Source organism: Bacillus sp. 1735sda2 (assembly GCF_024159245.1).
In the GTDB taxonomy this organism is placed as follows: domain Bacteria; phylum Bacillota; class Bacilli; order Bacillales; family Bacillaceae; genus Bacillus; species Bacillus pumilus_O.
The window spans coordinates 2,752,650-2,867,992 of record NZ_JAMYWZ010000001.1 but is presented as its reverse complement, the minus strand read 5'-3'; the positions used below and the strand labels follow the sequence as shown (position 1 = coordinate 2,867,992).

General features: G+C 41.5%; 112 protein-coding genes and 1 other annotated feature (2 of these 113 cut by a window edge). Of the genes, 80 read left to right on the top strand and 32 right to left on the bottom strand.

Annotated elements, in window-relative coordinates; genetic code table 11:
• Together pepV and NKR21_RS14895 are read left to right on the top strand one after the other, a co-directional pair.
• Positions 1-1,193: the 3' portion of a dipeptidase PepV gene (gene pepV, locus NKR21_RS14900; RefSeq protein ID WP_144457634.1), read on the top strand. 208 nt of this gene lie to the left of the window's left edge; 1,193 of the gene's 1,401 nt are visible here — the last part of the coding sequence; its start codon lies off the left edge, out of view; it ends in the stop codon at positions 1,191-1,193.
• 23 nt (positions 1,194-1,216) lie between these two features.
• A complete protein-coding gene (locus tag NKR21_RS14895; protein ID WP_144457636.1) occupies positions 1,217-1,843 on the top strand; it encodes a Type 1 glutamine amidotransferase-like domain-containing protein in 627 nt (208 codons plus the stop codon).
• Between the two features lie 51 nt (positions 1,844-1,894).
• On the opposite strand, the gene cysK is transcribed toward NKR21_RS14895, so the two are convergent.
• Entirely contained in the window at positions 1,895-2,824 is a 930-nt protein-coding gene (gene cysK, locus NKR21_RS14890) for a cysteine synthase A (protein ID WP_391509410.1), read from the bottom strand.
• A gap of 94 nt (positions 2,825-2,918) precedes the next feature.
• Here cysK and thpR point away from each other — a divergent pair, with 94 nt between their 5' ends.
• The 4 genes from thpR (at position 2,919) to NKR21_RS14870 (ending at position 6,495) form a co-directional block, all read left to right on the top strand.
• Positions 2,919-3,470, top strand: a complete 552-nt coding sequence (gene thpR, locus NKR21_RS14885) for an RNA 2',3'-cyclic phosphodiesterase (RefSeq protein WP_144457640.1) — start codon at positions 2,919-2,921, stop codon at positions 3,468-3,470.
• 25 nt (positions 3,471-3,495) lie between these two features.
• Positions 3,496-4,431: a hypothetical protein gene (locus tag NKR21_RS14880; RefSeq protein WP_144457642.1), complete on the top strand. Its 936-nt coding sequence runs from the start codon at positions 3,496-3,498 to the stop codon at positions 4,429-4,431.
• 48 nt (positions 4,432-4,479) lie between these two features.
• Complete coding sequence (locus NKR21_RS14875; protein WP_144457644.1) at positions 4,480-5,409, top strand: YegS/Rv2252/BmrU family lipid kinase; 930 nt, start codon at positions 4,480-4,482, stop codon at positions 5,407-5,409.
• Positions 5,410-5,694: 285 nt separating this feature from the next.
• Complete coding sequence (locus tag NKR21_RS14870) at positions 5,695-6,495, top strand: phosphotransferase family protein (protein ID WP_186299661.1); 801 nt, start codon at positions 5,695-5,697, stop codon at positions 6,493-6,495.
• Here the strand turns inward: NKR21_RS14870 and NKR21_RS14865 are convergent.
• Positions 6,492-6,767: a YtzH-like family protein gene (locus tag NKR21_RS14865; protein WP_012010930.1), complete on the bottom strand. Its 276-nt coding sequence runs from the start codon at positions 6,765-6,767 to the stop codon at positions 6,492-6,494. The genes NKR21_RS14870 and NKR21_RS14865 overlap by 4 nt on opposite strands.
• A gap of 188 nt (positions 6,768-6,955) precedes the next feature.
• On the opposite strand from NKR21_RS14865, the gene trmB reads away from it, so the two are divergent.
• The 3 genes from trmB (at position 6,956) to NKR21_RS14850 (ending at position 10,331) form a co-directional block, all read left to right on the top strand.
• Positions 6,956-7,597 carry a tRNA (guanosine(46)-N7)-methyltransferase TrmB gene (gene trmB / locus NKR21_RS14860; protein WP_012010929.1) on the top strand — a complete coding sequence of 214 codons (642 nt, stop codon included), beginning with the start codon at positions 6,956-6,958 and terminating at the stop codon, positions 7,595-7,597.
• 114 nt (positions 7,598-7,711) lie between these two features.
• Complete coding sequence (locus NKR21_RS14855; RefSeq protein ID WP_012010928.1) at positions 7,712-8,560, top strand: YtnP family quorum-quenching lactonase; 849 nt, start codon at positions 7,712-7,714, stop codon at positions 8,558-8,560.
• A gap of 73 nt (positions 8,561-8,633) precedes the next feature.
• Positions 8,634-10,331, top strand: a complete 1,698-nt coding sequence (locus NKR21_RS14850; protein WP_012010927.1) for an NAD-dependent malic enzyme — start codon at positions 8,634-8,636, stop codon at positions 10,329-10,331.
• 43 nt (positions 10,332-10,374) lie between these two features.
• On the opposite strand, the gene NKR21_RS14845 is transcribed toward NKR21_RS14850, so the two are convergent.
• Positions 10,375-10,689: a PepSY domain-containing protein gene (locus NKR21_RS14845; protein ID WP_003217759.1), complete on the bottom strand. Its 315-nt coding sequence runs from the start codon at positions 10,687-10,689 to the stop codon at positions 10,375-10,377.
• 199 nt (positions 10,690-10,888) lie between these two features.
• Here NKR21_RS14845 and NKR21_RS14840 point away from each other — a divergent pair, with 199 nt between their 5' ends.
• Positions 10,889-11,962 (top strand): M42 family metallopeptidase, encoded by a 1,074-nt coding sequence (locus NKR21_RS14840; RefSeq protein ID WP_144457648.1) that lies wholly within the window; start codon positions 10,889-10,891, stop codon positions 11,960-11,962.
• Positions 11,963-12,041: 79 nt separating this feature from the next.
• Here the strand turns inward: NKR21_RS14840 and NKR21_RS14835 are convergent, their stop codons facing one another.
• Positions 12,042-12,488: a YtoQ family protein gene (locus NKR21_RS14835; RefSeq protein ID WP_012010925.1), complete on the bottom strand. Its 447-nt coding sequence runs from the start codon at positions 12,486-12,488 to the stop codon at positions 12,042-12,044.
• A gap of 200 nt (positions 12,489-12,688) precedes the next feature.
• On the opposite strand from NKR21_RS14835, the gene NKR21_RS14830 reads away from it, so the two are divergent.
• The 9 genes from NKR21_RS14830 to ytxJ all read left to right on the top strand — a co-directional run bounded on the left by NKR21_RS14830 (position 12,689) and on the right by ytxJ (position 21,525).
• Positions 12,689-13,717 (top strand): PTS sugar transporter subunit IIC, encoded by a 1,029-nt coding sequence (locus NKR21_RS14830; protein ID WP_012010924.1) that lies wholly within the window; start codon positions 12,689-12,691, stop codon positions 13,715-13,717.
• Positions 13,704-14,024 (top strand): thioredoxin family protein, encoded by a 321-nt coding sequence (locus tag NKR21_RS14825; RefSeq protein WP_003217665.1) that lies wholly within the window; start codon positions 13,704-13,706, stop codon positions 14,022-14,024. Before NKR21_RS14830 ends, NKR21_RS14825 begins: the two co-directional genes overlap by 14 nt.
• Before the next feature lie 19 nt (positions 14,025-14,043).
• Complete coding sequence (locus NKR21_RS14820; protein WP_144457650.1) at positions 14,044-14,856, top strand: DUF1444 domain-containing protein; 813 nt, start codon at positions 14,044-14,046, stop codon at positions 14,854-14,856.
• 16 nt (positions 14,857-14,872) lie between these two features.
• The gene (ytpR, locus tag NKR21_RS14815) at positions 14,873-15,478 is read left to right on the top strand and encodes a YtpR family tRNA-binding protein (protein ID WP_144457652.1); all 606 of its coding nucleotides are present in this window, start codon (positions 14,873-14,875) and stop codon (positions 15,476-15,478) included.
• 196 nt (positions 15,479-15,674) lie between these two features.
• Complete coding sequence (locus NKR21_RS14810; RefSeq protein ID WP_144457654.1) at positions 15,675-18,425, top strand: DNA translocase FtsK; 2,751 nt, start codon at positions 15,675-15,677, stop codon at positions 18,423-18,425.
• Positions 18,426-18,728: 303 nt separating this feature from the next.
• Entirely contained in the window at positions 18,729-20,027 is a 1,299-nt protein-coding gene (gene murC / locus NKR21_RS14805; RefSeq protein ID WP_119125244.1) for a UDP-N-acetylmuramate--L-alanine ligase, read from the top strand.
• A gap of 224 nt (positions 20,028-20,251) precedes the next feature.
• On the top strand, positions 20,252-20,671 hold the full coding sequence (locus tag NKR21_RS14800; protein WP_119125243.1) for a DUF948 domain-containing protein: 420 nt from the start codon (positions 20,252-20,254) through the stop codon (positions 20,669-20,671).
• Positions 20,672-20,697: 26 nt separating this feature from the next.
• The gene (locus tag NKR21_RS14795; RefSeq protein ID WP_012010918.1) at positions 20,698-21,168 is read left to right on the top strand and encodes a YtxH domain-containing protein; all 471 of its coding nucleotides are present in this window, start codon (positions 20,698-20,700) and stop codon (positions 21,166-21,168) included.
• A 33-nt stretch (positions 21,169-21,201) separates the two neighbouring features.
• Positions 21,202-21,525 (top strand): bacillithiol system redox-active protein YtxJ, encoded by a 324-nt coding sequence (gene ytxJ, locus NKR21_RS14790; RefSeq protein WP_003217729.1) that lies wholly within the window; start codon positions 21,202-21,204, stop codon positions 21,523-21,525.
• A gap of 119 nt (positions 21,526-21,644) precedes the next feature.
• Here the strand turns inward: ytxJ and NKR21_RS14785 are convergent, their stop codons facing one another.
• On the bottom strand, positions 21,645-22,997 hold the full coding sequence (locus tag NKR21_RS14785) for an IS1182 family transposase (RefSeq protein ID WP_253602410.1): 1,353 nt from the start codon (positions 22,995-22,997) through the stop codon (positions 21,645-21,647).
• A 314-nt stretch (positions 22,998-23,311) separates the two neighbouring features.
• Here NKR21_RS14785 and NKR21_RS14780 point away from each other — a divergent pair, with 314 nt between their 5' ends.
• Both NKR21_RS14780 and ccpA read left to right on the top strand, forming a co-directional pair.
• Positions 23,312-24,388, top strand: a complete 1,077-nt coding sequence (locus NKR21_RS14780) for a bifunctional 3-deoxy-7-phosphoheptulonate synthase/chorismate mutase (RefSeq protein ID WP_012010915.1) — start codon at positions 23,312-23,314, stop codon at positions 24,386-24,388.
• Between the two features lie 452 nt (positions 24,389-24,840).
• Positions 24,841-25,842, top strand: coding sequence for a catabolite control protein A (gene ccpA / locus NKR21_RS14775; protein ID WP_034665514.1), 1,002 nt, complete (start codon positions 24,841-24,843; stop codon positions 25,840-25,842).
• 42 nt (positions 25,843-25,884) lie between these two features.
• Here ccpA and NKR21_RS14770 read toward each other — a convergent pair whose 3' ends face one another.
• From NKR21_RS14770 to NKR21_RS14760, 3 genes are read right to left on the bottom strand one after another with little or no spacing between them, the layout of a single operon-like run.
• Positions 25,885-27,045, bottom strand: coding sequence for an acetoin utilization protein AcuC (locus NKR21_RS14770; RefSeq protein WP_119125242.1), 1,161 nt, complete (start codon positions 27,043-27,045; stop codon positions 25,885-25,887).
• A complete protein-coding gene (locus tag NKR21_RS14765; protein WP_012010912.1) occupies positions 27,042-27,683 on the bottom strand; it encodes a CBS and ACT domain-containing protein in 642 nt (213 codons plus the stop codon). Before NKR21_RS14765 ends, NKR21_RS14770 begins: the two co-directional genes overlap by 4 nt.
• Before the next feature lie 39 nt (positions 27,684-27,722).
• On the bottom strand, positions 27,723-28,355 hold the full coding sequence (locus tag NKR21_RS14760) for a GNAT family N-acetyltransferase (protein ID WP_144455520.1): 633 nt from the start codon (positions 28,353-28,355) through the stop codon (positions 27,723-27,725).
• Between the two features lie 155 nt (positions 28,356-28,510).
• Between NKR21_RS14760 and acsA the strand changes: the two genes are divergently transcribed.
• Together acsA and tyrS are read left to right on the top strand one after the other, a co-directional pair.
• On the top strand, positions 28,511-30,235 hold the full coding sequence (gene acsA / locus NKR21_RS14755) for an acetate--CoA ligase (protein ID WP_119125240.1): 1,725 nt from the start codon (positions 28,511-28,513) through the stop codon (positions 30,233-30,235).
• A 58-nt stretch (positions 30,236-30,293) separates the two neighbouring features.
• Positions 30,294-30,532: a binding site (T-box leader), on the top strand.
• Positions 30,533-30,583: 51 nt separating this feature from the next.
• Entirely contained in the window at positions 30,584-31,852 is a 1,269-nt protein-coding gene (gene tyrS / locus NKR21_RS14750) for a tyrosine--tRNA ligase (protein WP_088003573.1), read from the top strand.
• Between the two features lie 114 nt (positions 31,853-31,966).
• Here tyrS and NKR21_RS14745 read toward each other — a convergent pair whose 3' ends face one another.
• Complete coding sequence (locus NKR21_RS14745; protein ID WP_144455522.1) at positions 31,967-32,323, bottom strand: antibiotic biosynthesis monooxygenase family protein; 357 nt, start codon at positions 32,321-32,323, stop codon at positions 31,967-31,969.
• A 266-nt stretch (positions 32,324-32,589) separates the two neighbouring features.
• Between NKR21_RS14745 and NKR21_RS14740 the strand changes: the two genes are divergently transcribed.
• From NKR21_RS14740 to NKR21_RS14730, 3 genes are all read left to right on the top strand, one after another.
• Positions 32,590-33,168 carry an esterase/lipase family protein gene (locus tag NKR21_RS14740; protein ID WP_236832329.1) on the top strand — a complete coding sequence of 193 codons (579 nt, stop codon included), beginning with the start codon at positions 32,590-32,592 and terminating at the stop codon, positions 33,166-33,168.
• An 83-nt stretch (positions 33,169-33,251) separates the two neighbouring features.
• The gene (locus NKR21_RS14735; protein WP_088003585.1) at positions 33,252-33,449 is read left to right on the top strand and encodes a hypothetical protein; all 198 of its coding nucleotides are present in this window, start codon (positions 33,252-33,254) and stop codon (positions 33,447-33,449) included.
• Positions 33,450-33,520: 71 nt separating this feature from the next.
• Positions 33,521-34,084 (top strand): cysteine hydrolase family protein, encoded by a 564-nt coding sequence (locus NKR21_RS14730; RefSeq protein WP_119125236.1) that lies wholly within the window; start codon positions 33,521-33,523, stop codon positions 34,082-34,084.
• A 42-nt stretch (positions 34,085-34,126) separates the two neighbouring features.
• Here NKR21_RS14730 and NKR21_RS14725 read toward each other — a convergent pair whose 3' ends face one another.
• From NKR21_RS14725 to NKR21_RS14715, 3 genes are all read right to left on the bottom strand, one after another.
• Positions 34,127-34,684 carry a hypothetical protein gene (locus tag NKR21_RS14725; protein ID WP_041815836.1) on the bottom strand — a complete coding sequence of 186 codons (558 nt, stop codon included), beginning with the start codon at positions 34,682-34,684 and terminating at the stop codon, positions 34,127-34,129.
• Positions 34,685-34,887: 203 nt separating this feature from the next.
• A complete protein-coding gene (rpsD, locus tag NKR21_RS14720; RefSeq protein ID WP_012010904.1) occupies positions 34,888-35,490 on the bottom strand; it encodes a 30S ribosomal protein S4 in 603 nt (200 codons plus the stop codon).
• 298 nt (positions 35,491-35,788) lie between these two features.
• Positions 35,789-36,286: a GAF domain-containing protein gene (locus NKR21_RS14715; protein WP_119125235.1), complete on the bottom strand. Its 498-nt coding sequence runs from the start codon at positions 36,284-36,286 to the stop codon at positions 35,789-35,791.
• Positions 36,287-36,412: 126 nt separating this feature from the next.
• Between NKR21_RS14715 and refZ the strand changes: the two genes are divergently transcribed.
• Complete coding sequence (gene refZ, locus NKR21_RS14710) at positions 36,413-37,078, top strand: forespore capture DNA-binding protein RefZ (protein WP_144455526.1); 666 nt, start codon at positions 36,413-36,415, stop codon at positions 37,076-37,078.
• Here the strand turns inward: refZ and hisJ are convergent.
• Positions 37,048-37,863, bottom strand: coding sequence for a histidinol-phosphatase HisJ (gene hisJ / locus NKR21_RS14705; RefSeq protein WP_144455528.1), 816 nt, complete (start codon positions 37,861-37,863; stop codon positions 37,048-37,050). The genes refZ and hisJ overlap by 31 nt on opposite strands.
• A gap of 340 nt (positions 37,864-38,203) precedes the next feature.
• Between hisJ and ezrA the strand changes: the two genes are divergently transcribed.
• Entirely contained in the window at positions 38,204-39,907 is a 1,704-nt protein-coding gene (ezrA, locus tag NKR21_RS14700; RefSeq protein WP_012010900.1) for a septation ring formation regulator EzrA, read from the top strand.
• Between the two features lie 40 nt (positions 39,908-39,947).
• Here the strand turns inward: ezrA and brnQ (NKR21_RS14695) are convergent, their stop codons facing one another.
• Positions 39,948-41,291, bottom strand: a complete 1,344-nt coding sequence (brnQ, locus tag NKR21_RS14695) for a branched-chain amino acid transport system II carrier protein (RefSeq protein WP_144455530.1) — start codon at positions 41,289-41,291, stop codon at positions 39,948-39,950.
• 214 nt (positions 41,292-41,505) lie between these two features.
• The gene (gene brnQ, locus NKR21_RS14690; protein ID WP_144455532.1) at positions 41,506-42,849 is read right to left on the bottom strand and encodes a branched-chain amino acid transport system II carrier protein; all 1,344 of its coding nucleotides are present in this window, start codon (positions 42,847-42,849) and stop codon (positions 41,506-41,508) included.
• 200 nt (positions 42,850-43,049) lie between these two features.
• On the opposite strand from brnQ (NKR21_RS14690), the gene NKR21_RS14685 reads away from it, so the two are divergent.
• From NKR21_RS14685 to NKR21_RS14655, 7 genes are all read left to right on the top strand, one after another.
• Positions 43,050-44,192: a cysteine desulfurase family protein gene (locus NKR21_RS14685; protein ID WP_144455534.1), complete on the top strand. Its 1,143-nt coding sequence runs from the start codon at positions 43,050-43,052 to the stop codon at positions 44,190-44,192.
• A gap of 4 nt (positions 44,193-44,196) precedes the next feature.
• Positions 44,197-45,402: a tRNA uracil 4-sulfurtransferase ThiI gene (gene thiI / locus NKR21_RS14680; protein WP_088003606.1), complete on the top strand. Its 1,206-nt coding sequence runs from the start codon at positions 44,197-44,199 to the stop codon at positions 45,400-45,402.
• An 89-nt stretch (positions 45,403-45,491) separates the two neighbouring features.
• Positions 45,492-45,704, top strand: a complete 213-nt coding sequence (locus NKR21_RS14675; RefSeq protein ID WP_012010896.1) for an alpha/beta-type small acid-soluble spore protein — start codon at positions 45,492-45,494, stop codon at positions 45,702-45,704.
• A gap of 225 nt (positions 45,705-45,929) precedes the next feature.
• Positions 45,930-47,510 carry an acyl-CoA synthetase MbcS gene (gene mbcS / locus NKR21_RS14670; RefSeq protein ID WP_119125230.1) on the top strand — a complete coding sequence of 527 codons (1,581 nt, stop codon included), beginning with the start codon at positions 45,930-45,932 and terminating at the stop codon, positions 47,508-47,510.
• 130 nt (positions 47,511-47,640) lie between these two features.
• Complete coding sequence (locus tag NKR21_RS14665) at positions 47,641-48,255, top strand: LysE/ArgO family amino acid transporter (RefSeq protein WP_119125229.1); 615 nt, start codon at positions 47,641-47,643, stop codon at positions 48,253-48,255.
• A 255-nt stretch (positions 48,256-48,510) separates the two neighbouring features.
• Complete coding sequence (locus NKR21_RS14660) at positions 48,511-49,263, top strand: hypothetical protein (protein WP_144455536.1); 753 nt, start codon at positions 48,511-48,513, stop codon at positions 49,261-49,263.
• 16 nt (positions 49,264-49,279) lie between these two features.
• Positions 49,280-49,456, top strand: a complete 177-nt coding sequence (locus NKR21_RS14655; protein ID WP_186299618.1) for a hypothetical protein — start codon at positions 49,280-49,282, stop codon at positions 49,454-49,456.
• Between the two features lie 33 nt (positions 49,457-49,489).
• Here the strand turns inward: NKR21_RS14655 and NKR21_RS14650 are convergent, their stop codons facing one another.
• A complete protein-coding gene (locus tag NKR21_RS14650; RefSeq protein ID WP_144455538.1) occupies positions 49,490-49,936 on the bottom strand; it encodes a MarR family winged helix-turn-helix transcriptional regulator in 447 nt (148 codons plus the stop codon).
• A gap of 117 nt (positions 49,937-50,053) precedes the next feature.
• Here NKR21_RS14650 and NKR21_RS14645 point away from each other — a divergent pair, with 117 nt between their 5' ends.
• Together NKR21_RS14645 and NKR21_RS14640 are read left to right on the top strand one after the other, a co-directional pair.
• On the top strand, positions 50,054-50,641 hold the full coding sequence (locus tag NKR21_RS14645) for an NAD(P)H-dependent oxidoreductase (RefSeq protein WP_012010892.1): 588 nt from the start codon (positions 50,054-50,056) through the stop codon (positions 50,639-50,641).
• A gap of 103 nt (positions 50,642-50,744) precedes the next feature.
• Positions 50,745-52,097 (top strand): amidohydrolase family protein, encoded by a 1,353-nt coding sequence (locus tag NKR21_RS14640; RefSeq protein ID WP_144455540.1) that lies wholly within the window; start codon positions 50,745-50,747, stop codon positions 52,095-52,097.
• A gap of 39 nt (positions 52,098-52,136) precedes the next feature.
• Here NKR21_RS14640 and NKR21_RS14635 read toward each other — a convergent pair whose 3' ends face one another.
• The 10 genes from NKR21_RS14635 to NKR21_RS14590 all read right to left on the bottom strand — a co-directional run bounded on the left by NKR21_RS14635 (position 52,137) and on the right by NKR21_RS14590 (position 63,445).
• Positions 52,137-54,074 carry an ABC transporter permease gene (locus NKR21_RS14635; RefSeq protein ID WP_144455542.1) on the bottom strand — a complete coding sequence of 646 codons (1,938 nt, stop codon included), beginning with the start codon at positions 54,072-54,074 and terminating at the stop codon, positions 52,137-52,139.
• Positions 54,064-54,825, bottom strand: coding sequence for an ABC transporter ATP-binding protein (locus NKR21_RS14630; protein ID WP_012010889.1), 762 nt, complete (start codon positions 54,823-54,825; stop codon positions 54,064-54,066). The genes NKR21_RS14635 and NKR21_RS14630 overlap by 11 nt, the downstream gene beginning before the upstream one ends.
• Before the next feature lie 105 nt (positions 54,826-54,930).
• Complete coding sequence (locus NKR21_RS14625) at positions 54,931-55,935, bottom strand: sensor histidine kinase (protein ID WP_012010888.1); 1,005 nt, start codon at positions 55,933-55,935, stop codon at positions 54,931-54,933.
• Positions 55,935-56,624 (bottom strand): response regulator transcription factor, encoded by a 690-nt coding sequence (locus tag NKR21_RS14620; protein WP_148660152.1) that lies wholly within the window; start codon positions 56,622-56,624, stop codon positions 55,935-55,937. The genes NKR21_RS14625 and NKR21_RS14620 overlap by 1 nt, the downstream gene beginning before the upstream one ends.
• A gap of 110 nt (positions 56,625-56,734) precedes the next feature.
• A complete protein-coding gene (locus NKR21_RS14615; protein ID WP_012010886.1) occupies positions 56,735-57,655 on the bottom strand; it encodes an iron-hydroxamate ABC transporter substrate-binding protein in 921 nt (306 codons plus the stop codon).
• Between the two features lie 200 nt (positions 57,656-57,855).
• Entirely contained in the window at positions 57,856-58,455 is a 600-nt protein-coding gene (locus tag NKR21_RS14610; RefSeq protein ID WP_012010885.1) for a response regulator transcription factor, read from the bottom strand.
• Complete coding sequence (locus NKR21_RS14605) at positions 58,452-59,588, bottom strand: sensor histidine kinase (RefSeq protein ID WP_012010884.1); 1,137 nt, start codon at positions 59,586-59,588, stop codon at positions 58,452-58,454. Before NKR21_RS14605 ends, NKR21_RS14610 begins: the two co-directional genes overlap by 4 nt.
• Before the next feature lie 116 nt (positions 59,589-59,704).
• Positions 59,705-60,760 carry a Delta(5) desaturase DesA gene (gene desA / locus NKR21_RS14600; protein WP_012010883.1) on the bottom strand — a complete coding sequence of 352 codons (1,056 nt, stop codon included), beginning with the start codon at positions 60,758-60,760 and terminating at the stop codon, positions 59,705-59,707.
• A gap of 187 nt (positions 60,761-60,947) precedes the next feature.
• Complete coding sequence (locus tag NKR21_RS14595; protein ID WP_144455544.1) at positions 60,948-62,390, bottom strand: DEAD/DEAH box helicase; 1,443 nt, start codon at positions 62,388-62,390, stop codon at positions 60,948-60,950.
• 251 nt (positions 62,391-62,641) lie between these two features.
• Complete coding sequence (locus tag NKR21_RS14590) at positions 62,642-63,445, bottom strand: NAD kinase (RefSeq protein WP_144455546.1); 804 nt, start codon at positions 63,443-63,445, stop codon at positions 62,642-62,644.
• A 445-nt stretch (positions 63,446-63,890) separates the two neighbouring features.
• On the opposite strand from NKR21_RS14590, the gene sppA reads away from it, so the two are divergent.
• From sppA to NKR21_RS14520, 14 genes are all read left to right on the top strand, one after another.
• On the top strand, positions 63,891-64,892 hold the full coding sequence (gene sppA / locus NKR21_RS14585; protein ID WP_144455548.1) for a signal peptide peptidase SppA: 1,002 nt from the start codon (positions 63,891-63,893) through the stop codon (positions 64,890-64,892).
• Positions 64,893-64,906: 14 nt separating this feature from the next.
• Positions 64,907-65,428: an RDD family protein gene (locus tag NKR21_RS14580; RefSeq protein ID WP_012010880.1), complete on the top strand. Its 522-nt coding sequence runs from the start codon at positions 64,907-64,909 to the stop codon at positions 65,426-65,428.
• 98 nt (positions 65,429-65,526) lie between these two features.
• Positions 65,527-66,234: a DUF2953 domain-containing protein gene (locus NKR21_RS14575; RefSeq protein ID WP_088004247.1), complete on the top strand. Its 708-nt coding sequence runs from the start codon at positions 65,527-65,529 to the stop codon at positions 66,232-66,234.
• 14 nt (positions 66,235-66,248) lie between these two features.
• Positions 66,249-66,701 carry a GerW family sporulation protein gene (gene ytfJ / locus NKR21_RS14570; RefSeq protein WP_003216488.1) on the top strand — a complete coding sequence of 151 codons (453 nt, stop codon included), beginning with the start codon at positions 66,249-66,251 and terminating at the stop codon, positions 66,699-66,701.
• Between the two features lie 112 nt (positions 66,702-66,813).
• Complete coding sequence (gene tpx / locus NKR21_RS14565; protein WP_012010878.1) at positions 66,814-67,314, top strand: thiol peroxidase; 501 nt, start codon at positions 66,814-66,816, stop codon at positions 67,312-67,314.
• Between the two features lie 89 nt (positions 67,315-67,403).
• The gene (locus NKR21_RS14560) at positions 67,404-68,378 is read left to right on the top strand and encodes a class I SAM-dependent methyltransferase (protein WP_012010877.1); all 975 of its coding nucleotides are present in this window, start codon (positions 67,404-67,406) and stop codon (positions 68,376-68,378) included.
• 229 nt (positions 68,379-68,607) lie between these two features.
• Positions 68,608-69,792, top strand: coding sequence for an acetate kinase (locus NKR21_RS14555; protein ID WP_003216471.1), 1,185 nt, complete (start codon positions 68,608-68,610; stop codon positions 69,790-69,792).
• A 106-nt stretch (positions 69,793-69,898) separates the two neighbouring features.
• Positions 69,899-70,414 (top strand): MogA/MoaB family molybdenum cofactor biosynthesis protein, encoded by a 516-nt coding sequence (locus tag NKR21_RS14550; RefSeq protein ID WP_088004243.1) that lies wholly within the window; start codon positions 69,899-69,901, stop codon positions 70,412-70,414.
• Between the two features lie 173 nt (positions 70,415-70,587).
• Entirely contained in the window at positions 70,588-71,799 is a 1,212-nt protein-coding gene (locus NKR21_RS14545) for an argininosuccinate synthase (protein WP_119125220.1), read from the top strand.
• Positions 71,796-73,169: an argininosuccinate lyase gene (argH, locus tag NKR21_RS14540; RefSeq protein ID WP_119125219.1), complete on the top strand. Its 1,374-nt coding sequence runs from the start codon at positions 71,796-71,798 to the stop codon at positions 73,167-73,169. The genes NKR21_RS14545 and argH overlap by 4 nt, the downstream gene beginning before the upstream one ends.
• Before the next feature lie 120 nt (positions 73,170-73,289).
• The gene (locus NKR21_RS14535; protein ID WP_144455550.1) at positions 73,290-74,192 is read left to right on the top strand and encodes a phosphotransferase; all 903 of its coding nucleotides are present in this window, start codon (positions 73,290-73,292) and stop codon (positions 74,190-74,192) included.
• A gap of 106 nt (positions 74,193-74,298) precedes the next feature.
• A complete protein-coding gene (locus tag NKR21_RS14530) occupies positions 74,299-75,054 on the top strand; it encodes an SDR family oxidoreductase (protein ID WP_012010874.1) in 756 nt (251 codons plus the stop codon).
• Between the two features lie 66 nt (positions 75,055-75,120).
• The gene (locus tag NKR21_RS14525) at positions 75,121-75,804 is read left to right on the top strand and encodes a metal-dependent hydrolase (protein WP_012010873.1); all 684 of its coding nucleotides are present in this window, start codon (positions 75,121-75,123) and stop codon (positions 75,802-75,804) included.
• Between the two features lie 146 nt (positions 75,805-75,950).
• The gene (locus NKR21_RS14520) at positions 75,951-77,273 is read left to right on the top strand and encodes a CBS domain-containing protein (RefSeq protein ID WP_012010872.1); all 1,323 of its coding nucleotides are present in this window, start codon (positions 75,951-75,953) and stop codon (positions 77,271-77,273) included.
• Between the two features lie 67 nt (positions 77,274-77,340).
• On the opposite strand, the gene NKR21_RS14515 is transcribed toward NKR21_RS14520, so the two are convergent.
• A complete protein-coding gene (locus NKR21_RS14515) occupies positions 77,341-77,643 on the bottom strand; it encodes a YtpI family protein (protein WP_003216665.1) in 303 nt (100 codons plus the stop codon).
• A 147-nt stretch (positions 77,644-77,790) separates the two neighbouring features.
• Here NKR21_RS14515 and NKR21_RS14510 point away from each other — a divergent pair, with 147 nt between their 5' ends.
• On the top strand, positions 77,791-78,732 hold the full coding sequence (locus tag NKR21_RS14510) for a DHH family phosphoesterase (protein ID WP_119125217.1): 942 nt from the start codon (positions 77,791-77,793) through the stop codon (positions 78,730-78,732).
• A gap of 50 nt (positions 78,733-78,782) precedes the next feature.
• Here NKR21_RS14510 and NKR21_RS14505 read toward each other — a convergent pair whose 3' ends face one another.
• From NKR21_RS14505 to ytrH, 3 genes are all read right to left on the bottom strand, one after another.
• Positions 78,783-78,968, bottom strand: coding sequence for a YtzJ family protein (locus NKR21_RS14505; protein ID WP_003216400.1), 186 nt, complete (start codon positions 78,966-78,968; stop codon positions 78,783-78,785).
• A 109-nt stretch (positions 78,969-79,077) separates the two neighbouring features.
• Positions 79,078-79,581, bottom strand: coding sequence for a sporulation membrane protein YtrI (gene ytrI, locus NKR21_RS14500; RefSeq protein WP_012010869.1), 504 nt, complete (start codon positions 79,579-79,581; stop codon positions 79,078-79,080).
• Positions 79,578-79,919, bottom strand: a complete 342-nt coding sequence (ytrH, locus tag NKR21_RS14495) for a sporulation membrane protein YtrH (RefSeq protein WP_012010868.1) — start codon at positions 79,917-79,919, stop codon at positions 79,578-79,580. Before ytrH ends, ytrI begins: the two co-directional genes overlap by 4 nt.
• 137 nt (positions 79,920-80,056) lie before the next feature.
• Between ytrH and dnaE the strand changes: the two genes are divergently transcribed.
• The 7 genes from dnaE (at position 80,057) to NKR21_RS14460 (ending at position 90,489) form a co-directional block, all read left to right on the top strand.
• On the top strand, positions 80,057-83,392 hold the full coding sequence (gene dnaE / locus NKR21_RS14490) for a DNA polymerase III subunit alpha (protein ID WP_144455552.1): 3,336 nt from the start codon (positions 80,057-80,059) through the stop codon (positions 83,390-83,392).
• A gap of 141 nt (positions 83,393-83,533) precedes the next feature.
• Complete coding sequence (ystJ, locus tag NKR21_RS14485; protein WP_144455554.1) at positions 83,534-84,766, top strand: NADP-dependent malic enzyme; 1,233 nt, start codon at positions 83,534-83,536, stop codon at positions 84,764-84,766.
• Between the two features lie 304 nt (positions 84,767-85,070).
• Entirely contained in the window at positions 85,071-85,946 is an 876-nt protein-coding gene (gene accD, locus NKR21_RS14480) for an acetyl-CoA carboxylase, carboxyltransferase subunit beta (RefSeq protein WP_012010866.1), read from the top strand.
• A complete protein-coding gene (accA, locus tag NKR21_RS14475; RefSeq protein WP_144455556.1) occupies positions 85,931-86,908 on the top strand; it encodes an acetyl-CoA carboxylase carboxyl transferase subunit alpha in 978 nt (325 codons plus the stop codon). Before accD ends, accA begins: the two co-directional genes overlap by 16 nt.
• Before the next feature lie 341 nt (positions 86,909-87,249).
• Positions 87,250-88,209, top strand: coding sequence for a 6-phosphofructokinase (gene pfkA, locus NKR21_RS14470; RefSeq protein ID WP_119125715.1), 960 nt, complete (start codon positions 87,250-87,252; stop codon positions 88,207-88,209).
• Positions 88,210-88,236: 27 nt separating this feature from the next.
• The gene (gene pyk / locus NKR21_RS14465) at positions 88,237-89,997 is read left to right on the top strand and encodes a pyruvate kinase (RefSeq protein ID WP_119125214.1); all 1,761 of its coding nucleotides are present in this window, start codon (positions 88,237-88,239) and stop codon (positions 89,995-89,997) included.
• A gap of 102 nt (positions 89,998-90,099) precedes the next feature.
• On the top strand, positions 90,100-90,489 hold the full coding sequence (locus NKR21_RS14460) for an FxsA family protein (RefSeq protein WP_012010863.1): 390 nt from the start codon (positions 90,100-90,102) through the stop codon (positions 90,487-90,489).
• Positions 90,490-90,514: 25 nt separating this feature from the next.
• On the opposite strand, the gene ytvI is transcribed toward NKR21_RS14460, so the two are convergent.
• Positions 90,515-91,633, bottom strand: coding sequence for a sporulation integral membrane protein YtvI (gene ytvI, locus NKR21_RS14455; protein ID WP_144455558.1), 1,119 nt, complete (start codon positions 91,631-91,633; stop codon positions 90,515-90,517).
• A gap of 100 nt (positions 91,634-91,733) precedes the next feature.
• Between ytvI and NKR21_RS14450 the strand changes: the two genes are divergently transcribed.
• The 20 genes from NKR21_RS14450 (at position 91,734) to NKR21_RS14355 (ending at position 114,206) form a co-directional block, all read left to right on the top strand.
• On the top strand, positions 91,734-92,198 hold the full coding sequence (locus tag NKR21_RS14450) for a DUF441 domain-containing protein (RefSeq protein WP_119125212.1): 465 nt from the start codon (positions 91,734-91,736) through the stop codon (positions 92,196-92,198).
• Positions 92,199-92,574: 376 nt separating this feature from the next.
• Complete coding sequence (gene citZ, locus NKR21_RS14445; RefSeq protein ID WP_008346063.1) at positions 92,575-93,693, top strand: citrate synthase; 1,119 nt, start codon at positions 92,575-92,577, stop codon at positions 93,691-93,693.
• A gap of 147 nt (positions 93,694-93,840) precedes the next feature.
• Positions 93,841-95,112, top strand: coding sequence for an NADP-dependent isocitrate dehydrogenase (gene icd / locus NKR21_RS14440; RefSeq protein ID WP_012010859.1), 1,272 nt, complete (start codon positions 93,841-93,843; stop codon positions 95,110-95,112).
• A gap of 34 nt (positions 95,113-95,146) precedes the next feature.
• The gene (gene mdh / locus NKR21_RS14435) at positions 95,147-96,085 is read left to right on the top strand and encodes a malate dehydrogenase (protein WP_007501693.1); all 939 of its coding nucleotides are present in this window, start codon (positions 95,147-95,149) and stop codon (positions 96,083-96,085) included.
• A 187-nt stretch (positions 96,086-96,272) separates the two neighbouring features.
• Entirely contained in the window at positions 96,273-97,001 is a 729-nt protein-coding gene (locus tag NKR21_RS14430) for a response regulator transcription factor (RefSeq protein WP_012010858.1), read from the top strand.
• Positions 96,994-98,736, top strand: a complete 1,743-nt coding sequence (gene pnpS / locus NKR21_RS14425) for a two-component system histidine kinase PnpS (protein WP_144455560.1) — start codon at positions 96,994-96,996, stop codon at positions 98,734-98,736. The genes NKR21_RS14430 and pnpS overlap by 8 nt, the downstream gene beginning before the upstream one ends.
• A 254-nt stretch (positions 98,737-98,990) precedes the next feature.
• Entirely contained in the window at positions 98,991-101,630 is a 2,640-nt protein-coding gene (polA, locus tag NKR21_RS14420) for a DNA polymerase I (RefSeq protein ID WP_119125210.1), read from the top strand.
• A 28-nt stretch (positions 101,631-101,658) separates the two neighbouring features.
• Positions 101,659-102,489, top strand: a complete 831-nt coding sequence (gene mutM, locus NKR21_RS14415; protein WP_144455562.1) for a DNA-formamidopyrimidine glycosylase — start codon at positions 101,659-101,661, stop codon at positions 102,487-102,489.
• Between the two features lie 176 nt (positions 102,490-102,665).
• The gene (gene ytaF / locus NKR21_RS14410) at positions 102,666-103,298 is read left to right on the top strand and encodes a sporulation membrane protein YtaF (RefSeq protein ID WP_003216274.1); all 633 of its coding nucleotides are present in this window, start codon (positions 102,666-102,668) and stop codon (positions 103,296-103,298) included.
• A 14-nt stretch (positions 103,299-103,312) separates the two neighbouring features.
• Positions 103,313-103,918, top strand: coding sequence for a dephospho-CoA kinase (coaE, locus tag NKR21_RS14405; protein ID WP_012010854.1), 606 nt, complete (start codon positions 103,313-103,315; stop codon positions 103,916-103,918).
• A gap of 172 nt (positions 103,919-104,090) precedes the next feature.
• Entirely contained in the window at positions 104,091-105,113 is a 1,023-nt protein-coding gene (locus tag NKR21_RS14400; protein WP_012010853.1) for a glyceraldehyde-3-phosphate dehydrogenase, read from the top strand.
• A 234-nt stretch (positions 105,114-105,347) separates the two neighbouring features.
• A complete protein-coding gene (gene speD, locus NKR21_RS14395) occupies positions 105,348-105,728 on the top strand; it encodes an adenosylmethionine decarboxylase (protein ID WP_003216492.1) in 381 nt (126 codons plus the stop codon).
• Between the two features lie 186 nt (positions 105,729-105,914).
• Positions 105,915-106,301, top strand: a complete 387-nt coding sequence (locus NKR21_RS14390) for a hypothetical protein (RefSeq protein ID WP_012010851.1) — start codon at positions 105,915-105,917, stop codon at positions 106,299-106,301.
• Positions 106,302-106,305: 4 nt separating this feature from the next.
• Positions 106,306-106,764, top strand: coding sequence for a transcriptional regulator NrdR (gene nrdR / locus NKR21_RS14385; RefSeq protein WP_003216720.1), 459 nt, complete (start codon positions 106,306-106,308; stop codon positions 106,762-106,764).
• A 102-nt stretch (positions 106,765-106,866) separates the two neighbouring features.
• Positions 106,867-108,291, top strand: a complete 1,425-nt coding sequence (gene dnaB / locus NKR21_RS14380; RefSeq protein ID WP_012010850.1) for a replicative helicase loading/DNA remodeling protein DnaB — start codon at positions 106,867-106,869, stop codon at positions 108,289-108,291.
• A gap of 17 nt (positions 108,292-108,308) precedes the next feature.
• Positions 108,309-109,238 carry a primosomal protein DnaI gene (dnaI, locus tag NKR21_RS14375; RefSeq protein ID WP_144455564.1) on the top strand — a complete coding sequence of 310 codons (930 nt, stop codon included), beginning with the start codon at positions 108,309-108,311 and terminating at the stop codon, positions 109,236-109,238.
• 33 nt (positions 109,239-109,271) lie between these two features.
• Positions 109,272-109,910 (top strand): TVP38/TMEM64 family protein, encoded by a 639-nt coding sequence (locus NKR21_RS14370; RefSeq protein ID WP_144455566.1) that lies wholly within the window; start codon positions 109,272-109,274, stop codon positions 109,908-109,910.
• Positions 109,911-109,970: 60 nt separating this feature from the next.
• Positions 109,971-110,840 carry a putative sporulation protein YtxC gene (gene ytxC / locus NKR21_RS14365; protein WP_012010847.1) on the top strand — a complete coding sequence of 290 codons (870 nt, stop codon included), beginning with the start codon at positions 109,971-109,973 and terminating at the stop codon, positions 110,838-110,840.
• Between the two features lie 336 nt (positions 110,841-111,176).
• A complete protein-coding gene (gene thrS, locus NKR21_RS14360) occupies positions 111,177-113,117 on the top strand; it encodes a threonine--tRNA ligase (RefSeq protein WP_012010846.1) in 1,941 nt (646 codons plus the stop codon).
• Positions 113,118-113,285: 168 nt separating this feature from the next.
• On the top strand, positions 113,286-114,206 hold the full coding sequence (locus NKR21_RS14355) for a methyl-accepting chemotaxis protein (protein ID WP_144455568.1): 921 nt from the start codon (positions 113,286-113,288) through the stop codon (positions 114,204-114,206).
• 58 nt (positions 114,207-114,264) lie between these two features.
• On the opposite strand, the gene NKR21_RS14350 is transcribed toward NKR21_RS14355, so the two are convergent.
• Complete coding sequence (locus tag NKR21_RS14350) at positions 114,265-115,044, bottom strand: HAD family hydrolase (protein WP_012010844.1); 780 nt, start codon at positions 115,042-115,044, stop codon at positions 114,265-114,267.
• Between the two features lie 175 nt (positions 115,045-115,219).
• Here NKR21_RS14350 and NKR21_RS14345 point away from each other — a divergent pair, with 175 nt between their 5' ends.
• Positions 115,220-115,343: the start of a sensor histidine kinase gene (locus NKR21_RS14345; RefSeq protein WP_012010843.1), read on the top strand. Its footprint extends 1,634 nt past the window's final position; the window shows 124 of its 1,758 coding nt (coding positions 1-124); the start codon lies at positions 115,220-115,222; its stop codon lies off the right edge, out of view.

The following is a 115,343-nucleotide window of genomic DNA, read 5'->3' as shown; positions in this document are numbered from 1 at the left end:
ATATTGAATATGGAGAAGGCGAAGACATTGTAGGTGTGCTCTGCCATGTGGACGTTGTGCCTGCTGGTGACGGCTGGACAACCCCGCCATTTTCAGCGGACATAAGAGAAAATAAAATATTCGCCCGAGGCGCCATTGATGATAAAGGACCAACTATGGCGGCTTTCTACGCGCTAAAGATGTTAAAAGATACAGGGATGAAGCTGTCAAAAAAGATTCGAATGATCATTGGAACAGATGAAGAAAGTGATTGGCGCTGTGTGGACCATTATTTTAAGCATGAGGCGATGCCGCAAATTGGATTTGCCCCAGATGCTGATTTTCCGATTATTCATGCTGAAAAAGGGATCATTGATGCCATTGTGTCATTTACATATCAACATACAGAACAACATCAGCGCTATACACTCAAGCAATTCACATCAGGTATGCGGCTGAATATGGTGCCGGATGAGGCAACTGCCACTGTGACAGCGGCACAAGACCACGATGTTGAATCATTAAAAACAGCTTTTGAAGCATATCTTGCTGACAATCAATTATCAGGTGAGGTAAAGATTGCAGCGAATGAACTACATTTCACATTAAAAGGCGAATCAGTTCATGCCATGGAGCCTGCGCATGGCACAAATGCGGGCATTCATATGGCCAATTTCCTCAGTGGACAAGAATTAGATGGAAACGGCCTTGCTTTTACTTCTCAAATCAACGCTTTATTTGATCAAGATACAAGAGGGAAAAAGCTGGGGATTGCTTGCAAAGATGATATTAGCGGAGATTTAACTTTAAATGTTGGCACGATCCGCTATACACAAAACGAAGAAGCGAAGCTAGGATTAAATGTCCGCTATCCAGTGACAGCAGATGGCAAGGACGTTAAAAAAGGGATCGAAGGCATCAAAGGGGCCACCCTTCTGAAATTTGACGACAGCCCTCCGCATCACGTCTCAAAAGATCATCCGCTTGTGAAAACATTGCAGCGGGTATATGAGGAACAAACTGGAAATCCAGCTCATCTGATTGCAATTGGTGGAGGGACGTATGCAAGATCTTTAGAAGCGGGCGTTGCCTTTGGTCCTCTCTTCCCTGGCAGACCAGATTGCGCACATCAGAAGGATGAATATATCGAAATCGACGATCTACTAAGAGCAACCGCACTATATGCACAAGCCATGTATGAATTGGCAAAATAGAAAAAGAGAAGAGGGGATTCACAGTGAAAAAAATGTTCTTATGCTCTTCATTCAAAGACAGCTATTCTCTCTTGTCTGATTTTACGGGTGAATCGTTAAAAGGAAAACGCGTGACATTCTTCCCAACAGCTAGTGCTGTGGAAGAAGTCACGCATTATGTGGAGGCAGCGAAAGAAGCCTTTCATCAACTCGGTATGCAGCTAGAAACCGTTCAGATAGCTGAGCAGTCTACCGAAGAAATCACAAAGATGATCAAACAAAATGATGTGATGTATGTATCAGGAGGTAACACTTTCTATTTACTGCAGGAATTGAGAAAACACGGTCTCGATGACGTGCTGAAAGAAGAAATCAATAAAGGAAAGCTGTACATCGGCGAATCGGCAGGGAGTATCATCATGGCGCCAAGCATTGAATATATCTCCTTGATGGATGAGCAGCAGAAGGCACCAGAGCTTTCATCCTATCAAGGTTTCAATGAGGTAAGCCGCTATCCAGTACCGCATGTGCATAATACCTATTTAGGAGATGCTGCGCAGCAAATCCTAAAGCAGTATGAAAAGACGCTCGATTTATGCCCGCTTACTGATGAACAGGTTTTACTCATCACAGGGGAGCAGGCTGTGATAAAGACTGCTAAATCAGCCTAACCGCAAAACGAAGAAAAAAGGAACAGGGGGTTCATTGCCCCTGTTCCTTTTTTAATCTTGAAAAACATCACTTGATAAGTATCGTTCGCCTGTATCGGCTGTCATACAGATCACAATTTGATCTGCCGGCAATTGCTTGGCTGTTTCAATCGCAGCATAGCAGGCTGCACCAGATGATGGACCAACTAAAATCCCTTCAAGCCGGGCAAGCTGTCGTGTAATTGTGTACGCATCTTCATCGCTTACTTGCACAATCTCATCATAGACATGCTCGTTTAAAATTTGGGGAATAAATCCTGGGCTTGTGCCAACAAGTTTATGCTTGCCAGGTGTCCCGCCAGATAAAACTGGTGATCCCTTTGGCTCTGCCACACGTATGGTCAATTGAGGGAATGCTTTCTTTAATTCCTCACCAGTGCCTGTAATGGTTCCGCCAGTTCCTGCTGTTGCGACAAAGGCTCCTAGAGGCTTTCCAATTTGTTTGACAGCATCCATAATTTCAACAGCGGTTGTGCCTCTATGGGCATCTGGATTCGCTCTATTATCAAATTGCATTGGGATAAAGCTATGAGGAATTTGAGCTGCCAGTTCCTCTGCTTTGCGAATACAGCCTGGCATTTTTTCTTCCCCTGGGGTCAGAATGACCTGCGCCCCGTAAGCCTTTAAAATATTGATTCGTTCCTTTGTCATCGTATCAGGCATCACAAGGATAGCTTGATACCCTCTAGCTGCTGCGTTCATGGCTAATCCAATCCCTGTATTCCCGCTCGTCGGTTCAATGATGGTCGCTCCTTTTGTCAGCTTACCTTGTTTTTCAGCCTCGACGATCATATTGTAAGCAGCGCGGTCCTTCACACTGCCGCTAGGATTAAACGATTCTAGCTTTAAATACACAGCTGCCGCATTGTCTGGCTGAAGCCGCTGTAAATGAACAAGTGGTGTATCGCCAATCAGCTCAGCTATATTTTGTGCTACCTTCATCATGTGACACCCTTTCTTCTCATTCCGCATTTCTTTAGTTATACTATCATCAATGGGGATTCGTAAAGTTTGTGAAAAAAGGACAGGTGATATTGTGTCAGAGAACCGTCATTATTTTATTGGGATTCATATCCCTGAACAACTTGCGTCTCAAATTAAAAAGGACATTGATCAAAGAAGCGGACTGTCTTTTCAAAAATGGACAGCACCACATGATTATCATGTGACCTTGATCTTTTTAGGGGCCATTTCAGAAGAACGCTTAAAAAAGATCATCGAGCTGCTTGAGGTCCTCTCAAAGGAAGCCGCTGCATTTTCACTAGAGCTGAATGAGGTGGGACAGTTTGGCACGAAGGAACGCCCGAGAGTCTTTTTTGCAAAACCTGATGAAAGTGAACCGCTCATGCTATTAAGAGAAAAGGTGAAAGAAGCCGTATTGTCAGCAGGACATCCTGTTGAAAAGAGACCGTTTCATCCGCATATGACGATTGCGCGCAAATGGAATGCGGATCATTCTTTTGCAGAACAAGCGCCTTTACGCAAAGAGCCATACGTGATAGAGGTTTCTAGTATCACTCTATATGAAATACGACCAAGAGAAACCCCGCGTTATCACGCAATCAAACAATTTGCACTACATAAATGATTCTAAAAGTTGGAGTGAGCAGCAGATGGCGCAAATTATCAAAATTCAAGATTATATATCACGATATGAACAAGACCCGCATCATTACATCAATCAATTTATTCGATTGAAAAAGCAAAGGTGGGACGAGTTAAAAAAAGCGTCAAAAGAGAAGACGCAGCATTCATTTGACCAAATTTCTGAACAAGCGCCTGAACAAGAGGAGGAAAAGAGAAAGAAATTCTCCTTAAAGAGAAAGCAAAAAGAAGCCGATATGAAGAAGGAACGGGACCTAAGTCTTTTTAACGAGCCAACAGATATAGAGCAAGGTGTCTTTACAAACGTTCCTACTGATGAAACGAAGCTCATTCATTTTTTTAAGGATCATCTATATGATGTTCAATTAAAATGGGCGAGCTCGACGATTTCCCATATTTCAACCGTTTCCCATCACATTCGGTATGATGAAAAGCTGCGCTTGCTTGCTAGGCAGCTTCCGGATTCATATTTTGTGATGTACAAACCGGTGCTGATCATTCAAAAAGCAGAGATGGAATTATGTCCAGTCCTCATTACGCCGCTGGAAGTGATTTGTTTATCTTTCCTAGAGGCAGAACCTGACAGCGTATATATCGGAACGAAGGAACGTTTTTGGGAAAAGCGGGCGAATGGGAAAGCGGTTCAGTCCGTTTTGAATCCTTGCGCAAGCCTTCTACGCTCTGGCACCGTCGTGTCAAAGATTTTACAGCAAAGCGGTGTCGATCTTCCTGTGAAGAAAATCCTGATCAGCCGTACCTCTTATATTGACTTACCGGAAGTTCCATACGGGATGGAGGTTGTCGATAAGAAGAAGGCGGAAGATTGGTTTGAAAAGCAGCGGAGAAATACCGCTCCGACAAAGCATCAGCAATTTAAGGCGACAAAAGCATTGCTTGCTTATGGTGAATCAGACAGCAAAAGAAGGCAGGAATGGCTCGATTAAAGGGATAATGGAAGGTCACGAAAAAAGAGACCTGAGTGGAGCTAATATATGAATGAATGGTACTTTATCGTTAATCCAGCAGCAGGACATGGAAAAGGACTTCGTACATGGAGGAGCATAGAGAAAGAATTACAAAAGGTGGAGATCTCATATCGATCGTTTCTCACCCAGCATGAAGGTCATGCAGAAGTATTGGCAAGACAAATTAGCGCCATGCAAGATGACAGGCTGAACCGCCTGATTGTCATTGGTGGTGACGGCACCATTCATGAAGTCCTGAATGGCTTAAAGGAAATGGATCATGTGCAGCTAAGCTTTGTCCCCGCTGGTCATTGGAATGATGCGGCGAAGGGCCTTGGCATCCATCGTCAAGATGTCCTAAAAGAAGTGAGAAAGCAAAAGAGAATGCTCACCAAAACATTTTCTCTCGGCTCCTTTCAAGATCACGCAGAAAGCGCACAGTCCGTTCTCTTTCTCAATCATATCGGTGCTGGGTTTGATGCACATGTGCTTAGGAAAACAGTGCATTTTAGAGGGAAAAAGTGGCTGAAACGGCTAAGGCTTGGGTTTATCATCTACCCGCTGTCATTTCTCCATTCTTTATGGTCCTTTAAGCCGTTCGACCTTGCACTGTTTATTGAAAACGAGAAGAAGGTCTTTCGCCAAGTGTGGTTTGTGATTGTTTGTAATCACCCCTATTACGGAGGCGGGCTGGAAGCAGCGCCAGAAGTGAGCGCAAGACAGCCGGGCTTTCAAACGCTCGTTGTCACAGATTTGAATCCATTTAAAGTGCTCTTGTTTCTAAGTGCAATGGTGTTTCGTAAGCACCTTGGAATGAAGGGAGTTACCCTGTTTCAGCACGAGGAAGCGTACTTGGAGGCAGACGGAAAAATCATATTTCATGCAGATGGTGAAGTAATTGGTGCAACACCTGTTTTTGTGAAGGCGAGTGATCGCTCCTTAAAATTACGTGCTTAAATCATGTCTCGTGAATGTCCTAATCAAAGAACCATGAAAAAAGCCTTTCTTTTCATAAGGTTCTTGTCCTGATTTTCTAGTTTTGCTTGACGAGTATAAGAAGGTAACGATAAAATCTATAGGACGGCTATTGTTTAGCATCTCATTCTCAATAGCTGTCCTTTTTGTTTTTATGATCATATAAATAAAAAAAGAAACAGCCTATTGACCTTCAATCGGCTGAATTTTGTCGACTAAAAAAGCACGATTTAAAATATTTTAAGAAATGATGGGTTGAAAATTGATATGAACTGGTTGGGACAAATATTAGGTAGCGAATGGCACATCTCTCCTGCTGGAGGCGCTACGGGAGATGCGTACTTCGCAACACACAATGACCAAAAGCTATTTTTAAAACGCAATACGTCACCGTTTCTTGCGGTTTTGTCAGCTGAAGGCATTGTGCCGAAGCTTGTCTGGACAAAACGGATGGAAAATGGGGATGTCATCACTGCACAGCACTGGCTGAGCGGCAGAGAGCTGAAGCCAAAGGACATGAATGACCGTCCTGTCGCAGAGCAGCTAAGAAAAATTCATACATCGAAAGAATTGCTTGATATGCTGAAACGATTAGAGAAGCACTCTCTAGACCCAGCATCCATTCTGAAACATTTAAAACAGTCCATATTAAAAGAGCAAATTGATACGCGTGACATCACACGTGCTATCCAATACTTAGAGAAGCATGTGGAGGCAGTTCAATTTGAAGACAAGGTCGTGTGTCATTGTGACCTCAATCATAATAATTGGCTGCTGACAGATGAAAACCAGCTTTACTTAATCGATTGGGATGGGGCGATGATTGCTGACCCAGCCATTGATCTTGGACCACTTTTATACCATTATGTTGAAGAAGAAAACTGGGAAAGCTGGCTCTCAATGTACGGTGCCCCGCTGACGGACAATTTGCGAAAACGCATGGCTTGGTATGTCCTCGCTGAAACCGTATCGTTTGTCGTGTGGCATAAAAGAAAAGGGAATGAAAAAGCACAGCAAGAAGTGAAAGCGGAGCTGAGCGCACTCTTACAGCGGTTAAACATTCATTAAGACAGAGGAATATTCTCGACCCACTCTGACAAATGCGATTGATGCGCCTCAATATGTGCATCAATTGAATGGACAGAAGTACCCTTTTGGCTGTAATCATAAATATCTGTTAATAATTGACGAATGTCGGCATCAAGGTCTTCTTTTGCCAGCATTAATTGAATCACGCGTCCCACCTGTTCATATTCTGCAACAGTCCCGCAGCAATCCAACTGGTGATCGGTTAAAATATCTTTGATTAATTGAAGCTGATGTTGACGGTTTAATCCCATACGTATGCTCCCTTTCTGCGTGTCATTTATGAGGTTAAACTGTGCATTCAGCGCCCAATTTATACATGCGTAAGACCAGCTCAGGCGAAGGGTTGGTCTTTTTCATATGCGCATAAAGATGCCGTCTTGCGGGTCTTTAGGTTTCATGGTATCTTGATAAAATGTAAAGAAAATAGAGGTGTATCAAATTGAGAATGCGACATAAACCATGGGCTGATGATTACTTAGCTGAAAATGCTCATATTGCCTTAGCGAACCCCGAGCAATATAAAGGGAAGTGGCATGAGCTGTTTGGAAATGATCATCCAATCCATATCGAAGTTGGCACAGGGAAAGGGAGCTTTATCGCTGGCATGGGCAAGCTTCATCCTGATATCAACTATATTGGCATTGAATTATTTAAAAGTGTTATTGTGACAGCAGTAGACAAAATCAAAGAGACAGATGTTGAAAATGTAAAGCTTTTGAACATTAATGCGGAAACGCTGACAGATGTGTTTGCTGAAAATGAGATTGACCGGGTGTATCTGAATTTCTCTGATCCGTGGCCAAAAGCAAGGCATGAAAAGCGCAGATTGACGTTTAAAGCCTTTTTAGAGCGATATGAACATATTCTCCGTCCAGGCGGTGAGTTGCATTTCAAAACAGACAACCGCGGGTTATTTGAATATTCCTTAAAGAGCTTTTCTGCATATGGCCTTCTTTTAACGTATGTAAGCTTAGATTTACATAAGGACGGACTAGAAGGAAATGTGATGACGGAATACGAAGAGAAATTCTCGTCTATGGGACAACCTATCTATCGATCAGAAGTGAAATTTCCAGAATAACAAATAACATCAAGCTGGCTGCAAAAAAATTGCAGTCAGCTTTTTTCGTGAAAAGATTGATGCATGCGATTTTCAGCTGTATTTGCTACGATAGAAAAAGGAGGGATGACAGCAATGGAGACAATGAAAATAGGTGACATGGAACTGTTTTGGTTAAACGGGGGAGATACACATATGGACGGCGGTGCGATGTTTGGTGTAGTGCCAAAGCCGCTATGGTCAAAAAAATACCCGGTGAACGATCGCAATCAAATTGAACTGCGGTGTGACCCGATCCTCATACGATGGAATGGTCTTCATTTTTTAGTGGATTCCGGCATCGGATCAGGTAAGCTGACGGATAAACAAAAACGCAATTACGGCGTAACAGAAGAGACGAAATTGGAAGAGTCACTTGCGGCACTTGGCCTGCAACCAGCAGATATTGATTACGTCTTAATGACGCATCTTCACTTCGATCATGCAAGCGGATTAACAAAACTCGAAGGAGAAAAGCTCGTGTCTGTTTTTCCGCAAGCAAAAATCATCACATCCAAAATCGAATGGGATGAAATGAGGGCGCCTAACATCCGCTCAAGAAATACATATTGGAAAGAAAACTGGGAGCCGATAGCAGATCAAGTGGTGCCGTTTGAAGAAAGCATCGAAGTAATAGAAGGCATTCAGCTGCATCATACAGGTGGTCATAGCAATGGTCATAGCATCTTAACGCTCACAAGTCAGGGCGAAACAGCGATTCATTTAGCTGACATCATGCCAACGCACGCTCATAAAAACCCATTATGGGTCCTTGCTTATGATGATTACCCAATGACTTCAATTCCAGCTAAGCAAAAATGGCAGGCATTTGCAGAAGAAAAAAATGCGTGGTACTTGTTTTATCATGATGCAATTTACCGCGCTGTTAAGTGGGATGAAGACGGGCAAATCACACATGAAATCAAAAGAGAAACAGGAAGATAAAAGATCATCTGCATGTTTTTTCGCCTTTCACACAAAATAACGACAAAATGAACTTGTGAAAGGAAGAGTGCAGGTGAACCAATCTTATCGTGTACATGGAGATGTCATTGAAACACCGTTAAGAGGGATGGAAGTCATGTCCGTCCCTTATTTAAACAAAGGGGTTGCATTTACGAAGGAAGAGCGGGAAGAGCTTGGTTTAAAGGGGTTTTTACCGCCTAAGGTTTTAACATTAGAAGATCAGGCGAAGCGTGCCTATGAGCAGTTCAAGGCACAGCCGGATGAACTCGGAAAAAATGTGTATTTAACATCACTTCATGACAGAAACGAAGTGCTTTTTTACAAATTACTAAATGAGCACTTAGCAGAGATGCTGCCGATTGTCTACACACCGACGGTTGGAACAGCCATTCAGCGTTATAGCCATGAGTATCGAAAGCCAAGAGGCCTTTATTTATCAATTGATGATTTGGAAGGCATGGAAGAGATATTTGCCTCATACGGTGTGGATGAATCCATTGACTTAATCGTTGCGACAGATGCAGAAGGTATTTTAGGTATTGGAGACTGGGGAGTTGGCGGTATTGCCATTTCAGTCGGGAAACTTGCAGTTTATACAGCCGCAGCAGGCATTGATCCTAGCCGCGTGCTGGCTGTTGTACTAGATGCCGGGACGAATCAGGAAAGTCTCTTGAATGATCCGCTTTATGTTGGAAATCAGCATTCCCGCGTTCGCGGTGAGCGGTATGATCAGTTCATCGATCAATATGTTGAGCTTGCCCGCGCAACCTTTCCAAATGCACTTCTTCACTGGGAAGACTTTGGGACAAAAAATGCACGAGCCATATTGGAAAAATATAAGGAACAAATTTGTACATTTAATGATGACATTCAAGGGACTGGAGCTGTGTCACTTGCTGCGGTTCTGGCATGTGCAAAAGCTTCGAAGGTTCCGCTGAAAGATCACCGAATCGTCATTTTTGGAGCGGGTACGGCAGGAATTGGCATAGCGGAGCAGATCCGTGATGCGATCGTCAGGGATGGAGTCAAAGAAGAGGAATCATATGGTCGTTTCTGGTGTATTGATAAAACAGGATTGCTTACAGATGATTCACCTGACATTCAGCCATTTCAAAAGCCATATGCAAGACGTTCTGACGAAGTAAAGGATTATGCCCGCAATGGCCCTAAGCATTCCATTGATTTATTAGAGGTCGTCAAACAGGCAAAACCAACCATCTTAATTGGCACTTCGACAGTAGGAGGAGCATTTACAGAGGAAATTGTGAAAGAAATGGCGTCACACGTAGAGCGCCCAGCCATTTTACCAATGTCTAATCCGACACCTCTTTCAGAAGCAAAGCCTAAAGATCTCATTGAGTGGACAGAAGGACGCGCCCTTGTGACAACAGGAAGCCCATTTGATCCTGTCGAATATGGCGGCGTCACATATGAAATTGGGCAAGCGAATAATGCTCTTGTGTTCCCAGGGCTTGGCCTTGGAACGATTGTGTCTAAAGCACGCCTCATGTCAGACAGCATGTTTGTTGCGAGTGCTGAAGCGATTGCCAGCATGGTCAATGTCGGAAAACCGGGTGCAGCAATGCTGCCAAGTGTGGATCAGCTTCGAACCGTTTCAGCGACAGTGGCTGTCCGTGTAGCGCAAGCAGCGATTGATGAAGGAATTGCAGAGGAAACACCTGAGGATCTCATTCAGGCTGTACAGGACGCTATGTGGCATCCTGTGTACAAAAAAATCAAAGCCATATAAAAAAGAAGCTTCGCAAGGATACACCTTTGCGAAGCTTTCTTTATCAAGCCACAGAATCAATGACATCCACAATCATGCCTGTTTTGGCATCAATCATGACTTCGTACTGTTCAAGCTCGCCAAATGCTGAGCGAGTAATACCAGATTTGTACACATCAATCGTTTCACCATTTACGGTATACGGTTCTGGTACAGTATAAATCCAAGAGCCATCAATCGGGCCGCGCTGTTTAAAAGCGGATTTCACAATTTTTAATGCTTTTTCAGACGAGATATACGTAGGGAAAAATACTTTCTTTGCAACAATTGCAGCGGCTACGCCAATACTCGCACCAATCAGAACATGTTTTAACTTCAACGTGCTGCACCTCCGTATTGCTGTTTTTTCCATTATACAAAACTTGTCCATTGATGTTAAGGAATCCGAATACTTGAAAGCATATTCAAAATTTTTGGAGAGATACTTGGAAAACCGAAAGAATTCTTATAGTATAAAGTGAGTGTTATTTTTATAGGAATATATATGGTCATTACATAGAAACGAGGTAAATCGTAGAATGAATGAAGAAACATTGTCGCTTTTCCGAAATTTAACAGAATTACAAGGCACCCCAGGTAATGAGCACCATGTGCGTGCTTTTATGAAAAAGGAACTTGAAAAATATTCTGACGAACTCATTCAGGATCGTCTTGGCGGTGTGTTTGGGGTACGCAAGGGACCAGAAAATGCACCTAAAATCATGGTGGCTGGTCATATGGACGAAGTGGGCTTCATGGTTTCATCCATTACGAAGAACGGAATGATACGCTTCCAAACACTAGGCGCCTGGTGGAGTCAAGTCATGCTGGCACAGCGTGTCGACGTTCATACCGATCACGGGCCAATTCCAGGTGTCGTCTCTAGTACACCTCCTCATCTTCTAACACCAGAACAAAAAAGCAAATCTGTGAAACCATCAGACATGCTCATTGATATTGGTGCAGACAGTGAAGAAGAGGCAAAAGAACTTGGCATTCGTCCCGGACAGCAAATCGTGCCTGCAACAGTGTTTACCCCGATGGCGAATCCTAAGAAGATTTTAGCGAAGGCTTGGGATAACCGCTATGGCTGCGGACTTGCGATTGAATTATTAAAAGAAATAAAAGACGAACCACTTTCATGTCATCTGTATTCAGGTGCAACGGTTCAGGAAGAAGTAGGGCTTAGAGGGGCAGAAGTAGCTGCGAATACGATTCAGCCGGATCTGTTCTTTGCTTTAGATGCAAGTCCTGCAAACGATGTGACAGGTGACAAAACCCAATTTGGCCAGCTTGGAAAAGGTGCACTTCTGCGAATTTTTGATCGAACCATGATTACGCACCGCGGGATGAGAGACTTTGTGCTCGATACGGCTGAGTCAAACAGTATTCCATACCAATATTTCGTATCACCAGGTGGTACGGATGCTGGACGTGTTCATATTTCAAACCAAGGCGTGCCTTCTGCTGTCATTGGAGTGTGCGCTCGCTACATTCACACAAGTCATTCAGTATTGCATGTGGATGACTACGCAGCGGCAAAAGAATTAATTGTCCGTCTTGTGAAAAACTGTGATAAAAGTACAGTGGATTCTATTTATCAACAGGTGTAATTGTAATCAGCATGTAGACAAACCCTCGCATTCTTTGTCAACAATCTAAGGCTGCCTCTTTTAAGAGAGCAGCCTTTTGTTATTGCTGTTCAAACACGTAAGATAACGCCTTGATCGCTTGGTTCACGGTTTCCACAGTGATATTCGCTTTATTTGATAGCTCCTTTAGTGGATGGTGCAGTTCTTTTGGACGGATCAAAATGAGAGGTTTCCCTTTCGCGATGGCAGCAGATGCATCCATTGCCGTGTTCCACTGTTTATATTTCTCACCAAAGCGGGCAATGACGATGTCTGACTTGTTTAATAGGATCTCAGTACGAAAATTGTTCAAATCAGAAGCAGCATCATCTTTGAAAATGGCATTCGGCTGTTCACCTAAAATGTCCTCACCAATGTGATCGGAGCGGTCATGATTCTCCATTGGACCTACAAATGTCACTGGCAGTTTCAACGATTGGCTTTTCTCCTTGATTTCATCACGCCACTGGCTATGAATTTCTCCTGCTAAATAGACAGTTAATTGCATAACGATCTCCTCCTTTTGTACAAACTTAGTAAAGGTTTGCCCTGTTTCTTTTCATGTTACACAAGAAGTACTTGATAAAGCAAAAAAAATATGATTATGATATTCATGGTAGAGACTATTTTTCATCGTAAGAATACTACATATAATGGGAAGGACAGGCCTCTTCGTCTTTCCTATGAGAAAGCAGGAAGAAGACGTTGATGACTTATTTGAAAAGAAAGGGAATCTCCCTTTCGCCAAAAGTGTACTTCATTGAAGCACTCTCTTATATGGCTTTAGGTCTATTTGCTACATTAGTAGTAGGTCTGATTTTAAAAACAGCAGGCGGTCTGTTATCACTTCCGCTCATTATCAAAATGGGTACACTCGCAATGGGGCTTATGGGACCAGCGATTGGGGTAGCCGTTGCGTACCGGTTACAGGCATCACCTTTGGTCATTTTTGCAAGTGTTGTCTCAGGTGCTGCAGGGGCAGAGCTTGGTGGACCTGCTGGTAGTTTTGTCGCAGCATTAATTGGTGTGGAAATCGGTAAGCTGGTCAGTGGTGAGACAAAAATTGATATCATTTTGACACCACTTGTCACCATCATCACTGGTTTTTTCACCGCTACTTTGATCGGCCCTGGGATTGAAGCTATGATGACAGGGCTTGGCAGGCTCATCATGTGGGGGACTGACCAAAGTCCGCTGATCATGGGCATGCTAGTAGCGACCATTGTTGGACTTGCCCTCAGCTCACCAATTTCAAGTGCTGCGCTTGCGCTTATGCTTGACTTAAGTGGTCTTGCTGCTGGTGCTGCAACGATCGGCTGCTGCGCTCAAATGGTCGGCTTTGCCGCTGCAGGTTTTAGAGAAAATCGTTTTGGCGGACTTGCCGCTGTCGGTATTGGCACGTCAAAATTGCAGCTACCGAACATTGTGAAAAATCCCCTTATCCTTATTCCGCCGACGGTAGCGGGCCTCATTCTCGCACCAATTGGTATTATTGGCTTTGGGATGGTCAATAATGCGGCAGGGGCAGGAATGGGAACGAGTGGTCTTGTTGGACAGCTCATGACACTAACCGTTATGGGGTTTCATCCATCCGTTTTTCTAGCGATTACTCTTTTGCATATCGTTGGCCCGGCAGTGATTAGTTTGGTAGTATCAGAATGGATGAGAAAGAAAGGCTATATACAATTCGGAGATTTAACCATACAAACTGGAGGAATGAAACATGAAAAAAATTGAATCAAACGAAGAATTACAAAAAGTGATTCAAGAAGACTTAACCGTACTGCTATTTTCAGCGGACTGGTGCCCAGACTGCACTTTTATCGAACCATTCTTGCCAGAGCTTGAAGCAAACTACCCAGAATTTGAGTACTTTTATGTGGATAGAGATCAATTTATTGATACTTGCGCAGAGTGGGAAATTTACGGCATTCCAAGCTTTTTAGTATTTAAAAATGGACAAGAGATTAACCGCTTTGTCAGCAAGGATCGTAAAACGAAGGAAGAGATTGAAGCATTTTTAACAGATTCTCTTTCTAAATAATGAAAGGAGAGTCTCAACCATGGCAAAAATGACATCAAGACAGCTTGCGAATGAACTCAAAAGCCGGCTGACAAATGACAACTGGTCACACCAGTTTGACCGAGAAAAAGATACACTTCGTATTGAAGATAAACAAACAGGTAAAGGGATCACACTAGAGCTCCCGCCGATCATTGCAAAGTGGGAAGTAAAGCCTGATGAAACATTGGACGAGATCGTCTATTATGTGAAAGAGGCGCTAAGTGCCATGAAAGGCGAAGCGCAGCACATCTCTGGAAAAGAAAAGCAAATTTATCCGGTCATTCGATCTACTTCCTTTCCCGAGGCATCAAGTGATGGTATCCCGCTCGTTTTTGATGAGCATACAGCTGAAACGAGAATCTACTATGCACTTGACCTTGGAAGCACCTACAGATTAATTGATGAAAAGATGCTTCAAAAGGAAAACTGGACAAAAGAACGAATCAGGGAAACTGCTAGCTTCAATGTCCGCTCACTTGAAACTGTAGTGAAAATGGATGAAGTGGCAGGCAACCGGTTTTATTTCTTCCGTGCGAATGACGGATATGATGCGAGCAGACTTTTAAATGAATCGATCTTACAAGAATATGCGCAAAAAATAGAAGGGCAGATGGCCATCTCTGTTCCCCATCAAGATGTATTCATTATTGCCGATGTTCGCAATGAATCAGGCTATGATATTTTAGGACAGATGTCGATGAGCTTCTTCGCCAGCGGCACGGTTCCGATTACCGCATTGTCATTTTTATATGATGAGAATAAGCTTGAACCGATCTTTATTCTTGCTAAAAGCAGACCAAAACAGCAGTAGAAGGGAATTTTGAAGAATGAACGTTTTTTATAATGCAGAAGGTGTAGGCGACACACTCCTTATTTCATTGAAAGATGTGACGAGAGAAGAAGTAGGTCATGAGACGTTTGGAGATGTCGTAAGAATCTTCAATCAAGAAACAAAAGAAACAACAGGCTTTAATATCTTCAATGCGTCCACTTACATGAAAATTGAAGAAAACGGATCTGTACCGCTTTCTGAAACAATTGTTCAAGATATCAACGAAATTTTAAACCGCAACGGTGTTAGTGAAACGTTGACTGTCGATCTATCACCAAAATTTGTTGTCGGTTATGTAAAGGAAAAAGAAAAGCATCCGAATGCAGATAAACTAAACATTTGCCAAGTGGATGTTGGCGATGAAACATTACAAATCGTGTGCGGTGCACCAAACGTTGATCAAGGACAATACGTCGTGGTTGCGAAGGTTGGCGCAGTGATGCCAAGCGGTTTAATCATCAAAGATGCTGAGCTAAGAGGTGTTCCATCAAGCGGAATGATTTGTTCAGCAAAAGAACTAGATCTTCCAGACGCGCCTTCTGAAAAAGGGATTCTTGTTCTAGAGGGAAGCCATCAAGCTGGCGAACCCTTTCAAGCTTAACCTCCCATAAACGGGCACATCAGAGCGAAGAATGTGTTATACCAAAAGTCACTAAGTACGTACTTAGTGACTTTTTTTCATCTACAAACATTACAAATAGCAAGGAGCGGCACTTTTCTCGCTTTTCTGCATGAAAAAGCAATGGTATACTAAAAATCGCCCAAGAAAACGTAAGGGGAGTTAAAGTGAGTGATAAATGATGAGTTGGTTAGATAAATTTTTTAGTGTATTTTTAGGTGAAGAACAGAAAGAAGAAAAAGCTGTGAGACCTGAAGAAGGTCCAGTTGCACCAAAGCAACCAGTCTTTGAACAGCATAAAGAATATAAAAAAATTGAAGATACAAAAGTCTATTATGAATATCCGACAGGCAACTTCCGCTTTCCGCTTGTTCCAGATGAACCTCAGCGTGACGGAGTAAAGCAGGAAAGAAGACGCCCGAAGCAAGGCCAGTCAATGGCTAAGCAAAAGACCTATGAGTCAAAACAAACGGTGCAGCCTGACACCAATAAAAAGCCATTCAAACCAGAGCAGATTCCATCACCAATTTATGGCTATCATCAGGATATGCGTCCAAAACGAACAGAAGCAAAAGAAGAATTATCTTCTGTTCAAATGAAAGCAGCGGAAACAGCGCAACGTGTCACCCTGTTATCTGAAGAGGCAGAGCGTGAACGAAATGTCAGACAGCAAATGAACATTCCATCAATACGGAAAGAAAATCGTATGGAAGAAACAGTTCCAGTCCCAGCAGAAGAAAGAGTGGACGTCAAAACAGACGTGACCCCGCTTACTTTGCAAGAGGAACTCGCTTATCACGATCACGTTCAATCGACGATGGAGCGTTTAAATGAAGAGCCTCTTAATCAAACAGAGGAAAAAGAGCCAGCCTTTTCTGAGCCTCAAGACCATATTGAAGCTGACTTACATAATCAGCAAGCCGAAGTATATCACGAACCGCCGGTAGAAACTGAGCCTGTACAGGATGTTTCGGGTGAAAACGAAGAAATACAAGACGAGCCGGTAGAACAGTTTGTCGACAAGACTCAGGAAATAGAACCATTGACATTCGAAACAGCAGAAAACACGCAGTCCGCTATTGAAATGGAAGTAGACATGCCGGCAGAAGAAGTAGAGGTACTAGACGACATCTCAGCAGAACCGGTCGAGGAAATAGAAGCTGATTCCACCTTAGACCATCAAGAAGAAGTGTCACCACCGCATGCATTGGAAGAAACTGAACCAGTTGCTGAGCATGATCTGCAAGAGGATCAAGTGTTAGAAGAAGCGGAAATAGTAGAAGATCAAGTGATGCCAATAGAACAAGAAGCAGACGAACAGACAGCTACTGAACGAGTAGAACCGGTCATAGAGCAGCAAGAAAAGCAAGAACAAGTGCATGAAGTGATGGAAGAAAAACCGAAACAGGCATCTCCTCAGCCACAACGTGCAAGCGGACAAACCTCAACGGTTCCTTTTAACGTCATGATGTTAAAAAGTGATCAGCGCGTGCAAGGACAAAAGAAAGCAGCAGATGCAAAGGGATATGTGTTTCCAAGCCTCGCCCTTTTAGATGTACCTCCAGCTCAAAAAGAAGAGGACGGGACATGGGTGAAAGAGCGGGCAGAGCTGCTCAATGCCACGCTGAAAAATTTCAATGTCAGAGCAAGTGTCGTCCATGTCACGCAAGGTCCTTCTGTGACAAGGTTTGAAGTACATCCAGAACCAGGTGTCAAAGTGAATAAAATTACGAACCTGTCAGATGATATTAAACTCAGTTTGTCCGCAAAGGATATACGAATTGAAGCACCGATTCCAGGAAAGAACACGATCGGGATTGAAGTGCCGAACCTTCACAGTAAAATGGTTTTCTTAAGAGAGATGATCAGAAGCAGTGCGTTTAGAGACAATCCATCTCCTTTAACAGCAGCACTCGGATTAGATATCTCAGGACAGCCTGTTGTCGTTGATCTGCAAAAAATGCCGCATGGCTTAATTGCTGGAGCAACAGGTTCAGGAAAAAGTGTTTGCATCAATACCATTTTAGTGAGCTTAATGTTTAAAGCATCACCAGATGAAGTGAAAATGCTGTTAATCGACCCTAAAATGGTTGAATTAGCGCCGTATAATCATATTCCGCATCTCGTGAGTCCTGTTATCACCGATGCCAAGACAGCGACAGCTGCTCTGAAATGGGTAGTAGATGAAATGGAAAGACGCTACGAGTTGTTTGCGCACTCTGGTGTGAGAGAAATTAAACGATTCAATGAGCTTGTTAAAGAAAAACAAATGGGTGAAAAATTGCCTTATCTTGTTGTAGTGATCGATGAGCTCGCTGATTTAATGATGGTCGCACCAAATGAAGTCGAAGAAAGCATTTGCCGAATTGCGCAGAAAGCAAGAGCGTGCGGCATTCACTTATTGATTGCGACACAAAGACCTTCTGTTGATGTCATCACAGGTCTAATTAAAGCCAATATTCCAACAAGAATTGCTTTCTCTGTCTCAAGTCAGGTCGATTCTAGAACGATCATCGACATGGCAGGTGCAGAAAAGCTTCTCGGAAAAGGAGACATGCTCTTCTTAGAAAATGGCTCCGGCAAGCCAACGAGACTGCAAGGAAACTTTGTATCAGACCGTGAGATCGATGAAGTAGTGGCACATGTTAGAAAACAGCGGAAGCCGGTGTTCCTTTTCGAACAGGAGGAATTAATGCTCCAAGGCTCTGCGATTACAGATGAAGATGAATTGTTTATGGATGCGTGCCGTTTTGCCATTGAGCAAAATAGCGCTAGTACATCGAGTTTGCAGAGAAGATTTAGAATTGGCTACAATCGTGCTGCGAGATTGATCGACATGATGGAACGCGAGGGCATGATCTCTGGTGCAAAAGGCAGTAAGCCAAGGGAAGTCCTCATGACACTGAGTGACTTAGAACAGTTGATCTAAACAAACCACTTCATTTTTTTCATAAACATGGTATGATAGCACATAGGTGCAATTTTGGAATTGGACGCTTTTCGCATGCCTGTCAGAACGCTTTTTTATGTAAAATGAGCGAAATCAGGTGTTAGAAATAGGAAGGTTGTCGGATACTAATCATAGTTAATATTGATTAGAATAGGAAGATCGGAAAAAAATCTTTATTTGGAGCTGCGATCTGTGAACCGCTAGAGGCGAAAATCACAAGTTGCAAATTGAAATGAGCGTCATATACTGTAAGTCAGATAGACGTTTGTTGGAGGTACAATTATGACTGTTTATCATTTTGTTGGAATAAAAGGGACAGGTATGAGTCCACTGGCCCAAATTCTTCATGATACTGGGTATACTGTCCAAGGATCGGATATCGAAAAACATATCTTTACACAAAAAGCATTAGAAGAACGAAATATTAAAATTCTTCCATTTGACCCAGATAATATTCAGCCAGGGATGACCGTCATTGCAGGTAATGCATTTCCTGATACACACCCTGAGATTGAACGTGCCCTTTCTGAAGGGATTCCTGTCATTCGTTACCATAAATTCCTTGGAGAATACATGGATTCATTCACAAACGTTGCGATTACTGGTGCTCATGGTAAAACGTCAACAACAGGACTGCTTGCCCATGTGATGCAATCAGCGAAACCAACTTCATACTTAATCGGCGATGGATCTGGTATGGGGAAAGAAAACAGCGAGTATTTTGTATTTGAAGCATGCGAATACCGTAGACACTTCCTCAGCTATCATCCAGACTATGCGATCATGACCAATATTGATTTTGATCATCCTGATTATTTCTCAGACATTGACGACGTGTTTGATGCGTTTCAAAACATGGCACTTCAAGTGAAAAAAGCCATTATCGCTTGCGGTGATGATGAGCATCTGCCTAAGATTCAAGCGAAGGTACCTGTTGTGTACTACGGTTTCAATGAAGAAAATGATTTCCAAGCACGTAATGTTGTGAAGAACACGGAAGGCACTACATTTGATGTATTTGTACGAAATACGTTTTATGATACCTTCTATATTCCTGCCTATGGAAATCATAATGTCCTTAATTCATTAGCTGTCATTGCATTATGTCACTATGAATCCATTGATGTAGAGCTCATCAAAGGGGCGCTAACGACATTTGGTGGTGTGAAACGCCGCTTCAATGAAAAAGTAGTCGGTGAGCAGGTTTTAATTGACGACTATGCCCATCACCCAACGGAGATTGAAGTCACAATTGAAGCAGCACGCCAAAAGTATCCAGACCGTGAGATTGTCGCTGTTTTCCAGCCGCATACCTTCACACGTACACAGCAATTCTTAAGTGAATTTGCTGACAGTCTGAAAAAAGCGGACTATGTATACCTATGCGATATTTTCGGTTCAGCCCGTGAAAACATTGGGAAACTGAGCATCGAAGATTTACGTGAGAAAATCCCGCAGGCCCAATTGATTGCAGAAGAAGATACATCTGTGCTGAAAGCGCACAAAGATGGAATTCTGATCTTTATGGGAGCAGGAGACATTCAAAAATATTTGCGTGCTTATGAAAAAGTCGCTGTATAAATACTTAAACAAAAAGTGCCTTTTTGATCGGCACTTTTTTATTTTGAATAAAATGTGACAAAGGAGCTAATTATGTCACCATCTGCCGCATTTTTTCGTTCGCTGTGGACAGGAATCAGCGAATAAGTGTAGAATTATTATTCAAACGGTCATTCTAGGCGATGTTTGAATGATACAACGAGAGGGTAATGAATTGAATATGCCCGCAGCAAAGGAGGTATCAGATGATTATTATTCTATATCTAAGCGTTGCACTGATCGCAATAGCTTTCCTCATTCTTGTCATCTACTTGTCCAAAACCTTAAAATCCTTACAGCTGACATTAAAGAATGTCGCATCAACTTTAGAAGGTCTTGAAGGTCAGATGCAAGGGATCACCACAGAGACAGCACAGTTGCTACATAAGACGAATCAGCTTGCTGAAGATATCCAAGACAAATCAACAAAACTTAACACAGTTGTGGATGCGGTGCAGGGAATTGGCGGCTCGATCAACCAATTTAATACAAGCATAAAGCAGGCAGCTGGTGCGGTTTCTTCATCCGTTGAACGAAATCAAGAAAAAGTCACGGATGTCGTAAGCTGGAGTAACGCAGCACTTGAAATTTATAAAAAATGGAAACAACGAAAACACCAAAAATAAACCATTTTCGCATAGGAGGAATAATCATGAGCAAAGACGGAATCAATAGCAAAGACTTTTTGATCGGAACACTTATTGGTGGAATTGTGGGTGCAACAACAGCTTTATTTTTAGCACCGAAGTCAGGGAAAGAGCTTCGCGATGATTTGAACACCCAAGCGAATGTTTTAAAAGAAAAAACAGATCGACTCACAACAGATGCAAAAGAAAGAGGCACTGAGTATGTGACGATTGCGAAAGATAAAACGTCTGAATTGTCTCAACTAGTGGCAGAACAATCAAACCAAATTTTAGACAAAGTGAAAGACATAAAAGAACGTGCAGCTGGAAAAGCTAATCATGTGAAAAATGAAGCAGAGAATGCGGCAGCTGACCTAGCAAGTGAAGCATCAGATGTAGCAGATGAAGCAAAAGTACGAGCACAAGAAGCGAAATCTGAAATTGAAGATGGCATTAAAGATGTTAAAGAAAAAGTAGAACAATCGACTAAAGGCTAACTATGACTGCACAGAGTGAAGAAGGAGAACATCATGTCAAAACAACTCATTGAAACAGAAGAACAGTTTGATCAACTAACGAATCAAGATGGGACCTTTGTCTTTTTTAAGCACAGTTTGACATGTCCGATCAGTCAAGCGGCTTTTCAAGAGTTTGAAGCATTTGCGTCTGCACATGAAGACGTGCCAACTTATTTCTTGCAGATTCAAAACACAAGAGAGCTTTCATCCTATGTGACAGAAAAGTCGGGGGTAAAGCACGAAAGTCCTCAGGCACTTGTCTTTAGCGGTGGAAAAGTAAAATGGCATGCATCCCACTCAAGCATTACAAAAGAAGCGCTTGAACATAATGTGTAAAAGAAACGTCAGCAATTGCTGACGTCAGCTTGTAGAGAAACTCATGTTTTTCTACAGGCTTTTTTATTTTCATCGTAATTATGATGGATGAGATTTAATGAAAAAGGCCTCCCACACACCTAGCCTAGCTTCGCTAGGTGTGTGGCAATCTTTTTCATGTTCTGGCACGCAGCTGTGAGGAGAACTTGCTCACTCACATTTTGTTTCCCCCTTAACCGGCAGTAGCGAAGCCCATGCAGTTGTTTTGAATCTGCAAAGCTTCGCTCTATTTTTTCTTTTCTTTTTTTATATAGCTCTTTTCCAGAGACAGTTAGACGATTCTGTCTGATCTTTTCTTTATGTTCTTCCCATATGTGTCTTGAGATGACTCTTTGATGATTTTTCGATCTTGTGCATCTTTCAAGGAAAGGACACGATGCACATTTTTTAGGATCTGATTTGTAGAATCGATAACCTTTTCGATCTGTTGTCGTATATAAAAGCTTCTCACCTTTTGGGCATATGTAATGATCATTTTCAGAATCATACTGAAATTTCCACTTCTCAAATAATCCTCTTGTTGGATGAAAACGTCTATGGGCAATGACACCAAAAATATGTCGATCAGATAAACCTTTACAAATTGGTGTTGTCAAATAACCTGAATCAAGCGCAACAGCTTCTACTTGAAAACCAAATCGTGCGATTTGGTGATCTAACCGATCAAGATATGGAACAGAATCATGGACATTTCCAGGCGTGACATGAGCATCGGTGATGATATTATACTTCATATCTGTTGTCCGGTGGTCTAGGTAGAAAAAGCCTTCAGGCTTGTTTTCGCGATATAGATAGCCACTTTCAGGATCAGTCATACTTTGACGAATGTCTTTTTCTGTTTTCACCTCCTCTTTTACCTTTAAGAGCTTTTTTCCATGTGCCACCCGATCTTCTTGGACTGCTTCTTCTAAATCATTGATATAGTTCTGGGTATCTTGTTCAATCGTTTTTCTCGTATATTTATGTTTATTAGCATTGGCTTTAAGATGAGTTGAATCAGTAAAAAGAACGCGACCTCCTACCATATCATGATTGATAGCTTGAAGCACAATCTCATCGAAAATGTCTTGAAAAATCGTTGTATTTTTAAATCGAGTACGACGATTCCAACTAATAGTGGAGTGATGGGGAACGGGATCATTGATGTTCAAACCTAAAAACCATCTATACGCCATGTTATAGTAAATTTCTTTTTCGAGTTGTCTTTCAGAACGGATACCGTAAAGGTATCCGATAAACATCATTTTGAACAAAATAAGCGGATCAAGAGAAGGACGACCTTTATTCTCACTATAATAGGGTTTTACTTTATCTACGATAAATGAAAAATCAATGTACTGATCAATTTTACGAAGCAGGTGATCCTCTTCGACCAGTTGATCTAGCAATACAAATTCGGCTTCGTGCTGAGAAGAATTTCTAGTGTGGAACATGAGAAAAACACCTTCCTTTAGAATGCTTTTCTCTATTATAAAATGGAGTGGTGGAAAATTTAAGGGAAAAAATAAAGCTGCCGAGATTTTCTCGACAGCCTGACGTCAGCAATTGCTGACGTTTTTTTATAAAAAAAGGTTTACTTCAATCAAAACTATGCTATAATCTTACACATAATACTTTATCGCTTAAAAGCGTTTGGGTAATAAAGAAAATTTTCGTGACAATTCCGAAATCTTTGTTTATAATAAACCCTATCATGAGAGAATGAAATAATAAAAAGCGAGAGCGGGCAGAGGAAAGGATGACAAAAATGAGCAACAATGAACTAGAACAATTGAGACAGCAAGCAGATGAACTAAATCTTCAAATTTTAAAACTGATCAATGAAAGAGGAAACATTGTAAAAGAAATTGGTAAAGCGAAAGAAGCGCAAGGTGTCAACCGTTATGATCCTGTCAGAGAGCGCACAATGCTAAACCAAATTCTTGAAGAAAATGATGGGCCATTCGAAAACTCAACGATTCAGCATATTTTCAAAGAGATTTTCAAAGCAGGTCTAGAGCTTCAAGAAGATGATCACAGCAAAGCACTTCTTGTTTCTCGTAAGAAAAAACCTGAAAATACTATTGTCAATATCAATGGAGAAGCGATCGGAGATGGGAAACAGCGCTTCATCGTTGGACCATGTGCTGTTGAAAGCTACGAGCAAGTCGCAGAAGTGGCGGCAGCAGCGAAACAGCAAGGACTAAAATTACTTCGCGGAGGAGCATTTAAACCTCGCACAAGTCCATACGACTTCCAAGGACTTGGTGTAGACGGTCTAAAAATTCTCAAGCGTGTAGCAGATGAATACGGTCTTGCTGTCATTAGTGAAATCGTCAATCCTGCTCACATTCAAGAAGCGATTGAGCATATCGATGTCATCCAAATCGGTGCACGAAACATGCAAAACTTCGAACTTTTAAAAGAAGCTGGATCTGTGAACAAACCTGTTCTTTTAAAACGTGGTCTTGCAGCGACGATTTCAGAATTCATCAATGCAGCTGAATACATCATCGCCCAAGGAAATGATCAAATCATCCTTTGCGAGCGTGGTATCCGCACATACGAAACAGCAACAAGAAATACGCTAGATATTTCTGCTGTGCCAATTTTGAAACAAGAGACACATTTACCAGTCTTCGTTGATGTGACACACTCAACTGGACGTAGAGATCTTCTCCTTCCAACAGCGAAAGCAGCTCTTGCGATTGGAGCAGACGGTGTTATGGCAGAAGTGCATCCAGATCCATCTGTTGCTTTATCTGACTCAGCACAGCAAATGGACATTCCTCAATTCGAAAAATGGTTAGATGCGTTAAGACCACTTGTTAACATTCACGCATAATCATAGATCAAAATGCCGCCGGATGACTGCCCGGCGGTTTTTCTATGGAGTAAATAGGATAAAGATTTGGGAATGAAAGGAAAAGAGCACATTACAAGCCTCAAACGGGCTTGTTCACAATGTTTTCATTTTTAAAATTCAATAGAATCTGCTAAGATCATTGTCATAGCTGACGTTCTCGACGGTTTTTTATGAAATATGATTCGATTTACAGGTAACAAGCTCATTAAAGTTTGTTTAATTTAGTTATAAAAAGAAAGGGAACGTTTTCATATGATGAAAAAACGTGTATAATTTCATAAAAGAATGTCATTTTGATGTAGATTGAAAAATTATGTGTCTCTTTTCATCGTTTTAATGACAAATAGGATATTATTTTCCTCGTATCTGACATGTCTCTATCCAATTGGTGAATGCTATAGATATGAAGTGTATTTGAAGGAGTGATTTATGTGAATAATGTTACAATATATGATGTAGCAAGAGAAGCAAATGTAAGTATGGCAACGGTATCACGCGTAGTGAATGGGAATCCGAATGTAAAACCAACAACAAGAAAAAAGGTACTTGAAGCGATTGATCGTCTTGGCTACCGCCCGAATGCTGTGGCACGAGGCCTTGCAAGTAAAAAAACAACAACGGTTGGGGTCATCATCCCTGATATTTCTAGTATCTTCTATTCAGAGCTTGCTCGCGGAATTGAAGATATCGCCACTATGTATAAGTACAACATCATTTTGAGCAACTCAGATCAAAATACCGATAAAGAGCTTCATCTATTAAATACAATGCTAGGTAAACAAGTAGATGGGATTGTCTTTATGGGCGGAAACATCACAGATGTGCTTGTTGAAGAATTTAAGCGCTCTCCTGTGCCAATTGTTCTTGCAGCCTCTGTTGAAGAGCAGGCTCAAACACCATCTGTCAACATCAACTACGAGCAAGCGATTTATGATTCCGTTCAGCTTTTAGTTGAAAAAGGACATAAGCGAATTGCCTTCGTATCTGGCCCAATGTCAGAACCGATTAACTCTATGAGAAAGCTAGCAGGTTATAAGCGTGCGCTTGAAGAAGCGGGCATCGCATTTGATGATGCGCTCGTCGCTGAAGGCGATTACTCGTATGATTCTGGAATTGAATCACTTGCTCATCTACTTGAGCAGTCTGACAAGCCGACAGCTGTTATTGCGGCTACAGATGAAATGGCGTTAGGTGTCATTCATGGAGCACAAGATAGAGGCGTATCGATTCCTGAGGATTTAGAAGTGATTGGCTTTGATAACACGAGACTTTCTCTCATGGTGCGTCCTCAACTGACAACAGTTGTTCAGCCGACATATGATATTGGTGCTGTCGCAATGAGACTGCTGACAAAGCTGATGAACAAAGAACAAGTGGATGACCAAATTGTGGAGCTTCCACACCGAATTGAAGAAAGACAATCAACAAAATAAAACGAAAAAGCAGGCTTACACATGAGTGAATGCCTGCTTTTCTTATGCCTTTTTCTTTTCTCGTCTAACGGGCATCAGTGCTTTTTCTACAGTTTGAGCATTTTTTTCTGTGATTTCTGCTTTTCTTGGGATCGGTGGATATAAATCGTCAGGATCTCCCCATGTGGATGGCAGGGTGACAGGCGATTGTTTATGCCAAGCTTGAACCCAGTCCTGAGGCAGTTCATCAGGCGGTGTCATGCCTTTCATTTCAAGCCAAATCCTGCTCCACGCCCTTGGCACAACCCGCCAAATATCGTATCCTCCTCCGCCGACAGCGATCCATTTGCCATCACAATATTGATGCGCTAACTCATGGGCAAGTCTAGGAATTTCCTCATATATTTTCATGGTGGCAGATAAATGAGTTAACGGATCATAGTAGTGTGCATCTGCACCATTTTGCGTCAAAATCACATCTGGTTTAAAAAAAGCAGCAATTTCAGTCACTGCTGTTCGGTATGCTTCAAGGAACGATTCATCTTCTGTAAATGCATCAAGTGGAATGTTGTAGGCGTAGCCATAGCCTTTATCGTGACCTCTTTCCTGTACTTGTCCAGTTCCAGGGAACAAATAGCGTCCCGTTTCATGAAGTGAGACCGTACAAACCTCAGGGTCGTCATAAAAGCTGAATTGTACACCATCTCCGTGATGGGCATCCGTATCAATATATAAAATTCTTGCGCCGTATGTTTTTTGAATATATTGAATCGCCACTGAGCTGTCATTATAAATACAGAAGCCAGATGCACGCCCTTTAAACCCGTGATGAAGTCCACCGCCAAGATTCAGTGCATGCTGCGAGTGTCCCATCATGACTTGGTCAACGGCTGTGAGTGTCCCTCCAACAAGGAGAGAAGCTGCCTCATGCATACCTGCAAACATCGGTGTATCCTCGGTGCCAAGACCGTAGCGCTCTCCCTCTGCTGTAGAGAGCTTTCCTTCACTAGCCCGCTGCACAGCTTGAATATAATCGGCTGTATGAACGAGCTTTAATTCCTCAAGGGTCGCCATACGCGGTGCGACGATCTCATCATCTGTTAATGCCTTCATTTTTTGAAGTAAGTCATATGTTAAGTAAACACGAAGCTGATTGAAGGGATGATCTTGGTGAAACTGGTACGTTTGAAAAGAGGGTGAAAAAACAAAGGTCGCTTCCTTCATTTGATCGTCTGCTCCATAGGCCACAGCACCTTATAGCCTTTTGCGCGAATCAGCTTCGTCACATGATCTGCATGCATGGTTTGAAGGCGGAAGACGAGTACTTTAGAAGATTCATTTGCATGCGGATACACAAGCACACTCAGCATTTGAATATGCTGCTCCTTTAAAATAGCCGTGATGTCTGCAAGACCTTCTGTCATTTGGTCCACTTCAACCTCTAAGTGCGACCCAGGCTGATCTGCACCTGTCAGTCTGACAAACGTACGAAGCAAATCAGTCTTTGTGATAATGCCTACAAGTTTGCCGCGTCTCACCACTGGAAGGCAGCCAATTCCATGTTCAAAAAAGACACTTGAAATCTCTTCAACGAAATCAAGCGGATGAGCAGTAATTGTCTCTAATACCATGATCTCTTCAACAGGCCGCTGAATAAAGAGCTGTCTTTTTTCTGTTTCAAATATACTTGGACTGGCATTTTTAATATCTCGATCTGTCACCATCCCAATGACAGAACCTTGATCAGATACGATCGGAATATGCCGAATGTGATGTGTACTCATTTTTTTGATGGCTTCTTCAATCGTATCGGTTTTTCGCAGCGTGATCACATCACGCTCCATTATTTGTTCAATCATCATTATTTACCAATCCCCTTTGCCAAAAAAACGAATTGAACGTTAATACATAAAGCGCTGATGGAAGCGAAGACGATCGAAACGCTCAATCGAATCAGGACTCACATTTTTCCCGATTCTGGCCATTAAACAATTGGCTGGATGTGAGCTGATCTCTGGCTCGTCTGTTGCAAACCAAACAAGACCGCCTGCGTTCATCATTTTCTCCATCATCTTGCGGTACTCCCACACGTTTTTCTTTGTCCCCTTTAAATCCCAATGCCAGTAATATTCAGTTGTAATGACGATATAATTCTCCATTTGCTCATCCATCATGCTCACATCAAGTAAATGCTTGCCAAGTGAGCAGCCTCTAAATGGAGGAGCGACCTCAATCGCGCCAAGCTCGATTAAATTGTCCATGTTGCCCTCTGACCAGCGCTCAAGCGGATCAGGATATAAATACGTGACATAGCCGACAACAAGCTCATCCACTCGTGCAATGATAATACGTCCTTCTGGAAGGTCTGCTATTTCAACAAGTGCTTGTTTCTGTTCCTCTGGCGTGCGAAATGCCGTTAGTCCTTCATGAAACGTATAGTTCGCAAGCTCTGATGCAGGTACCGGACCTTCAATAAGGACGGAACCTGTTTCTCGCTCAATGATTTTTGAATAATAAGTTTTAGGATGCTCCACGTATCCACCGCCTCAAATTCTAGTGAGTCGTCTCTATTTTATCTTAAAACCTGCAAGAATTAAAACGGTTTCACAATAAGTTTTTTAAAAATTGAGAAAAAAAGTCATCTATACTATAATGGTCATTGTAAACGTATGCAAAGGGGGACTGTTTGATGAAAGTGGAAACGCTACCATCAGTAAAAGGGGACTATCATTTAAATGATTATGAGCAGGCATACAAAGAATTTTCATGGGAAGAAGCAAGAAAAAACTTCTCATGGTATGAAACAGGAAACATAAATGCAGCCTATGAAGCGATTGACAGACATGCGGACTCGTTTCGCAAGAACAAGGTGGCGCTTCACTACAAAGATTCACAGCGGGATGAAAAGTATACGTTCAGAGACATGAAAATCAACACAAATAAAGCGGGCAATCTGTTCAGAGAAAAGGCGCATGTGCAAAAAGGGGATCGCATATTTATTTTTATGCCTAGATCACCTGAGCTCTATTTTCTTCTGCTTGGCGCCGTTAAAATTGGTGCGATCGTTGGTCCGTTATTTGAGGCATTTATGGAAGGTGCGGTCAAAGACCGTTTAGAAAATAGCGAGGCGAAGGTCATTGTGACAACGCCGGATCTGCTTGAACGAATTCCATTTGCAGAGCTTCCGAAACTTGAATCTGTTATTATTGTTGGCGGTGATAAGGAAGATATCGATGGTGTTCGGACAATCCATTATGAAGAAGCTTTTGAGCAGGCGGCGAAGGACCTTGAAATCGAATGGATGGATGAAAAAGACGGCTTTCTGCTTCATTACACGTCAGGGTCGACAGGTACGCCAAAAGGTGTGCTACATGTCCATGGTGCAATGGTGCAGCAGGATCAGACCGGTAAATGGGTGCTTGATCTGAAGGAAGATGACGTCTACTGGTGTACAGCTGACCCGGGCTGGGTAACAGGCACAGTGTACGGCATTTTTTCACCGTGGTTAAATGGGGCGACGAATGTCATTTTGGGCGGCAGATTTAATCCTGATACGTGGTATGAAACGATTGAATCACTAGGTGTGACCGTTTGGTATAGTGCACCGACCGCCTTTAGAATGCTAATGGGGGCAGGAGATGACCTCATTCAAAAATATGATCTCAGCTCGCTTCGTCATGTGTTAAGTGTAGGTGAGCCTCTGAATCCAGAAGTTATACGCTGGGGAGACGCTGTATTTGGCAAACGAATTCATGACACTTGGTGGATGACGGAAACCGGTGCACAGCTGATTTGTAATTATCCATGTATGGACATTAAACCAGGTTCAATGGGGAAACCGATTCCAGGCGTAGAAGCTGCGATTGTGGATAATGCCGGAAATGAACTTCCGCCATATCGGATGGGCAACCTCGCCATCAAAAAAGGCTGGCCGTCTATGATGCATACGATCTGGAACAATCCTGAAAAATATGAATCTTACTTTATGCCGGGAGATTGGTATGTTTCAGGAGATTCAGCTTATATGGACGAAGACGGATACTTTTGGTTCCAGGGACGTGTCGATGATGTGATCATGACATCAGGAGAGCGGGTTGGTCCTTTTGAGGTGGAAAGCAAATTGGTTGAACATCCGGCGATTGCAGAGGCTGGCGTCATTGGGAAACCAGATCCGGTCCGCGGGGAAATTATTAAAGCATTCATTGCGCTTAGAAGCGGATATGAGCCGACAGATGAACTCAAGGAAGAGATTCGTACGTTTGTGAAAAAAGGACTCGCTGCACATGCGGCACCGAGAGAAATCGAGTTTAAAGACAAACTGCCTAAAACGCGAAGCGGAAAAATTATGAGACGTGTGCTAAAGGCGTGGGAACTGAATTTACCAGCTGGCGACCTATCGACAATGGAAGATTAATTTTTTCATCAGTTGACTTGATATCAAAAATATGTTTAAAATGACATTAGTTGAATATATAAAGGTTTTGACTGAGATTCAGTAGAATCATCTTTCCCTGTCCAAGAGAGCTGACGGTTGGTGCGAGTCAGTACAAAGAGATATTCGAATTACCCTCACGAACCGCTTTTATGAAAAGGAGCATGCATGCTGTCCTGATTAGTGAAAGAACGGATCTGTCCGTTATCAGTGTAAGTGAAAAGACGTGATGCATTGTCTTTTAAGCAGGGTGGTACCGCGATATATATCGTCCCTTCGTTCATTCGAAGGGGCGTTTTTATGTTGAATTGTAAAAAAGGAGAATGAGATATGAGTCAATTGATGGAAGAGTTATCGTTTAGAGGATTAATTCAGCAACAAACAGATGAAGAAGGTTTAACTAAATTATTAGCAGAAGAAAAAATCAAGCTTTACTCCGGCTTTGACCCGACAGCGGACAGCTTACACATTGGTCACCTATTACCAATTTTAACATTACGCAGATTCCAGGAAGCAGGCCATCACCCGATTGCTCTTGTTGGCGGGGCAACTGGACTAATCGGCGACCCTAGCTTCAAAAAAGCAGAACGTTCACTAAACCCAGCAGAAATTGTTGAACAGTGGTCAGATAAAATCAAAGGACAGCTTTCTCAATTTCTTGATTTTGAAGCAGGTGAGAACCCAGCCGTTATCGTGAATAACTACGACTGGATCAGCCAAATGAATGTGATCACGTTCCTTCGTGATATTGGAAAAAACTTTGGTGTGAACTTCATGCTGGCAAAAGATATCGTCAGCTCTCGGATTGAAACAGGCATTTCGTACACAGAGTTCAGCTACGTCATCCTGCAATCTTTAGACTTCTTAAATCTTTACAGAAATGAAAACTGTAAGCTGCAAATTGGTGGAAGCGACCAGTGGGGAAATATCACATCTGGACTTGAGCTGATCCGTAAGTCTGAAGCAGAAGGGGCAAAAGCATTCGGTTTAACGATGCCGCTTGTCACGAAAGCAGACGGTACGAAGTTTGGTAAAACAGAAGGCGGCGCCATCTGGTTAGATAAAGAAAAAACATCTCCATATGAGTTCTACCAATTCTGGATCAACACAGATGACCGTGACGTCGTGAAATACTTAAAATACTTTACGTTCTTATCGAAAGAAGAGATCGCATCGTACGAAGAAAAAGTGCAAACAGCACCTGAAAAACGTGAAGCACAGCGCCGTCTAGCAGAGGAAGTCACGACACTCGTACATGGCCGTGAATCACTAGAACAGGCAGTCAACATCTCAAATGCACTATTCAAAGGTGAGATTAAATCTCTTTCAGCCGAAGAAGTCAAAGTAGGCTTTAAAGATGTACCATCAATGGAGAAAAGCAGCACAGAAGAATTAACACTTGTTGATCTTCTTGTGGAATCAAAGCTGTCACCATCAAAACGCCAAGCACGTGAAGACATCACAAATGGCGCAGTTTCTATCAACGGAGAGAGACAAACCGATAAAGACTACGTCCTTTCAGCTGAAGATAGAATTGAAAACCAATTTACCGTCTTAAGAAGAGGGAAAAAGAAATATTTCCTTGTGACGTATAAATAAATCCTTATGAAACAGTAAGATCCATGAAAAGCACCTCAAATGTTCGTATACATTGAGGTGCTTTTCTTTTTATATTTAGAAGTAGGAATCAAGCTTTTACAGAGCGGTTTTCTCTCATTTGTCTGCTTCTTGTTCAAGAAGTGAATCTTCGTTTGTATAAGCATGTTCTACCTTACAAATTCGGGTTGTATAGGCTTCATACCAATCCTTTTTCCCTTTTTTTTGAACACGCTGATGTGCTGTATGTGCTTTCCATTCTTTGATGGCTGCTAATGAATTCCAGTAAGAAACAGTGATTCCAACGCCATGTTCATCTCTTACACTTTCTATTCCAAGAAAGCCGTCTAGTTCTTTCGCTAATTCTTCCATTTTTTGAGCAGCCGCAGCGTATTCCTTCTGCTCGACATTTGTTCGTTTTGATGTGAAAATCACGGCATAATAAGGTGTTGCAGGTGTTTGAGTAAATAACATCTAGTAGAACCTCCTTTTGTCTTTCATATTATATATGAAAGAAAGTCTCGTAGTCTTTTTGTTTTAATTTAAAAAAGTCCAAGGTGCTTTATGATTATTTATATTTCTGTAAAATCATCTCATAAACATTACCTTGTTCACTTTTCTGACATATTTTTCTTGTATAAAATAGAGTCGAATAAGATGAATAAGGGGGAATGAAAGTGTCGTTATTGATGAAAAGGAGTTTACAGATTCTCGTTGCATTTGCATTGGTGATTGGTTCAATGGCTTTTATCCAGCCTAAAGAGGTGAAGGCGGCTGAGCATAATCCAGTGGTGATGGTACATGGTATTGGAGGAGCGTCTTATAACTTTGCTTCGATTAAAAGTTATTTGGTTGGACAAGGCTGGGATCGAAACCAATTATTTGCTATCGATTTCATAGACAAAACAGGGAATAACCGCAACAATGGTCCTCGTTTATCTAGATTCGTCAAAGATGTGCTAGACAAAACGGGTGCCAAAAAAGTAGATATTGTGGCGCATAGTATGGGCGGGGCGAACACGCTATACTATATTAAGAATCTAGATGGCGGCGATAAAATTGAAAACGTCGTCACCATTGGTGGAGCAAACGGACTCGTTTCAAGCAGAGCATTACCAGGAACAGATCCAAATCAAAAAATTCTTTACACATCTGTTTATAGCTCAGCCGATTTGATTGTCGTCAACAGCCTTTCGCGTTTAATTGGCGCAAGAAATGTCCTGATCCACGGCGTTGGCCATATCGGTCTATTAACCTCAAGCCAAGTGAAAGGGTATATTAAAGAAGGACTAAACGGTGGAGGACAGAATACGAATTAAAAATGAAAAAGACAGCGACTTGTGCTGTCTTTTTTGATGTCATCGCTATATGGCAGCTACTAATTGGTTAAGGAGGCAACACGTTGACACACAGACTCAAGCAATATTTCTTCGGATACTATCTCTATTTTCCATGCTCATTTCTCATCATCTATTTCATTTGGATGAAGTTCGTCAAATCAGTTCAAATAGGTGAGGTGCTGTCTAATTGTACATCGATTCTCGGTATCTATTACATCATCGCTAGTGTGTGGTTCGTCTTTTTGATGAAAAAGCAGTAAAAGCATGTACAAAAGAATCACCATTCCTTACACTACATGTAGTGAATAAGAATCTTTGGAGGTGAGCGTTTGTGCAAACGAGTCAAAAGGCTTTGATCATTGTTGATGTACAGAAGGCGTTCGAGCATGAAAAGTGGGGCGAACGAAATAATTTAGAGGCAGAGAATAATATCAGCCAGTTATTGAGGTTTTGGAGAGAGAAAGGCTGGAAAGTCATTCATATTCAGCATACAGCCGACAATCCAGACTCTTTGTTTCATCCGGCAAATGAAGGACATCTGTTCAAAGATATTGCCAGACCGTTAGAGGAAGAAACGGTGATCCAAAAGAAAGTGAATAGCAGCTTCATTGGTACGAACTTGGAAGAACAACTAAGATCAAACCATATGGACACGGTCGTGATCGCAGGGCTCACAACACCGCATTGTGTATCCACAACCACAAGAATGAGCGGAAATCTTGGCTTTGATACGTATCTGATTTCGGACGCAACAGCAGCCTTTGGGCTAACAGATCAAACCGGTACATATTTTGACCCAGAAACAATCCATCGGCTCTCGCTTGCCACACTCCATGAGGAATTTGCGACTGTGCTGACAACAGAGCAACTCCTCACAAATTGGGCAAAATCATAATTGAACGTTAAAAAGCTCCTAGAAAAATATCTAGGAGCTTTTTTATGCCAAATCAGATGTGTCCAGTGATTGTTCTCGTTTTTTTCTTGAGTAAATGAGATCAATCTCAATAAATATAAAGCTGACAAAGAAAGATAAAATCAATATACCGTAATCACCTATCGATACATTCACTAGGTTAATGTGAAGCACATACTTGATAGAGAAATGTAAAACAATCCAAGAACTGATCCATTCCAAAGCATAAGTGAGCCATGTAGGGAACTTAAGTAAATAAGCTAGCCCTTTGCCTACGAATAGAAGAATAGGAGACCAAAAAACGACGATGACACTCACGAATAATGAGAACGAAATCAAAGAAAAAAATGAATCATACGTAATTTGTTCTCCAAAAAGAAAATTTACGCCTAAAGAGACGATGTATAGCACACCAGTTGAAACTGCGATCACAAAGCAGAGAGAAAAAAAGAGCAGGAAGATAAACAGACTTGCAGCAAATCTATTTGGCGGTTCATCGATGATTTGTTTTTTTCTTAAAATTGAATAGGCGATAACAGCTAGCGCTAAGAGTAAGAATATAATGATTGTGATACTATACAAGGAACTCCTCCATTTAAGTACTATAGAAGACCATCCGCTTGGATATGTCATCCATCACCATTCTATCAATATTTCCCTATATTTGTATACGGTGATTTGGAGAGGTTGTATTAGAAAAAAGAATGCAAACAAAAAACCCTAGACCATCTTGAACAATCAAGGGATCTAGGGTTTGTTTGCTCTCTCTTAGAGAAGTAATGAAATTAACGAGAGTAGAACTCAACGATTAGTTGTTCGCTGATTTCAGGCGCTAATTCAGAACGCTCTGGAAGACGAGTGAAAGTTCCTTCAAGCTTTTCAGCATCGAAAGTAAGGTATTCAGGAACGAAGCTGTTCACTTCAACTGATTCTTTCACAACTGCAAGGTTTTGAGATTTCTCACGAAGAGCAATCGTTTGACCTGGTTTCACAGAGAATGATGGGATGTCTACACGGCTTCCATCAACAAGGATGTGGCCATGGTTAACTAGCTGACGAGCTTGGCGACGAGTACGCGCAAGGCCAAGACGGTATACTAGGTTGTCAAGGCGAGTTTCAAGAAGAATCATGAAGTTTTCACCTTGTTTACCAGGAAGTTTAGCAGCTTTGTCAAATAGTGTACGGAATTGACGTTCGTTGACACCGTACATGTGACGAAGCTTTTGCTTCTCTTGTAATTGTAAACCGTATTCAGATAGTTTTTTGCGTTGTCCTGGACCATGTGGGCCTGGAGCGTAAGGGCGTTTTTCAAGTTCCTTACCTGTTCCGCTTAATGAAATGCCTAAACGGCGGGAAATCTTCCAACTTGGACCTGTATAGCGAGCCATAATGTGACTCCTCCTTATTTGTTTTTATTTGTGAAAAATAAAAACCGTCTGTTCTTTGTCTTTTCCGTCATTATGTTTTCATGCATCCTCGCTCCAGCAGCAGGGAGTTACAAGATGCACCTTCATATAGAAGGAACAAAATGATACAAAAAAGCCGAACAAAAAGGCTGCCATATTTCACACAAACTCTATTATATGACGCTGGATAGGAGAAGTCAACCTATTTAGGGGCAATGGCGATGCTTCGCGTCTGCGAAGAAAAATAAAAAGCAGACAATGCGCCTGCTTTTTTGTGAGATTATGCATTTGTAGAGGAGGATAACGCCTTTTGGAGTACCTCGGTCAATTGAATTAAGTAGGTTTCATCTACTTCACTGAAACGGTCTTTCACAGGGCTGTCAATGTCGAGAACCCCAATGATCTCTCCATTTACTTTGAGCGGAACGACAATTTCAGATTGTGATGCTGCATCACATGCGATATGTCCAGGGAATGCGTGCACATCAGCGATACGCTGGACTTCACCTGTTGCAAAGGCAGTACCGCAAACGCCTTTCCCAGATGGAATACGCACACATGCAGGCAGTCCGTTAAACGGTCCGAGAACAAGCTCATCGCCTTTAGCCAAATAAAATCCTGCCCAATTGACCTCTGGGAGTGAATGGTACAATAGCGCCGCCGCATTTGCTAGGTTAGCAATTAGATCAGGCTCACCATCTGTAATGGCTTCGACCTGTTTAACGAGCAATTGATAGTCTTTTGATGGATCGCCAGACTGTTTTTCGACATGAAACATGAAAATCTCCTACTTTCTATCTCAAAAATACATAACTTGCGTCTCACATGTGGGATTTGTCGAGCAATAGTAAAAGGAACTTCCGCCTTCATCTTGAAGTATGTACTCATGAAGAGGGGTGAGCGGATGAAAACATCAACAACCGTGCAAACAAAAGATCGTATTATTGAAGCTGCCATCAGACTTTTTAACCAAAAAGGATTTTCTGGAACCTCTGTCCGTGAGATTGCGAAGGAAGCAAACGTCAACGTTGCCCACATTTCTTATTACTTTCAAGGAAAAGGAGGGCTGCTTGAGCAACTCGTATCCGAATTTTATGAAGGCTATATTCACATGATTGAATCACATATCCATCACATGGAAACTCGTCATGCAAAAGAATGCTTATTACATGTGGTTTTTGATATTTTATCTTATCAGCACAAGCACCGTCAATTAACCCGTTTCGTTTATCGAGAGGTGACGATTGATTCGACGCTTATTAGAGAAATTATGTCGACCTATTTAACGAAAGAAAAATATTTGTTTCAGCTCATCATTGAAAAAGGAAAAATCACCCATGTGATTTGTGAGCAGCTCTCCATCTCATCTTTTATGATTCAGTTGAAATCACTACTCATGATGCCCTATTTACAGCCGCAATATTTAATGGAGGTGCTTTACTTAAATCCAAATGAGCCTTATTTCTATCAAACATATTTTAAGGAGCTGAGCCGCTCTCTTCATCATTTACTAGTACCAAAAAAGCCGGCGTTAGATTCTCATTTAAAACTCATGATGTCTTCGAATTGATCATAAGCATATCCGAGATCTTCCGCTTGATGGGCATCAGACCCAAATATAAGCGGAATTTTTTTCTGTTTTGCAAGATCAATCATCCATTGATCTAAATAGATACTTCTGGCATATGTTTTACGAAGACCTGATGTATTAAAATCTAAGGACATGCCTTTTTTTGCCGTTTCTTCAAGACAAAGGGTAACCTTTTGACAAAGTGTAGGTGTCATTTCAAATGGGAAAAGCTGTTTGAATTTCTGCACAAGGGTGATATGACCGATTCTATTTGGCTTATAGCGACCTAAAGATGATAGAATAGAAGAATGAATTTGGTCATAGTAGCTTTGATAGACCTGTTCGATGCTGCCATAGAGGCTTACTAGCTGCTGGAAGGCATGCTCGTCAAAATCAAGGCAAATATAATCATCGCCAGCAGGAAGAAAGTGAACAGACAAAATGCTATCGTCTAGTTCTGGACCATAGCAGTCTAAAAAGGCACTTGTTTCCTCTTCATACTCTTTGATATAGTCAACCTCAAGCCCAGTTTTTACTATTAATTGTCCTTTGTATTCCTGTTTCAGCTGATCCAATTTCGTTATATACGATTCCAGTTCTTGGAGCTTCATGGCACTATCCTGCGCTGGTGTTGGATCATGGAACGATGGAGGCAGAGGGGCATGCTCAGTAAAGGTTATGGAATCAAATCCCTTTTTGATGGCTTTTTCAATATAAGAATGAAAAGAATCAGGCGTGCCGTGCGGACAAAACGATGTATGTAGATGTGCATCTTGCTTCAGCATGTCATCACCTCTTGTCGATATTTTGAAAAACGTCATGTTTATCAGTGAAAATAATGAAAAATCATGACCAAAAATGCTGGTTACATGGTATCATAATAACAATGAAAACGACAGCTTCCGCATACATAAAAGCAGGTCACATGAATACGTGTGATCAAATGATAGAAAGCGCTCAAATGCTTTCTTGAAAAACATACATAAAACCGTGAATGGATGGTATTGGAAAACATACGATCCTGTTTATAAAAAGACAAATGCAAAGCGGACACGAAAGGGTTCTCAGGTCTACTCGGGACACTTTTACCCTGACATCACTTAGATCACAACAAGGGGGCTCATTATGGAGTTTATCATCGGTTTAATTGTCATTTTGCTTGCTTTGTTTTCAGTCGGTTATTTTCTCAGAAAAAATATATATAAAGAGATTGATCGATTGGAAGCATGGAAAATTGAAATTTTAAACAGATCAATTGTAGAAGAAATTTCAAAAATCAAACACTTAAAAATGACCGGAGAAACAGAGCAATTTTTTGAAAGGTGGCGTGCAGAGTGGGACGATATCGTCACAGCCCATCTTCCAAAGGTAGAGGAGCTATTATATGACGCAGAAGAGTATTCTGATAAATATCGATTCTCCAAAGCCAAGCAGGTTCTAACTCATATTGAGGACTTGCTGAGTGCTGCTGATTCGAACATCGAAGACATTTTAAAAGAAATTGCAGACCTTGTCACAAGCGAGGAGCAAAATCGCAAGGACATTGAAAAGGTCAAAGAGCAATACCAAACGGTTCGAAAAAATCTGCTTGCGTATAGCCATTTATATGGCACCCTTTATGACAAAATGGAGCAGGACTTAGATGAGGCCTGGGAAGGGATTAAGCAGTACGAGGAAGAAACAGAAAACGGAAACTACATGAAAGCAAGAAAGATATTGCTTGAGCAAGACCGCAGACTCGACCAGCTTCAACTATATATCAATGATGTACCAAAGCTTATTGCAGACTGCAAACAAACCGTACCAGGTCAGCTGACGAAGCTGAAAGACGGATATCAAGAAATGTCGGAAAAAGGCTACAAGCTGGAGCACATCCAGATCACGAAAGAGCTGGAGACTTTAAACAAACAGCTTGCGAGAGCGGAAAAATTGCTCATTGATGAACTCAATTTAGAAGAGGCATCAAGCATTCTGCAAATGATCGATGATGCGATTGAGACGCTGTATGATCAGCTGGAGGCGGAAGTAGAGGCAGGTCAGGAAATCAAAAGCAGAATGCCTGAGCTCACAGAAGCATTCGAAAAGCTTGAGCAAGATCACACACAAACAAAGGCAGAAACGGCTCTTGTAAAAGAAAGCTACAAGCTGACAGCAGGAGAGCTCGATCAACAGAAAGCCTTCGAAAAACGTTTAGAAGAAATTGAAAAGCTGATGAAACAAATCCGTGAGAAGCTTGATCGTGATCACGTGGCATATTCATTACTAATGGATGAAATTAATCAGCTGGAGACCTTTATCGAAGATGCAAAAGCATTGCATGACACATTTAAAGGTCATCTCCAATCATTAAGAAAAGAAGAATTACAAGCGAGGGAAACACTGGCTGAGCTTAAAACGATGCTGACAGATACAGTACGTCAGCTACATAAAAGCAATATTCCAGGTGTACCTGCTGAGATGAAAGAGCGGGCTGAAAAAGCGCAGGAGATGATTCATCAAGTGCACGAGCAGCTGGAAAACCTGCCGCTCAACATGCCAGCAGTAAATCAACAATTAAAAGAAGCCTCTGACACAGTCAGAAATGTTGTGGATGAGACAGAAGAAATGCTTAGTAAAGTGGATCAAATTGAACGAATCATTCAATATGGTAATCGCTTTAGAAGTCAAAACCATATTCTTTCAGAACAATTAAAAGAGGCGGAACGAAGATTTTATGCTTATGATTACAACGGATCATTTGACATAGCGGCAGCAGCTGTTGAAAAAGCATCACCAGGTGCTGTACAAAAGCTATTAGCTCAGCAAGAAAAAGAGTATCAGCATCAATAAAAAAGCTGAAGTCCATTTACAGGACTTCAGCTTTTTTCTGTTAAGATGCTTGTTTCTCCCGCTTTTGGGAAGCAGGAGAAGTGAAGAGAGAAAGAATGAACCCAATGACCACTCCGAAAATAGCAGGAACAACCCAACCAATACCAAGGTCATATAAAGGTAATATCGTTTGGAAGAGATCCTCCACTGGTCCAATCGGGAGTTTCGCTGCTACTAAGCCGTCAAACAAACTGACGCAGCCTGTTAAAATCAAAGTAAGGACGTAAACAGGTCTTCTTTGACCAATCCATCTATCTGCTAGCGACAAAACAATGATGACAATCGCTAGTGGGTAAATGGCAGTTAAAACTGGGACAGAGAAAGCAATAATATGAGCAAGTCCAAAATTTGAAATGATAAAACTGAATAATGTCACGAGTGTAACGACCATTTTATAAGAAAGTTTAGGTAATAAATTCGAGAAATACTCTCCGCATGATGTAACGAGACCGATACTTGTCGTTAAACAAGCCACCGTAATCGCAGCACCCAACACAATATTTCCTAAGCTGCCAAATAAGAATTGAGAAGACTGAGCCAAGATTTTACTACCATCTCCAACAAAACCAATGGCATGTGTACTTGAAGCGCCTAAATAAGCAAGAGATAGATAAACAAATGTTAATCCGCAAGCTGCAATCAGACCCGCTTTGATACAAGCAGATGTCAGTGCCTTTTTACTTGTCACACCGCGTCCTTTAATGGCGTTGATGACAACAACCCCAAACACTATAGAAGCAAGAGCATCCATGGTTTTATAGCCCTCTAAAAATCCTTTAAAAAATGATCCGTTGCTATAGGATACATCAGGTGTGCCAATAACGCCCATCGGCGTTAAAATGGCTTTGACAATAATGATAAAAATAATCGTAAATTTAATCGGTGTTAACACTTTTCCTACACGGTCTACAATCTTCGTTGGATTTAGAGCAAGATAATACGTAATACCAAAAAAGACAAGTGTGAATAAAAGAAGTGAGAGCCAAGCTGGTACACTTGCTAAAAAGGGTAATGCACCAATTTCATATGAAACCGTTCCTGTACGAGGAATAGCGAAAAGTGGCCCAATAGATAAATATAAAATGACGGTAAACGCTGTTCCAAAAGCTGGGTGAGCTTTATCAGCTAATCCTTTCGCATCTCGACCAGTCAGAGCGATTGCAATAATCCCTAGAAGAGGTAAACCGACACCTGTTAATAAAAATCCGCCCATTGCTTTCCACACATTTTGCCCAGCATATTGCCCAAGCTCTGGTGGATAAATCATATTACCGGCGCCGAAGAATAGAGCAAACAGCATAAAACCTATGATAACCGTATCTTTCGTCGACAAAGTTGCCTTCATTGCATTTAAAGCCTCCATTATTATGTTGAAATATTCTGTTAATTAGTTGCTAGGTAACCGTTCATCATTAACAATCACTAATTATAAAGGATGTACGCCTGATGTCAACATGTGTTTTCGTACAAAAGTCATGAATTTTTCTATTTTAGTATATGGAGAACAATAAAAAAACATCCCCCTCCAATGGAGAAGGGGATGTTTTGGCTTGCAATGATTATGAGGCAAGCTGCTTGGGCGGGCTGGTAAACATGGAAATAAGTAAACCAACGATAGCACCGATAATAGCTGGTATGATCCAGCCAATGCCTAAATCGTAAAACGGAACAATTGATTTCAAGATGCCAGGCAATCCGCCTAGATTCACTTCGGCAGCTAATAATCCATCAATGATGGCAAAGAAACCAGTAAATATGAGAGAAACGATATAAATGATTCTTCTGCCATTAATCCAGCGATCAAGGAATGACAATAAAATAATAACAATAGCTAGTGGATAGATCGTCACAAGAACTGGAACAGATAGAGAGATAATTTGTGCCAGTCCAAGGTTTGCAACCAGTGTACTAAATAAAGAAACGATCAGAACGACTGTGCGATAAGACAGGCTAGGGAAGAGCTTTGAAAAATATTCTCCACAAGATGAAATAAGTCCAACACTAGTCGTTAAACAAGCGAATAAAATGGCTGCGCCAAGAACAATGTTACCAGCAGAACCGAATAAAAAGTTGGCAGAAAGTGAAAGCAGTTTGCCTCCTTCATTTGCTCCAACCATTCCCGTCGCATCGGGGCTTGAAGCACCCACATAAGCAAGTGAAATGTAGACTAATGCTAGCCCAACAGCTGCCACGAGTCCTGCTTTAATACAAGCTGCTGCAAGAGATTTCCGTTCCGTGATGCCTCTGTCCTTAACAGCTGTCACGACGACGATTCCAAATACGATAGAAGCGAGAGCATCCATTGTTTTATAACCTTCTAAAAATCCAGTAAAGAGCGGATTTGCCTTATAGGTTGCATCAGGAGCACCGATCATTCCCATTGGCGTAGCAATGGCTTTAATGACAATAATAGCGATAACAGTTAATAAGATCGGTGTCAAAATTTTCCCAATTCGATCAACCAGCTTTGAAGGATTTAAAGCAAGCAAGTATGAAATAGTGAAAAACACTACGGTAAAGACGAATAGTGGTATCCATGAAGTGGCTTGGGTACCTGAGAGAAATGGAGCTAATCCTATCTCATATGAAACCGTACCAGTTCGCGGGATTGCGAAAAATGGCCCGATAGATAAATACAAAATCACGGTGAAGATGGTCCCGAATTTTGGATGTGCTTTATCCGCAAGGCCCTTTGCACCGGTACCTGTAAGGGCAACTGCAATCACCCCAAGAAGCGGAAGTCCTACTCCTGTGAGTAAAAATCCACCTATGGCAAGCCATACATTTTCACCCGCATATTGTCCAAGAACAGGTGGGAAAATCATATTTCCTGCACCAAAGAATAATGCAAAAAGCATCAAACCAATGGCTAGCGTCTCTTTTATACTTAAACTATTTTTCAAAATAGTCCCTCCTTAATCAGTGTTGTGTGCCAAATTAAAATATTCTGACAATTAAAATGTTTATGTGCCATTGGCACTATGGATGATATAGTGAAAATGGAAAGTTGTCAACTGCCATTTTCAGAAAATTCTCTGTCTGACTTCATTATGGTAACATATAAATGCATTTATTTTTTAAGTTTTTTGTAAGGAGTTACAATATGATCTATCTTGATAATAGTGCAACAACCAAGCCTTATCCAGAGGTTTTACAAGTATATCAGCAAGTGAGTGAACGTTTTTTTGGGAATCCATCATCGCTTCATCAGCTCGGAATTGATGCAAGCCGGCTGCTAAATGAAACGAGAAAACAAATGCTTCACTATACAGGCTTGAAACAATATGAGATTATTTTTACTTCTGGTGCAACAGAAGCAAATAACATTGCCATTAAAGGAGCAGCTCTCGCCAAAATGAACCGGGGGAAACATATTGTGACAACAGCAATTGAACACCCCTCTGTCATCGAATCGTTTGAACAGCTAAAGGCTTTATTTGGTTTCGATATCTCCTATATCCGAGTAAATGAGCATGGCCATGCAGATATGAAACACTTAAAAGAAGTGCTTCGTCCTGATACAGTACTTGTCAGCATGATGCATGTCAATAACGAAACGGGTGCCATCCAGCCGATTGAAGAAGCTGCTGGCATGATTCGTGAGCATGCTGAAAATGCCCTATTTCATGTCGACGGGGTGCAGGGAATGTGCAGAGTAGCACTTGATAAACAGCTGGATGTGGATCTTTTGACGATATCAGGCCACAAAATTCATGGCTTAAAGGGCACAGGAGCGCTCTTTTTAAAGAAAGGTATAGTGCTTGCCCCTTTTATCACAGGAGGAGAGCAGGAATTAGGCCTGCGCTCAGGTACAGAAAACCCTGCTGGTGCTGTCAGCCTAGCAAAAGCCATGAAACAATCATTCGAACTGCAAAAAAAACATCATAATGAAATGCTCAACTTAAAAACGCAGCTACAAAAGCAGCTTGGAGAAATAGAAGGTATTGTGATCAACACACCGCTAACGCAAAGTGCGCCGCATATTGTCAATTTTTCAGTTCCAGGTATTCAAATCGAGGTCCTTCTCCATATGCTTGAAAAAGAAGGCATATATGTCTCGACAACCTCTGCCTGCTCAGCTAAGAAAAAGGAGCCGAGCCAAGTTCTCCTAGCGATGGGAAAATCGGAAGAAGCGGCAAAAAGCAGTATGAGAATCAGTTTGACGTATGGACAAGGACCAGAGCTAGCACCGCAAATCATCACATCGATCGCACAAAGTGTGAAAAAATTAAAAGGAATGAGATAACAACATGAAATATGATCATATTTTAGTCCGTTTTGGTGAAATTTCAACAAAAGGGAAAAATAGAAAGAAATTTATTGAAAAACTAAGGCAGCATATCCGGTTTGTATTGAAAGACTTTGAAGCATTAAAATATGCATCTGATAGAGACCGCATTACGATTATGCTGAACGGAGAAGACCCTGAGCCGATTTCAGAACAGCTTAAAGGTGTATTTGGCATTCAAAGCTTTAGTCTGGCGGTGAAATGTGAGACAAATCTCGATGCCATTAAAGAAGCGGCACTCACAGCGGTACAGGAAGTGTATGAACAAGGAAATACATTTAAGGTCTCAACGAAACGGTCTTATAAACAATTTGAACTTGATTCAAATGAAATGAACCGTGAAATTGGTGGACATGTGCTGAGGAATACAGAAAACTTAACGGTCAATGTCAAACAGCCGGATGTGCATTTGCGTATTGAAATAAGAGAACAGGCGACATATATTACATTTAAAGATGTCAAAGGTGCAGGCGGATTGCCGGTTGGTTCAAGCGGAAGAGCGATGCTCATGCTTTCAGGAGGCTTTGACAGCCCAGTTGCCGGCTATCAAGCGATGAAACGCGGTATTCAAATTGAGGCTGTCCATTTCTTTAGTCCCCCATATACAAGTGAACGTGCTAAGCAAAAGGTCATTGATCTGACAGAGTGCTTAGCTGCATATGGTGGCGAAATAAAACTTCACATCGTCCCTTTTACAAAAATTCAAGAGCTGATTCATAAACAAGTACCTGAAAACTATACGATGACATCAACAAGAAGAATGATGCTGAAAATTGCAGATAAAATAAGAGAGAAGCGTGATGCTCTTGCAATTATTACTGGTGAAAGCCTTGGACAAGTCGCAAGTCAAACACTTGAAAGCATGTATGCCATTAACCATGTGACCAATACACCAATCATTCGCCCGCTTATTGCGGTTGATAAGAATGATATTATTGATGAAGCGAGACGAATTGGTACTTACGAGACAAGCATTCAGCCTTTCGAGGATTGCTGCACGATCTTTACGCCGCCGTCTCCTAAAACAAAACCAAAGCTTGAGAAAGTAGAACGCTACGAAAGCTTTGCTGATTTTGAGCCAATGCTTGATGAGGCAGTGGAGCAAATCGAAACGATCATCGTCAAAAATGAGAAGAAAGCGGCAGACGAATTCGCTGATTTATTCTAAAATAAAAATTTCATAATAATTACCATAAAATCAATCGCATGAAGTCATGTGTTTCTACACATTCTATATTCACAAGGAGGTGAGAACACATGGCTCAACAAAACAGACAAAGCAGTTCTAACCAATTACTAGTACCAGGCGCTGCACAAGCAATCGACCAAATGAAGTACGAAATCGCTTCTGAATTCGGTGTAAACCTTGGTGCAGAAACAACAGCTCGCGCTAACGGATCAGTTGGTGGAGAAATCACTAAGCGTCTTGTATCTTACGCTCAACAACATATGGGTGGCGGATCTTTCTAAGACACACAATTAAAAAGCTATGGCTTAGGAGCGGGATCATTCCCGCTCTTTTCTTTTTGTACATAAAAATAGTTTGAATATTTACAAAAAAGAAGACGAATTGAAAAAATTATGGCATAATACTAGGAGTAGGTCCTAATTCAAGCATTTTTCAGTTATGAGTGTTAGAATGGGTAAATTGAAACATGTTTCGTTTCATAGAAAGAGGCTAAAAGGAGCTGTATCATGAAAAGAGAAGACTTAATTGCACCAGAACAATATAACTTAGTCAGTGAGATTGAAGCGTTCAGTCATGACAAGAAGAAAATGGCCCTGCACTGGCAGGATGGAAATGGCCACGAAGCACATGTGACATATGCAGCTTTAGTGGAAGAAGCAAATAAAATTGGTCATGTATTATTAAATGCAGGCTTTAAAAAAGGCGATAAAATCATTGTGATGGTGCCGCGCATGCTAGAGGCATACAGCATTTATTTAGCGATCTTGAAAACAGGAATGGTCGTCATTCCTTGTTCAGAAATGCTGCGTGCAAAAGATTTAGATTACCGAATTGAACATGCAGAAGCAAAGGGAGCGATCGTTTACTCTTCATTCATTCAATCGTTCGACGGAACCCAAAAACCAAACGATTTTAAAACATTCTCAATCGGTGAGAACGATCATGGTTGGACAAACATTCTCGCGCAAAAAGAAGAGCAATCAAGCGAGCTGCAAATGGCTCCAACAACACGTACTGATATGGCGTTCTTATCCTATACATCTGGTACAACAGGCAATCCCAAAGGGGTTGTTCATACACATGGCTGGGCATATGCACATTTACGCACGGCTGCCAAAGCATGGCTTTCCATTAATGAAGGGGATAAAGTATGGGCGACAGCAGGACCAGGGTGGCAAAAATGGGTGTGGAGCCCTCTCTTATCAGTGTTAGGAAGCGGGGCAGAAGGTTTTGTATACGGAGGGAAGTTCAATCCAAATACATACTTAGAACTGCTTCAAAAAAATGAAATCAATGTCCTATGCTGTACGCCGACAGAATACAGATTTATGGCGAAAGTAGATGACTTAAGTCAGTACGAGCTTCCAAAGCTACATAGTGCCGTGTCTGCGGGAGAGCCGCTCAACCGTGAAGTCATTGATACATTCAAAAAGCATTTTGATATAGAAGTACGAGACGGCTATGGCCAAACAGAAAGCACACTGCTCGTTGGGGTGCTAAAAGGAATGGATATCAAGCCTGGGAGTATGGGAAAACCAACACCTGGCAACGAAGTCGAGATCATTGATGAGGACGGCAGCGTATGCGCTCATGGAGAAGTTGGTGACATTGCGGTTCATCTCGAAACGCCGGCTTTATTTAAGGAATACTACAAAGATGAAGAGCGTACGAAGGCGCAGCGCCGCGGGAATTACTTTATTACCGGTGACCGTGCGAAAAAAGATGAAGATGGCTACTTCTGGTTTGAAAGCCGCAGAGATGATATCATCGTCAGCTCAGGCTATACCATTGGGCCGTTTGAAGTAGAAGATGCGCTGATTAAACACCCAGCAGTGAAAGAATGTGCGGTTGTGGCGAGTCCAGATGAAATCAGAGGATCCATCGTGAAGGCATATGTTGTCCTACGTGATGAATCAGCACAAAGTGATGAGCTGATCAAAGAGCTGCAAACACATGTGAAAAACACAACAGCACCTTACAAATACCCAAGAGAAATTGAATTCATTGACGAACTGCCAAAAACACCGTCAGCGAAAATCCGTCGCGTCGAGCTGAGAGAAAGAGAGCTTGCACGAAAAGGATCTTGATGAATAAACGAAAAGCGTTTGGATGAAAGCATCCAGCGCTTTTTTTATGGATCATCAATTCTGCTGGAAAAGATCATGATGTTTTATGTTAAAATGTGTTGGAATTGCTTGAAAAGGAGAATATTAGAAGATGTTCATTGCCATCGTTCATGGAATTGTGCTTGCCTTTGGCCTCATTTTACCATTGGGCGCACAAAATGTATTTGTATTTCAGCAAGGAGCACTTCAGCCGCGATTATATCAGGCTTTACCTGTCGTTATCACTGCTGCTCTTTGTGACACACTTTTAATTGCGTTAGCTGTCATTGGGGTTTCTGTTGTGGTGTTCACCATTCCGATGCTGCAAATGTGTCTTTACCTCATTGGATTTTGTTTTTTAGTATATATGGGATGGTCCGTGTGGAACACAAACTCATCAACAGGTGCTAAAGAGAAGCAGGAATTCATGCCTGAGAGAAAACAAATTCTTTTTGCCTGTTCAGTTTCACTTTTAAATCCCCACGCCATTCTCGATACCATTGGCGTGATTGGCACAAATTCGCTTCAATATAACGGGGCAGAAAAATGGGCGTTTACCCTCGCTTGTATCATCGTGTCCTGGTTATGGTTTATTGGGCTCGCTCTTTTAGGGAAGATGCTAGGGAAGTTAGATACAAACGGGAAGTGGATGAACCGTATCAATAAAGCTTCAGCAGTCATGATTTGGCTTGTCGCGTTATACATTGGGTATCAATTGATTGTATAAAAGTACATAAGAGAAAAAAGAGAGAAGCGTTTGGGCTTAAAAGTCCTGCGCTTTTTTGTGTATTGAAAAGGCTATTTAGCTAGTGTCAGTATGATCTCAATAGGAAGATCACACATTCAATTGCCTAGAGGAAATGATAAGTCATAGGATATATGCTACATTATCTCTAGTTAATTTATTGGTAAAAAAAGTCTATTACATTATTTTCCTTAAGAAGTTATAATTTTGATTAAGTTTACTAAAGGAGGTTAAATGATGAAGATAAGAAAAATATTTTGTGTGTTATTATTCATATCACTTTTATTCGGACAATACCCTGTAGGAAAGGCAGTTACCATAAAGGAGAACGAGCCCTTTAAAAAGATACAAAATGATAAAGTAGTAGAAAAACGCATTAAAAAGGCAAAAAGAAGCTCTCAATTTTTACAGGCAAAAGAATTAGTCGAAAAGCAAGGTTATCTATTAAATGGAGAAAGTGCAGTAGTTCATTTGAACGCTGCTAAAACGGATGTTGTTTATTTTTATCTGAAAAAGAAGGAGACAGATCATCAGCTATTAAATAATGTTTCCTTCATTGCCGTTTCACTAGGTCAAATAAAAGCCCACTATATTCAACTTGCAGAATACGATGAGAAAGGGAATTTGAACTCATATTTCTTTCAAAATGGAAAAATGAAAAATAAGTTCCATATCAACCAAAAAGGGGAGTTTTTAAAAGGATCTTTTACCTATGGTGAAAATGATGCAAAGCAAGATATGATGGAATTAAATAAGAAAATTTTCCAGATGGATGAATCGGAAATTCAAACGAGTTTTAATTGGAACAAGTTTTGGAATTGCTTAAAAAAGAAAAGCGGCCCGAATGAATCTCTTCCGCTGCGTTCAATGGTTCTAGGAGCTTGTTATTATATTTGTTTTACGGGACCCGCTAGCTGTATAGCATGTGCAGTGATTAATGGAGGGATATCTGCAGGATTAGCCGGTTATTGTGTAAAAAAAGTTTGGTGAATGGGGGGTTTTTAGAATGGCTCATAAAGAACAGCGCAAGGGAGTAGTTCTTGCAATTTTTGATACGTTGACATTTGGTATACCAGTGTTGCTATGGAATTTATATAAGAATACAAGCACCACATTGAAATTCATGATCCCGATCATTCCCATTATTGGTCTCATTACGTATCTTTTAGCATCTCTTGATTAATAAAATAAAATATCCTTTGCATGAGCGATACGCTCATGCTTTTTTAGGTTCTTTTTTGAAAATCGTTTGATTTAAAAGGCGGAGAGCTTGAATGATATCATCCATTTGTTCTATATCGGAGGAAGATAGGCTGTCTAATAGCACCCCTTCGATATGCTGGAAAGCTTCATTCATACAAGCACGGCCTTTGTCAGACAGCTTAATGACATGTTTTCGTTTGTCATCACGGTCTTCTTCTCTATCAATGAATTGTTTCTCGTGCAGTTTTTTCAGTTCTCTACTGACATTCGGAAGAGACATGTGCTGACAGTCGGCAATTTCACTTGGCGTAAGCGGCTCGCTGACAGCTAGTTGCTCTAGTATTAAGTATTGTAAGGTTGTTAGGTTAGCTGGTTTGACTTTGCTCATCAGGGCGTGCTTCAGCTCTGAAAAAGTAGAAGCGAATGCGACGAATTCCTTGAAGAAATGGGGATGTTTCATGTTTATCACCTCCTACGTAACATACCAAAATTATTATCAAAAAACAATTATCATTTGACAACTATTTAATGGGGGTATATCATTTTGTTATCAATTGATAACAAAAGGAGATCATACATGAATGTACTCATTATTTATACTCACCCCCATCACAATAGTTTAAATGGTGCTTTTTTAAAAGAAATCATGAAAGGCACTGAAGAGAATCCACTAGTTCATGAAGTGAAAATCATTGATTTATACAAAGAAGAATTTGATCCTGTGCTGGTTTTTAATCAAGAGAAAAAAAGACGTGACATGCATAAGGACCCTGACATTCGGGTGTATCAGGAGAAGATCAAATGGGCGGACAAAATCGTGTTCGTATATCCTATTTGGTGGGGAAGACCTCCAGCCATGCTGCTTGGTTTTATTGATCGCATGTTTGCTGCGAATTTTGCTTATCGTCAAACAGGCGGGCTGCTTCCCGAAGGACTGTTAAAAGGAAAAAGTGCTGTTTGTGTATCGACGATGCAAGGGCCAACCAACTACCCTTTGTTCTTTTTGCAAAATGCACACAAGATGTTAATGAAACGAGCCCTCTTACAATATGTCGGAATCAAACCTGTGAAGTTCTTTGAGTTTGGCATGATGGAAAGCCCAAAAGGAAAACATGAGGTCAAATTAAAACGAATCTACAACTATTTTAGAAATATCAGCAAATAAACCAATTAGTGAGTCACTTTTCTTCTAATTTGATCCTTTTATGTTCTAAAATGACAGTGAGGGTGGGAGAACTCTTCCTCGTCATTTGAAAAGGGGGATATGGATGAAGAAAACATTGTTTAAAGACGCGGCGATTTTAACACTTGATCCAACTGTAGGTTTTTTAGAAAAAGGAGATTTATTAATTGAAGGGACACACATTTTAGAGGTCGGATCTTTCATTGAAGCAAATGAGGCTGACATTGTCGATGCGTCCGATATGGTGATCATGCCAGGGCTTGTGGATACACATCGCCATGTGTGGCAGTCAGTCATCAGAGGCATAGGCACAGATTGGTCTTTGCAGACATATTTGAGCAAAATCTATTATGGGAACTATGGTGCGATGAGACGCCCCTCTGATGATCGGATCGCGAATTATTTAGGGGCATTAGAGGCTTTAGATGCAGGAGTGACCACGTTTTTAGACTGGACGATGATCAATTCAATGGATCATACAGAAGAGCTCATCGGAGGATTAAAGGATGCTGGCATTCGAGCTGTTTTTGCTTTCGGTACCTCTGGAGATGCTGAGTATTGGGATAGGGAGAGCACGCTCACCAATATGGAGGATGCAGCACGCGTGAAAAAAGCACATTTTCAATCATCAGATCAGCTTTTGACAATGGGGCTTGCGATTCGTGGACCAGAATTTTCTTCATGGGAAACTTCAGTATTTGAAATTGAGACAGCCCGGTCGCTAGATGCTCTATGCAGTATGCATATTGGCTTTGGGAATTGGGGAGCGGAGGATCGTTCGATTGAGCGGCTTCACAAAGCAGGGTTACTTGGGCCTGACCTTAACATGGTGCATATCAATGCAATCGATGCAGATCAAATGAAGATGCTGGCAGACAGCGGAAGCTCCATATCCATTACACCTGAAATTGAAATGATGATGGGTCACGGTTATCCAGTGACAGGACTTGCGATTGAACAAGGTGTTCTTCCAACGCTTGGTGTAGACGTGGTCACGGTGACAGGCGGAGATTTATTTGCTCAAATGAAGTTCGGGCTTCAGGCAGAGCGCGCGCTCCAAAATCAATCATTGCTCATGGAGGGAATCATGCCGGGGCCTGACCTTGGAATTTCTGCTCAACAAATGCTTGAAGCTGCGACGATCAATGGGGCTCGTGCATTACAGCTTGATCATAAAATTGGCTCGCTCACACCTGGAAAAGAAGCTGATTTCATCCTAATCGACCGGACAAGCATGAATCTTCTGCCGATGACAGATCCGGCTGGAGCGGTTGTCCAAACGGCACACCCTTCAAATGTTGACTCTGTTTATGTGGCTGGAAAAGCAGTAAAACGAAACGGAAAGCTTGTCGATGTGAATCTAGAAGAGGTCAAACGGAAAGCTTATGCGGCAAGAGATCATATTCTATCGCACAAGTTTGAATCAACGCCATCATAAACAAACAATCCCCATAGGTAGCTGCCTATGGGGATGAGTTTACAAGGATTCTTTAATGACCTTTTTATAATATTGGACAGAAAGGAAGCCGAAGATAGAATATAACACTGTATAAATCGACATGACGATGAGCATTGGTGTCCACAGTTCACCGCCGAATAAAAACCAGCCTGACTGTACTGCAAAGTAGCTGTGAAGCAACCCGACAATGAGTGGAATCCCAAAGTTAAATAGCTGTTTGAGCCGAATACCTTTTAATAGATCCTTCTCAGTAAAACCAAGCTTACGCAAGATCGTGTAAGAGCTTTGTTCTTCTTCACTTTCATTCATCTGCTTGAAGTATAAAATACAGCCTGATGTGACAAGGAAGCTGAGACCTAAAAATCCGACGACAAACATCATCAGTCCTATTGTTTGCTTTTGCTGCTGAGCTGAAGCCAATTGAGACATGCTTTTGTCACCTAGTTTTAAAGAGGTAAACACATCATTCGCTTGTTCAAGGTTTTGATCATCTTTTATATTGACTGCGTGATATTGATTATGCTCAACCTGAAGTTTAGGATCTTTCTGCTGGTCAAGCTGTTCAAAGACACTTTCACTGACGACAGCAACAGGTAGACCACCAAACGTGAAGTTGTAAGAGATGAGATAATCTTTCTTCATATCAATGACCTTTAAGTCAAGGGGTTTCTTGATAAGTAGTTTCACATCACCTGAGTTTTGAATCGGCATGAATTTCTTCAATAAATCACTGTAGCCGCTTAAGATGACTTCGTTGCTTTTTACATGAATATTTGGTGCGTTTTTCTCACTGATCACAGGTAGAGTTAAGACACCTGGGTCATTATTCATATTTTTTATCTCTGAATCCATGATCTTCTTTGCGTCAAACTTCGCTTGAATGACTTTGAATTGTTTTGTTTCATACGCAATATGTTTGTCAGAAAGTGCACGAGTGAAGGTATTGACTTCTTTCTCTGATCCCATAACGAAATGTGATGGGATCTGTTGTTCAGCGGTTTTTTCTGCTGAGTAATAAGAAATGTAGCTTAAAGATAACAACCCGATAGCCAGTGCAGATACCGTTGTAATAATCGTTAAAAGCAGTGCGTTTGATTTTAACCGGAACATAATAGATGACAGAGACAGGACTTCATGAATGGCGAGATAGCCATTTTTTCTTTTACGTACGATATTGGCAATGAAGGAAACAGAGCCTTTATAGAAAAGAAAGGTACCGATAATGACAGAGCCAAGAATATAAATCATCGCTAAAAGTAATGCAAGCATGGACGTATATGAGCCGGTAAAAAGCTTAGAGGAAATATAATAGCCTGAACTAATCAAGACAATACCGAAAACCCCAATGATGATCTCAAACACAGAGATTTTTTTCACACGCTGCTCTGTGGATGACGTGGATCTAAACAAAGATAAAATCGTCTGTCTATTAATAAACCATCGATTTCTTAACATGATTAATCCATAGATGATGAAAAAGACGATCAGTGTCTGCAAAAGGGCCATGCCTGAAAAATGCAGGTTGGCGATGGCGTTCACGCCGGTTACTTTAAATAGCACCATCAGCATGAGTTTTGAACCGATAAAACCAGCTATGATACCAACAGCCATTGAGAACACGTATAGGATAAAGTTTTCTGCATTGAGCAGTTTGGCAATTTTTTGTTTCGTCATGCCAATGAGCTGGAGGAGACCTATTTCTCTCCCTCTTCGTTTAATAAAAATGCTGTTCGCATATAACAAGAAGATCCCAACAATGGCAATGAGTAGTACTGAAGCGGCTTTGATCGACGAACCGCCCTTAATGGACCCCTTTACATCATCAAGTGCTGGTGAGTACTGCAAGGTGACAAAAGAAAAGTAGAGCGCCACACTAAACACGAGAGCAAACACATACAAATAGTAATTCTTCAAATTTTTCTTCAAGTTACGAAGAATGAGCTGATTAATGTTCATGCTTCACACCACCTAAAACACCTTGCGTTTTCATAATATCCTCGAAAAACATCTTTCTTTCTAAAGCACCTTTATTCAGCTGAGTATAGATTTGGCCGTCCTTGATAAAAATGACACGTCTTGAATAGCTGGCTGCGACAGGGTCATGTGTCACCATGACAATGGTCGCTTTTCGTTTGCGATTGAAATCTTGTAGCTTATTGAGTAAATCAGAGGCAGATTTGGAATCAAGCGCTCCGGTAGGTTCATCCGCGAAAATAAGACTCGGTTCATGAATGAAGGCACGAACCGCTGATGTCCGTTGTTTTTGTCCACCAGAGAGCTCATTCGGATATTTGTCTCTTAGTTCATAAATGCCCATGTCCTCCGCAAGCTGTTGAAAACGTTCGAAAGCTTCTTTCTTTGGCGTTTTGGAGATGGACAATGGCAAGAGGATGTTCTCTTTGACCGTGAGTGTATCAAGTAAGTTATAATCCTGAAAAACAAAGCCAAGCTGCTTTTTTCTGAATTCTGCAAGCTGCTGATCCTTCATTTGTGTCATCTCAGCATCTGCGATACGAATGGATCCGCTAGACACATGATCAATAGAGGACAATACGTTCAGAAGGGTTGTTTTCCCTGAGCCTGATGGACCCATGATGCTGACGAATTCTCCAGCTTCAATCGTCAAGTCAATGCCACTCAGCACCTCTTGTTTGTTGAATTTATTGCCGTAGCTTTTATATATTTTGCGAGCTTCTAAAATGTTCATTTGTTGATCCCCTTTTCTATTTAATTGATATCTCTAGTATAAAAAGAAGCCCGCCGCACTTCCTTCGATTTGGCGAACAAAACAGACGAGCATGTGACATTGTTGTCACATGCTCGCAATATGCACAAAATCATTCTTTTTCGGAAAGATGAAGGTGAAGGTTGTGCCTTGATCTATCGTGGAGTTGACCTCGATCTTGATATGAAGAGCGTCTGCTCCTTTTTTCGTTAAATAAAGCCCCATTCCTGTTGAGGCGGTGTCATTGTGGTGTCTCGTTGAGGTAAAGCCTTTTTCAAAAATACGAGACAGATCTCTTGGGTCTATTCCTCTGCCTTGATCTGTGATCGTCAGCATCACTTGGTCATTGATGTGCTTGCTTTCAATGGCAATATCAGACGAATGACTATACTTGACTGCATTTGTGAGCACCTGTCTGATTATAAAGGATAACCATTTTGCATCACTTAATACGTGACGTTCTTCTAGCGTGAGTTCAAACCCGATTCCTTTTTGCATGCACCATGATTGGAGCGCTTTGATTTCCTTTGCTAGGATACTTTGCAGGTCCAGCTGTTCAATAAATAAATCATTTTCGATATGACGTATTCTGCTTCGGTGCAACTGGGCGTCGAGTAATAAATGGATTCTGAGCCATTCGTATGTCATATTCGATTTCAGTGGCTGCTCTGTTAAGCGGTCAATCATCAAGTGCATCGCTGTGAGAGGTGTTTTCACTTCATGTATCCATGAGAGCAATTCATCCTTCTCTTCTTCAAGGGCGATTTGTTGTTCTGCCGCCATCTTCCGGTAGCGGTCAATTTGCTCAGACGTCGCATCATGTACAAGCTGTTCAAATGGGGAAGATGGCGTGAGCCGCATTTGATGATCAATATGATCATCCCATTCTTTCAGACGCTCATAATACGCCGTTTCTTTACGGTATCGGAAAAAGAGAAAGACGATCATGAAAAACGTAGATAATAACACAATATAAAAAAGAGACGCCATTGGAATGGTCGTATCCAAAAAAGCAACAAACAGAATGAGGAGCTGCAAACTAAGAAAGAACAGAATCCAGCTTCTTCGTTCCTTTAAAAATGCTTGCAGCATCATTGATCATCCTTTTCTTTTGCAAGGTAGCCTTGGCCCACTTTTGTCTCAATGTAGGTGCCAAGAGAGATCTCATCTAGTTTTTTTCTAAGGCGATTGACGTTCACAGTAAGTGTATTGTCACTGACAAATCGTTCATCCTCCCACAGTGCTTGAATGAGCGATTCCCGGCTGACAATATGATTTTTATGTTGAATCAATTCCTTAAGAATAAACAGTTCATTTTTCGTTAATTCCACTTCACCGTGATCATTTGTAACGGTGTTTTTTTCTAGATCAATTGTAGCGCCGCACCATACCTTTAAGCTGGCAGGTTCTGCATTATAATCATGTACTCTGCGAAGAACGGCACTGACTTTGGCAATGAGCACGTCAAAGTGAAACGGCTTTTGTACAAAATCATCGGCGCCGAGCTGCATTGACATGACCATATCAGCAGGATGGTCACGAGAGGAGAGGAAGATGATCGGTACATTTGAATGATGCCGAATCATTCGGCACCAGTGAAAACCATCGTATTTTGGAAGCTGTATATCAATAATGACGAGATCAGGCTGAACAGAAGTGAATTCCTGCATCACCTGTTGAAAATCGTGAATCCCATAAACATCATAGGACCAGTTCACGAGACGTTCTTTGATTTCTTGGAAGAGGGTTGTATCGTCCTCAATCAGTAGAATTTTAAACAAAACCAGCACCACACTTTTTGTATTCGCTTGTATGTAATTGTAGCGGAAAAAAGGCGCTGCCGCTAGAAGCAGACAAGAAAAAAGCAAGGGAAGGGCTCCCTTGCTTTAGTTTATTTACCTAAAAAGTGCTTTTTAAAGAATGATAGTTGATATTCGAGTGTGAGTGGATCATTAAAATAGAATTCTTCTGCATTTGCCACATACACACGATGTTTTTTCACAGCTGGGATGGACTTGTAAATTTCACTGTTTTGATAGGAATTGTCCATTTCGCTGTTTTTACTAATGATCATATAGTCTCCAGCAAATTCAGGAATGACCTCCTGTGAAACGGCATAGTAGCCAGCTTTTAATGCCTTTTCTTTTACTTTTTCAGGCATTTTTAGTTTCATTGCTTGGTAAAGAATTTCTGTGCCGCGGCCCCATGCATCACCAAACACGTAAAGATCTTTTGTGCCGCTTTCAAAGACTGAAACCGTTGCATCTTTACCGATTTTGGCTTTAATTTCTTTTCCAGCTTCAGCAGCGCGTTCTTTAAAATCTTTTACCCATGCTTTGGCTTCTTTTTCTTTGTTTAATACTTTTCCAATTTCAATATGTTGCTGAAGGTAATCGACTTTGTTATACGTAAACAAGACAGTTGGTGCGATTTTTTTCAGTTTTTCTACATTTTTTGTATTGCTTAAGCCAATGATGACATCAGGCTTTAACTTCATGATTTTTTCGACATTGGCATCCGATACTTCTTCCACATTTTTTAGTTCCTTCTGGAAGCGAGGGTTCTTTTTTGACCAAGAGTCGACGCCGACCAGCTTCACACCAAGTGACATGACATTACCAGTGTAAGAGCCAAGTACAACGACACGTTTTGGATGGGCTGGCAGCTTCACAGGGCCATTTTCAGATTCATATGTAATCTTGTCTGATGATGTGGATTGATTTCCTTTATTTGAGGAAGAGCTGTTGCTATTGCCACATGCGCTCAATGCAAGTACAAAGATGAGCATCAGAGGGAACAATATTTTCTTCATGAATGTAGACTCCTTTGAAATCGGCACATTCGCCGGTATTTGATTGTATGAGTGATAATGATAATTATTATCACTTGAATATCATATCATAGAAGTGTAGTCTATTGTCAATTACATTTTGATCGTTGGTGATAAAAAATAGGAGGGGAAATTTTTAATAGAAAAAAAGATCAAGGCAGCATGTGTCCTGATCTTTTTTCTTATTTAAACCAGCCTTTTTCTTTTGAACGTGTAATGGCTTCAATGCGGTTTTTCACTTCTAGCTTATCTAAAATAATCGAAATGTAGTTTCGAACAGTGCCGCTTTTAATGCTGAGTTCTTTCGCAATTTCTTTTGTGTTTTTGCCGTCTGCGACGAGCTCAAGGACTGATTTCTCTCGTTCTGTTAAAGGATTTTCGTCACTATATAAGTCTTCCATTAATTCAGGGGCGTACACCTTTTTCCCTTTCATCACACTGCGAATGGCACTTGCCAGATCTTCACTTGGACTATCTTTCAGCATATAGCCGCTGACGCCAGCTTTAAGCGCCCTTTGGAAATAGCCAGAGCGGGCAAAGGTCGTTAAAATGATGATTTTTACATCAGTTCCTTTGAGCTCTTCCGCTGCATCAAGTCCCGTTTTTCCTGGCATTTCAATATCCATTAAGCAAATATCAACAGGGTGTTTTTCGGCAAAATCAATGGCGTCCTGACCGTTCGTACCTTTTCCAACAACCGTCATATCGTCTTCTAAATCAAGAAGTGAACCGAGTGCACCGAGCAGCATTTGCTGATCTTCTGCGATAAAGATGTTGATCATTTCATCCCCTCCTTGTCTTTTGCTGCTGAATCATTTGGAATGCTCATGATCAGCTTTGTCCCGTCCTTTGTCTCAATACGCAGGCGTCCATTTGCAAATTCCAATCTTTCTCTAATGCCTAAAAGACCGTGACCCTTCGTTTGAGAGGGGGGATAATCGCCTTTAAATGTTCCATCATCCTCGACAGTGATAATAGCTTCCTTTGATTTTTGATGAATCGTGATTTTGCAGATGGTCGCATCACTATGTTTGACGACATTTGTCACAGCCTCTTTGATGCACATGCTGACAATGTTTTCGTTAAGAAGAGAGATGTGTTTTGGCGCTTCCTTTTCATCATAGATCAATTCAATTCCGGCCGCTTCGAGAATTTGCTCAATGTTCGACATTTCATCCTTGATGCGTATGCCCTTCATAGAGGAAACAATCTTCCGCACTTCATTGAGAGATGTTCTGGCGGTCTGCTGGACGCTTTTCAGCTCAGCACGAGCCTGCTCAGGATCTTTATAGACGAGTTTGCGGGCAAGATCACTTTTTAAACCGATAAGAGAAAGCTTTTGTCCAAGGGTGTCATGCAGATCACGTGCGATGCGCTGCCTTTCTTCAAGCTTTACAAGATCGGCGATCCGTTCATTGGCATTTTCTAATTTCTCTTCAAGGCGTTCACGTTCTTTTCGGCTTCGAATGCTGAGAGGAAGGAGAATGGCACTAATAAGTGTGATCACAACAAAAGGAATTTGTGTGAGAAACCAGCCCTTTTTTAAAATCAAGCTAAAGTTCACGGCTACGGCGGCGCTCCCTAGATGAATATAGTATAAAATATAAAAAGGGACTTTTCTTTTAATGTGCCCATTGAAATAGGCGATGCAAAAAGCGAAATAAATGTAGCTGTAGAGCATCACATAGCCAGTCGAAATCGCAATCAATAAAAGACCGAAGACATATAAAGACCAGCCTTTTGCGACAAAGGCAAAACGATACACTCCGAAAAAAACCACGTTTAAAATAATGCCAATGACAATACCTAAAGTCGTAGGCGTCTTTAAGATAAAATAGAAGGGCAGGATGAAAAAAATGGCCCATATATAGGGAGAAATCCCATGCAATTTTTGAATTTTAAACTGTTTTTTCATCCGTGTGCCACCTTTTCCGTTTTCGTTCTTTTTCCTTACTTTATCAAATTCAACTTATGGTTGCATCCTGTAAATGACAACAAGCTCCTTCTAGTGAAAGAAAGAGCTTGCACCAATTATGCATTTTTCTTTAGAATGTCTCCTTTAATGACAGGTGCGGGCATCTTCTTAGATTGCCGTGCTTCTTTAAAGGTAACGAATGCTTTCGTGTCTTCATCCCAAAGTCTAAATTTCATTGATTCAATACTTGTTTTTAAAGTGATGGTTGGTACATTTTGAAGTGGCTCACTATGATCATGTGCATGCTCTAAGTGATAATTCGGCACCCTCGGACTTAAATGATGGACATGGTGATAACCGATATTGCCTGTTAACCATTGAAGAAGCTTTGGCAATTTGTAAAAAGAACTGCCTTCTACAGCTGCCTGCACATAATTCCAATGCTCATCTGCTTCAAAGTAAGAATCCTCAAACGTATGCTGTACATAAAACAGCCATACACCGATTGAACCTGAGATCAGGAAGATGGGACCTTGGACAAGCAGGAACTCCTGCCAGCCAAAAATAAGACACGTTGCAGCTGCTAGTGCAATGATGCTCACGTTTGTGAAATACGTGTTCCAGCGCTCTTTTTTACGAGCATTTTTGACGTTGAAACGGTTTTTTAAGAGAAAGACAAAGATCGGTCCTAAAATAAACATGACAAAAGGATTACGATAAAATCTGTAGCGGAATTTCGTCCAAGCTGATGCTTCTTGATATTCTTTGACTGTCAAAAGCCAAATGTCACCAGTACCTCGTTTGTCTAGATTACTGCTTGTGGCATGGTGAATTGAATGATCTCTTTGCCATTGAAGATAAGGGAAAAGGGTGAGTACGCCCGTTACAAATCCGAACAGGTGATTCAGCGGCTTCTGTTTAAAAAAGGATTGATGGCAGCAGTCGTGAAAAATAATAAAGACACGTACTAAAAAACCAGCTGCAATAACCGCAAAGAAGAGGGTTAAAAGATAGGAGATGTTCAGGCTATAATAGGCAAGAAACCAAAGCCCTAAAAATGGAATGAATGTATTAAAGAGTTGAATGATACTTTTTTTCGAATTAGCACCAGAGAATTGGCCAACTTGTTTTCTTAAAGTGGCTTGCTGCTGTGTGTTTGTTGAAGTCGTCATGAACGTTCAAGTCCTTTCCGTTTCTTTCTACTTCAAAGTATAGAAGGAAAGGTGTCCTGCTCATAGTAGCACCCATCATGTATTCAATATGACATTTGTCATGTTGGACGCAGAAAAGGCTGATGCTTCAAGCGTTGTAAGCTTATTTAATTTAAATAAAAAAGTAAAGGCGCTTAGCCTTCACTTTTTATGAACGTGCTTCATGAACTTTTAACTGCTTGCCTTTAATGGTTGTGTGGCGCATGGCGTTCAGCACAAGAGGGCCTTTGCCGTTAAGAATATCGACGTATGTTTTCGTATCTTGGATGGTAATAATTCCAATGTCATCAAAGGCAACGCCGTCTATTTTGGCAATGGTCCCAACGAAATCAACAGCCCGCAGCTTCTTTTTCTTCCCGCCGTTAAAATAAAGCTTCATTATATCTTTTTCAACGCCTGCCTGTTTATTTTCCTTTTGAATCGGCGTTTCAATCTTTTCTTCAAAGCGTTCGACATGCTGCTCTGCGTCTTCCTTTGTTGGGTATGGCTGCGTCTTGAAATCAATACCTGCTTCCTCTTTTAATTCATCAATCAGAGGCTTTGCATTTCTTGTCATAAATGCAATGGTTTTTCCGCTTTTTCCCGCTCTGCCTGTTCTTCCTGTTCTGTGAATATAGCGCTCTTTTTCATAGGGGAGATCATAATGAATCACATGTGTCATATCACTGACATCAATACCCCGGGCTGCTATATCGGTTGCAATTAAATAACGGAACTCACCGTTTTTGAATTCATCCATGACAGCGAAGCGGTCTTCCTGTCTCATGCCTCCATGAATTTTGTCACAGGGCACATCCCACTTATCAAGCTTCATTGTGAGTTCGTTCACTCGGTCCTGTGTATTACAGAAAATAATGCAGCTATCTGGATTTTCAATCACGATCGTACGCTGAAGAAGAGAGAATTTCGCTTCTTCTTCTGTTTCAATCACGGTGTGGGTGATTTGTGGAACAGACGTTTCTTCCCGTGCAATTTCAATTACTTTTGGTGATTGTAGAAACTGTTCACTTAATTTCTTCATCTCATCAGACATGGTCGCTGAAAACAGCATTGACATGCGCTTTGGCGGCAGATATTGAATAATAGAAGAGACTTGATCAATAAAGCCCATGTTCAGCATTTCATCCGCTTCATCTAACACGAAAAATTTAAGGTTTTCTAAGGAAAGAGTACCTTTCTCAAGGTGATCCAAGACTCGTCCTGGTGTTCCGCATACAATGTGGTTTTTTTGTGCAAGCTCTACTTTTTGGGCTTGAAAAGGGGCTTTTCCAAAAATAGCTGCGGCTTTGATTCGTTTCAATCGTCCAAGGCTTGTAAGGTCCTGTTTGACCTGCATGGCGAGTTCTCGCGTAGGAACGAGGATGAGGGCTTGAGGTTTGTTTTCAGCCCAATCAACCATTTCACAAATCGGCAGACCATAGGCTGCCGTCTTGCCACTACCAGTCTGAGATTTGACGATTAGATCCTGCTTTGAAAAAGCAACGGATAATGTCTCATGCTGAACAGGTGTAGGTGTATGGAAATGAAGTGCTTTTAGCGCTTGTTTTAATTCATCGCTTAATGGATATTGATCAAATTGTTGTAATGTCATCGTGTTCTCCTTTTCGTACATTCATACTTGTGACATCATACCATAATCATGACCATGAATGAAAAGACATGAAAAAAAGCCCCATAAAGGAGCTTTCAGCGTGTAGACAAACCCTCGCATTCGGTGTCAGATTTGCGCTCCGGTACTCACGAATGGCAAATTCGCTCCGTTCCGGTGCTCACTCTTCCTAGACTTCAAAGGTTTTCTATCACGCTGAAAAGAAAACAAAAGCCCCATAAAGGAGCTTTTGATTAAAGGAATCTGCGTTTGACTTTTTCCCAGTAGGAGTTGTCTTTTAATTTCACTGTTTTAATGACTTTTCCTGAAAGGCCAATGTCGATTTGTTTGACGTGTTTTGTGCCAAGCGCTTCGTTATCAAGCCCGATAATCGGATGGTCGTTTCCGTCTTGCACAACCTTCAGCGTTAGCTTGCGATCACTGCTTAAGATGAAAGGCGCCCCGAGTGTACGGTATGAGTTGTTGTTTAGCGATGCAAGCTCTGTAACTTGCATACATGGAAGCATCGGATCAACCACGGCACCGTTTACCGATTTATTGTAGGCTGTTGAGCCAGTCGGAGTAGAAATAATCATTCCGTCTCCTCTAAATGTTTCAAAGTGGAAATCATCTATATACACATCGATCACAAATGTTTTAATAATGCTTGAGCGGATCGACAGTTCATTTAAGCAATGGAACTGGTTGGTACTGTCAACGCTTACATCGATGATCGGGTATTTTCTCACTTCAATCTGTTCAGTGTTCATGGCATCAATCATTTTATCAAAATGTTCTAATGAAAAATCGCAGTATAGATGCGAATTCTCTGTTTTTGATACCCCTACATATAAGCAGTCATCCCGGAAGTTCGTTTTACGGACTGCTTGAAGAAATGTGCCATCTCCGCCAATTGAAGCAATAATATGGGCATCCTCTGCACGCTTGACGACTTGAAAGCCTTGATCGGTAGCGAGCTTCTCCAGAGAAGAAATGTGTCCATTCAATTCATGATCTTTTTTGTAAAAGAAAAATACATTGCGACGATTGTCTGTCATTGACGTTCTCCCCTTCGTTGTCAAAAGTAGATTTAGAGTAATAAAGGGCTTACATATGAAGCCTTGCTCACATTTTACACTTTTTTCATATGAAAGTAAAAACATTAGAAAAACCTTCATGATGGTGGCATTCATTTTTAGAAATGAGTCAATGTAAGGGATTTGAAAAGGGCAGAATTTGAGCATAATTGAATAGCTGTTTTCTCATGAAAGAGTGGTTTAGGTGTTTCGTTGTGGTGAAGCTCTAGCCTATTAGGTGCAGAGAGAGGAGAAAAAAGCCAATTTTTCGTCATGCGTATCACTTGGCAGACGATGTAAAGTTGATCGTGAATTAAGGGAGGTGCTATCATATGATGAAATGAAATGTAAAAAAACCACAATTCCTGTGAAACATTTCATGCAAATATTCGTATCAATGAAGAGAGACAAAAAGGAGGAGAAAAAGATGAATGCGAAAAGATGGGTAGCGTTAATCATTGCACTTGGAGTTTTCGGATTTTCAATTGTGATTAGTGTCACGACGGCTTTGTATGAAAGCTTCAATGACAATAAAATGAGCTATCAATTTGGGGATGAAATAGAAGAGAAGGTACTAGAGGATGGAAGCGGTGCTGGAAAAATTGCGGTTCTTGAGATTAATGGAACCATTCAAGATAATGGCGGTGCATCAAGTCTATTAGGCGGAGAAGGTTATGATCATCGTGCATTTCTGAAGGAACTAGAAAAAGTGAAAGATGATGCTTCAGTAAAAGGCGTACTGCTGCGCGTCAACTCTCCAGGCGGCGGTGTCTATGAAAGTGCAGAAATACATAAAAAATTAGAAGAAGTGAAAAAAGCGAAGAAGCCGATTTACGTTTCTATGGGCTCTATGGCAGCGTCTGGTGGCTACTATGTATCAACTCCAGCCAAGAAAATCTTTGCTTCACCTGAAACATTAACAGGATCTTTAGGTGTGATCATGCAAAGCTTGAACTATTCAAAGCTGGCAGATAATTTAGGGATTAAATACGAAACAATTAAAAGCGGAAAATTCAAAGACATCATGTCGCCAAATCGTGATATGACGAAAGATGAGCGCGACATCATGCAAAGCATGGTCAATAACTCGTATGAAGGATTTGTCAAAGTGATCTCTGAAGGGCGCGGCATGTCAAAACAAGATGTGAAGAAAATTGCGGACGGCCGGGTTTATGACGGAACACAGGCGAAATCGAACGGATTAGTCGATGAGCTTGGTTATTATGAAGATGCAATCAAAGCGATGAAGAAAAATGAAAAAGGGTTAAAAGGAGCGACAGTGATCAGCTATTCTCAAAGCTTTGGCTGGAACTCTCTCTTCAATATGAGCGCAAGCAAACTCTTTAAAAGTGAAATTGATTTTCTCAATCTAAAAGAAACACTGGCTGGCTCAAATGGGTCTAAACCGATGTATCTCTATTCAAAATAAAGGAGGGATCATAGATGGATTCTACATTCGATGAAGTAACCGAAAGCCGCAGCCAAGAAGAATCGAATCCGGCTCTTGCGAAACGTGCAGTGATTGAAGCACAGGCGTTTGCAGGCTTTTGGATTAGGTTTTGGGCGTTTATTCTTGATTGGCTCGTCGTCTGGGGTGTCAACCATTTGACGGTTTCTCCGATCTTTAGTCTGTTCGGCTGGTCCAAAGGAGGAGGATGGTTTTCTCCATTTTCCGTCACAACGACGATTGTGTTCCTGCTTTATTTCGCCATCATGACGAAAATTTTTCGACAAACACTTGGGAAAATGGTGTTTGGGATCAAAGTGGTCTCACTTCAACCTGAGAAGAAACTGGCATGGGATGTCATTTTCTTTAGAGAAATTGTGGGACGCTACATTAATACACTTTTTGTTCTCTATGCTATTGTTGGGTTCACACCGAAAAAGCAAGGGGTTCATGATTACTTTGCTGATACGGTGGTCGTCCATGAACACCTATATGAAAAAACAGAAGCAAACGTATAATCAGAAGAGTTTGGCCGGGTACCGGTCAAACTCTTTTTTTATGATTGGGTATAAAATCCAGAATGAGAGCCATAATCGTAGAGGAAGCATCATTTGTTATGGAGGAAGTGAGCATAGTGCTTTACGTTTGGATCGCAGCTTTTTTGTTCCTTGGGATCTTATTGATCTTCATGAAAGTGACCATTTCACTGGATTATTCACATGCAAATGACAATGACCACCTTGCGCTGAAGATCATCACCTTATATGGAATCATCAGACTCAAAAAAGACATTCCAATGGTGAGGGTCAATCCAGAAGATCAAACGATTGATATACGTGAAAAGAAGATGGCGAGCGCCCAGACCCCTAGTCACGAAAAAGAATCTATACATAAAAAAGTGGGAAAACGTGATATGAAGCAAATCCTTCATCAAATGGAGCGTATCACAAAAGAGATCGTCGATTTAAACCGGATCATGCGTAATTTCTTCATTCACATGAGAATTGTATCGTTTCATTGGTCAACATGGATCGGCTTTCATGACGCTGCTTTAACAGGTGTAGCAGCTGGCGGGGTATGGTCAGTCAAAGGAGCACTCCTTGCCTTTATGCAGGAGCATCTCACCTTTAAGCATAAACCGGTATATGAAGTCATTCCTGCCTTTCAGCACAATGTGTCACAGACCCAGTTTACATGTATAGCTTATTTTCGTATTGGACATGCTATGCTTGCAGCCATTCGTTTACTTGTCCATTGGTTAAAAGGAAGAAAGGCGAGAAAAAGTGCCTCTCTTCAAGCAACGAAGAATGAATCATCTGTTTAAGGAGGAACCCGAAAATGGCAGATCATCCAATCCAAGGTCTGATGAAGACAGCGATGGAAAACTTAAAAGAAATGATAGATGTGAATACAATCATCGGCGATCCAGTCGAAACCCCTGACGGCAGTGTCATCCTCACTGTATCGAAGGTTGGTTTTGGATTTGCAGCCGGCGGCAGTGAATTTAACGGGAACCAAAAGAAAGAAAAACGTTCTGATGATCAAGAACGAAAAGAACCGAGACTCCCATTTGGCGGGGGAAGCGGCGGAGGTGTGTCTATTACACCAATCGCTTTCTTAATTGTCGGAACAAACGGCGTTCGAATGCTTCATTTGGATGAACATACACATCTGCTTGATAAAATATTGGATTCTGCTCCTCAAGCAATTGAACGTCTTCAGCACATGTTTAAGAAAGATGAACGGGAGAACCGTCATAAAGAACGAAAACTAGATGACATAGACCTTTAAAAAGTTAGCTGCGCTGCAGTTAACTTTTTTTTCAAAAGCGACGATTAGGCTTTGCAGTTTTTTGCTTTCTCTACTATGATAGAACCATACATTTGATAAGGGAGGAATTGTTTTGGCATCGATCACATTTAAAGGGAGTTCTGTCACGCTTGTAGGAAATGAAGTAAAAGTAGGCGAGCAGGCTCCAGATTTCACGGTATTAACGAACTCACTAGGGGAAGTTTCACTTTCTGATTTAACAGGAAAAGTGACGATCATCTCAGTGATTCCTTCTATTGATACAGGTGTGTGTGACGCACAAACAAGACGTTTCAATGAAGAGGCAGCCGGTTTAGGTCCGGTCAATATCTATACAATTAGTGCAGACCTTCCATTTGCACAAGCACGCTGGTGTGGAGCAAACGGAATTGAAAATGTCGAAACATTATCTGATCACAGAGATATGTCATTTGGTGAAGCATTCGGTGTTTATATGGAAGAATTGCGTTTATTGGCGCGTGGAGTTTTCGTATTAGACCCTAATGGGAAAGTGGTTTACACTGAATACGTAAGCGAAGCAACGAATCACCCAAATTATGAAAAAGCCATTGAAGCTGCAAAATCACTGTTATAAAAGCAGCATCGACAAGAGCTCCGGCTTCATACTGGGGCTCTTTTCAATGAGAACATATAGCTTTTAACAAAGCGAGGAGAGAAAAGAAATTGCAGAAAGATCAAGTAAGTACGATTTTCGAGTTGCTCGATACAGCTTCTATTCGATTAAAAAAGGAACAAAGCATTTCCTATATTGAAGCATTGGCTGAAGCGGGAGAAGCCTTTTTCCAAGCAAATGATCGAGACGGTTTACTAAAGGATGTAATAGAGAAAGCAGATTTTGCCTCTTATGATCATGAGCAGATTCGTAAAGCGTTTCAGCTCGCCGTATTAAAAGGACAAAAGGATATTTCCCATCCAAATCGTCAGATGACCCCAGATACGATCGGGCTGTTTGTCAGTTATTTGGTAAATAAATTTTTAGAAGGTCAAAAAGAGCTAGTTGTCTTTGATCCAGCAGCAGGAACAGGGAACTTACTGCTTGCTGTCTTAAATAATCTGACTGCAGAAACAAAGCGCGGCTTTGCATCTGAAATTGATGATGTCCTCATCAAAATTGCATGGGCACAGGCGAACTTGGAAGAGAAGGAAGTCGAGCTTTTCCATCAAGACAGCCTTGAGCCGCTTTTAATCTCTCCAGTAGATGTCACTGTATGCAGTCTGCCAGTTGGATATTATCCAAATGATGAACGTGCAGCAGACTATGAATTAAAGGCAAAAGAAGGACATGCCTTTGCGCATTATTTATTTATTGAACAAAGCCTTCGTTATACAAAAGAAGGCGGCTTCTTATTCTTCATCATTCCAAACGATTTGTTTGAAGGAAAAGAAAGCGTGCAATTAAAGGATTTTATCAAAGATCAGGCATATATGAATGCATTGATTCAACTGCCAGTCTCCATGTTCAAGGACAAAAAGCACGCCAAAAGCTTGTTTGTGATGCAAAAGAAAAAGGAAGGGCTTGAGGCACCAAAACGGATGCTGTTTGCCAATCTGCCATCTTTCTCACAAAAAGAATCAATGGTGAGTGTAATGAGAAAATTAGATCAATGGTTTATAGAAGAAAAAGAAACGAAAGAATAGCCAGAGTGATGTCTGGCTTTTTTATTATTCAGAAAATAACGACTTATCGATGTAAGCGGTAACAGTTCAAAGGTGCACTTGAAATGCAAAGTTTTCAATGTTTAAATGAAAAAGTCAGATATTTTTCGGACTTATCGTTAAACTATAAAAGACCCGTCATACAGGTTGAATATAGCACCGGAAAAAACGTGAAACCTTATATAACAACTGAGTAAAAGGAGCGACAAGAATGTCTAAAATTATCGCAATCAACGCAGGAAGCTCATCTCTTAAATTCCAATTGTTCGACATGCCAGAAGAAACCGTTTTAACAAAAGGTCTTGTTGAAAGAATCGGAATGGACAACAGTATCTTCACGATTTCTGTAGATGGAGAAAAGAAAACAGAAGTCACAGATATTCCAGATCATGCAGTAGCGGTTAAAATGCTACTTGAAAAACTAATTGAATTTAACATCATCAAAGACTTTAATGAAATTGACGGTGTAGGACACCGTGTTGTTCACGGCGGAGAGAAGTTCAGCGACTCTGTTCTTTTAACTGATGAAGTCATCAATGACATTGATCAGCTTTCTGAGCTAGCACCACTGCACAACCCTGCAAACGTTGTAGGAATCAAAGCATTCAAACAAATTCTGCCTGACGTACCAGCGATTGCTGTGTTCGATACAGCCTTCCACCAAACAATGCCAGAGCAGTCTTACCTATACAGCCTTCCGTACGATTACTACAAAAACTTTGGTATTCGTAAATACGGATTCCACGGGACAAGCCATAAGTTCGTAACAGAGCGTGCTTCAGAGCTATTAGGCCGTCCTCTTGAAGAGCTTCGTCTGATTTCTTGTCACCTTGGAAATGGTGCGAGTATCGCAGCAGTTGAAGGCGGAAGATCAATCGATACGTCAATGGGCTTCACACCACTTGCGGGTGTTGCGATGGGTACACGTTCAGGTAACATTGACCCTGCTCTTATTCCATTTATTATGGAGAAAACAGGACATACAGCTGAAGAAGTACTTTCTACTTTGAATAAGAAGAGTGGTCTTTTAGGTGTGTCTGGTCTATCAAGTGATCTTCGTGATATCGAAGAAGCAACAGAAGAAGGAAACGACCGTGCAGAAGTAGCTCTTGATATTTTTGCAAGCCGTATTCATAAATACATCGGTTCTTATGCAGCGAGAATGAATGGCGTAGATGCGATCATCTTCACAGCTGGAATCGGTGAAAACAGTTCAGAAGTTAGAGCACGTGTACTTCGTGGTCTAGAATTCATGGGCGTTTACTGGGATCCTTCTCTTAACAACATGAGAGGCGAAGAAGCATTCATTAGCTATCCTCACTCTCCTGTAAAAGTGATCGTTATTCCAACGAACGAAGAAGTCATGATTGCAAGAGATGTTATGCGCTTAGCATAAATGAAAAGGAAGAAGCTCTTTTCCAATAAGGAAAAGAGCTTTTTTCTATTAAAAGCAGCATGCTATAATGTTGTCCAATACGAAGCAAAAGGGAGCGGTGCGAAAAATGGGTGTGACAGAACATAAACGTGAGGCGAAAGCGAGGCTTTATGTGAAAGTCATTACGGTCAGCGATACAAGAACGAAAGAAACAGATAAAAGCGGCCGTCTGATGATTGATTTGCTCAAAGAACAGGGACATCTCATTCTTGCATACGATATTGTAAAAGATGACATTGGAGCGATCCAAGACGCTGTACTAGAGGGAACAGGCGAACCAAAAATAGATGCCGTGTTGTTAAACGGGGGCACAGGGATTGCCGCAAGGGATGTCACCATTGAAGCGATTACCCCGCTTTTCTCGAAGGAACTGTCTGGCTTTGGCGAAATTTTCCGCATGCTGAGCTATACAGAAGACATTGGTTCAGCCGCTATCTTATCCCGCGCCGCGGCTGGGGTCGTCAATCAAAAAGCCGTCTTTGCCACACCAGGATCGACTGGGGCTGTTCGCTTAGCCATGACAAAACTCATCATTCCAGAGCTTCCTCACGTTTTACGAGAGCTTGAAAAAGATCAAAAATAGCCCAAAATGACTCTGCCAAGAAAATTTGGCAGAGTTTTTTTCATAAAGGGGTTGAAAAAACAATTTTTCCTTGTTACAGTGTATACATACTAAATGCATGTTTATAAATTAAAACTTATTTTTATGCAAAAAACATTCACAGATTCAAAACAAGTGAGAGGAGCTTTTCAATCATGTCACAAAATAAAAAAGTCGTATTAGCATATTCCGGAGGTCTTGATACCTCTGTTGCAGTTAAATGGTTACAAGAGCAAGGATACGAAGTTGTAGCTTGCTGCCTAGACGTAGGTGAAGGAAAAGACTTAGCATTCGTTCAACAAAAAGCACTTCAAGTAGGAGCGGTTCAGTCTTACATGATTGACACAAAAGAAGAATTCGCAGAGGAATTTGCACTAACTGCCTTACAAGCACACACGATGTATGAAGGAAAATATCCGCTTGTATCTGCATTATCTCGTCCGCTTATTGCTAAAAAATTAGTGGAAGTCGCAGAAAAAGAAAATGCAGTAGCGGTTGCGCACGGATGTACTGGTAAAGGAAACGACCAAGTCCGTTTCGAAGTATCCATTAAAGCATTGAATCCAGACCTAGAAGTTCTCGCACCAGTGCGTGAGTGGAAATGGTCTCGTGATGAAGAAATCGATTATGCTCAGAAGCACGGTATTCCAATTCCGATTAACTTAGACAGCCCATATTCAATCGACCAAAACCTTTGGGGCAGAAGTAATGAGTGCGGCATTTTAGAAGATCCTTGGGCTGCACCGCCAGAAGGAGCGTATGATTTAACGACACCACTTGAAAAAACACCTGACACACCTGAAATCATTGAAATCACGTTTGAAAAAGGAAAACCAACAGCTATTGATGGTATTCAGTATTCCTTATCTGATCTCATCCTTCATTTAAATGAAGTCGCTGGTCAGCATGGGGTTGGTAGAATCGATCACGTTGAAAACCGTCTTGTTGGTATTAAATCTCGTGAAGTATACGAATGCCCAGGTGCTGTCACACTTCTAAAAGCGCATAAAGAGCTTGAAGACTTAACGCTAGTGAAGGAAGTCGCACACTTTAAGCCAATCGTTGAACAAAAAATGGCTGAATTAATATACAACGGATTATGGTTCTCACCACTTAAAGGAGCACTAGATGCTTTCTTACAAGAAACACAACAGAACGTAACAGGTGTTGTACGTGTGAAACTATTTAAAGGCCATGCCATTGTTGAAGGACGTAAATCACCATATTCACTTTACGATGAAAATCTTGCAACATACACTAAAGCAGATGAATTTGATCATGATGCAGCGGTAGGATTTATTAACCTTTGGGGCTTACCAACAAAAGTAAACAGCATCGTGAATAAAAAGGAGCAGGTTAAAGCATGAAAAAGCTTTGGGGAGGCCGATTTCAAAAAACACCAGAAAAATGGGTCGATGAGTTTGGCGCGTCCATTCACTTCGACAAACAATTAGTCAAAGAAGATCTGACCGGCTCCCTTGCTCATGCAAGTATGCTGAATACATGCGGTATCCTAGACGATGAGGAGGCCGCTACCATTAAAGATGGACTGAATAAGCTCATGAAAAAGGCGGAGGCAGATGAACTCGAATTCTCAGTGGATTATGAGGACATTCATTTAAACCTTGAAAAAATGCTCATTGATGAGATTGGTCCGCTTGGCGGCAAGTTGCACACAGCGAGAAGCCGGAATGATCAGGTTGCAACCGATATGCATTTATATTTGAATAACCAAGTAGAGCATATCATTGAACTGATCTCTTCCTTTCAAACAGTGCTTGTGGAAAAAGCAGAACAGCACGTTGAAACGATTTTTCCAGGATATACGCACTTGCAACGTGCACAGCCTATTTCCTTTGCGCATCATATGCTCGCCTATTTCTGGATGCTAGAGCGTGACAAAGCGCGTTTCCAAGATTCTTTGAAGCGAATTAACGTGTCTCCACTTGGATGCGGAGCGTTAGCAGGAACGACATTCCCAATTGATCGTGAATACACAGCAGAGCTACTTGGCTTTGATCATATTTACGAAAATAGCCTTGATGGCGTAAGTGATCGGGATTTCATTTTAGAGTTCTTGTCTAATAGCAGTCTTGTGATGATGCACTTATCACGTCTTTGTGAGGAAATCATTTTATGGTGCTCACAAGAATTCAAATTCATTGAGCTTGATGACACATATGCAACAGGCAGCAGCATGATGCCGCAAAAGAAAAACCCGGATATGGCAGAATTGATCCGCGGAAAAACAGGCCGTGTGTATGGCAACCTGATGGGGCTTCTCACCATCATGAAAGGCTTGCCGCTTACGTATAACAAAGACTTGCAAGAAGATAAAGAAGGCATGTTTGATACAGTCAAAACCATTGCTGGCAGCCTGCAAATCTTCACAGGCATGATTCAAACAATGACAGTGAACGAAGATGTCATGAAAAAAGCAACAAAAGAAGATTTCTCAAATGCGACCGAAGTGGCAGACTACCTTGCGAAAAAAGGCATGCCATTCCGTGAAGCACACGAAATCGTTGGCAAGCTCGTGTATACTTGCATTCAAAAAGGCATCTACTTAAGTGATCTTCCGTTTGAGACATTCACAGAAGCGAGCGATCTTTTTGAAGAAGACATTTACACCGTTCTTGATCCGTATGTTGCTGTTGAAAAAAGAACAAGCGCAGGCGGAACTGGATTTAAACAAATTCAGCTCGCTTTAGAAAAAGCAAAAGCCTGCCTGGCGTAACTGACCAAAACCATTCGTTGATACGGATGGTTTTTTGTCTTGGGGAAAAGGACATTGATCATCATTGGAGAAGTTTGAAAACATACCAATGTTAAGCTGAAGAGGGAGTGACAGTAGTCTATGAAGAAAACACTTCAGGCTTTGTTTGATCAGCCCATCGTATCAGTTGAAACGTTAGGAGAACAGTACGAGGGACGGGCGAATGATGTGTGGCTGATCTCCTTACAAGACAAAACGGAATATGTGGTGAAATCTCCTAAAATGACAAGAGCAGAAAGTGAATTTGTATATGGGATCAACAAGATCTATGGAGTAAATGCCCATACAGGACAAGAACATCTCGATCAAATCAATGAAAAGCTGGCTCTACCGAATTCCTTTCATATCCCGAAAGTCGTTCGTAAAGTGAAGAAGGCAGGGAAACATGATGATGTCATGGAAAAAGTAGAAGGAACCCCTTTAACATCTTTTGAGCGGCGTTCATCACACTTCTATCAAGATTACGGGAGGAAACTAGCGCTTCTTCATTCATATCGAACAAACTCTTTCGGTGCAGTATACGGGGCAGAAACGAGACATTTGAGAGAATACCATCCACTTTTAAAAACGGCTGTCTCTAAACTTTTAAGCCGCTATTATGCAGACCAGCCTGAATTTCAGCGTTATGGAGAAATGGTCCAGCAAAAGCTAAATCACCTCAGTCCTCCTGATTCAGCCAGTCTCATTTTAATTGATTTAGATCCATCGCAATATATTGAAAAAGATGATCAAGTGACGAGTCTAGTTGATACGGAATATGTTGTGTTTGGACCAGCTGCGTTTGATTTTATTGCATTGGAATACCTTTTGACGAAAGAAACTGCACACGATGTTCAGTTAGGCTATGAAGAGATTTGCCCGCTTCCTCGCCAGCTTCATGAGGTGAGAGAATGCTATCGATTTGTTTCGCTGCTTCTAGATATTCATGGCTCGTGGGATATCCAAAAGTGGATGAATCATCCTACATTTTTTCATTCTAAATAGAAATAGCAGAAAGGGTTCATAAGTGCGCCAGATGCTGGTTTATAGTAAAGTAAAGATAACAAACGAAACACATGAACTTGCAACCTTTGCTTTAGGAGGAGATTGTGTGCGACACGCATTAATAACAGCGGGTTCTAAAGGACTTGGCAGGAAAGTCACCGAGTCTTTACTGAATATGGGGTATTCTGTGACAGTCAATTATCGAAGTGATGATGAAGCTGTGCGGCAGATGAAAGAAGAATTGCAGGAATATGAAGAAAAGCTTCAATTTGTCCAAGGTGACGTGACAAACAAAGAAGATTTAAAGAACATGGTCGCGCTGGCAACCGAGCGATTTGGACGGATCGATGCTTTGATTAACAATGCCGGACCTTATATTTTTGAACGAAAAAAGCTAGCGGATTATTCCGAGGAAGAATGGTATCAAATGATGGAAGGCAACCTATCTGCTGTGTTCCATTTGTTCAGAATGGTCATCCCGATGATGAGAAAGCAAGGCTTCGGCCGAATTGTCACATATGGCTTCCAAGGTGCAGACCATGCGCCGGGATGGATGCACAGATCAGCCTTCGGAGCAGCAAAAGTGGGGCTCGCGTCACTGACGAAAACCATTGCGATTGAAGAAGCAGAAAACGGCATCACGGCCAATATGGTTTGTCCAGGCAAAATCGTTGGTGACATGAAAGAATCGACAATAGAAGAAGCACGCCAGATGAAAGATGATGAAACGCCGATTGGCAGGTCTGGTACTGGAGAAGATATCGGTCGCATCATTTCCTTTTTATGCGATGACCGCTCTGACCTGATTACAGGAACTGTTATTGAAGCAACAGGTGGTCTTAACGTCATTCACAGACATTAAGTTTTTCAGTTTTTTATACAGGGAATAGATGAAATGAGATCAAATTCGAAAGGTGGATATACTCACATGAAAGCTACATATCACGGACATTCAGTCGTACACATTGAAACAAACGGATACCATATTTGGATTGATCCATTTTTAAATGGAAATAAGCACACAGATATCAAACCGCAAGATGTTAAAGCGGATGTCATTTTGCTCACGCATGGGCATGGAGATCACATCGGTGACACCATTGAAATCGCCAAAAATAATGACGCACTCGTTATTGCGCCATTCGAGCTTGCCACTTATTTAGGGTGGCAAGGGGTGAAAACGCACCCGCTTTCGATTGGTGGCGGACGGGAATTTGAATTTGGTAAAGTGAAGCTCACTCAAGCGTTCCATGGTTCTGCTATCATTGATGAAGATGCCAAAACGATTACGTATACAGGCATGCCATCAGGTATTTTATTTACTGCAGAGGGCAAAACGATTTATCATGCCGGAGACACTGCACTCTTTTCAGATATGAAGCTGATCGGGGAGCTGAATCATATTGAGCTTGCATTCCTTCCGATCGGTGATAACTTCACGATGGGACCGGACGATGCAAGAATCGCAGCCGAATGGCTTCGGGCGAAGCAAGTCGTGCCAGTTCACTACAGCACATTCCCGCCGATTGAGCAGGACCCACATGCATTTGCAGACAGCCTGCATGGCGGCGTCGGACATGTGTTAAACAGCGGACAATCGATCGAGATTTAATCAACATCGCAAAAAGCCGGCACTCAATTGCCGGTTTTTTTTATTTACATGTATCGTGCTGAAAAAAGACAAATTGCTATTAAAAGCCTCCTGCCCTTATAATGAAAGTTAGATGAAAACGCTGAAAACAAAAAGGGTGAACGGGATTGGCGACAAAGCATGAACAAATTTTATCGTATATTGATTCATTAGATGTCGGAGAGAAAATTTCTGTCCGGCGTATTGCGAAAGAAATGAAAGTGAGTGAAGGGACCGCTTACCGGGCCATCAAGGATGCCGAAAATAAAGGATTTGTCAGTACCATTGAACGAGTTGGTACCATTCGAATTGAACAGAAGAAAAAAGAAAATATTGAAAAACTGACATATGCAGAAGTGGTCAATGTCATTGACGGACAGGTGCTTGGAGGACGAGCGGGCTTACATAAAACATTAAACAAATTTGTCATCGGAGCGATGGAGCTTGATGCGATGATGCGCTATACGGCAGCTGGCAACCTGCTAATTGTCGGAAACCGAATCAATGCCCACAGACAAGCATTAGAGGCAGGGGCAGCTGTACTGGTTACAGGCGGTTTCTCAACAGATGATGAAATCATTCAGCTCGCAGATAAGCTTGAGCTGCCGATCTTATCGACAAGCTACGATACATTTACCGTAGCAGCACTCATTAACCGGGCCATTTATGATCAACTCATAAAAAAAGAGATCGTGCTTGTGGAAGATATTTTAACGCCGATAGAACGAACGGTGTATTTATCACCAGATGATAAGCTTGAAAAATGGTATGAAAAGAACTATGAAACTGGCCACGGCCGCTTTCCGGTCGCAGACGACCAAATGAAGATTCACGGCATTCTCACCTCAAAGGATATCGCAGGGCATGACCGCTCCGCGCCGATTGAAAAGGTCATGACGAAAAACCCGCTGACAGTCATTGGCAAAACCTCTGTTGCTTCTGCTGCTCAAATGATGGTATGGGAAGGTATTGAGGTGCTGCCAGTTGTAGACGATTATGCGAAACTGATTGGCATGATCAGCCGTCAGGACGTACTGAAGGCGCTCCAAATGATTCAAAAGCAGCCACAGGTCGGAGAAAAACTGGATGATGTTGTCTCAAGAGGGTTTAAAGAGACTGATACAGAAAAGCCAAAGGCAGATGCCGTGTATCAATATGAGGTCACACCACAAATGACAAACCAGCTCGGAAACATTTCATATGGCGTGTTCACGCAAATTTTAATTGAATCCGCCAACCGCTTCTTAAAGTCTCATAAAAAAGGGGAGCTGATTGTCGAAAGTCTCTCTGTCTACTTCTTAAAACCGGTTCAAATGGAATCCACGATACAGATCAAGCCAAATATTTTAGAAGTAGGCCGCAAGTTTGGAAAGCTAGAAGTGGAAGTTTATCATCAATCGAATATCGTCGGTAAAGCCATGCTGATGGTGCAGCTCATGGAGAGAGGATAATCGTATCAGGATGATGATGAAAAAGACAAAGGGCTAAAATAAACATCATTTTAGCCCTTCTCTCTTATTATGCGTGATCTTTTTCGCCTTCCTTTAAAAAGAGCGGAAGGTAATGCTTGTAGGCTTTATATCCAGCCCACGTACTGCCGATACCAACAGCAACAAAAATAAATCCAATGACAAATGCGAGTGACGAGCGGTTTAGAAATAATTGATTCACACCGAAGAGCAGGACAAAGCAGCCAAGTGCCATACTGGATTTCGCCGACCAAAATTTCTTCTCGACTGGGCGGTTCGTACGGACATTTTTTGCTTTGTAGTATAAATAAAACATGGCAGAACAAATAATAAACACAATCAAAACAAGCATGTGCCAAGCCTCCATTGTAAGTGGTTACAACCCTATTTTAAACGTAAATAGGCTTGCTTACTAGAATAAATTGTCTATTCCTCACTTTTCCGTCAGGATAGATTATGATTTAATAATAAAAAGAGTATCGGATAAGAAGGAGTTTTTATGAAAAAAGAACTGATTAGAACCATATCATTATATGACACCATCATCATTCATAGACATGTAAGACCAGATCCTGATGCGTATGGATCACAGTGCGGCCTTACGGAAATCTTGCGTGCCACCTATCCAGAAAAAAATATTTATGCGACGGGAACACCGGAGCCAACCCTTTCATTTTTGTATGAACTTGATGAAGTGCCGGATGACCTGTACAAAGGGGCACTTGTCATTGTCTGCGATACAGCCAATCAAGCAAGAATTGATGATCAGCGCTATTCAATGGGCGATAAGCTGATGAAAATTGACCATCATCCAAATGAAGATCCGTATGGTGATTTGCTTTGGGTGGATACAGAGGCAAGCTCTGTGAGCGAAATGATTTATGAATTATATTTAGAGGGGAAAGAAGAAGGATATCAGCTGAATACAAAGGCGGCTGAACTCATTTATGCCGGCATTGTAGGAGACACAGGCCGCTTCCTTTTCCCAAACACGACGAAAAAGACGCTCAAATATGCTGGAGAACTGATTGAATATCCATTCTCATCTTCAGACCTTTTCAATCAATTGTATGAGACGGATCTGAATGTCGTGAAATTAAATGGCTATATTTTTCAACATATTTCTTTGTCAGAGAATGGGGTCGCTTCTGTTTTCATTAAACAGGATATATTGGAATCGTTCCAAACGACAGCGCAGCAAGCCTCACAGCTTGTTGGGACACTTGGAAATATTGCAGGGATTAAGGCATGGGTCTTTTTTGTGGAAGAAAATGATCAGATTCGTGTGAGATTCCGCTCGAAAGGCGTTGTCATTAATACGATTGCGAAAAAATATCATGGCGGCGGCCACCCGCTTGCAGCTGGTGCGTCTATTTATGATTGGGCCGTGGCAGATGAGATTTTGCGTGATTTAGAAGAAGTATGTAAATCATCATCATGAGAGAGGGGGATTCAAGTCCCCTCTCTCTTTTTTGGTCATAGAGAAAAGGGTTACTTGCATACAGGGATAAACCAGCAGCCGATGTCAGTTGAATCTTCATAGGCTTGGAGATTTTGATGCTTTAATTCTTTTTTAATTAAATGAGCCATCATTTCTGTCTCAGCATAAGCACACATGCCGTCTTTGATCCGGCTTGCTTTGTCTCTTGCCATTTGACGATAGCTATAAACCTCCATTGTCCTCACCTCTTTCTGTTTGAGATCTCGTTCTACTTTTAGTGTATAAAAATTAAGGGGGAAAAGCGATCATTGAGGGCAGAAATTCATAAAAATTCCACATGATCATTTATTCAGCAAATGAAATGCGCACTTCAAGTGAAAGCTTCGTATAAATCGTCAGTTCTGTCACTTTGGCGCGGTATGCCTTTTCCCGAATGGTATATTCTTTGTTTTCGACCGTGCGTTTTAATAATTCCTTTGTTTTATAGACACTTTCAATGTCCTTTGTAATAACCTCTGAGATATCCTCCTTGACCTGATCTTCAAATTTTAGCGTATCTGGCTCAGGGATTTTATATTGCTCACGATTGACGAGATGGACATCTACGCTTTGGATCAGCAGGCGCTTTTTATTATCCTCATTTAACTTATGCAAATCTTCCCGATAGAGTGTGATTTGTTCTTTCAGACTGTTCATATGGTGCTGCTGACTTCTCAGCAATGTCACCTGCTTTTCCTGAAAGGTTCCGTATGTAAAAAGGAAAATGAGCCAGCTCACAATCGCGCCAAACATCATCCCCGCAAAAAAACGCTGCCAGCCTGGACGTTTGTAAAGCTCCGGCACCCTCATGATGACACATGCTCCTGGGTGAGCCACGTGATAATGAGATAACCCGTTTGCGCACCGCCCATGGCAGAGACAATTAATAAAATCTGCTTGAAAATATCACGCGTGTTCCCTTCAAAAATGCCTCTTTCAAAGCTATAAACAGCATCAAACGTTCCGCCGATAGCTGCGACAAGCGCCCAAATCTTTAAACGATTGGCAAGACTCGTAATAATGGATAAAGGCGGCTGACCAGCCAAATAAGCACCAACACCGCCTATAATGGCACCCCCCAAAATGACCCCAAGTGCAATAAAATAACAGCTAATAAAATTTGGAATAAAAGCTTCCTTCACATCCATTTTGTCCACCTCACTCAATTCAATATATGGCGTGTGCAGGACAAGTATGAACGGACAGAAAAGAAAGAACATTTGTTTCTCATCGCATCGCGTTTTATAATGAAAGAATGACTTTAGACGAAAGGAGTGGATTAAGCATGTCTTATGTTCATCTTCAGGTCCACAGTGGATACAGCTTATTAAGCAGTGCAGCAAAAGTAAAGGAGCTCGTGCTGAAAGCAAAAGAGCTTGGCTACAAGGCGCTCGCTCTTACCGATGACCATGTGATGTATGGAACGGTTGAATTTTATAAGGAATGTAAAAAACATGACATCAAGCCGGTCATCGGTTTAACAGCTTCTGTCTTCATAGATGAACAAGAGACAGAGGCTTATCCCTTGGTACTCCTTGCCAAAAACAATGAAGGCTATCAAAACTTGATCAAAATCAGCAGTGTGCTGAAATCAAAATCAAAAGCCGGACTGAAAGAGAAATGGTTGAAAAGCTATCACCGCGGGCTCATTGCCATCACGCCAGGTGTTTCTGGGTACATTGAAACGCTGCTTCAGCATGATCAGATAGAAGAAGCGCATCATGCGGCGAAACAATTGAAACATATTTTCGGTGAGGGGCATGTGTACATCGCACTTCAACCATTTCAGCAAGACGAATCGCTTGTCGCTAAACTGAGGGATATTTCAAAAAGTGCAGACATTCCTCTTGTTGCGACAGGAGATGTTCACTACATCAAGCGAGAAGACAAAACCGCCTATACGTGTTTAAAGGCGATTAAAGCAGGGCAGCAGCTGCCAGAGGTTGAGGAAGACCGAGCAGAAAAGCATTTCAGAACCTATGAAGAAATGAAGGAATGGTATACGCAGGATACGGAGCTACTGACAAGAACAGTGGAGATCGCAGACCGCTGTGAAGTCGATCTGAATCTTGGGCAGACAAAACTCCCATCCTACCCGGCCCCTGATCAATCCACAGCAGATCAGTTTTTACGAAAAGTATGTGCGGAAGGGATGAAGCAAAGAAAGATTGCTTCAAATGACGCGTATGTGAAAAGACTTGAGTACGAACTAAGCATTATCCAAAAAATGAATTTCAGTGATTATTTTCTCATCGTGTGGGATTTTATGAAGTATGCCCATGACCAAGGCATTGTCACAGGGCCGGGCCGGGGATCGGCTGCAGGCTCACTTGTTGCCTATGTACTGTTTATTACGGATGTTGATCCGCTCCGTCACGGCTTGTTATTTGAGCGTTTCTTAAATCCTGAGCGAATCAGTATGCCTGATATTGATATTGATTTCCCCGATACGAGAAGAGATGAAATCATTTCTTATGTAAAAGACAAATACGGAGACATGCATGTGGCGCAAATTGTCACGTTTGGAACCCTTGCAGCAAAAGCAGCTTTAAGGGATGTCGGACGTGTGATGGGGATTGATTCAAAAGCAGCGGACCGGCTTGCAAAGCTGATTCCATCAAAGCCAGGAACGACGCTGAAAGAAGCGTTGACTGCATCTCCTGAATTAAAAACAATGCTCCAGCAGTCCGAAGAACTCAGGCAAGTCTTTCAAACTGCTTTAAAGGTAGAAGGCTTGCCAAGACATACATCAACACATGCAGCCGGCGTTGTGCTGAGCGAAGAGCCGCTGACAGAGGTCGTTCCCATACAAGACGGCCATGATGGTGTGTATTTAACGCAGTATGCGATGAATTATTTAGAAGATCTCGGGCTTTTAAAGATGGATTTCTTAGGACTTAGAAACTTAACCTTAATTGAATCCATTAAAAACCAGATTGAAAGACAGGAAAACGTCCACATTAACTTTAGTGACATTTCATATGAAGACCAGAAAACATTTGAATTGTTATCAGCAGGAGATACAACAGGAATTTTCCAGCTTGAATCACAAGGAATGCGTCAGGTGCTGAGACGCTTAAAGCCCTCTAGTTTAGAAGACATCGTGGCAGTCAATGCCCTCTATCGTCCAGGTCCAATGGAGAATATCCCGCTTTTTATCGACCGAAAGCACGGCAGAGTCAAGGTCTCTTACCCGCATCCTGATTTGTATGACATTTTAAAAGACACATATGGGGTCATTGTCTATCAGGAGCAAATCATGCTCATTGCAGCGAAGATGGCAGGCTTTCAGCTTGGCGAGGCAGATCTATTAAGAAGAGCAGTTTCAAAGAAGGATAAAAAGGTTCTTGATGAAGAGCGGAGCCATTTTGTTGAAGGATGCCTAAAAAAGGAGTATCCTGTTAACATTGCAAATGACGTTTATGACTTAATCGTCAAATTTGCAAACTATGGTTTTAATAGAAGCCATGCTGTTGCATATAGCATGATTGGCTTTCAGCTTGCTTATTTAAAAGCGCATTATCCGTTATATTTTATGTGCGGACTTTTAACGAGTGTGATTGGAAATGAAGACAAAGTCGCTCAATATTTCTATGAGGCAAAGGAAAAAGGGATATCTGTGTTGAAGCCTTCTATTAATAAGAGTGAATTTCCATTTACGGTTGAAAAAGGGGAGATCCGCTACAGCTTAAGAGCGATCAAAAATGTCGGAGTGTCAGCTGTAAAGGATATATACAGAGCAAGACAAGAAAAGCCGTTTGAAGATTTATTTGATTTTTGCGCAAGAGTATCAGCTAAGAGTGTCAACCGAAAAACGATTGAAGCGCTCATTTTTTCAGGGGCGATGGATGAGCTTTATCCAAATCGAGCTTCGTTATTGGCATCAATAGATATTGCATTAGATCATGTGTCATTTTTAAATCCAGATGATCAGCTCGACTTTCTGGGGGATACAACCTTCTCCATTAAGCCAAAATATGCGGAGATAGAAGAATTGCCGCTTGTCGATCTCTTGCAATTTGAAAAAGAAGCACTTGGACTATATTTATCAAATCATCCTGTACAAGCGTACCGAGATCGCTTAAGAGAGAATGGTGCAGTGGAGATCATCAGACTTTCTTCCTATATAAAGCGAAAGGTCTCAATGGGTGGTCTTTTGACAAAAGTGAAATCGATTCGAACAAAAAATGGACAGTCGATGGCATTTGTGACATTTGGGGATGAAACGGGAGAAATGGAGGGCGTCGTCTTTCCAGAGCAATTTAGAAAGCTGTCCCCCTTACTTGAGGAGGGCGCCATGCTTTATGTTGAAGGCAGAATAGATGTCAGAAATGACAGCAGCCAGATCATCGTGCAAGAAGCCGTTCTGCTTGAAGAGATGGGTACACAAAGAAAAGAGTCTGTCTACATTCGGGTGAAAGAAGAAAATCATACGCAGGAGCTGCTAGAGCAAGTAAAACGGGTGATCTCGATGCACAGCGGAGAAGCAGATGTCTATTTGTACTATGAGAAGCAAAAAAAGACAGTGAGACTTCCAGATGCATACAAAGTTCATGCAGATCATGCTGTCATTTTCCAATTAAAAGAGCTGCTCGGTGAACAAAACGTTGTGATTAAATGATGACAAATCGCCTGAATATGTTTTACAAATTCATCTATTGTGTTATCATTTTAAAGATTCTGTGTATTTAAAACTGCCAGTATGTGCTTATCAACTTAGCAATTCATTAAATCATTTTCCACTTGAAGGAGTGTTCATCACATGTCATTAAGAGAAGAAGCATTAAATATGCACAAAGAGAATCAAGGCAAACTTGAATCAAAATCAAAAGTACAAGTGAAAAATGCGAAAGACTTGAGCTTGGCTTACTCACCTGGTGTTGCAGAACCATGTAAAGATATTTATGACGACACAAGCAAAGTGTATGATTATACAATGAAAGGCAATATGGTCGCTGTTGTCACAGACGGAAGCGCTGTTTTAGGGCTTGGAAATATTGGTGCAGAAGCATCTCTTCCAGTAATGGAAGGAAAAGCTGTATTATTCAAAAGCTTCGCTGGCGTTGATGCCTTCCCAATTGCGCTTGCGACAAACGATGTTGACAAAATCGTTGAAACAGTCAAGCTTCTTGAGCCAACGTTTGGCGGTGTCAACCTTGAAGATATTGCAGCTCCAAACTGCTTCATTATTGAAGAGCGCTTGAAAAAAGAGACAAACATTCCAGTGTTCCACGATGATCAGCACGGAACAGCGATTGTGACAGTAGCAGGACTTGTAAATGCGCTGAAACTGTCTGGAAAATCAATGTCCTCTATCAAAGTGGTAGCAAACGGCGCTGGAGCCGCGGGAATTGCAATTATCAAGCTTCTATATCATTTCGGTGTACGTGATATCATCATGTGTGATACAAAAGGCGCAATTTACGAAGGCCGCCCGAACGGTATGAATGCAGTGAAAAATGAAGTAGCTAAATTTACGAACCAAGACCGTAAAGAAGGTTCATTAGAAGAAGTGATTGAAGGCGCTGACGTCTTCATTGGAGTTTCAGTAGCTGGCGCTCTAACAAAAGAAATGGTTGGCAAAATGGCAAAAGATCCTGTCATCTTCGCAATGGCGAATCCTAATCCAGAGATTATGCCAGAAGATGCACATGCAGCAGGCGCAAGTGTTGTAGGAACTGGCCGTTCTGACTTCCCGAACCAAGTAAACAACGTACTTGCATTCCCAGGCATTTTCCGCGGAGCATTAGATGTACGTGCAACTCACATTAACGAAGAAATGAAGATTGCAGCCGTAGAAGCAATTGCTTCGCTTGTTTCAGATGATAAATTGTCAGCTGAATACGTCATCCCAGAACCATTTGATGCACGTGTAGCACCAGCGGTAGCAAAAGCAGTAGCAAAAGCAGCAATGGAAACTGGCGTTGCAAGAATCAAAGTCGACCCAGAAGAAGTCGCTGAAAAAACAAGAAAATTAACGATTATCGGCGAATAATCAATTGGAAAAGTGTGCACGTTCTTTCTGAAATTGGAGGAAAGACGTGCACCATTTCCTCTCATACGCGAAAATTTTTTCATCCGACATGATATTTTTTTGTAGACGTTCACAATTCACATATATCAACTGCTCAGCGCCCCAAACACATACTCATTTCTCATCAATTCCCCACTGAAAAAATTGAATGAAGGATGACAGCGTTTGACAAAAAAAGTACAATAGTTTCGGTACAGTTATGACATGTCCTATAATAGTGGATGTGCGTGTAAAGAAAAAACCCTTCAAAAAGGGAGGTAGTCATTTGTCAATTAAAAATATTTTCAGTAAAAAGAAAAAATATGCATCTGTACCCTCTGAACAGGCAAGTCAAGATGTGCCTGAAGGCATCATGACCAAATGTCCGCAATGTAAAAAAATAATGCTCACCAAAGAACTAGATAAAAATTTACGTGTTTGCATGAATTGCGGCCGGCATTTGCAAATGAATGCAAAACAGCGTATTGACAGCCTTGTTGACGAAGGCACATTTGAAGAATTTAACGGGCACCTGATCTCAGAAAACCCGCTCGGATTCCCAGGCTACGAAGAAAAGCTTGAGAAAGACAGAGAAAAAACGTCTTTGAATGAAGCCATTGTCACAGGTCAAGGTGAAATTGAAGGCAAGCGTGCTGTGATTGCTGTCATGGATGCCACATTCCGTATGGGTAGCATGGGCTCAGTTGTTGGTGAAAAGATCACACTTGCGATTGAGAAAGCAAAAGCGGACAAGGTGCCATTTATCATCTTTACTGCATCAGGCGGAGCGAGAATGCAAGAGGGAATTCTCAGTCTTATGCAGATGGCAAAAACAAGTTCAGCATTAAAACTGTTCAGTGAGGACCAAGGTTTGATTATCTCTGTGATGACGAACCCAACAACTGGCGGAGTATCAGCTAGTTTCGCGTCTCTTGGTGATTACAACTTTGCAGAACCTGGTGCTTTAATTGGGTTTGCAGGTCGTAGAATCATTGAACAAACAATTCGTGAAGACCTGCCAGAGGACTTCCAAACGGCTGAATTTTTGCTGAAGCATGGACAGCTGGATGCTGTCATTCATCGTGCAGAGATGAAAGAAACATTAGGCCGAATCTTAGCATTACACAGCACAGGAGGTGAACGAGAGTGGCTGGAGAACTAGAATTTGAAAAACCTGTCATTGAACTTCGAGCGAAAATTGATGAACTAAAAAAGTTCACACAAAACTCAGAAATGGATTTAAGTGCAGAAATTGAGCGTCTTGAAACACGTCTGAGCAAACTTGAAGCAGACATTTATACAAATTTAAAGCCGTGGGACAGAGTACAGATTGCTCGTCATGCGATGCGCCCAACAACTCTCGATTACATTCAAGAGCTGTTTGACAACTTATTCGAGTGTCACGGTGACCGTTTTTATGGCGATGATGAAGCGATCGTTGGAGGAATTGCCACGTTTAAAGGGCTTCCTGTTACAGTGATTGGCCATCAGCGCGGTAAAGATACAAAAGAAAACTTGCGCCGTAATTTCGGAATGCCTCATCCAGAAGGCTACCGTAAAGCGCTGCGCTTGATGAAACAAGCAGATAAATTTAATCGTCCGATCATTTGCTTTATTGATACAAAAGGAGCTTATCCTGGTAAAGCAGCTGAAGAACGTGGGCAAAGTGAAGCAATTGCGAAAAACCTATTCGAAATGGCAGGACTTCGTGTACCGGTTGTCTGTATTGTCATTGGAGAAGGCGGAAGTGGCGGCGCACTAGGCTTAGGCGTAGGAAACCACCTATACATGCTAGAGAATTCAACGTATTCAGTGATTTCACCTGAAGGTGCAGCAGCACTGCTCTGGAAGGACTCATCACTTGCGAAAAAAGCTGCAGAATCAATGAAGATTACGGCTCCAGACCTAAAAGAATTAGATATTATAGATGATGTTATTAAAGAAGTGCAAGGTGGAGCACATCGAGACGTGAAACAACAAGCAGCCTACATTGAAACAACATTAAAACAGTCACTTACATCTTTGCTCAAACTAACACCTGAAGAACTAGTCGAACAAAGATATCAAAAATACAAAGCAATCGGGAAAGTATCGGTTGAAAATCAATATATTGGGGTAAACTAAATAAACGTACAGCCTTTTTGGCTGGCGTTTATTTTTTTCATCTTTTTTCATGAAAACCGTCCTCATGTAAGCGCTATTTGAAAATAATTTTCTTTTGTTTTCATAAAGTTTAAAACGTCTGAAAACCTTGATGCGGTGGGCTTTTGAGGAATGGACCCTCCTCGTTTTTGAAAGAATTGCTTTCATGACTTTCTTAACTTTTGTTTAAAAACGGTTTATTTAATTGTATAATAAGGACGGTTTTAGAAATACAAATTGAAAACATCCTGTTTTGCTCATGATTGTTTTCAAGCAGTGGAAATGGTATGTTTAATTCATATATGGTCTCTGAGGTGAAAAAGATGAAGCGTATAGGAGTTTTAACGAGCGGTGGGGATTCCCCAGGAATGAATGCAGCTGTGCGCGCAGTTGTAAGGAAAGCAATTTACCATAATGTTGAAGTTTACGGTATTTATAATGGATATTCAGGTCTAATTAACGGTAAAATTGAGAAACTTGAAATAGGTTCAGTTGGCGATATCATTCATCGTGGAGGAACAAAACTTTACACGGCAAGATGCCCTGAATTCAAGACAGTTGAAGGTCGTGAAAAAGGCATTGAGAACTTAAAAAAATTCGGTATTGAAGGACTTGTTGTGATCGGCGGAGACGGTTCATTCATGGGAGCGAAGAAATTAACGGAGCTCGGTTTTCCATGTGTAGGTGTCCCAGGTACAATCGACAACGATATCCCAGGTACTGATTTCACTATTGGCTTTGATACAGCACTGAATACAGTCATTGACGCCATTGATAAAATTCGTGATACAGCCACATCTCATGAACGTACATACGTAGTGGAAGTAATGGGAAGACATGCTGGTGATATTGCTCTTTGGTCAGGTCTTGCAGGCGGAGCCGAATCGATTTTGATTCCTGAAGCAGACTATGACATGGATGAAATTATTGCGAGATTAAGAAGAGGGCACGAGCGCGGCAAGAAGCACAGTATCATCATCGTCGCAGAAGGCGTAGGCAGCGGTGTTGAATTTGGTAAGCGGATTGAAGAGGAGACAAGCCTTGAAACCCGTGTATCTGTTTTAGGACATATTCAGCGCGGAGGTTCTCCAAGTGCGTTTGACCGAGTACTCGCAAGCCGTTTAGGAGCATACGCAGTAGAACTTCTTCTTGAAGGAAAAGGCGGACGCTGTGTAGGTATTTTAAGCAACGAACTCGTTCACCACGATATTTTAGATATCTTAGATAAAAAACATACAGTCGATCAAAATATGTACCGACTTTCACAAGAGCTCTCTATATAAATCGAGAAGACCTTAGGAGGAACAGTAATGAGAAAGACAAAAATCGTTTGTACAATCGGTCCAGCAAGTGAAACCATTGAAAAGCTGACTGAATTGATTGAAGCAGGAATGAATGTAGCCAGACTAAACTTCTCTCATGGAGATTTTGAAGAGCATGGTGCACGCATCGAAAACATTCGTAAAGCAGGGAAAACATTAGGCAAGGACATTGCGATCCTTCTTGATACAAAAGGTCCAGAGATCCGTACACGTACAGTTGAAAACGGCTCAATTGAGCTAGTCGCTGGTGCAGATCTCATCGTAAGTATGGAAGACATTGTTGGAAATACGGAAAAAATTAGTGTGACATATGAAGATTTGATCCATGATGTAGAAGTGGGTTCAACAATCCTTTTAGATGATGGTCTCATTGGTTTAGAAGTGAAAGAACTGAACATGGATCAGAAAGAAATCGTCACAAAGGTCATGAATACTGGCACGCTCAAAAACAAAAAAGGTGTAAACGTACCAGGTGTAAGTGTGAACTTGCCAGGTATTACAGAAAAAGATGCCAATGATATTCTGTTCGGAATTGAACAAGGCGTTGATTTCATCGCAGCTTCTTTTGTGAGACGAGCTTCTGATGTTCTTGAAATTCGTGAGCTTCTTGAAAAGAATAATGCGGCTGACATTCAAATCATCCCTAAGATTGAAAACCAAGAGGGTGTTGATAACATTGATGAAATCCTTGAGGTATCAGACGGTTTGATGGTTGCGCGTGGAGATCTTGGTGTAGAGATCCCAGCAGAAGAAGTACCGCTTGTTCAAAAAATGCTCATCAAAAAATGCAATCGCTTGGGCAAACCTGTCATCACAGCAACCCAAATGCTTGATAGCATGCAGCGTAATCCTCGTCCAACTCGTGCGGAAGCAAGTGACGTGGCAAATGCTATTTTTGATGGCACAGATGCGATTATGCTTTCTGGTGAAACAGCAGCAGGAACGTATCCAGTGGAAGCTGTACAAACAATGCATAACATTGCATCACGTTCAGAAGATGCACTCAACTATAAAGCCATTCTTTCTCGCAGAAGCGAAGAAGTAGATGTCAGCATTACTGATGCCATTGGTCAATCTGTTGCACATACAGCGATGAAGCTTGACGTTGCAGCGATTGTGACACCTACGGAAAGCGGTCATACAGCGAGAATGATTTCAAAATATAGACCAAAAGCACCAATCGTAGCAGTCACAGCAAACGAATCAGTTGCAAGGAAGCTATCTCTTGTATTCGGTGTATTTGCGAAGAGTGGATCAAAAACGACGTCTACGGATGAAATGCTTGAGAATGCAGTCGAGAAATCGATTGAAACAGGCTACGTGAGACATGGCGATTTAATCGTTATTACAGCTGGTGTGCCAGTTGGTGAAACAGGTACAACAAACTTAATGAAAGTGTATGTTGTCGGTGACATCATTGCGAAAGGTCAAGGAATTGGCCGTAAATCTGCATTTGGACCGGTTGTCATTGCACAAAGCGGAAAAGAAGCAGAAGAAAAAATGTACGATGGGGCGATTCTTGTCGCAAACTGTACAGATCGTGATATGATGAGTGCTTTAGAGAAAGCATCTGCCTTGATCACAGAAGAAGGCGGCTTAACAAGCCATGCAGCAGTCGTTGGACTCAGCCTTGGCATTCCAGTGATTGTAGGTCTTGATGGAGCTACAACACTCCTAAAAGAAGGCGAAGAAATTACAGTAGATCCGGCACGCGGAGCGATCTACAAAGGCCGTGCAAGCGTCCTATAAATGATACACACGAGGGGAGTTGTCTGACTCCTCTCTTTTTTTATGTTACACTAAAAAAGTAAAACAGTTTTCGATGAAAGATACCCCATGAGGTGATATGGCTTGAAAAAATATTTGCTACTATTATTGATTCTGTTCCCTGCAGTGGAAATCAGTTTATTTTTAATATCAAGTAAAATCATTGGCATTTTGCCAACGATGCTGTTGATCGTACTCACGAGTGCATTAGGCGCTTACTTTGCAAGAAAGCAAGGAATTGAAGCTTTTCAAAAAGTGCAAAGAGATTTACAATATGGCAAAATGCCAGGGGTAACGATAGTTGATGGTTTTTGCATTCTAATCGGTGGTCTGCTACTGCTCATCCCCGGCTTCTTATCGGATATCATCGGTGCGCTGCTGCTCATTCCGATGACGAGAAAGCAAATCAAGCCGCTTTTTGAACGCTGGCTTAGAAACATGTCTAATCGCAATCGCTATACAATTATTCGCTAAAGAGACCTTGAACTAAAGGTCTCTTTTACTTTTGCATGCCGTACCGAATGTACTGATAGATATCGCTGAAAACACCTGCATTACGAAATGCTTGCCACACGACAAGGGAGGCAGGGCCAATGACGAGTCCAAGGAAACCGAACCATTTTAACCCGACAAATAGCGCCACGAGCGTAGCTAAAGGATTAAGTCCAATGGATTTGCTTAAGACTTTTGGCTCTGAAATTTGTCTTTGAATGAGCACGACAATGTATAAAATGCCGAGCCCAATGGCGAGTGAAAGGTTGCCTGTCATGACGGAGTAAATGATCCATGGCAGAAAAACAGTGCCGCTCCCGATATAAGGAAGTAAATCGACAAACCCAATACATAAAGCAATGACAAGGGCGTGCTCGACTTTTAAGATCATCAGTCCGATGATGACAAGGCCAATGGTCATGGCAACAAGCAAAAGCTGCGCCTTCATAAAACCGGTAATGGCTTTTTTGATTTCAGATAAAATGGCTCGTGTATGCTGCATCCATTTTGCGGGAAAGATACGAGAACCATATTTTTTTAATGTAAACCAATCTTTTGTGATAAAAAAAGTCGCCAGTGCAGAAAACAAAAGGGTTGCGGCTGCATCAGGCAAAAGACCTAAAAAAGCCGGGATAAGCTCGAGAGTTTTTGAAAGAAAAGTCCCTATTTTTGCAGCAGCTTCATCGCCCAGCGCTTGGATTTGTCCCAAAATTGATTCCTTTTGCCCTGCTTGCAGCGTATTAAATTGGGCGGTTACATCATGGTACAAAGGCAGGATCTTATCTGTAAAAAAACGTTCGACAATCCCAATGATTTGATCAAGGTGACCAGGTAGAACTTTTGCTAAATAAGCACTTCCTGAGATGATTTCTGCTACTAAGAGTGTGATGAAACCGGCGGCTACTACTAAAAAGAGCAGTAGTACAATGACTACAACGAATCCTCTCGGCATTCCGGTGATCTCTTCTATTTTGCATACGACAGGGTGAATGAGGCAGGAGACAATAAGTGCAATCCAAAAAGGATATAAAAAAGGAAAAGACTGATATAAAAAGACAACCGCAAATACAGCAATGCTGATCATCATCAAACTTCGTAGAAAAATGGCCATATAGGTGTGATTCACACAATCCCCTCCAAAAAACAAGCATGTCCGATACTTCATTTTATTCAAAAAGATTAGTAATATGAAAAGGTCGCAATAAAAAGAAAGGAAGGGGCGGCGTATGTTTACTCAAGCAAATTTATTTTTGGTTCTTTTACTCGTTATTGCACTTATTGCAAAAAACAATTCATTAATCTTAGCGGTTTCTGTGCTTATTGGGATTAAGCTGATTGGTTTGGATCAAAAGGTTTTCCCGGTTCTTCAATCGAAAGGCATCAATTGGGGGGTCACCGTTATTACTATTGCTGTACTTGTCCCTATTGCAACAGGAGACATTGGATTTAAACAGCTTGGAGAAGCAGTGAAATCTTCTTATGCTTGGATTGCACTTGGAGCGGGTATATTAGTAGCATTAATTGCAAAAAACGGTATTGTGCTACTCGAGAATGATCCGCATATCACGACAGCGCTTGTGTTCGGGACGATTTTAGCAGTCAGCTTATTCAAAGGTGTAGCTGTCGGTCCGCTGATCGGAGCAGGAATTGCTTATTTGGCGATGCAGGCTGTGAAATTTTTCAGCGGTTGAAAAGAGAGTGGTTCATACCACTTTCTTTTTTTATTTTTTTCTTGCGTGAGCTTTTGCAAAAAAACATAATTAAATATAATAAAAGAAGCAAAATCCCTTTATTCCATGCCTGATATGGAAGACTGGAAAAAAAAATATCAAAAAAAATTATAGTTAAACATTTAACAAATGTCTGATTATTGTTTATAATGGGAATAGGCTTAATTTTGAACTCATTGATCACACAAGAGATATGAGGCTAAAAGCGCTCTAACCGTATAGGTAAATGTAAGCATTTTCTTTTCTGAACCTGCCGTCTTATTCGGATTGGATAGCGCTTTCAAAAAGCGAGAATTCTGCAACGAAGGGGAATCTTTTTAAAAAGGGGAGATTGAACATGACAGCAACAAGAGGTCTTGAAGGTATTGTGGCAACAACTTCATCCGTAAGCTCAATTATTGATGATACTCTTACTTACGTAGGGTACAATATCGATGATTTAACTGAAAAAGCTACTTTCGAAGAAATTGTCTACCTGTTATGGCACTTAAAGCTGCCGAATGAGCAAGAGCTGAGCGAGTTAAAACAGCAGCTCAACGAAAATGCTCACATTCCGCAAGAAATCATTGAGCACTTTAAATCGTATTCGCTGGATGGGGTTCATCCAATGTCTGCGATTCGTACAGCGGTATCCTTACTAGGATTACTTGATGACGAATCAGAGATTATGGACAAAGAAGCGAATTACAGAAAAGCCATTCGCTTACAGGCGAAAATTTCTGGACTAGTCGCTGCATTTTCACGTATTCGTAAGGGACTTGAGCCTGTACAGCCAAAAGAAGAATACAGCTATGCTGCAAACTTCTTATATATGCTAAATGGCGAAGAGCCTTCACCAGTAGAAATTGAGGCAATTGATAAGGCACTCATTCTACATGCGGATCATGAATTAAACGCATCGACATTTACAGCACGTGTATGTGTTGCTACACTATCAGATATCTACTCTGGTGTAACAGCGGCTATCGGTGCGCTAAAAGGACCACTTCATGGCGGAGCCAACGAAGGCGTGATGAAGATGCTTTCAGAAATTGGCGAAGTTGAAAACGTAGATTCCTATATTCATGGTAAGCTAGAGAAGAAAGAAAAAATTATGGGCTTTGGCCACCGCGTATATCGCCAAGGTGATCCGCGTGCAAAGCATCTAAAAGAAATGAGTCAGCGTTTAACAAACCTGACTGGCGAGCCGAAATGGTATGAAATGTCTGTTCGCGCAGAGGAAATCGTGACATCAGAGAAAAATCTTCCACCAAATGTTGATTTTTATTCTGCATCTGTATATCACAGTCTTGGGATTGATCATGACTTGTTCACACCAATTTTCGTGATCAGCCGATTCTCTGGATGGATTGCTCACATTTTAGAGCAGTATGACAACAACCGTCTTATCCGTCCAAGAGCTGACTACATTGGACCTGATCTTCAAACGTTTGTTCCGATCAGTGAAAGAGACTAATGTTTATAGAATAAGCAGGGGCTGATCTCGGGAAGGCCAATCAGCCTCTATATCAACAAAAACGAAACACGTGAAAAACTTCTTCGCTTGCAGACATCAAGCTAAGAAGTTTCAAATATTCACTACATAACCTGGGAGGTAATATCATTGTCACAAGGCGAAAAAATTACAGTTACTGGCGGCGTATTGAATGTACCAAATAATCCAATTATCCCGTTTATCGAAGGGGACGGAATCGGTCCTGACATTTGGAAAGCAGCATCAAGGGTACTTGAAGCAGCTGTAGAAAAAGCATATAAAGGTGAAAAGCAAATCACTTGGAAAGAAGTATATGCCGGTGAGAAAGCTTACAATAAAACTGGTGAATGGCTTCCTGAGCAAACACTAGAAGACATTCGTGAATACTTAATCGCTATCAAAGGACCACTGACAACACCAATCGGCGGAGGAATCCGTTCATTAAACGTGGCACTTAGACAAGAGCTTGATCTATTCACATGCTTACGTCCAGTTCGCTGGTTCAAAGGCGTACCGTCTCCTGTGAAACGTCCAGAAGACACAGATATGGTCATCTTCCGTGAGAATACAGAAGATATCTATGCTGGTATCGAGTATGCAAAAGGATCAGACGAAGTGAAGAAGTTAATTGACTTCTTGAAAAACGAATTAGGTGTAAACAAAATCCGTTTCCCAGAAACATCAGGTATCGGAATCAAGCCAGTTTCTGAAGAAGGAACTTCTCGCCTTGTTAGAGCGGCTATCCAATATGCAATTGACCAAGGCCGTAAGTCTGTGACGCTTGTTCACAAAGGAAACATCATGAAATTTACAGAAGGAGCCTTCAAAAACTGGGGCTACGAAGTGGCTGAAAAAGAGTTTGGCGACAAGGTCTTTACATGGGCACAATATGATCGTATTGTAGAACAAGATGGAAAAGATGCGGCAAACAAAGCGCAAAGTGAAGCAGAAGCTGCTGGCAAAATTATTGTCAAAGACAGCATTGCAGATATTTTCCTTCAACAAATCCTAACTCGTCCGGCTGAGTTCGATGTTGTGGCAACAATGAACTTAAACGGAGATTACATCTCTGATGCTCTTGCAGCACAAGTTGGTGGAATTGGTATCGCACCAGGTGCGAACATCAACTACGAAACAGGACACGCTATTTTTGAAGCGACTCACGGAACAGCACCTAAATATGCTGGTCTTGATAAAGTGAACCCATCTTCTGTTCTTCTATCAGGCGTGCTTTTACTTGAGCACCTTGGATGGCAGGAAGCAGCTGATCTAGTGATTCAATCTGTTGAAAATACAATTGCATCAAAAGTCGTTACTTACGATTTTGCTAGATTAATGGATGGCGCAACAGAAGTGAAATGTTCTGAGTTTGCTGACGAGCTCATCAAAAACTTGTCTTGATTCTTAAACTTTAAAGTTAAAGGGGAAAAAGGAAATGGCAAACAAGCGTAAAAAAGTATCTGTTATCGGAGCGGGCTTTACTGGAGCAACTACAGCATTTCTAACGGCTCAAAAAGAATTAGCGGACGTCGTATTAGTCGATATCCCGCAGCTTGAGAACCCAACAAAAGGGAAAGCACTTGATATGCTGGAAGCAAGTCCAGTTCAAGGCTTCGATGCAAACATTACAGGAACTTCTAACTACGAAGATACAGCCGGTTCTGATGTTGTGGTCATTACGGCGGGAATTGCAAGAAAGCCGGGAATGAGCCGTGACGATCTTGTGTCAACAAATGAAAAAATCATGCGTAGTGTGACACGCGAAATCGTTAAATATTCTCCAGAAGCGATCATTGTTGTATTAACAAACCCTGTTGATGCAATGACGTATGCAGTTTATAAAGAATCAGGATTACCAAAGGAAAAAGTCATTGGACAATCGGGTATTCTTGATACAGCACGTTTCCGCACGTTCGTTGCTCAAGAATTAAACCTATCTGTTAAAGACGTGACGGGCTTTGTACTTGGTGGACATGGTGATGACATGGTTCCTCTTGTTCGTTACTCTTATGCAGGCGGTATCCCGCTTGAAACATTGATTCCTAAAGAGCGAATTGATGCAATTGTTGAAAGAACAAGAAAAGGTGGCGGCGAAATCGTAAACCTATTAGGTAACGGTAGTGCCTATTATGCTCCTGCTGCTTCACTAGTCGAAATGGTTGAGGCGATCCTTAAAGATCAGCGCCGCGTCATGCCAACGATTGCTTACCTTGAAGGTGAATATGGCTACGAAGGCATTTACCTAGGTGTACCAACAATCGTAGGTGGAAACGGCCTTGAGCAGATCATCGAGCTTGAGCTGACAGAAGAAGAAAGAAGTCAGCTTGACCGTTCTGTTGAATCTGTTAAGAATGTCATGAAAGTATTGTCTTAATATGAATAAAAAAGAAGGCTTCTCGTATGAGGAGTCTTCTTTTTGTTTACAAAACAAATCTTGTCGAAATTTTAAATTGTTCTCTTGTTAAGCTTTCGTTAAAATGAAAGAGAAAGCATGACTTCTCGCTTTTCACATAAGATACAAAAAAACGGATGCAGGGGAAATCACTAATTGGAGGCACAACATGAATAAAAAAATATTAGTTGTGGATGATGAAGAATCGATTGTAACACTTCTAAGCTATAACCTTGAAAGAGCGGGCTATGATGTCGTCACAGCAAGAGACGGAGAAGAAGCGCTTGAAAAAGCAGCAAGTGAACAGCCTGATCTCATTGTATTAGATTTAATGCTTCCGAAAATGGACGGCATCGAAGTGTGCAAACAACTGAGAATTCAAAAAATGATGTTCCCTATTTTAATGCTGACAGCAAAGGACGATGAATTTGATAAGGTGCTAGGTCTTGAGCTTGGAGCCGATGATTACATGACAAAGCCATTCAGTCCAAGAGAAGTGGGTGCTCGGGTAAAAGCCATCTTGAGAAGAGCACAGCAATCTCAGCCTGCCCCCACACAAGAGGAGAAGGAAGAGATCATTGCAGATCAAATCAAAATTGGTGAACTGCGCATTTTACCAGAACACTACGAAGTCTATTTTCAGGAAGAACGTCTAGAACTGACGCCAAAAGAATTTGAACTACTGCTTTATTTGGCGAAGCATAAAGGACGTGTCCTCACGCGTGATTTATTGCTAAGTGCCGTTTGGAATTATGACTTTGCAGGTGATACTCGTATTGTGGATGTGCATATTAGCCACTTGCGGGACAAAATTGAAAAGAACACGAAAAAACCAACATATATTAAAACGATTCGCGGCTTAGGCTACAAATTGGAGGAGCCAAAGCCAAATGAGTAAAATTAGAACCCGTCTGTTTTCGGGACTCATTTTTCTCCTTTTTATTGTGTTTGTGGCACTTGGTCTTTTCCTAGATCACATGTTCCATGTTTTCTATGAAACAAAATTAACGGAACGAATGGAAAAGGAATCGAGCTTTCTCCTATCTTCCATGAATGGTAATGATCTAAAGGTGAAGCAAAACAAAGAGGTTCTCAATCAGGCACAGCAGCATTTTGATATGAATGCGTCGATTGTGGATGTAAAGGGGAATATCATACATACAACGGGTCAAGCAGAACAAAAGGCCGTCATTCAAAACACACTGAACAATGAACGTCTCCAAACGAAAGGGGTCGTCATTGATGATGAGAAAGACGCGCTGTTCCATTATGCTGCCCCGATCTTAAAACAAAACGAACCAGCGGGTTATTTATTTCTTCATGTGTCATATGAGCCTTTAAATGAAATTGACGGCCAACTTTGGCTTGCCTTAGCCTTTTGTCTTGGCTCGGCGATTATCATCATCGTTTTCTTCGGGTACCGCATGTCGATGAAATATGTAAAACCAATTGATTATGCGACAAAGGTAGCCAAACAGCTAGAACGCGGGAACTATGATACGAATCATTATGAAGAGCTGATGATCGAAACAAGTGAACTGAATACCTCCATGAAGCGTTTGGCAGGAAGTCTTCAAGAAATGACTAGTGCCGGTGAAATGCAGAGAGACCGTTTGCAAACAGTCATAGAAAATATTGGAGCAGGGATTATATTGATTGATAAGATGGGGTACATCCACCTCGTCAATCGAACCTTCCGCAAGCAGTTTAAGGTGCAAAAGCACATTTACATGCACAAGCTGTATCACGAAGCGTTTACCCATGAAGAGATTATCGAATTAATTGACGAAATTTTCATGACAGAAACGAAGGTGCGGAAGTTTTTACGTCTAGCCGTTGACATTGAACGTCGCTACTTCCAAGTCGATGGGGTACCCATTTTAAGTACAGACGACGAATGGAAAGGCATTGTCCTCGTGTTTCATGACGTCACAGAAACGAAGCAGCTGGAGCAGATGCGAAAAGACTTTGTCGCCAATGTGTCTCATGAGTTAAAAACACCGATTACGTCGATTAAAGGATTTTCTGAAACCCTTCTTGATGGTGCGATTGATGACAAAGAAGCACTGACAGAATTCCTTTCTATCATTTTAAAAGAGAGTGTCCGTCTAGAAACATTGATTCAAGACTTACTTGATCTTTCTAAAATTGAGCAGCAGCAATTCAAACTGAATATTCAAGAAGCCAATGCGACAGAAATCATCCAAGAGATTCAAGTGCTGTTAAATCAAAAGGCTACAGAAAAAGGCATTCAATTACACGTGCGTGTCCCAAAAGAACCGGTCTATGTCATGGCAGACCCGCTAAGGTTAAAGCAAATCTTCCTCAATCTCGTTAATAATGCTCTTACCTATACACCAGAGGGAGGAAGTGTCACCATTTCAGCAAGAAAGCGAAAAGGTGCCTATGAATTTGATGTAGCAGATACAGGGATCGGGATGAAGAAAAGTGAGATTCCAAGAATATTTGAGAGATTTTATCGAATTGATAAAGATAGAAGCAGAAATTCAGGCGGTACAGGTCTTGGTCTTGCCATTGTCAAACACCTTGTGGAGGCGCATGAGGGAACCATTTCTGTTCGCAGCAAACAAGGGAAAGGAACGACTTTTACAGTGAGCTTGAAATCGACATAGAGAAAAAAGGAAAGTCACGTTAAAATTTACATGATCTTTACAATGAATTCATGTTTTGTTAACCATTCATTGATAGGATGAATAGGAACCCCTTCATCCAAGGAGCCAATTTTGGAAGGACGAAAACACATGTTGTTTTCGTCCCTTTTTTATGCAGGCTCGACTATTTTCTTTTCAAAATAAACTTTGATAAAATGGAGATACAATGTGTGAAAGAGACGGCTGAGATGGCTCAGCCGATGGAGGATTAAAACATGACAGACAAAAAGAAATTAGTGTTAGTGGATGGAAACAGCCTTGCATATCGAGCCTTTTTTGCTTTGCCGCTATTATCAAATGATAAAGGCGTACATACAAATGCTATTTATGGCTTTGCGATGATCTTAATGAAAATGCTGGAGGACGAGAAGCCAACCCATATGCTCGTCGCATTTGATGCGGGAAAAACAACCTTCCGCCACGAGACATTTAAAGAATATAAAGGCGGAAGACAAAAAACCCCGCCAGAGCTATCAGAACAAATGCCATTCATCCGTGAACTATTAGATGCCTATCAGGTGAAAAGGTACGAGCTTCCTCAATATGAGGCAGATGATATTATCGGAACATTGGCTGTCGAGGCAGAAAAAGACGGCTTTGAAGTCAAAATCTTCTCAGGAGATAAAGACTTAACACAGCTCTCAACTGATCATACGACAGTGGCTATTACGAAAAAAGGCATCACAGAAGTCGAATACTACACACCTGCTCATATTGAAGAGAAATATGGTCTGCGACCAGATCAAATCATTGACATGAAAGGGCTAATGGGAGATTCATCAGATAATATCCCAGGCGTCCCAGGTGTAGGCGAAAAAACAGCCATTAAATTGTTAAAGCAGTTTGAAACAGTTGAGAACCTGCTTGAACATATTGATGAAGTGAGCGGGAAAAAACTGAAAGAAAAGCTTGAAGAATTTAAAGAGCAAGCAGTCATGAGTAAAGAGCTGGCGACCATTCTCGTAGAAGCACCTATTGATGTGTCCAGCAAAGATCTCGCCTACGAAGGTCCACATATGGATCAAGTGATCTCTCTTTATAAAGAACTAGGCTTTCAAACGCTGCTAGAGCGTCTAGGAGAAGCCCCAGAAACAGATGAACAGGTTGAAGTAGACGCATTAGAAGTGAAAAAAATGACAGCTGTAACCAGCGAGATGCTGACAGATCATGCAGCCCTTGTGGTAGAACAGCTTGGAGATAATTATCACGAAGCGGATTTGATCGGTTTTGCGATCCATAATGAAAATGGTGCGTTTTTTATGACAAAAGAAGATGCGCTTCAATCAGAGGCATTTAAAGAATGGGTACAGGATGAAACGAAGAAAAAATGGGTCTTTGATTCAAAAAGAGCCGTTGTCGCCCTCAGATGGCATGATGTTGACCTAAAAGGTGTCGACAATGATGTTCTGCTCGCTTCCTACGTCGTCAACCCGCAGAAAACTTACGAAGACGTCGCAAGTGTAGCGAAGGAATATGGTCTGAATATCGCTCTTTCTGATGAAAAAGTATACGGAAAAGGAGCAAAGCAGGCGATCCCACCTGAAGATGAACTGAAAGAACATCTCGGACGCAAAGCAGCGGCGATCTCAGCCTTGCATGATTTAACACTGGAAGCATTAGAGAAAAATGATCAACATGAACTCTATGAAGATTTAGAGCTTCCGCTTGCACTCATCTTAGGTGAAATGGAATCTCTTGGAGTCAAGGTAGATATAAAGCGCCTAGAGAACATGGGTGAAGAATTAACGAAAAAGCTCAAAGAATATGAAGAAACCATTCACCGTTTAGCAGGAGAAACGTTTAATATCAATTCTCCTAAACAGCTTGGCGTCATTCTTTTTGAAAAATTAGGTCTCCCGATTATTAAGAAGACAAAAACAGGCTATTCAACGTCTGCAGATGTGCTTGAAAAGCTTGAAGATAAGCATGAAATCATTCGGTCCATTCTGCACTACAGACAAATTGGAAAGCTGCAATCGACCTATGTAGAAGGGTTAATGAAAGTAACGCGTAAGGATACTCATAAAGTGCATACAAGATTTAACCAGGCACTCACGCAAACAGGAAGATTAAGCTCCACAGATCCAAACCTTCAAAACATCCCGATTCGTTTAGAAGAAGGACGGAAGATTCGTCAAGCGTTCGTTCCTTCAAAAGAAGGCTGGCTCATGTTTGCAGCAGACTATTCACAAATCGAACTGCGTGTACTTGCTCATATTTCACAAGATGAGAATTTGATTGAAGCATTTACGAGGGACATGGACATTCACACGAAAACAGCGATGGACGTGTTTCATGTCTCAGAAGAAGAAGTAACTTCCGCGATGAGAAGACAAGCCAAGGCAGTAAACTTTGGTATTGTATACGGAATCAGTGATTACGGACTTTCTCAAAACCTTGGAATCACAAGAAAAGAAGCAGCCGCATTTATCGAGCGCTATTTAACAAGTTTTAAAGGCGTGAAAACCTATATGGAAGAAATCGTTCAGGAAGCGAAACAAAAAGGCTACGTCACGACGCTTCTTAAACGCAGACGGTATATCCCGGACATCACAAGCCGTAATTTTAATATCAAAAGCTTTGCAGAACGAACAGCTATGAACACACCGATCCAAGGCAGCGCAGCCGATATTATTAAAAAAGCGATGATTGATATGGCACGAAGGCTCAAAGAAGAAAACCTGCAAACAAATCTTTTATTACAGGTGCACGATGAATTGATCTTCGAAGCGCCAAAAGAAGAAATTGCCATTCTTGAAAAGATTGTTCCTGAAGTCATGGAAAATGCACTTCAGCTTGATGTGCCACTAAAAGTTGATTTTGCTTCAGGTCCATCTTGGTACGATGCAAAATAAATCATAGAGATAAAAAGGAGCGAGGAGCATGCCGGAATTACCAGAAGTTGAAACCGTCCGGCGTACTCTCAAGCGGTTAGTCGAAGGAAAGACGATTGAAACGGTCGATATCAAATGGCCAAACATCATCAAACGTCCTGGGGAGCCGGAAGAGTTCGCAAGAAGAATGGTTGGAGAAACCATACAAACCATTGAAAGAAGAGGGAAGTTCCTCCTCTTTCATTTAGACCATTATGTGATGGTCTCCCATTTAAGGATGGAAGGGAAATATCGTGTACATGAAGCGCATGAGCCTTATGATAAACACGTACACGTCGTCTTTACGTTTACCGATGGAACGGAGCTTCGGTATCATGATGTACGTAAATTTGGCACGATGCATTTATTTCAGCCGGGTGAAGAGGAAAAGGAACTCCCGCTATCACAGCTGGGCTATGAACCATTTGATGAACAGTTCACTCCTGAGTATTTATGGGAGCAATTGAAAAAAACAACACGCGTCGTCAAAACAGCACTGCTTGATCAAAAGATTGTCGTAGGGCTTGGTAACATTTATGTAGATGAGGTCCTGTTTAAATCAGGGATTCATCCAGAAACGAAAGCGAATCAGCTTAGCCTGGAATCCTGCAAAGTGCTTCACAAACAGATCATCGATACGCTTCAAGTGGCGGTAGATGCGGGTGGAAGTACGATTCGTTCTTATATCAACTCACAAGGAGATATTGGTACGTTTCAATTGCAGCTTCTTGTATATGACCGGCGGGGAGAGCCTTGCCAAACATGCGGAAGCATCATTGAGAAATCAGTAGTCGGAGGGCGCGGTACACACTTTTGTGTGACCTGCCAAAAACGTCCTTAATCAGCTTAGCCATGAGCATGCTTCCTTTTTGTAATGCATACGATAAAAAACATTCATTTTTCAGCAAGGTGTAGACTGACACACAGCCCACCTGCTCTTCATATAGTGAAGAAGAGTCTAAGAACGCCCAGAGACTCTTGATCATCGTTGCAAGAACAGAAAGGAAGAGTTCAGGTATGATTTCGATTTCGCTCCTGTTTTTAGCTATTGCAGTTAGCATCGACAGCTTTTCTGTAGGCTTTACGTATGGTCTCCGCAAAATGAGGATCCCATTTAAAGCCATCGTCATTATTGCATGCTGCTCAGGGATTGTGCTGCTCATTTCTATGCTGATTGGCAGCCTGCTGACGACATTTCTCCCTGTTTCAGTGACCGATAAACTGGGGGGAGGCATTTTAATTGCCATCGGCCTTTGGGTCCTGTATCAATTTTACAAACCAGCGAAAGAGCGTGATTTGCTTCTTCATGAAAAGACATTGCTTAATGTGGAAGTCCAATCGCTTGGGCTTGTCATTCACATTTTAAGAAAGCCGACAAGTGCAGATATTGACCGATCTGGGACGATTAATGGAATAGAAGCTGTCCTTCTTGGAATTGCTTTATCCATTGATGCATTTGGCGCAGGGATTGGCGCAGCGATTCTAGGCTTTTCTCCAATTGTCATGAGTATCACGGTCGCAGTGATGAGTTCACTTTTTGTATGTATCGGGCTACGAGCCGGTCATTACTTGGCAAATTGGCGCTGGATCGATAAACTCGCATGTTTACCAGGGCTTCTGCTCATATTAATCGGGGTTTGGAAGCTGTAAAAGGAGGAAATCAATTGACGCTTGTCATTGGATTAACAGGCGGGATTGCTAGCGGAAAAAGCACAGTCTCGCAGATGATAAAAGAGCAGGGCATCCGGGTTGTGGACGCAGATGTGATTGCAAAAGAAGCGGTCGGCAAAGGAACACCCGCCCTTCATCATATCGTTCAAACCTTTGGTGAGGGTGTCCTCCTGCCAAATGGAGAGCTGGACCGGCAGCAACTCGGAGCCATTATTTTTTCTAATGAAGAGAAAAGAAAGCAGTTAAATGCGATCGTTCATCCAGAAGTGCGAAAGGAAATGCTCAGGCAGCGTGATGAAGGCATTAATAGCCGAGAAACATTCGTTGTCCTGGATATCCCGCTTTTATTTGAGAGTCAGCTGGAGAGTCTCGTCGACCGTATTATTGTGGTGTATACAACACCAGAATTACAGCTATCACGACTCATGAATCGAAACGACCTTAGTGAGGAGGAAGCGCTGAATCGGATTCACTCTCAGCAGCCTCTTGAGGAAAAATGTAAGAAAGCAGACCACGTGATAGAAAATACACAAGACCTTGCTTTTATTCGAAAGCAATTGCAGAACATATTAAATGAATGGGAACATACAGATAAGTAAGAGTACATACAAGTACTCTTCTTTTTTTATGCTTTATTCTCATTTCCTTTGAAAAGAACAGCCCTTTTTAGAAAATATACGTTTATATACTGGCAATTACATTCTAATGTGATATACTAATTTCATAAATAAATTTATTGAGTATAACACATAATAGAGGAGTGACCTGTTCATGAAGGTAAAAGCAGCGATCAATGGGTTTGGCAGAATTGGACGCATGGTCTTCAGAAAAGCAATGCTTGATGATCAAATTCAAATTGTAGCGGTGAACGCAAGCTATCCTGCCGAAACGCTAGCACATTTAATTAAATATGACACAAATCATGGACGTTACGAATGCGATGTGATAGCAGAAGATGACGCCCTGATTGTAAATGGGAAAAGAGTGCTTTTGCTCAATAACAGAGACCCAAAGCAGCTTCCATGGGGAGAGCTTGGGATTGATATCGTCATAGAAGCAACAGGGAAATTTAATTCAAAAGATCAAGCGATGGGCCATATAGATGCCGGAGCGAAAAAAGTCGTACTTACAGCTCCAGGTAAAAATGAAGACGTTACAATTGTAATGGGCGTTAATGAGGATGATCTTGATCCTGAAAAGCACGTCGTTATTTCAAACGCATCTTGTACAACAAACTGTTTAGCACCAGTTGTCAAATTGTTAGATGATGAATTCGGCATCGACAACGGTTTAATGACAACGGTTCATGCATATACAAATGATCAAAAAAATATCGACAACCCGCATAAGGATTTACGCCGGGCAAGAGCATGTGCCCAGTCCATTATTCCAACTACGACGGGTGCTGCTAAAGCGCTTTCTTTAGTGCTGCCACACATGAAAGGGAAATTACATGGACTCGCACTTCGTGTGCCTGTTTCCAATGTATCGATGGTTGATCTTGTTGTCGACTTGAAAAAAGATGTCACAGCAGAAGAAGTCAATGCAGCCTTCTCTAATGCATCAAAAACTTCTTTATCCGGTATCTTAGATTACACGGATGAGCCGCTTGTTTCTACAGACTTTAATACGAATCCTTATTCAGCTGTCGTAGATGGACTCACAACGATGGTGATGGGGGATAGAAAAGTAAAAGTTCTTGCATGGTATGACAATGAATGGGGTTATTCATGCAGAGTAGTGGATCTTGTGAAGTTTGTCGGATCGCAGATGAAAGAGCTTTCTGCTGTTTGAAATGAAGAAGACGAACGTCCCTTTTCAAGAAATGAGAGAAAATCCCATTGAAAACACAGCTTGCAAAATGGGTCTAAACAAAGTATACTATTTTTCGTGAACTTCTTGTTCGCAGACTCATTCGGGTATACTTAAAGGGTTAGGACCTCTTTGGACTAACTTTCCCCCGTGGTATATGTCCGGTCCGGCTGCTTAGAACTTCACTCTTTCATTCTTGTTTAAGGGGGGTCCATGATGGAAACAATCGGACGTCACGTTATCTCCGAGTTATGGGGATGCGACTGTGATAAACTGAACGACATGGATTTTATTGAAAAAACGTTTGTAAATGCAGCTTTGAAATCAGGAGCTGAGGTAAGAGAGGTTGCTTTTCACAAATTTGCACCTCAAGGAGTAAGTGGAGTTGTCATTATTTCTGAATCTCATCTGACAATTCACAGCTTTCCTGAACATGGTTATGCGAGCATAGATGTTTATACTTGCGGCGACCTAGATCCGAATATTGCAGCAGATCATATCGGAGATGAATTAGGTGCTGAAACAAGAGAAAACATCGAAATTCCTCGAGGCATGGGACCTGTACAAGTGAAACAGGCACAAGCCAAAGCACTGTAAACATAAAAAAAGATCGCAATGGGAGCTGGCCAAAAGCATTGACATGCCTTTGTGTTATGCTCCTTTTTATATTTGTTTAATAGAGAAAATCCAACATTCCCCAACTTGCCTATACTTTTGTTCTAGGAAAACAAAGGTTTTTTTTATAAAATAAAGAAGAGGCATTATGGCAAAGGGGATACGTATATGACTTTAGGACAAAAGTTCAAACGGTTCATGTCAAATCATACAGAAACATCTGACGAGCATCCAGTGTCAGAACTGAAAAGCCATTACTACAAATCGACGAATGCGCAAGTTTTTCAAGCATTGGAAGCCATGCTTTCTAGGCACGCTTCCTATCAAGTGACATCTGTTTCAGCAGAACGAGGTGAAATGAGCGCAAATATCACAATGCCGAAAAAAGCCTTTCTCGTAGCGACTGTCATTTCAATTCGTCCTTTTGAAACAGCTGTCGATTTTAATGTGACAACAGAAACAGCCCTGCCAACAGATTTTGGCTATAGTGCGAAAACGATTTTTTCCCTTTATGATGAACTAGACAAACAACTTCCAAGAATAGATCGGAGCTGATGATATGAAATGTCCCACATGTCAGCACCTTGGCACAAGGGTGCTTGATTCAAGACCAGTAGATGAAGGGAAATCCATCCGTCGTAGAAGAGAGTGTGAAAGCTGCCAATATCGCTTTACGACGTTTGAGAAATTAGAAGAATTACCACTGATTGTGGTGAAAAAAGAAGGAATTCGAGAAGAATTCAGTCGCGAAAAGATGCTGAGAGGACTCATTAAAGCGTGTGAAAAGCGTCCTGTTGCTTTAAAGCAGTTGGAGGATGTCTGCTTTAATATCGAAAAAGAATTGCGTAATCAAGGCATGTCAGAAGTGAAAAGTGAGCTTGTAGGTGAAATGGTGATGGACGAGCTGGCAAAAATTGATGAAGTGTCTTACGTCAGATTCGCCTCGGTTTACCGGCAGTTTAAAGATATCAACGTCTTTATTGATGAATTAAAAGATTTATTAAAGAAAGAACGCTAAAAAAGAGCTGAAGATTCTTCACGCTCTTTTTCCTGCGTAAAGCGTAAAACGCAAAAAGGGTGTACAATAGAAACAATTGCAATTCATGGGGAGGATCAGCATATGACAGAGCATTGGAAGGAAGTGCTAGCCGTCGATCCATATGTCGTCAAAAGCGCTTCATTGCTCGGTGACATCGATAGACAGCTCATCACTCTTTTATATCAGCCGCTTATAGGTATGTCCGCTTTCAGCTTATATATGACGCTGTGGGGAGAGCTGGAACAAAATCGTATGTGGGGGAAACCCGCACCTCATCGGCAGCTCATGGTCATGCTGCAAACGAATTTGAATGATATATTTGAGGAACGTTTAAAGCTTGAAGCGATTGGTTTACTCCGCACATATGAACAGGAAACGGAAGAAGGCAGACTGTTTACATATGAGCTTGTGCCGCCGCTAAGACCAGATGAGTTTTTCCAAGATGGAATGTTGAATGTCCTGCTGTACCATCGTGTAGAGAAAGCGAAATATATGCAGCTTCGCGATTATTTCTCGTATCCCGGTGTTCCGGCAGAGGCAAAGAACATCTCGCGGTCGTTTGAAGAAGTCTTTCACGTATTGCAGCCAGGTGAACGCAGGATGACAGAAGAAATCAATCAGGCGTCATCACTTGATCAAGGCTATGAATATGTGACCGTTGGATCGAGTCAGCCGGCTCCGCTCTCAGACGATTCCTTTGATTTCGATCTATTGTTAGCGGGTATGTCTGATATGATGATTCCAAGAAAGGCTTTGACAAAGCAGGTGAAAGAAACCATTAAGAAGTTAGCCGTTGTATACGGCATCACCCCGCTTCAAATGCAAAATATTGTAGCAGGCGCCTGCGGTTCTGATCAAATGATCTCAACAGAAGAATTGAGAAAAGCGGCAAGAGACTGGTACCAAATTGAATATAGAGGCGAGCAGCCAAAACTCATTGATCAAAAACAGCCGAGACACTTGCGTCAAGATGCTTCAAAGTCGCCGTTAGCAGATACGCCTGATGCAAAACTGATTGAAAAGCTTGACCACATTTCGCCTAGGGAACTGCTAAAAGATATGGCTGATGGCATTGAGCCAACGTATGCTGACTTAAGAATTGTCGAGGATATTATGCTTGAGCAGCAGCTAGAGCCAGGGGTCATGAATGTTTTGATCTACTATACATTGCTGAAAACAGATATGAAGCTGTCGAAAACATATATGCAAAAAATTGCCGCTCATTGGGTGAGAAAGAAAATTAAAACTGTGGCAGCAGCCATGAAAATTGCCAAAGAAGAGAATAGGCAAATGACAGAATGGGCGCAGCAGAAAAAGCAGCGCAGCACATACGGATCAGGGAAAGTTGTTCGTGAAGAGAAGCTTCCTGACTGGATGAAAGAAACCGAAACGAAAGAACAGCCAGCAAAAGAACAAACAGACAGTCTATCGACAGAAGATCTCGAACGAGAAAAAGAAAAACTGTTAGATCAGTTTAAAAATATGAAAAAGTACAATGCACATTAAGAAGAGGTGAGATGAGGATGAAACCGATCGGTCGTTCATTTGATCAGCTAAAAGGGCGCGTAGATTTTCGTGTGAGATACAATCAGATTAAAGAAAGTGTGTTATCTGATGAAGATGTAAAAACTTTTTTACAGGAGCACCAAGAAGACATACACGAAGATATGATCAATCGCAGCTTGAACCGGCTTTTTGAATATGTGCAGCAGGCGAAGGGCTGTTCATATTGCTTAGATGAAGAGAACGTCAATGCGATTTTAGACGGTTATCACCCAAAGCTTGTGATTAAAGGTCAGAGTATTGATATTGAATATTCCCCTTGTCCAGTCAAGCTACGGCTCGATAGACAGAAAAAACAGCAAGAGCTCATGAAAAGCATGTACATTCCGCAAAATGTTCTTCAAGCAACGTTTGCTGATTTGAACGTGGTGGGAAGACAGGAAGTCATTCAAAAAGTAGGGCAATTCCTGCAAAGCTATGACGAGACGGGCAAAGGAAAAGGCTTATATTTACACGGAAAGTTTGGAGTAGGAAAAACGTATATTTTGGCAGCCATTGCGCAGCAGTTAGCGGAGAAGGAATATCCATCTCTCCTTGTGTACGTGCCTGAGTTTGTAAGAGAGCTAAAAAATTCGTTAGCCGATCATACATTAGAATCAAAACTGAACATGGTCAAATCCACTCCTATATTAATGCTTGATGATATAGGGGCTGAGTCGATGACAAGCTGGGTTCGAGATGAACTACTTGGAACGATTTTACAATATCGTATGGCAGAGCAGCTGCCGACTTTCTTCTCCTCTAATTTCTCACCAAGTGAACTGAAGCATCACTTTACGTACTCACAGCGCGGGGAAAAAGAAGAGGTCAAAGCTGCTCGTTTAATGGAACGGATTCTCTATTTAGCAGAGGCAGTCTTGCTCGAAGGAGAAAACCGCCGTCATTTATAAAAGTGTCTATCACGTGAAGGAGGAGCAAATGAAATGAACAAAAGAAAATGGCTACTTTTTCTCGTGATTACAGGTCTCGCTGTTTTACTTTGGTGGCTGAACAAACAGCATCTTCAGCTGGCGCCGAAAGATGTGAAGAATTGGGTGCTACAATTTGGACTGCTGGCTCCCTTTGTTTTTCTGTTCTTATCTCTTTTTCGCCCGTTTGTTCTTGTCCCGCTTACGGTCTTTTCGCTGGCAGCAGGTTTGGCCTTCGGAAGTGTTCTTGGGACGATTTATGCCCTCGTCGGTGCAACCGCCGGCGCATTAGGCTCCTTCCTGCTTGCTACAACCTTTCGTTCCAAAAAGAAGGAAACAGAATCAAGCAGCCGGAAGCTGAGAGCGGTGACATCCCGCATTCAGGAGCATGGGTTTCTTTACATTTTGTTATTGCGTATTGCCCCCATCCATTTTGACTTTGTCAGCTATGCGGCAGCAGCTTCACGTGCGAATTATCGTGCATTTACGGCAGCTACCTTTTTAGGTTTAATACCGGGTACAGTGGCCTTAAATGTCCTTGGTTCTAGCTTTGTCAGCGGCAATTATGCCGCCTTAGCAATCGTTTGTTTGATTTATCTCATCTTTATCTCAGTTCCGCTCGTTCTAAAAAGAAAGAGGCCTGATTTATTTTAGGCGTCTATTTTTTATGTTCTCCCCATATATATGTAACAGATGTCGTTAGGGGGGACAAACATGCTTGAAATAATCTTTGAAGATGAATATGATACCGCCGCTTTTTTACATCTTGCTGAACACTTGGACAGTCGGCATCACATGTCAATTCAACAAGGGAAAGACCGACTTCTCATAGAGGCGAAGGAATCAAAAGAAGGACTTGAGCCCATTGTGCGGCCATTACTGGTTCACTTTTTTTTGGAATGCAAAGAAAATGAGCGCATGCGCAGCATTCTTGAAAACACGTATTTATTTAAAGATCCTGAAGAACAGCACCAAATTCTTTCCATCGCCCACAGCATCATGAATGGGGATTTAGATGATATTCCCGGCATTCATCAAGAACCATCAAGAGAAGCCCTGTTAACAAAGGAGCTTGAGACGATTTCTTTACATCAAGGTATTTTTTCAATTGGCTCATTTATGACATTCAGGCTGTCAGAGTATGACAGGAGGCTGAAGAACTATGTTGAAGTCTCCATTGAAGAATACAAAATGGAACAAGAATATCAAAACTTTATTCAATCGCTTCGAGACTATGTGATGGCAAAAGAACCGAAGCTCGAAAAAGTACATGTTGTGCATCAAGATCGCCTGATGATTTGGGAATTTCGGTACGCTTCTGAGCGTGATCAAAAACAATACATAGACAGACAGTTTGTAAGAGAGCATCCAATGTATATTGATTCGCAGCTGATTGCACCACTCGTATCCATAGCGCCTCAAAAAATTGACCTGTTTACAAATGATACAGGTCACTCGATGGTACAAACCATTCAAAATATTTTTCAAGAAAGGGTCGAGGTATTCCCGGCTCATTCATTTCAAGAACACCATGTTCGATTTGTCCATGACCATTTGGAACAGAAAAGTGAAAAGCTTTCTTGATTTTCACGAAAAAACGTTTTATAATACGGTGTAACTTCATACAGAGACCGTATTGATAAGGACATGAACAAATGAACACCCGCTTAAAGAGAGGGAAGCCGAGGCTGAAAGCTTCCTAGCAGAGGACCATTTGCTTTACCACCTTTGAACATCAGCTGTGAACGTTTTAGTAATGGCTGACGGGGATTCCCGTTATCGAACCACAAGCCGTGTTTGCTTATGAAAAAGTAAGCTGCAAATACGGGAAAAAGGGTGGAACCACGATTCCGTTTTATTCAACCTCGTCCCTTTCCAGGGGGCGGGGTTTTTATATTGCCAAAAAAGGAGTGACCAGAGATGTCAGAACAAATTCAACTTACATTTCCAGATGGAGCGGTCAAGGAGTTTGACAAAACAGCTACAACAGAAGACATCGCGGCATCAATTAGCCCAGGCCTAAAGAAAAAAGCGCTTGCCGGTAAATTGAACGGCAAAGAAATAGATCTGCGTACGCCGCTACTAGAAAGTGGAACAATTGAGATCATCACAGATAAAAGTGATGAAGCACTCGACATTATGCGCCACAGCACAGCTCATTTGCTAGCACAGGCAATCAAACGCCTGTATGGAAAAGAACATCACGTTCAGTTTGGCGTAGGTCCTGTGATTGAAAATGGCTTCTACTACGATGTGGACATCGATGTTGCCATCACACCAGAAGATTTACCAAAGATTGAAAAAGAAATGAAAAAAATCATTAACAGCAATTTACCAATCGAGCGAATTGAAGTTTCAAGAGAAGACGCGAAAAAACGCTTTGAAGCGATTGGTGATCAATTAAAGCTTGAGCTGTTAGAAGCGATTCCAGAAGGTGAAGCTGTTACGATTTATGAGCAGGGTGAGTTCTTTGACCTCTGCCGCGGGATTCACTTGCCATCAACAGGGAAAATCAAAGAGTTTAAGCTGCTAAGCCTTGCTGGTGCATACTGGAGAGGTGACAGCAACAATCAAATGCTTCAGCGTATTTACGGTACAGCTTTCTTCAGCAAAGATGATCTAAATGAGCACTTACGCCTGCTTGAAGAAGCGAAAGAACGCGATCACCGTAAACTAGGAAAAGAGCTAAAACTGTTTGCGAACTCTCAAAAGGTAGGTCAAGGTCTACCACTTTGGCTGCCAAAAGGCGCAACGATCCGCCGCGTGATTGAGCGTTACATTGTCGATAAAGAAGTACGCCTTGGTTATGAGCATGTGTATACACCAGTTCTTGCAAATGTTGAATTGTATAAAACATCAGGGCACTGGGCGCATTATCAAGAAGACATGTTCCCTGTGATGGAAATGGACAACGAAGATCTTGTTCTCCGTCCAATGAACTGTCCGCACCATATGATGATTTACAAAAACGAGCCGCATAGCTATCGCGAATTGCCAATTCGTATTGCAGAGCTTGGTACAATGCACCGCTATGAAATGTCAGGTGCTTTATCCGGCCTTCAGCGTGTTCGCGGTATGACATTAAACGATGCCCATATCTTTGTTCGTCCAGATCAAATCAAAGACGAATTCATTCGTACAGTTCGCCTAATTGAAGAAGTGTATCAAGACTTTGGCTTGAATGACTACACATTCCGCTTATCTTACCGTGATCCAGAAGATACTGAGAAGTATTTCGACGATGATGCGATGTGGAATAAAGCACAATCGATGCTAAAGGATGCAATGGACGAGCTTGGTCATGACTATTATGAAGCAGAAGGCGAAGCGGCATTTTATGGTCCGAAGCTTGACGTGCAAGTGAAGACAGCTCTTGGAAAAGAAGAGACACTGTCTACTGTACAGCTTGATTTCTTACTTCCAGAGCGCTTCGATCTCACATATATTGGAGAAGATGGCAAGCACCATCGTCCAGTCGTGATTCATAGAGGTGTTGTTTCTACAATGGAGCGTTTTGTCGCCTTCTTAATTGAAGAATACAAAGGAGCCCTACCAACTTGGCTGGCACCTGTACAATTCCAAGTCATCCCAGTTTCACCGTCTGTCCATTTAGACTATGCGAAAAAAGTACAAGAACGTTTGCAGCTTGAAGGTCTTCGTGTTGAACTTGACAGCCGTGATGAAAAAATCGGATACAAAATTAGAGAAGCGCAAATGCAAAAGATCCCGTACATGCTAGTGGTCGGAGATCAAGAAGCAGAAAATGGCGCAGTCAATGTAAGAAAATACGGAGAGCAAGATTCAGAAACTATGGATCTTGAAGCCTTTGTGAAACATGCAGTCGCAGAAGCGAAAAAATAAATTTTTTCAAGTGAAGCAGCCAGTGATCTTTCTTTTTAGATCACTGGCTTTTTCTTTTGGGAAAATCCTCTACTGGTGATCCAGTCCTTTGAATGATACGTTTAGATAGTGCGAAAGTATGGGTAAGTATGTACTATCGGTTCGAGTTAAATTGGGGGAATGAAAGCGATGATGCAAACAACAAACACTTTATCATTACAAGTACTGGAGCGATCAGCAGTACTTCGGGCGTTGGAACACTCACTGGCGATGATTGAATTTGATGTGACAGGTGAAGTCCTATGGGTCAATGATATTTTTGCAAAAGCCATGGGCTATTCAGCGCGAGAGATGATTGGTTTAAAACATAAACAGTTTTGTCCTCCTCATATTGCAGAACATTCAAGCTATCAGATGTTTTGGAAGCGTTTGAAAGAGGGGCAAGTCTTTCAGGAAAAGGTGCAGCGGACGACGAAGAATGGTAACAGCTTATGGCTTGAAGCGACATATACACCTGTCCGAAATGAAGAGGGACACGTAGTGGGGGTAGTGAAAGTCGCAACAGACATAACAGAGAGAGAAAACACGATGAAACAGGTCGTAGATGACCTAAAGGAGATGTCTGCGAAATTAACGGAGCGAGCGGAAGTAGGCATCCAGCATAGCCAAAGAGTCAATGTCTCCTTTGATCATATAGCAAACGAAACAGATCAGAATATGAGCTTATTAAAAGGATTAAAAGAGCAGGTAGAGTCCATCAGCTCTATCGCTACAACGATTAACAGCATTTCCTCACAAACCCAGCTCCTTGCATTAAATGCGGCGATCGAAGCGGCCCATGCAGGTTCCTATGGAAATGGCTTTAGTGTAGTGGCGGCAGAAATTCGAAAGCTTGCAACGGATTCAAAAGAAGCGATCGTCAAAGTAGATCAATATGTAAAGGCGATTCATGCGGAAGTAGAGAAGGTCAGCAGCGGAACGAACCGTGCCAAAACAACGGTGTTTACAAATCGTGATCTTGTGAAGCAGACAAACGAGGAATTTATCAATATAGGAGAAGCAGCCCGCAATTTAGACAAGCAAGCGCAAAATCTAGCGGAAATTGTGTAGTTTAAGTAAACAAAAAAACACCCAATCTCGTTAGGAGAAGGGTGTTTTCTCGTTTGTTCTATTTTAAAATATCAAACAATTCATGTAAGTCTTTGATTTCATAATCTGGCGTGACATCTGTTTCATTCTTTTTGCCATGTCGATTGATCCAAACGGTTTGAATACCAACGCGAGATGCCCCAAGAATATCTGTTTTTGGATTGTCTCCCACCATGATCACATCATCTTTTGTTAGATTTAACAGCTGAAGGCAGTGCTCAAAGATACCTGGATCGGGTTTGCCTTTCCCGTAATCTCCTGAAATCACAATTTCGTTAAAATAAGGTGCGAGCTCAGGGACACCGGCCAGTTTTTCTTTTTGAAGACTAGGATCTCCGTTTGTTAAAAGGAGCAGTTCATAGTTACCTTTCAGGCGGTTTAAAACAGGGTACGTTTCTTCATAGACAAATGGACGTTTTCTCCGCTCGGCGGCAAAGAAATCAGCCAAATATTGTCCAAATGCTTCATCGTCAATTCCTGCTTCTTTTAAGCCATTGGTCCAAGCGTTCTTGCGATACTCTGGTGCAATGGCGTTCAATTTTTGAAAGCCTTCGCTAATCGGTTCACTAAAATTGGACCACAGGCCTTCGAAAGGATTAATTCCGATCATGACAGTATAATCATATGTTTCATAGGAAGAATACAGCTTTCTTGCTTCTTCACGAACAATCTGTTCAAATGTTTCTGGATTCAGTCCATATTTCTTTTCCGCTTCGCGGCATGTTTCCTGAAAAGTGGTATGAATGCTTTTTTCATCCCAAAGCAAAGTATCATCTAAATCGAAAAATACGGCTTTCATGATCTTCTCCCTTGTTATGTATGTGTTACCTTCAATTGCAAGTGACGGCTCAAGTTCATTTTACAATAGAAGATGAGGGCAATAAAGAAAAGATTTGAGAGATATTTGAACATTGACCGCACATGATAGAATAGAAAGACAGTAAATAATACATACATCAATTGAGGTGGCAGGTTTGCTTCATTTAATTATTATGATGATCGAGCGTGTCGGGATCATCGTTATTTTAGGGTTTGTGCTTGCCCATGTGAAGGGCTTTCGCAATCTATTGCTTCATAATGAAGGGTTTCGAAAAAAGG

Bases quoted from the DNA above. Each gene is read 5' to 3' on its own strand.
- cysK (WP_391509410.1), bottom strand. From the start codon at position 2,824: ATGAAGGTAGCACAAAATATAGCTGAGCTGATTGGCGATACACCACTT.
- NKR21_RS14880 (WP_144457642.1), top strand. From the start codon at position 3,496: ATGGCGCAAATTATCAAAATTCAAGATTATATATCACGATATGAACAA.
- NKR21_RS14875 (WP_144457644.1), top strand. From the start codon at position 4,480: ATGAATGAATGGTACTTTATCGTTAATCCAGCAGCAGGACATGGAAAA.
- NKR21_RS14870 (WP_186299661.1), top strand. From the start codon at position 5,695: ATGAACTGGTTGGGACAAATATTAGGTAGCGAATGGCACATCTCTCCT.
- NKR21_RS14865 (WP_012010930.1), bottom strand. From the start codon at position 6,767: ATGGGATTAAACCGTCAACATCAGCTTCAATTAATCAAAGATATTTTA.
- NKR21_RS14855 (WP_012010928.1), top strand. From the start codon at position 7,712: ATGGAGACAATGAAAATAGGTGACATGGAACTGTTTTGGTTAAACGGG.
- NKR21_RS14840 (WP_144457648.1), top strand. From the start codon at position 10,889: ATGAATGAAGAAACATTGTCGCTTTTCCGAAATTTAACAGAATTACAA.
- NKR21_RS14835 (WP_012010925.1), bottom strand. From the start codon at position 12,488: ATGCAATTAACTGTCTATTTAGCAGGAGAAATTCATAGCCAGTGGCGT.
- NKR21_RS14830 (WP_012010924.1), top strand. From the start codon at position 12,689: ATGACTTATTTGAAAAGAAAGGGAATCTCCCTTTCGCCAAAAGTGTAC.
- NKR21_RS14825 (WP_003217665.1), top strand. From the start codon at position 13,704: ATGAAAAAAATTGAATCAAACGAAGAATTACAAAAAGTGATTCAAGAA.
- NKR21_RS14820 (WP_144457650.1), top strand. From the start codon at position 14,044: ATGGCAAAAATGACATCAAGACAGCTTGCGAATGAACTCAAAAGCCGG.
- ytpR (WP_144457652.1), top strand. From the start codon at position 14,873: ATGAACGTTTTTTATAATGCAGAAGGTGTAGGCGACACACTCCTTATT.
- NKR21_RS14810 (WP_144457654.1), top strand. From the start codon at position 15,675: ATGATGAGTTGGTTAGATAAATTTTTTAGTGTATTTTTAGGTGAAGAA.
- murC (WP_119125244.1), top strand. From the start codon at position 18,729: ATGACTGTTTATCATTTTGTTGGAATAAAAGGGACAGGTATGAGTCCA.
- NKR21_RS14800 (WP_119125243.1), top strand. From the start codon at position 20,252: ATGATTATTATTCTATATCTAAGCGTTGCACTGATCGCAATAGCTTTC.
- NKR21_RS14795 (WP_012010918.1), top strand. From the start codon at position 20,698: ATGAGCAAAGACGGAATCAATAGCAAAGACTTTTTGATCGGAACACTT.
- ytxJ (WP_003217729.1), top strand. From the start codon at position 21,202: ATGTCAAAACAACTCATTGAAACAGAAGAACAGTTTGATCAACTAACG.
- NKR21_RS14785 (WP_253602410.1), bottom strand. From the start codon at position 22,997: ATGTTCCACACTAGAAATTCTTCTCAGCACGAAGCCGAATTTGTATTG.
- NKR21_RS14780 (WP_012010915.1), top strand. From the start codon at position 23,312: ATGAGCAACAATGAACTAGAACAATTGAGACAGCAAGCAGATGAACTA.
- NKR21_RS14770 (WP_119125242.1), bottom strand. From the start codon at position 27,045: ATGAAGGAAGCGACCTTTGTTTTTTCACCCTCTTTTCAAACGTACCAG.
- NKR21_RS14765 (WP_012010912.1), bottom strand. From the start codon at position 27,683: ATGATGATTGAACAAATAATGGAGCGTGATGTGATCACGCTGCGAAAA.
- acsA (WP_119125240.1), top strand. From the start codon at position 28,511: ATGAAAGTGGAAACGCTACCATCAGTAAAAGGGGACTATCATTTAAAT.
- tyrS (WP_088003573.1), top strand. From the start codon at position 30,584: ATGAGTCAATTGATGGAAGAGTTATCGTTTAGAGGATTAATTCAGCAA.
- NKR21_RS14745 (WP_144455522.1), bottom strand. From the start codon at position 32,323: ATGTTATTTACTCAAACACCTGCAACACCTTATTATGCCGTGATTTTC.
- NKR21_RS14740 (WP_236832329.1), top strand. From the start codon at position 32,590: ATGGCTTTTATCCAGCCTAAAGAGGTGAAGGCGGCTGAGCATAATCCA.
- rpsD (WP_012010904.1), bottom strand. From the start codon at position 35,490: ATGGCTCGCTATACAGGTCCAAGTTGGAAGATTTCCCGCCGTTTAGGC.
- NKR21_RS14715 (WP_119125235.1), bottom strand. From the start codon at position 36,286: ATGTTTCATGTCGAAAAACAGTCTGGCGATCCATCAAAAGACTATCAA.
- refZ (WP_144455526.1), top strand. From the start codon at position 36,413: ATGAAAACATCAACAACCGTGCAAACAAAAGATCGTATTATTGAAGCT.
- hisJ (WP_144455528.1), bottom strand. From the start codon at position 37,863: ATGCTGAAGCAAGATGCACATCTACATACATCGTTTTGTCCGCACGGC.
- ezrA (WP_012010900.1), top strand. From the start codon at position 38,204: ATGGAGTTTATCATCGGTTTAATTGTCATTTTGCTTGCTTTGTTTTCA.
- brnQ (WP_144455530.1), bottom strand. From the start codon at position 41,291: ATGAAGGCAACTTTGTCGACGAAAGATACGGTTATCATAGGTTTTATG.
- NKR21_RS14685 (WP_144455534.1), top strand. From the start codon at position 43,050: ATGATCTATCTTGATAATAGTGCAACAACCAAGCCTTATCCAGAGGTT.
- thiI (WP_088003606.1), top strand. From the start codon at position 44,197: ATGAAATATGATCATATTTTAGTCCGTTTTGGTGAAATTTCAACAAAA.
- NKR21_RS14675 (WP_012010896.1), top strand. From the start codon at position 45,492: ATGGCTCAACAAAACAGACAAAGCAGTTCTAACCAATTACTAGTACCA.
- mbcS (WP_119125230.1), top strand. From the start codon at position 45,930: ATGAAAAGAGAAGACTTAATTGCACCAGAACAATATAACTTAGTCAGT.
- NKR21_RS14665 (WP_119125229.1), top strand. From the start codon at position 47,641: ATGTTCATTGCCATCGTTCATGGAATTGTGCTTGCCTTTGGCCTCATT.
- NKR21_RS14660 (WP_144455536.1), top strand. From the start codon at position 48,511: ATGAAGATAAGAAAAATATTTTGTGTGTTATTATTCATATCACTTTTA.
- NKR21_RS14655 (WP_186299618.1), top strand. From the start codon at position 49,280: ATGGCTCATAAAGAACAGCGCAAGGGAGTAGTTCTTGCAATTTTTGAT.
- NKR21_RS14650 (WP_144455538.1), bottom strand. From the start codon at position 49,936: ATGAAACATCCCCATTTCTTCAAGGAATTCGTCGCATTCGCTTCTACT.
- NKR21_RS14645 (WP_012010892.1), top strand. From the start codon at position 50,054: ATGAATGTACTCATTATTTATACTCACCCCCATCACAATAGTTTAAAT.
- NKR21_RS14640 (WP_144455540.1), top strand. From the start codon at position 50,745: ATGAAGAAAACATTGTTTAAAGACGCGGCGATTTTAACACTTGATCCA.
- NKR21_RS14635 (WP_144455542.1), bottom strand. From the start codon at position 54,074: ATGAACATTAATCAGCTCATTCTTCGTAACTTGAAGAAAAATTTGAAG.
- NKR21_RS14630 (WP_012010889.1), bottom strand. From the start codon at position 54,825: ATGAACATTTTAGAAGCTCGCAAAATATATAAAAGCTACGGCAATAAA.
- NKR21_RS14625 (WP_012010888.1), bottom strand. From the start codon at position 55,935: ATGCTGCAAGCATTTTTAAAGGAACGAAGAAGCTGGATTCTGTTCTTT.
- NKR21_RS14615 (WP_012010886.1), bottom strand. From the start codon at position 57,655: ATGAAGAAAATATTGTTCCCTCTGATGCTCATCTTTGTACTTGCATTG.
- NKR21_RS14610 (WP_012010885.1), bottom strand. From the start codon at position 58,455: ATGATCAACATCTTTATCGCAGAAGATCAGCAAATGCTGCTCGGTGCA.
- NKR21_RS14605 (WP_012010884.1), bottom strand. From the start codon at position 59,588: ATGAAAAAACAGTTTAAAATTCAAAAATTGCATGGGATTTCTCCCTAT.
- desA (WP_012010883.1), bottom strand. From the start codon at position 60,760: ATGACGACTTCAACAAACACACAGCAGCAAGCCACTTTAAGAAAACAA.
- NKR21_RS14595 (WP_144455544.1), bottom strand. From the start codon at position 62,390: ATGACATTACAACAATTTGATCAATATCCATTAAGCGATGAATTAAAA.
- NKR21_RS14590 (WP_144455546.1), bottom strand. From the start codon at position 63,445: ATGACAGACAATCGTCGCAATGTATTTTTCTTTTACAAAAAAGATCAT.
- sppA (WP_144455548.1), top strand. From the start codon at position 63,891: ATGAATGCGAAAAGATGGGTAGCGTTAATCATTGCACTTGGAGTTTTC.
- NKR21_RS14580 (WP_012010880.1), top strand. From the start codon at position 64,907: ATGGATTCTACATTCGATGAAGTAACCGAAAGCCGCAGCCAAGAAGAA.
- NKR21_RS14575 (WP_088004247.1), top strand. From the start codon at position 65,527: ATGGAGGAAGTGAGCATAGTGCTTTACGTTTGGATCGCAGCTTTTTTG.
- ytfJ (WP_003216488.1), top strand. From the start codon at position 66,249: ATGGCAGATCATCCAATCCAAGGTCTGATGAAGACAGCGATGGAAAAC.
- NKR21_RS14555 (WP_003216471.1), top strand. From the start codon at position 68,608: ATGTCTAAAATTATCGCAATCAACGCAGGAAGCTCATCTCTTAAATTC.
- NKR21_RS14550 (WP_088004243.1), top strand. From the start codon at position 69,899: ATGGGTGTGACAGAACATAAACGTGAGGCGAAAGCGAGGCTTTATGTG.
- NKR21_RS14545 (WP_119125220.1), top strand. From the start codon at position 70,588: ATGTCACAAAATAAAAAAGTCGTATTAGCATATTCCGGAGGTCTTGAT.
- argH (WP_119125219.1), top strand. From the start codon at position 71,796: ATGAAAAAGCTTTGGGGAGGCCGATTTCAAAAAACACCAGAAAAATGG.
- NKR21_RS14535 (WP_144455550.1), top strand. From the start codon at position 73,290: ATGAAGAAAACACTTCAGGCTTTGTTTGATCAGCCCATCGTATCAGTT.
- NKR21_RS14525 (WP_012010873.1), top strand. From the start codon at position 75,121: ATGAAAGCTACATATCACGGACATTCAGTCGTACACATTGAAACAAAC.
- NKR21_RS14515 (WP_003216665.1), bottom strand. From the start codon at position 77,643: ATGCTTGTTTTGATTGTGTTTATTATTTGTTCTGCCATGTTTTATTTA.
- NKR21_RS14510 (WP_119125217.1), top strand. From the start codon at position 77,791: ATGAAAAAAGAACTGATTAGAACCATATCATTATATGACACCATCATC.
- NKR21_RS14505 (WP_003216400.1), bottom strand. From the start codon at position 78,968: ATGGAGGTTTATAGCTATCGTCAAATGGCAAGAGACAAAGCAAGCCGG.
- ytrI (WP_012010869.1), bottom strand. From the start codon at position 79,581: ATGAGGGTGCCGGAGCTTTACAAACGTCCAGGCTGGCAGCGTTTTTTT.
- ytrH (WP_012010868.1), bottom strand. From the start codon at position 79,919: ATGGATGTGAAGGAAGCTTTTATTCCAAATTTTATTAGCTGTTATTTT.
- dnaE (WP_144455552.1), top strand. From the start codon at position 80,057: ATGTCTTATGTTCATCTTCAGGTCCACAGTGGATACAGCTTATTAAGC.
- ystJ (WP_144455554.1), top strand. From the start codon at position 83,534: ATGTCATTAAGAGAAGAAGCATTAAATATGCACAAAGAGAATCAAGGC.
- pfkA (WP_119125715.1), top strand. From the start codon at position 87,250: ATGAAGCGTATAGGAGTTTTAACGAGCGGTGGGGATTCCCCAGGAATG.
- pyk (WP_119125214.1), top strand. From the start codon at position 88,237: ATGAGAAAGACAAAAATCGTTTGTACAATCGGTCCAGCAAGTGAAACC.
- NKR21_RS14450 (WP_119125212.1), top strand. From the start codon at position 91,734: ATGTTTACTCAAGCAAATTTATTTTTGGTTCTTTTACTCGTTATTGCA.
- citZ (WP_008346063.1), top strand. From the start codon at position 92,575: ATGACAGCAACAAGAGGTCTTGAAGGTATTGTGGCAACAACTTCATCC.
- mdh (WP_007501693.1), top strand. From the start codon at position 95,147: ATGGCAAACAAGCGTAAAAAAGTATCTGTTATCGGAGCGGGCTTTACT.
- NKR21_RS14430 (WP_012010858.1), top strand. From the start codon at position 96,273: ATGAATAAAAAAATATTAGTTGTGGATGATGAAGAATCGATTGTAACA.
- pnpS (WP_144455560.1), top strand. From the start codon at position 96,994: ATGAGTAAAATTAGAACCCGTCTGTTTTCGGGACTCATTTTTCTCCTT.
- polA (WP_119125210.1), top strand. From the start codon at position 98,991: ATGACAGACAAAAAGAAATTAGTGTTAGTGGATGGAAACAGCCTTGCA.
- mutM (WP_144455562.1), top strand. From the start codon at position 101,659: ATGCCGGAATTACCAGAAGTTGAAACCGTCCGGCGTACTCTCAAGCGG.
- ytaF (WP_003216274.1), top strand. From the start codon at position 102,666: ATGATTTCGATTTCGCTCCTGTTTTTAGCTATTGCAGTTAGCATCGAC.
- NKR21_RS14400 (WP_012010853.1), top strand. From the start codon at position 104,091: ATGAAGGTAAAAGCAGCGATCAATGGGTTTGGCAGAATTGGACGCATG.
- speD (WP_003216492.1), top strand. From the start codon at position 105,348: ATGGAAACAATCGGACGTCACGTTATCTCCGAGTTATGGGGATGCGAC.
- NKR21_RS14390 (WP_012010851.1), top strand. From the start codon at position 105,915: ATGACTTTAGGACAAAAGTTCAAACGGTTCATGTCAAATCATACAGAA.
- nrdR (WP_003216720.1), top strand. From the start codon at position 106,306: ATGAAATGTCCCACATGTCAGCACCTTGGCACAAGGGTGCTTGATTCA.
- dnaB (WP_012010850.1), top strand. From the start codon at position 106,867: ATGACAGAGCATTGGAAGGAAGTGCTAGCCGTCGATCCATATGTCGTC.
- dnaI (WP_144455564.1), top strand. From the start codon at position 108,309: ATGAAACCGATCGGTCGTTCATTTGATCAGCTAAAAGGGCGCGTAGAT.
- NKR21_RS14370 (WP_144455566.1), top strand. From the start codon at position 109,272: ATGAACAAAAGAAAATGGCTACTTTTTCTCGTGATTACAGGTCTCGCT.
- ytxC (WP_012010847.1), top strand. From the start codon at position 109,971: ATGCTTGAAATAATCTTTGAAGATGAATATGATACCGCCGCTTTTTTA.
- thrS (WP_012010846.1), top strand. From the start codon at position 111,177: ATGTCAGAACAAATTCAACTTACATTTCCAGATGGAGCGGTCAAGGAG.
- NKR21_RS14355 (WP_144455568.1), top strand. From the start codon at position 113,286: ATGATGCAAACAACAAACACTTTATCATTACAAGTACTGGAGCGATCA.
- NKR21_RS14350 (WP_012010844.1), bottom strand. From the start codon at position 115,044: ATGAAAGCCGTATTTTTCGATTTAGATGATACTTTGCTTTGGGATGAA.